This window comes from Achromobacter sp. AONIH1, assembly GCF_002902905.1.
GTDB lineage: Bacteria > Pseudomonadota > Gammaproteobacteria > Burkholderiales > Burkholderiaceae_B > Achromobacter.
In genome coordinates this window covers 173,015-284,025 of record NZ_CP026124.1, presented here as the reverse complement: position 1 = coordinate 284,025, position 111,011 = coordinate 173,015, and the positions used below count along the sequence as shown (strand labels likewise).

The 111,011-nt window shown below is 61.7% G+C and carries 109 protein-coding genes and 4 pseudogenes (2 of these 113 running past the window's edge); 28 read left to right on the top strand and 85 right to left on the bottom strand.

From position 1 onward, the window contains the following. From C2U31_RS30385 to C2U31_RS30380, 4 genes are all read right to left on the bottom strand, one after another. Positions 1-1,073, bottom strand: partial view of a replication endonuclease gene (locus C2U31_RS30385; RefSeq protein WP_158658279.1) — the 5' portion only. Its footprint begins 898 nt before the window's first position; the window shows 1,073 of its 1,971 coding nt (coding positions 1-1,073); it begins with the start codon at positions 1,071-1,073; its stop codon lies off the left edge, out of view. A 157-nt stretch (positions 1,074-1,230) separates the two neighbouring features. Continuing rightward, positions 1,231-2,607 (bottom strand): MobF family relaxase, encoded by a 1,377-nt coding sequence (gene mobF / locus C2U31_RS01260; protein ID WP_103276207.1) that lies wholly within the window; start codon positions 2,605-2,607, stop codon positions 1,231-1,233. After that, on the bottom strand, positions 2,604-4,631 hold the full coding sequence (locus C2U31_RS01255) for a type IV secretory system conjugative DNA transfer family protein (protein WP_158658278.1): 2,028 nt from the start codon (positions 4,629-4,631) through the stop codon (positions 2,604-2,606). The genes mobF and C2U31_RS01255 overlap by 4 nt, the downstream gene beginning before the upstream one ends. 137 nt (positions 4,632-4,768) lie before the next feature. Next, positions 4,769-5,008, bottom strand: coding sequence for a hypothetical protein (locus tag C2U31_RS30380; protein ID WP_133425090.1), 240 nt, complete (start codon positions 5,006-5,008; stop codon positions 4,769-4,771). 366 nt (positions 5,009-5,374) lie between these two features. Here C2U31_RS30380 and C2U31_RS30375 point away from each other — a divergent pair, with 366 nt between their 5' ends. Then, the gene (locus C2U31_RS30375; RefSeq protein WP_158658277.1) at positions 5,375-5,869 is read left to right on the top strand and encodes a hypothetical protein; all 495 of its coding nucleotides are present in this window, start codon (positions 5,375-5,377) and stop codon (positions 5,867-5,869) included. Positions 5,870-6,022: 153 nt separating this feature from the next. On the opposite strand, the gene C2U31_RS30370 is transcribed toward C2U31_RS30375, so the two are convergent. The 4 genes from C2U31_RS30370 to C2U31_RS30355 all read right to left on the bottom strand — a co-directional run bounded on the left by C2U31_RS30370 (position 6,023) and on the right by C2U31_RS30355 (position 7,706). Beyond that, positions 6,023-6,379, bottom strand: a complete 357-nt coding sequence (locus C2U31_RS30370; RefSeq protein WP_158658276.1) for a hypothetical protein — start codon at positions 6,377-6,379, stop codon at positions 6,023-6,025. A 406-nt stretch (positions 6,380-6,785) separates the two neighbouring features. Continuing rightward, the gene (locus tag C2U31_RS30365) at positions 6,786-7,091 is read right to left on the bottom strand and encodes a hypothetical protein (RefSeq protein WP_158658275.1); all 306 of its coding nucleotides are present in this window, start codon (positions 7,089-7,091) and stop codon (positions 6,786-6,788) included. Positions 7,092-7,101: 10 nt separating this feature from the next. Continuing rightward, positions 7,102-7,557, bottom strand: a complete 456-nt coding sequence (locus C2U31_RS30360; protein ID WP_158658274.1) for a hypothetical protein — start codon at positions 7,555-7,557, stop codon at positions 7,102-7,104. Further along, positions 7,536-7,706, bottom strand: coding sequence for a hypothetical protein (locus C2U31_RS30355; RefSeq protein WP_158658273.1), 171 nt, complete (start codon positions 7,704-7,706; stop codon positions 7,536-7,538). The genes C2U31_RS30360 and C2U31_RS30355 overlap by 22 nt, the downstream gene beginning before the upstream one ends. A 554-nt stretch (positions 7,707-8,260) precedes the next feature. On the opposite strand from C2U31_RS30355, the gene C2U31_RS30350 reads away from it, so the two are divergent. Both C2U31_RS30350 and C2U31_RS01250 read left to right on the top strand, forming a co-directional pair. Continuing rightward, positions 8,261-8,428 (top strand): hypothetical protein, encoded by a 168-nt coding sequence (locus tag C2U31_RS30350; protein WP_158658272.1) that lies wholly within the window; start codon positions 8,261-8,263, stop codon positions 8,426-8,428. 12 nt (positions 8,429-8,440) lie between these two features. Next, positions 8,441-10,981, top strand: coding sequence for a DotA/TraY family protein (locus C2U31_RS01250; RefSeq protein ID WP_103276205.1), 2,541 nt, complete (start codon positions 8,441-8,443; stop codon positions 10,979-10,981). Positions 10,982-11,028: 47 nt separating this feature from the next. Here C2U31_RS01250 and C2U31_RS30345 read toward each other — a convergent pair whose 3' ends face one another. Together C2U31_RS30345 and C2U31_RS30340 are read right to left on the bottom strand one after the other, a co-directional pair. Then, entirely contained in the window at positions 11,029-11,625 is a 597-nt protein-coding gene (locus C2U31_RS30345; RefSeq protein ID WP_133425085.1) for a hypothetical protein, read from the bottom strand. A 228-nt stretch (positions 11,626-11,853) separates the two neighbouring features. Beyond that, positions 11,854-13,287, bottom strand: a complete 1,434-nt coding sequence (locus tag C2U31_RS30340) for a hypothetical protein (RefSeq protein WP_158658271.1) — start codon at positions 13,285-13,287, stop codon at positions 11,854-11,856. A gap of 361 nt (positions 13,288-13,648) precedes the next feature. Here C2U31_RS30340 and C2U31_RS01240 point away from each other — a divergent pair, with 361 nt between their 5' ends. Beyond that, the gene (locus C2U31_RS01240; protein ID WP_004265627.1) at positions 13,649-15,505 is read left to right on the top strand and encodes an integrase arm-type DNA-binding domain-containing protein; all 1,857 of its coding nucleotides are present in this window, start codon (positions 13,649-13,651) and stop codon (positions 15,503-15,505) included. A 32-nt stretch (positions 15,506-15,537) separates the two neighbouring features. On the opposite strand, the gene C2U31_RS01235 is transcribed toward C2U31_RS01240, so the two are convergent. Then, on the bottom strand, positions 15,538-16,164 hold the full coding sequence (locus C2U31_RS01235; protein ID WP_003454711.1) for a LysR substrate-binding domain-containing protein: 627 nt from the start codon (positions 16,162-16,164) through the stop codon (positions 15,538-15,540). Positions 16,165-16,268: 104 nt separating this feature from the next. Here C2U31_RS01235 and C2U31_RS01230 point away from each other — a divergent pair, with 104 nt between their 5' ends. Next, positions 16,269-16,574, top strand: a complete 306-nt coding sequence (locus C2U31_RS01230) for a helix-turn-helix domain-containing protein (protein ID WP_003454714.1) — start codon at positions 16,269-16,271, stop codon at positions 16,572-16,574. Between the two features lie 26 nt (positions 16,575-16,600). Here the strand turns inward: C2U31_RS01230 and mobH are convergent, their stop codons facing one another. Then, the gene (gene mobH / locus C2U31_RS01225; RefSeq protein WP_016451652.1) at positions 16,601-18,448 is read right to left on the bottom strand and encodes a MobH family relaxase; all 1,848 of its coding nucleotides are present in this window, start codon (positions 18,446-18,448) and stop codon (positions 16,601-16,603) included. Between the two features lie 313 nt (positions 18,449-18,761). Between mobH and C2U31_RS01220 the strand changes: the two genes are divergently transcribed. The 3 genes from C2U31_RS01220 (at position 18,762) to C2U31_RS01210 (ending at position 20,001) form a co-directional block, all read left to right on the top strand. After that, positions 18,762-19,079 carry a type II toxin-antitoxin system PrlF family antitoxin gene (locus tag C2U31_RS01220; protein ID WP_003454724.1) on the top strand — a complete coding sequence of 106 codons (318 nt, stop codon included), beginning with the start codon at positions 18,762-18,764 and terminating at the stop codon, positions 19,077-19,079. Beyond that, positions 19,079-19,543 (top strand): type II toxin-antitoxin system YhaV family toxin, encoded by a 465-nt coding sequence (locus tag C2U31_RS01215; RefSeq protein WP_003454727.1) that lies wholly within the window; start codon positions 19,079-19,081, stop codon positions 19,541-19,543. The genes C2U31_RS01220 and C2U31_RS01215 overlap by 1 nt, the downstream gene beginning before the upstream one ends. An 86-nt stretch (positions 19,544-19,629) precedes the next feature. After that, positions 19,630-20,001, top strand: coding sequence for a DUF3742 family protein (locus tag C2U31_RS01210; protein ID WP_003454730.1), 372 nt, complete (start codon positions 19,630-19,632; stop codon positions 19,999-20,001). A gap of 5 nt (positions 20,002-20,006) precedes the next feature. On the opposite strand, the gene C2U31_RS01205 is transcribed toward C2U31_RS01210, so the two are convergent. The 23 genes and pseudogenes from C2U31_RS01205 to C2U31_RS01095 all read right to left on the bottom strand — a co-directional run bounded on the left by C2U31_RS01205 (position 20,007) and on the right by C2U31_RS01095 (position 39,990). Continuing rightward, the gene (locus C2U31_RS01205; protein ID WP_003454733.1) at positions 20,007-21,524 is read right to left on the bottom strand and encodes a conjugal transfer protein TraG N-terminal domain-containing protein; all 1,518 of its coding nucleotides are present in this window, start codon (positions 21,522-21,524) and stop codon (positions 20,007-20,009) included. A 15-nt stretch (positions 21,525-21,539) separates the two neighbouring features. After that, positions 21,540-21,893, bottom strand: a complete 354-nt coding sequence (locus tag C2U31_RS01200; protein WP_004265620.1) for a hypothetical protein — start codon at positions 21,891-21,893, stop codon at positions 21,540-21,542. Beyond that, positions 21,890-23,293 carry an integrating conjugative element protein gene (locus C2U31_RS01195; protein WP_003454739.1) on the bottom strand — a complete coding sequence of 468 codons (1,404 nt, stop codon included), beginning with the start codon at positions 23,291-23,293 and terminating at the stop codon, positions 21,890-21,892. Before C2U31_RS01195 ends, C2U31_RS01200 begins: the two co-directional genes overlap by 4 nt. Positions 23,294-23,302: 9 nt before the next feature. After that, entirely contained in the window at positions 23,303-24,253 is a 951-nt protein-coding gene (locus tag C2U31_RS01190; RefSeq protein WP_003454742.1) for a TIGR03756 family integrating conjugative element protein, read from the bottom strand. Beyond that, positions 24,250-24,696 (bottom strand): TIGR03757 family integrating conjugative element protein, encoded by a 447-nt coding sequence (locus C2U31_RS01185; protein WP_003454745.1) that lies wholly within the window; start codon positions 24,694-24,696, stop codon positions 24,250-24,252. The genes C2U31_RS01190 and C2U31_RS01185 overlap by 4 nt, the downstream gene beginning before the upstream one ends. Before the next feature lie 156 nt (positions 24,697-24,852). Continuing rightward, positions 24,853-25,347: a JAB domain-containing protein gene (locus C2U31_RS01180; RefSeq protein WP_004265610.1), complete on the bottom strand. Its 495-nt coding sequence runs from the start codon at positions 25,345-25,347 to the stop codon at positions 24,853-24,855. A gap of 193 nt (positions 25,348-25,540) precedes the next feature. Continuing rightward, positions 25,541-26,287: a thioredoxin domain-containing protein gene (locus C2U31_RS01175; RefSeq protein WP_003454752.1), complete on the bottom strand. Its 747-nt coding sequence runs from the start codon at positions 26,285-26,287 to the stop codon at positions 25,541-25,543. A 13-nt stretch (positions 26,288-26,300) separates the two neighbouring features. Then, a complete protein-coding gene (locus C2U31_RS01170) occupies positions 26,301-29,183 on the bottom strand; it encodes a conjugative transfer ATPase (RefSeq protein ID WP_016451650.1) in 2,883 nt (960 codons plus the stop codon). Then, a complete protein-coding gene (locus C2U31_RS01165) occupies positions 29,183-29,617 on the bottom strand; it encodes a TIGR03751 family conjugal transfer lipoprotein (RefSeq protein ID WP_004265606.1) in 435 nt (144 codons plus the stop codon). Before C2U31_RS01165 ends, C2U31_RS01170 begins: the two co-directional genes overlap by 1 nt. Then, complete coding sequence (locus tag C2U31_RS01160) at positions 29,598-31,067, bottom strand: TIGR03752 family integrating conjugative element protein (protein ID WP_016451649.1); 1,470 nt, start codon at positions 31,065-31,067, stop codon at positions 29,598-29,600. The genes C2U31_RS01165 and C2U31_RS01160 overlap by 20 nt, the downstream gene beginning before the upstream one ends. Then, a complete protein-coding gene (locus C2U31_RS01155) occupies positions 31,057-31,977 on the bottom strand; it encodes a TIGR03749 family integrating conjugative element protein (RefSeq protein ID WP_016451648.1) in 921 nt (306 codons plus the stop codon). Before C2U31_RS01155 ends, C2U31_RS01160 begins: the two co-directional genes overlap by 11 nt. Further along, positions 31,974-32,666: a PFL_4703 family integrating conjugative element protein gene (locus C2U31_RS01150; RefSeq protein ID WP_003454780.1), complete on the bottom strand. Its 693-nt coding sequence runs from the start codon at positions 32,664-32,666 to the stop codon at positions 31,974-31,976. Before C2U31_RS01150 ends, C2U31_RS01155 begins: the two co-directional genes overlap by 4 nt. Next, on the bottom strand, positions 32,663-33,091 hold the full coding sequence (locus C2U31_RS01145) for a TIGR03750 family conjugal transfer protein (RefSeq protein WP_003454784.1): 429 nt from the start codon (positions 33,089-33,091) through the stop codon (positions 32,663-32,665). Before C2U31_RS01145 ends, C2U31_RS01150 begins: the two co-directional genes overlap by 4 nt. Before the next feature lie 12 nt (positions 33,092-33,103). Then, positions 33,104-33,481, bottom strand: a complete 378-nt coding sequence (locus tag C2U31_RS01140) for a TIGR03745 family integrating conjugative element membrane protein (protein ID WP_003454787.1) — start codon at positions 33,479-33,481, stop codon at positions 33,104-33,106. Between the two features lie 21 nt (positions 33,482-33,502). Further along, positions 33,503-33,742, bottom strand: coding sequence for a TIGR03758 family integrating conjugative element protein (locus C2U31_RS01135; protein WP_003454790.1), 240 nt, complete (start codon positions 33,740-33,742; stop codon positions 33,503-33,505). After that, positions 33,739-34,146: an RAQPRD family integrative conjugative element protein gene (locus C2U31_RS01130; protein WP_004265602.1), complete on the bottom strand. Its 408-nt coding sequence runs from the start codon at positions 34,144-34,146 to the stop codon at positions 33,739-33,741. The genes C2U31_RS01135 and C2U31_RS01130 overlap by 4 nt, the downstream gene beginning before the upstream one ends. 205 nt (positions 34,147-34,351) lie before the next feature. Next, complete coding sequence (locus tag C2U31_RS01125) at positions 34,352-34,828, bottom strand: Mov34/MPN/PAD-1 family protein (protein ID WP_003454794.1); 477 nt, start codon at positions 34,826-34,828, stop codon at positions 34,352-34,354. Beyond that, positions 34,816-36,444 (bottom strand): ThiF family adenylyltransferase, encoded by a 1,629-nt coding sequence (locus C2U31_RS01120; RefSeq protein ID WP_003454796.1) that lies wholly within the window; start codon positions 36,442-36,444, stop codon positions 34,816-34,818. The genes C2U31_RS01125 and C2U31_RS01120 overlap by 13 nt, the downstream gene beginning before the upstream one ends. Next, positions 36,441-37,583: a cyclic GMP-AMP synthase DncV-like nucleotidyltransferase gene (locus C2U31_RS01115; RefSeq protein WP_003454798.1), complete on the bottom strand. Its 1,143-nt coding sequence runs from the start codon at positions 37,581-37,583 to the stop codon at positions 36,441-36,443. Before C2U31_RS01115 ends, C2U31_RS01120 begins: the two co-directional genes overlap by 4 nt. Beyond that, positions 37,577-38,077: pseudogene (locus tag C2U31_RS01110) on the bottom strand (patatin); the annotation flags it as partial. The pseudogene C2U31_RS01110 and the gene C2U31_RS01115, both read right to left, overlap by 7 nt. A 148-nt stretch (positions 38,078-38,225) precedes the next feature. After that, complete coding sequence (locus C2U31_RS01105) at positions 38,226-39,188, bottom strand: IS5 family transposase (protein WP_103276204.1); 963 nt, start codon at positions 39,186-39,188, stop codon at positions 38,226-38,228. A gap of 68 nt (positions 39,189-39,256) precedes the next feature. Next, a pseudogene (locus C2U31_RS01100) lies at positions 39,257-39,760 on the bottom strand (CBASS cGAMP-activated phospholipase); the annotation flags it as partial. A 5-nt stretch (positions 39,761-39,765) separates the two neighbouring features. Beyond that, positions 39,766-39,990 carry a DUF2188 domain-containing protein gene (locus tag C2U31_RS01095; protein WP_003454802.1) on the bottom strand — a complete coding sequence of 75 codons (225 nt, stop codon included), beginning with the start codon at positions 39,988-39,990 and terminating at the stop codon, positions 39,766-39,768. Positions 39,991-40,266: 276 nt separating this feature from the next. Here C2U31_RS01095 and C2U31_RS01090 point away from each other — a divergent pair, with 276 nt between their 5' ends. Next, complete coding sequence (locus tag C2U31_RS01090; protein WP_003454804.1) at positions 40,267-40,653, top strand: helix-turn-helix transcriptional regulator; 387 nt, start codon at positions 40,267-40,269, stop codon at positions 40,651-40,653. Between the two features lie 2 nt (positions 40,654-40,655). Next, positions 40,656-41,525 carry an ImmA/IrrE family metallo-endopeptidase gene (locus C2U31_RS01085; RefSeq protein WP_003454806.1) on the top strand — a complete coding sequence of 290 codons (870 nt, stop codon included), beginning with the start codon at positions 40,656-40,658 and terminating at the stop codon, positions 41,523-41,525. 135 nt (positions 41,526-41,660) lie between these two features. On the opposite strand, the gene C2U31_RS01080 is transcribed toward C2U31_RS01085, so the two are convergent. The 34 genes from C2U31_RS01080 to C2U31_RS00910 form a co-directional block, all read right to left on the bottom strand. Beyond that, positions 41,661-42,410, bottom strand: a complete 750-nt coding sequence (locus C2U31_RS01080) for a TIGR03747 family integrating conjugative element membrane protein (protein WP_004265580.1) — start codon at positions 42,408-42,410, stop codon at positions 41,661-41,663. Continuing rightward, positions 42,407-44,566 (bottom strand): type IV conjugative transfer system coupling protein TraD, encoded by a 2,160-nt coding sequence (gene traD, locus C2U31_RS01075; RefSeq protein ID WP_004265579.1) that lies wholly within the window; start codon positions 44,564-44,566, stop codon positions 42,407-42,409. Before traD ends, C2U31_RS01080 begins: the two co-directional genes overlap by 4 nt. 20 nt (positions 44,567-44,586) lie before the next feature. Beyond that, entirely contained in the window at positions 44,587-45,141 is a 555-nt protein-coding gene (locus tag C2U31_RS01070) for an integrating conjugative element protein (protein ID WP_004265578.1), read from the bottom strand. After that, complete coding sequence (locus C2U31_RS01065) at positions 45,138-45,722, bottom strand: transglycosylase SLT domain-containing protein (protein WP_016451647.1); 585 nt, start codon at positions 45,720-45,722, stop codon at positions 45,138-45,140. Before C2U31_RS01065 ends, C2U31_RS01070 begins: the two co-directional genes overlap by 4 nt. Then, complete coding sequence (locus tag C2U31_RS01060; protein ID WP_004265574.1) at positions 45,707-46,438, bottom strand: TIGR03759 family integrating conjugative element protein; 732 nt, start codon at positions 46,436-46,438, stop codon at positions 45,707-45,709. Before C2U31_RS01060 ends, C2U31_RS01065 begins: the two co-directional genes overlap by 16 nt. Before the next feature lie 9 nt (positions 46,439-46,447). Next, positions 46,448-47,092: a hypothetical protein gene (locus C2U31_RS01055; RefSeq protein ID WP_004265569.1), complete on the bottom strand. Its 645-nt coding sequence runs from the start codon at positions 47,090-47,092 to the stop codon at positions 46,448-46,450. After that, a complete protein-coding gene (locus C2U31_RS01050) occupies positions 47,089-47,700 on the bottom strand; it encodes a PilL N-terminal domain-containing protein (protein WP_016451646.1) in 612 nt (203 codons plus the stop codon). Before C2U31_RS01050 ends, C2U31_RS01055 begins: the two co-directional genes overlap by 4 nt. A 159-nt stretch (positions 47,701-47,859) precedes the next feature. Then, on the bottom strand, positions 47,860-50,142 hold the full coding sequence (locus C2U31_RS01045; RefSeq protein ID WP_016451645.1) for a helicase-related protein: 2,283 nt from the start codon (positions 50,140-50,142) through the stop codon (positions 47,860-47,862). 132 nt (positions 50,143-50,274) lie between these two features. Then, positions 50,275-51,390 (bottom strand): DUF6094 domain-containing protein, encoded by a 1,116-nt coding sequence (locus C2U31_RS01040; protein WP_004265560.1) that lies wholly within the window; start codon positions 51,388-51,390, stop codon positions 50,275-50,277. A gap of 67 nt (positions 51,391-51,457) precedes the next feature. Beyond that, on the bottom strand, positions 51,458-52,114 hold the full coding sequence (locus C2U31_RS01035; RefSeq protein WP_004265557.1) for a hypothetical protein: 657 nt from the start codon (positions 52,112-52,114) through the stop codon (positions 51,458-51,460). 500 nt (positions 52,115-52,614) lie between these two features. Next, positions 52,615-53,442, bottom strand: a complete 828-nt coding sequence (locus C2U31_RS01030; protein WP_004265548.1) for a DUF932 domain-containing protein — start codon at positions 53,440-53,442, stop codon at positions 52,615-52,617. Between the two features lie 137 nt (positions 53,443-53,579). Beyond that, positions 53,580-53,849: a hypothetical protein gene (locus C2U31_RS01025; protein ID WP_003454871.1), complete on the bottom strand. Its 270-nt coding sequence runs from the start codon at positions 53,847-53,849 to the stop codon at positions 53,580-53,582. A 7-nt stretch (positions 53,850-53,856) separates the two neighbouring features. Beyond that, entirely contained in the window at positions 53,857-54,249 is a 393-nt protein-coding gene (locus C2U31_RS01020) for a hypothetical protein (RefSeq protein ID WP_003454873.1), read from the bottom strand. A 101-nt stretch (positions 54,250-54,350) separates the two neighbouring features. Further along, positions 54,351-54,980 carry a DUF3275 family protein gene (locus C2U31_RS01015; protein ID WP_003454876.1) on the bottom strand — a complete coding sequence of 210 codons (630 nt, stop codon included), beginning with the start codon at positions 54,978-54,980 and terminating at the stop codon, positions 54,351-54,353. A gap of 120 nt (positions 54,981-55,100) precedes the next feature. After that, the gene (locus tag C2U31_RS01010; protein WP_003454879.1) at positions 55,101-55,664 is read right to left on the bottom strand and encodes an STY4534 family ICE replication protein; all 564 of its coding nucleotides are present in this window, start codon (positions 55,662-55,664) and stop codon (positions 55,101-55,103) included. A 298-nt stretch (positions 55,665-55,962) separates the two neighbouring features. Beyond that, positions 55,963-56,307, bottom strand: coding sequence for a hypothetical protein (locus C2U31_RS01005; RefSeq protein ID WP_003454883.1), 345 nt, complete (start codon positions 56,305-56,307; stop codon positions 55,963-55,965). A 143-nt stretch (positions 56,308-56,450) separates the two neighbouring features. Beyond that, complete coding sequence (locus tag C2U31_RS01000; protein ID WP_003454886.1) at positions 56,451-56,816, bottom strand: DUF3085 domain-containing protein; 366 nt, start codon at positions 56,814-56,816, stop codon at positions 56,451-56,453. Between the two features lie 75 nt (positions 56,817-56,891). Then, positions 56,892-57,689, bottom strand: coding sequence for a hypothetical protein (locus C2U31_RS00995; RefSeq protein WP_003454887.1), 798 nt, complete (start codon positions 57,687-57,689; stop codon positions 56,892-56,894). Between the two features lie 292 nt (positions 57,690-57,981). Beyond that, positions 57,982-58,698 carry a hypothetical protein gene (locus C2U31_RS00990; protein WP_016451644.1) on the bottom strand — a complete coding sequence of 239 codons (717 nt, stop codon included), beginning with the start codon at positions 58,696-58,698 and terminating at the stop codon, positions 57,982-57,984. Between the two features lie 80 nt (positions 58,699-58,778). Then, a complete protein-coding gene (locus C2U31_RS00985; RefSeq protein ID WP_004265538.1) occupies positions 58,779-59,243 on the bottom strand; it encodes a hypothetical protein in 465 nt (154 codons plus the stop codon). A 103-nt stretch (positions 59,244-59,346) separates the two neighbouring features. Further along, complete coding sequence (locus C2U31_RS00980; protein WP_003454890.1) at positions 59,347-59,739, bottom strand: hypothetical protein; 393 nt, start codon at positions 59,737-59,739, stop codon at positions 59,347-59,349. A gap of 25 nt (positions 59,740-59,764) precedes the next feature. Then, the gene (locus tag C2U31_RS00975; RefSeq protein ID WP_003454891.1) at positions 59,765-60,016 is read right to left on the bottom strand and encodes a hypothetical protein; all 252 of its coding nucleotides are present in this window, start codon (positions 60,014-60,016) and stop codon (positions 59,765-59,767) included. Between the two features lie 805 nt (positions 60,017-60,821). Then, positions 60,822-62,837 carry a DNA topoisomerase III gene (locus C2U31_RS00965; protein WP_004265528.1) on the bottom strand — a complete coding sequence of 672 codons (2,016 nt, stop codon included), beginning with the start codon at positions 62,835-62,837 and terminating at the stop codon, positions 60,822-60,824. A 277-nt stretch (positions 62,838-63,114) separates the two neighbouring features. Next, positions 63,115-63,564, bottom strand: coding sequence for a single-stranded DNA-binding protein (locus C2U31_RS00960; protein WP_003454893.1), 450 nt, complete (start codon positions 63,562-63,564; stop codon positions 63,115-63,117). Further along, complete coding sequence (locus C2U31_RS00955) at positions 63,561-64,112, bottom strand: DUF3158 family protein (protein ID WP_004265525.1); 552 nt, start codon at positions 64,110-64,112, stop codon at positions 63,561-63,563. Before C2U31_RS00955 ends, C2U31_RS00960 begins: the two co-directional genes overlap by 4 nt. After that, positions 64,109-64,888, bottom strand: coding sequence for a PFL_4669 family integrating conjugative element protein (locus tag C2U31_RS00950; protein ID WP_004265522.1), 780 nt, complete (start codon positions 64,886-64,888; stop codon positions 64,109-64,111). Before C2U31_RS00950 ends, C2U31_RS00955 begins: the two co-directional genes overlap by 4 nt. 229 nt (positions 64,889-65,117) lie before the next feature. Then, on the bottom strand, positions 65,118-66,368 hold the full coding sequence (locus C2U31_RS00945) for an STY4528 family pathogenicity island replication protein (protein ID WP_020306388.1): 1,251 nt from the start codon (positions 66,366-66,368) through the stop codon (positions 65,118-65,120). 3 nt (positions 66,369-66,371) lie between these two features. Continuing rightward, a complete protein-coding gene (locus C2U31_RS00940; RefSeq protein WP_003454899.1) occupies positions 66,372-66,932 on the bottom strand; it encodes a DUF2857 domain-containing protein in 561 nt (186 codons plus the stop codon). A gap of 12 nt (positions 66,933-66,944) precedes the next feature. Next, positions 66,945-68,606 (bottom strand): ParB family protein, encoded by a 1,662-nt coding sequence (locus C2U31_RS00935; protein ID WP_037004480.1) that lies wholly within the window; start codon positions 68,604-68,606, stop codon positions 66,945-66,947. Beyond that, positions 68,599-68,856, bottom strand: coding sequence for a hypothetical protein (locus tag C2U31_RS00930; RefSeq protein ID WP_003454921.1), 258 nt, complete (start codon positions 68,854-68,856; stop codon positions 68,599-68,601). Before C2U31_RS00930 ends, C2U31_RS00935 begins: the two co-directional genes overlap by 8 nt. Further along, the gene (locus C2U31_RS00925) at positions 68,840-69,706 is read right to left on the bottom strand and encodes a ParA family protein (protein ID WP_004265510.1); all 867 of its coding nucleotides are present in this window, start codon (positions 69,704-69,706) and stop codon (positions 68,840-68,842) included. The genes C2U31_RS00930 and C2U31_RS00925 overlap by 17 nt, the downstream gene beginning before the upstream one ends. Positions 69,707-69,746: 40 nt before the next feature. Next, the gene (locus C2U31_RS00920) at positions 69,747-69,965 is read right to left on the bottom strand and encodes an AlpA family transcriptional regulator (RefSeq protein ID WP_003454927.1); all 219 of its coding nucleotides are present in this window, start codon (positions 69,963-69,965) and stop codon (positions 69,747-69,749) included. A 141-nt stretch (positions 69,966-70,106) separates the two neighbouring features. Further along, positions 70,107-70,865 (bottom strand): hypothetical protein, encoded by a 759-nt coding sequence (locus C2U31_RS00915; protein WP_003454930.1) that lies wholly within the window; start codon positions 70,863-70,865, stop codon positions 70,107-70,109. Between the two features lie 539 nt (positions 70,866-71,404). Further along, a complete protein-coding gene (locus C2U31_RS00910) occupies positions 71,405-72,313 on the bottom strand; it encodes a LysR family transcriptional regulator (protein WP_012761385.1) in 909 nt (302 codons plus the stop codon). Positions 72,314-72,452: 139 nt separating this feature from the next. Here C2U31_RS00910 and C2U31_RS00905 point away from each other — a divergent pair. Continuing rightward, positions 72,453-72,882: pseudogene (locus C2U31_RS00905) on the top strand (IS66 family transposase); the annotation flags it as partial. 37 nt (positions 72,883-72,919) lie between these two features. On the opposite strand, the gene C2U31_RS00900 reads toward C2U31_RS00905, so the two are convergent. Beyond that, positions 72,920-73,285, bottom strand: coding sequence for a transposase (locus C2U31_RS00900; RefSeq protein ID WP_133121818.1), 366 nt, complete (start codon positions 73,283-73,285; stop codon positions 72,920-72,922). Between the two features lie 295 nt (positions 73,286-73,580). Between C2U31_RS00900 and C2U31_RS00895 the strand changes: the two genes are divergently transcribed. From C2U31_RS00895 to C2U31_RS00820, 16 genes and pseudogenes are all read left to right on the top strand, one after another. After that, the gene (locus C2U31_RS00895) at positions 73,581-73,862 is read left to right on the top strand and encodes an AlpA family transcriptional regulator (RefSeq protein ID WP_003454941.1); all 282 of its coding nucleotides are present in this window, start codon (positions 73,581-73,583) and stop codon (positions 73,860-73,862) included. Between the two features lie 32 nt (positions 73,863-73,894). Then, positions 73,895-74,464, top strand: coding sequence for an Hsp20/alpha crystallin family protein (locus C2U31_RS00890; RefSeq protein ID WP_016451637.1), 570 nt, complete (start codon positions 73,895-73,897; stop codon positions 74,462-74,464). A gap of 93 nt (positions 74,465-74,557) precedes the next feature. Next, the gene (clpK, locus tag C2U31_RS00885; protein WP_103271203.1) at positions 74,558-77,407 is read left to right on the top strand and encodes a heat shock survival AAA family ATPase ClpK; all 2,850 of its coding nucleotides are present in this window, start codon (positions 74,558-74,560) and stop codon (positions 77,405-77,407) included. Positions 77,408-77,424: 17 nt separating this feature from the next. Then, complete coding sequence (gene cls / locus C2U31_RS00880; protein WP_103271202.1) at positions 77,425-78,855, top strand: cardiolipin synthase; 1,431 nt, start codon at positions 77,425-77,427, stop codon at positions 78,853-78,855. A gap of 27 nt (positions 78,856-78,882) precedes the next feature. Then, on the top strand, positions 78,883-80,712 hold the full coding sequence (ftsH, locus tag C2U31_RS00875; protein WP_103271201.1) for an ATP-dependent zinc metalloprotease FtsH: 1,830 nt from the start codon (positions 78,883-78,885) through the stop codon (positions 80,710-80,712). A 78-nt stretch (positions 80,713-80,790) separates the two neighbouring features. After that, positions 80,791-81,251: pseudogene (gene hsp20-GI / locus C2U31_RS00870) on the top strand (small heat shock protein sHSP20-GI). A gap of 22 nt (positions 81,252-81,273) precedes the next feature. After that, a complete protein-coding gene (yfdX1, locus tag C2U31_RS00865; RefSeq protein ID WP_103271199.1) occupies positions 81,274-82,188 on the top strand; it encodes a heat resistance protein YfdX1 in 915 nt (304 codons plus the stop codon). A 102-nt stretch (positions 82,189-82,290) separates the two neighbouring features. Beyond that, the gene (yfdX2, locus tag C2U31_RS00860) at positions 82,291-83,178 is read left to right on the top strand and encodes a heat resistance protein YfdX2 (RefSeq protein WP_103271198.1); all 888 of its coding nucleotides are present in this window, start codon (positions 82,291-82,293) and stop codon (positions 83,176-83,178) included. 89 nt (positions 83,179-83,267) lie between these two features. Beyond that, positions 83,268-83,879 (top strand): heat resistance membrane protein HdeD-GI, encoded by a 612-nt coding sequence (gene hdeD-GI / locus C2U31_RS00855; RefSeq protein ID WP_016451631.1) that lies wholly within the window; start codon positions 83,268-83,270, stop codon positions 83,877-83,879. Positions 83,880-83,958: 79 nt separating this feature from the next. After that, positions 83,959-85,104 carry a hypothetical protein gene (locus tag C2U31_RS00850; protein WP_016451630.1) on the top strand — a complete coding sequence of 382 codons (1,146 nt, stop codon included), beginning with the start codon at positions 83,959-83,961 and terminating at the stop codon, positions 85,102-85,104. Then, a complete protein-coding gene (gene trx-GI, locus C2U31_RS00845; protein ID WP_012761376.1) occupies positions 85,094-85,534 on the top strand; it encodes a heat resistance system thioredoxin Trx-GI in 441 nt (146 codons plus the stop codon). The genes C2U31_RS00850 and trx-GI overlap by 11 nt, the downstream gene beginning before the upstream one ends. A 3-nt stretch (positions 85,535-85,537) precedes the next feature. Beyond that, on the top strand, positions 85,538-87,253 hold the full coding sequence (gene kefB-GI / locus C2U31_RS00840; protein WP_023130202.1) for a heat resistance system K+/H+ antiporter KefB-GI: 1,716 nt from the start codon (positions 85,538-85,540) through the stop codon (positions 87,251-87,253). Continuing rightward, positions 87,250-87,747, top strand: a complete 498-nt coding sequence (psiE-GI, locus tag C2U31_RS00835) for a heat resistance protein PsiE-GI (RefSeq protein WP_103271197.1) — start codon at positions 87,250-87,252, stop codon at positions 87,745-87,747. Before kefB-GI ends, psiE-GI begins: the two co-directional genes overlap by 4 nt. Then, entirely contained in the window at positions 87,725-88,690 is a 966-nt protein-coding gene (locus tag C2U31_RS00830; protein WP_103271196.1) for a zinc metalloprotease HtpX, read from the top strand. Before psiE-GI ends, C2U31_RS00830 begins: the two co-directional genes overlap by 23 nt. Positions 88,691-88,714: 24 nt before the next feature. Next, the gene (locus C2U31_RS00825; protein ID WP_103271195.1) at positions 88,715-89,866 is read left to right on the top strand and encodes a S1C family serine protease; all 1,152 of its coding nucleotides are present in this window, start codon (positions 88,715-88,717) and stop codon (positions 89,864-89,866) included. A 232-nt stretch (positions 89,867-90,098) separates the two neighbouring features. Then, positions 90,099-91,007, top strand: a complete 909-nt coding sequence (locus tag C2U31_RS00820; RefSeq protein WP_003141085.1) for a LysR family transcriptional regulator — start codon at positions 90,099-90,101, stop codon at positions 91,005-91,007. Between the two features lie 603 nt (positions 91,008-91,610). Here the strand turns inward: C2U31_RS00820 and C2U31_RS00810 are convergent. The 7 genes from C2U31_RS00810 to C2U31_RS00775 all read right to left on the bottom strand — a co-directional run bounded on the left by C2U31_RS00810 (position 91,611) and on the right by C2U31_RS00775 (position 98,199). After that, complete coding sequence (locus C2U31_RS00810) at positions 91,611-92,882, bottom strand: type II toxin-antitoxin system HipA family toxin (protein WP_103271194.1); 1,272 nt, start codon at positions 92,880-92,882, stop codon at positions 91,611-91,613. Further along, a complete protein-coding gene (locus C2U31_RS00805; RefSeq protein WP_233772579.1) occupies positions 92,879-93,262 on the bottom strand; it encodes a helix-turn-helix domain-containing protein in 384 nt (127 codons plus the stop codon). The genes C2U31_RS00810 and C2U31_RS00805 overlap by 4 nt, the downstream gene beginning before the upstream one ends. 477 nt (positions 93,263-93,739) lie before the next feature. Beyond that, on the bottom strand, positions 93,740-94,042 hold the full coding sequence (locus tag C2U31_RS00800; protein ID WP_158658270.1) for a hypothetical protein: 303 nt from the start codon (positions 94,040-94,042) through the stop codon (positions 93,740-93,742). A gap of 43 nt (positions 94,043-94,085) precedes the next feature. Beyond that, positions 94,086-95,297: an HAF repeat-containing protein gene (locus C2U31_RS00795; RefSeq protein WP_103271191.1), complete on the bottom strand. Its 1,212-nt coding sequence runs from the start codon at positions 95,295-95,297 to the stop codon at positions 94,086-94,088. A 766-nt stretch (positions 95,298-96,063) separates the two neighbouring features. Next, complete coding sequence (locus C2U31_RS00785; protein ID WP_103271189.1) at positions 96,064-96,300, bottom strand: hypothetical protein; 237 nt, start codon at positions 96,298-96,300, stop codon at positions 96,064-96,066. 152 nt (positions 96,301-96,452) lie between these two features. Then, positions 96,453-96,851 (bottom strand): DUF4440 domain-containing protein, encoded by a 399-nt coding sequence (locus tag C2U31_RS00780; RefSeq protein WP_233772577.1) that lies wholly within the window; start codon positions 96,849-96,851, stop codon positions 96,453-96,455. After that, complete coding sequence (locus C2U31_RS00775; RefSeq protein WP_103271187.1) at positions 96,832-98,199, bottom strand: MFS transporter; 1,368 nt, start codon at positions 98,197-98,199, stop codon at positions 96,832-96,834. The genes C2U31_RS00780 and C2U31_RS00775 overlap by 20 nt, the downstream gene beginning before the upstream one ends. A 90-nt stretch (positions 98,200-98,289) precedes the next feature. On the opposite strand from C2U31_RS00775, the gene C2U31_RS00770 reads away from it, so the two are divergent. Further along, positions 98,290-99,195 carry a LysR family transcriptional regulator gene (locus C2U31_RS00770; protein ID WP_199770931.1) on the top strand — a complete coding sequence of 302 codons (906 nt, stop codon included), beginning with the start codon at positions 98,290-98,292 and terminating at the stop codon, positions 99,193-99,195. Positions 99,196-99,242: 47 nt separating this feature from the next. Here C2U31_RS00770 and C2U31_RS00765 read toward each other — a convergent pair whose 3' ends face one another. The 8 genes from C2U31_RS00765 to C2U31_RS00730 all read right to left on the bottom strand — a co-directional run. Beyond that, the gene (locus C2U31_RS00765; protein ID WP_233772786.1) at positions 99,243-100,406 is read right to left on the bottom strand and encodes a polysaccharide lyase family 1 protein; all 1,164 of its coding nucleotides are present in this window, start codon (positions 100,404-100,406) and stop codon (positions 99,243-99,245) included. Positions 100,407-100,524: 118 nt separating this feature from the next. Further along, a complete protein-coding gene (locus C2U31_RS00760) occupies positions 100,525-102,441 on the bottom strand; it encodes a tetratricopeptide repeat protein (RefSeq protein WP_103271185.1) in 1,917 nt (638 codons plus the stop codon). Next, positions 102,434-103,543, bottom strand: coding sequence for a sugar ABC transporter (locus tag C2U31_RS00755; protein ID WP_103271184.1), 1,110 nt, complete (start codon positions 103,541-103,543; stop codon positions 102,434-102,436). The genes C2U31_RS00760 and C2U31_RS00755 overlap by 8 nt, the downstream gene beginning before the upstream one ends. Before the next feature lie 43 nt (positions 103,544-103,586). Next, positions 103,587-104,303 (bottom strand): ATPase, encoded by a 717-nt coding sequence (locus C2U31_RS00750; protein WP_103271183.1) that lies wholly within the window; start codon positions 104,301-104,303, stop codon positions 103,587-103,589. 9 nt (positions 104,304-104,312) lie between these two features. Further along, a complete protein-coding gene (locus C2U31_RS00745) occupies positions 104,313-105,653 on the bottom strand; it encodes an ABC transporter permease (RefSeq protein ID WP_103271182.1) in 1,341 nt (446 codons plus the stop codon). A gap of 7 nt (positions 105,654-105,660) precedes the next feature. After that, positions 105,661-106,812, bottom strand: a complete 1,152-nt coding sequence (locus C2U31_RS00740; protein WP_103271181.1) for a polysaccharide biosynthesis/export family protein — start codon at positions 106,810-106,812, stop codon at positions 105,661-105,663. Positions 106,813-106,859: 47 nt separating this feature from the next. Further along, on the bottom strand, positions 106,860-108,920 hold the full coding sequence (locus tag C2U31_RS00735; protein WP_103271180.1) for a glycosyltransferase: 2,061 nt from the start codon (positions 108,918-108,920) through the stop codon (positions 106,860-106,862). Next, positions 108,917-111,011 carry the 3' portion of a hypothetical protein gene (locus C2U31_RS00730; protein WP_103271179.1) on the bottom strand. Its footprint extends 386 nt past the window's final position, so 2,095 of the gene's 2,481 nt are visible here — the last part of the coding sequence; its start codon lies beyond the right edge, outside the window; its stop codon occupies positions 108,917-108,919. The genes C2U31_RS00735 and C2U31_RS00730 overlap by 4 nt, the downstream gene beginning before the upstream one ends.

Below are 111,011 nucleotides of genomic sequence, written 5' to 3'. Positions count from 1 at the left end.
ACTAATTTACCTGTTGATGCTGTATAGATAGAAGACACTCTATTGACGATTTCTATTACATCGTCCATATCTTCAGGATTAATGTAAAGTAAAGAGTGGAGATGTAATGTTGAATCGACATGTGCCTCTACTGTTTGAAGTCCAAAAATGGGCTTAAGATAAATTTCTTCTTCGCCTCTTTTTTTAGTTTTCTTAACTTTAATCTTTCCCTCATGATTAAAGACAAAATTAGCTTTAGATAAGTGTGCTCTTATTAATCTCCAAAAGTGGTGCAGTTGAGCATGTGCCTCCAAAGGCATGACACCATTAAAGCTATTTTGTCCAATGGAGGGGGCTGGGTGCATGTGTGGTGGTAATGTTAGTGTGACCATCACAAATGTCATACCCTTGTCTTGAGCAAGTTGACCCAAGCATTTACTTATACGAGTAATCTGCATTACTTTTTGTCGTTGTTTATTCTCTACTGATGGAATCTTTTTAATAGCTCCCACACTATTAATAAGTCTATTTGAATTGACAAATCTTTCTTGTTTCTTGATTTCTTCGATATACAAATTTAATAAAGAAGAGTCAATGTAATGAGATACACCTTTTCCAATTAAGCCTAGCAATTGTGAGGCATATAAAAGCGCCTCTTTTTTTCTTTTGTTAAATAATCTCTTGATTGATCTATTTTGCTCTTCAGTCATTTGACCATCAGCTAACTTTTTTAGTTCTACTGTAAAACACTCAAAGAAAAGTTTTCTTGACTTAATGTATTTAATTAAGTCGCCACCATAGCATTTTTTCTTTACCAATGTTTTGATATTATGTTTGTGAACATCTGGAACTAAAGAGAAAAATCTAGCCTTTAATTCTAATTCTTCTTTAGTGTAAATAGTTTTAGATTTTTCTTTTTGTTCTTGTGATTTTACAAAACCCTCAAATTTCTGTAAGTTTACTGATAATTGATATGCTTTGTCTTCTTGCTCACCAATCTCATCAAATATCTTATAATCTTCATCATCAAAAATAATTTTAGATAAGTTATTGACTTTTAAAGATAAATGGCTTATATTGTTACTGTAGTTCATAGCTTTTGGCCTTTATATAGGAATTTCGTAGTTCATAAAAATTGGTCCTTAAGTTTTTTAGTTAGGTTGTTCATTTAAGACCGTTTATATTATTTTCTTCTCAAACTTTAATATAATGGAAATTGTTAAAAAGTAAAGCCCCGAAAGGGGCTTTATTTTATCTATCATAATCATTTTGTCTTGATTCTTCTATTAATGCTTGTGAAAGTTGAGTATTTATCTCACTTTCAGCTTTGGCAAAATCACTCATGGCTTTAGAAAGCTCGGCTGTTTCTAATCCTTGTTTAGTAGATTGTTTAGCTAGTATTTGAGCTATTCTATTCGCATAACTTGATCTAATCTCATTAAGGCTAGCTTGCAATTTATCACTTTGTTTTAATGTTGTGGATTTTTCTGTTCCTCCTTTAATTGGTTTTAGGTTTCCTCCATTTATTGATTTGTCCATATTTTTAGAGTGCTTGTTATTTGTATTTAGATAATGCTCTTTACCTAATTTTCCTAATTTTAGCTCAGCATGAAACTCTGTTAATTTTTCCGTGTAAGTTTTAGTGCTGTATTTTGATTCAGCTAATGCTTTCGTTTTTAATAATTTCTTTGAAATCACGGCTTTGTCAGTGAAAACCTCATTAAATGCTTTATCTTGATTAGATTGTTTTCCTTTTATTGATCCTATCTTATCTGCTGTAAAACCGAGTGAATCCATTCTTTTGTGCCACTCGGGGCGAAGTTGTCCTAAGTCGTTGTATTCTTTTTTATTTCGTGTATTAAGGCTAGCTCTAGATTTGGTGGCATAACTTGCATCTTCTCCAACCTTTTCAATAATTTTCTTTCTTCTTGTAGAAAACTCTTCAGTAACTTCTTTGCTAACACCTTTAATAGTAAAAGAGTCACGGTTTCCAGGTTCAATAACATATCCCTCTTTCTGTAATTCTTTAGCTAATCTATGTTGATAAATTTGATCAAAATAATTAAGAGTTTCATGGTTCTTTTCATACTTGGCATCTAATAGAGTATGTGAGTGATATTTACCATCTTTTCCAACAACTCTAGAAAAAACTACAATATGCTCATGTAGTTGACAATCATGTGTTAATACTCCATTTTTTTCTACACCCCTTGATGTAAAGTGTGTGAAATGGGCCATGCTAACGGCTTTAGCTAACTCATAACGGGTATTACCTTTTTCCGTTTTACGATAATAAGTATTTTCTTCAATAGCTTTAATTAAATCTTGAACTGCTAATTTATGCATTTTCAAGAACTTTTCTCTATCGGTATCATTTGCTCTTTCCATAAGGACTGTAAAGTCCTTGGGTGGTGCAGGGTCAATTTCTACACCATAGAAACCCTCTTTTTTCCCGTATCCCATGAATCTTTCAAAGGTTGTTCTATCGACTTCTTTACCTGATAATTTTTGCCAAGAACAAAGTTTTCCTGCAAAGTATCCTTCTTGGTTATCTCCCTCGGTGTAATACTCATGTTTAGTGTGGGATATTAAATAATCAGGATTGTTAATTTTAGATATTGCAATCATAAGTCTATTTCCTTATCTAGTTTTTTTATTTTGATTTTCTTCTTTTCTGTTTTTTCAATAGAAGTAGACTCTTTAGAATCTTCAACTACTTGTAGTTGATTATTATTCATAGTATGAGATTCAAAAGACTCTACTAAATCAGCTACTGTTACCACGGCTGATAGTGGTTCTCCCCCTATCGCATGAGCTAGACCATGTATAGAGGCTGACTCCATCGGATCTGCCTCCACGGTATCCAACTGCTCACTCTCTATAGGTATTACCTCTATCTGGTGCTCTACCTGGTGGTCATGGGTAATAGCCTTTTCCTCTATGGTGTCCTCGTCATTAGTGCCTGTGCTTTTAGACTTGTTTGCACTGGTGGACACTCTCGTTCCTACCTTTACTCGCTCAGGAAATACAACAGGGGGGAGTGTGACTAAAGCTACTCTAGGGTTATTCGTTATCTTAATTAAGACTTTAACTCCTAAAAATTTACCTTGTTTATTTCTTACTACCCCTAATTCATTTTGTAGATCATTGGAATTAATTACATTTTCCGATTTATCAGTAACTTTAGTAGATAGTGATTTACCTTGTGCAGTGTAATTCGAGCTAATACTAGTTTCTCTAATATCTCTTTTTCCAAGTTCTTTTTCTATATTAGTTAAATCATCGGTTGCCATTCTGCACCATATTTTATTTTGAAATGCTCCTATAAAAGAATCACCGTCCATATTAAAAGAGCTTTTTATCTGTGAAGTTCTTTGTAAAGCTAATATGGTTCTAATTCCTTTGCCTCTACCAACATCAGGTAATTTTAAGAACTCTTTTAAATTAATAGATGACAACTGTGGAAACTCATCAAGCATAAAATACAATTTCCAATCGACTTGATATGATTCCTCAATAACTTCACTTACTATAAGATTAATAAATGCAGATATATAGCAATCTGCTACATCACTAAACTGATTTGAATTAGTTAAAATAATTACTGGTCTATCCTTTTTTGGTGCTGTATTAACCCATCTTCTAATATCTAATGTTTGTCGTCCTTTCCAAAAGTTCGATAACACTTCAAATTTACGAATTACTTCAATACAACTAGCTAAAACACAAAGCGATGTTTTTGGGTTCTGTGGATCTATATATATAGTTGCACTAGTATTCCATTTTTGTAAGAACTGCTTTATTAGTGTTAATTGTTCCTGATTCTTTTCTAACTCATCTTTGACTTGATCGGGATCGTTAAGATTAATATCTGTATCTACTGGATTAACATTAAAGCTATTCCATGTCTTTACGACACCTCCAATATCTCCATATTTCCCACTAATTTTATTAGTTTTAATTTCACAACGGGTAAAAGCTTCTAATACTGAACTAGCCCCTTTATCAAAGAAATCTGCCTTACCATTTGTCGGTTTATTAAATGAATCAACAAAAGTTCTAATTGATGCATTTTCTTTTTCTTCATCGTCATTAACAACTAAACCAAAAAAATCTATCGCATAACCTCTTCTCTTGTTCCATGGTTCTATTAAGTAAAAAGAACAATACTTGCTCAACATCTTTATTTCATCGCCTTTGATACTGTGAAGTATCATCTTGTGACCATTATCTATTGACTCTTTTATGAGTCTATTCATGACAATAGATTTACCTGATCCTGCCTCACCACGGATTACGGTAGATAATTCTAGAAATGTAGGAGGAAAATAAACTGTCTTTTTTAATTTAAAAAACGGTGTTCTGTTGTAGTCAATTTCACCCTCTCTAATCAAAGCTATGTCTTTCTCAAAGTTCCCTACATGAAAATCTCTTCTTAAATTATTAATAACTTCGCTTGAATCATCTACAAAGTTACCTTTAAGATGTACAACTCGATTCATGGGTTTAGTCGTTGCTTGTGTTATTAAATATGCCAATAAAAGTGATGGAGTAAAGGTAAAGAACAATTTTCCATATAAGATAGAAACCTGTATTTTTGTATAGTCAAGTTTTCCAGTTAGAAAAGATACTATTGAGTAGTCGCCTTTCATGATAAAACTAGATATTAAAAACGATATGAAAGCAAAGGAAAATAAGAAATAGCCGAAGATGTGGTTTAAGTATCTTCGGTATTCTCCAGGCGATAACATATCATCCTGCCTTGGACTAGATATGTATCGTATTTTTCTCATTCTGTTATCTCGCTATTAGAAAGTATTTTTACTACCTTGTCGGTGTCTTCTTTGATACTAGATAGTGTATTAGCAATTTCCTTAAGCTTTGTATCTTCCTTATCTTGTTTAAAATATTCTTCTAATATTAAGTTGACTGCCTCGTTGACACTTTTGATTTTCTTCTTTTGCATATAGTCTTCAATAAATGTCATGGTAACGAATGGGTAATATGCAGTGTGTTTTATTGTTCTCATGGTTTCTCCTTTAAAAAAACAATTATCCAATATTAGTTATAAGGTAAAAAACTAAAAAAGCAAGTTTTCAGCCTTACTTTTTAATGCTAGTTGTTTTGGAGCAAGTCAATACTTGCTTTGTGAGAGGTAAAACCTCGCCAAAGCTGTAAAACAAGCTTTGTTTAAAAGGGGGAGAAAAGCCCAAATTCCCTAGCTATCGAAGATACTAGGAGCATCGCAATACAGCGTAATTGCACTATGTGTAAGAAAAGTGGGAAACACTTTTCGTAATGGGCTTGCCGGTTTTAATGTTAAATAAATGCCATCTTGATATTTTTTAATTATCGTTTAAGATGTTAGTTATCTACCAATTAAGGAGAAAATAAAATGGAAGAGAATATATACAAAGAATTAGTTGAGTTAGTGGAAACAAATAAGATCGTAGAATTACCAGGATTTCAAGTTTTTAAATATGTTAAACAAATACTAGCCCTTAGATCACTTGGTGTTAAACACAAAGTGATCGCTCCATGGGTAAACAAAAGGTTAAAAGAAGATGGTGTAAACAAGGAATTAAACAATAAGACTTTAGGTAATCTTATAAGTATTTGGAAAAAGAGGGGAGCAATACCTAAGGAAGATAATCAATTTCCGGGTTTAAATGAGGAAATCGAATTGATTAAATCCAAGATGAATGAAAATGCTATTGAAGAAGTTAAACCTAAATATAATATGTTAATGTTATTAAAGACATTAGAAAAAGATCTAGATAAGACTTTAAACGATACTGATAAAGCTATCGTTATTCAATACAATAAAGAGTATCCATTAAAGGACCTATCTTTAGCTGTTCATGAGTGTAAAGAGTTAATCGGGAAATGATGTTTATTGTTATGACTTTGCTATGTAGTTGCTTGTATATTGAACGAGATACAAACAATATCTATTTGAAGACTCTATGTATGTCGATTTATATGTTTGCGAGTTCATACTATTTGATCCATTAAAAAAGCCCTCGTTTTGAGGGCTTTTTTATTAGGATAATGATGTTCTAAATTTATCTTTTGTGGGAAATAATTTTGTTGCACTTTCATCGACATAAGTTTCTATTCCTGTCCTAATGCCATTGTCGTAAAGAAGATTTAATAACTTAAATTTGACACTTGATAGCAATTTTAATTCATCTGCCGTTTGCTTGTGATTTTTATAATCAAAACCTTTTGCTCTTTTAATCCAAACATTTAGGAAATACTCGTTATTGTTAACTGTGAAATAACTATCATATTTCTCATCTACGATTACTTTTAATCTGTCTTCGTTTGATTTGGTTGTATAGATATAACAATCAATATTTGAATCTTTAAGTTGTTGCTCTAATTCTTCTAGTTTCATATTTTCTCCTTATAGTTGTTATGAAATCTGTGTTACCTAAATGACATGAATAGCATGCCAAACATAAAAGTAAATCCGATAAGTAAGAGGCATCTTATGACTAATGAACTCTCTTGTATGTATTGCTCAAAAAATTTACATGCTTCTTTATATTCATCTTGAGCTTTTCGTAGCTCTATTAGTTTTTCTATTTTGCTTTTGCTCACTTTAGCTCCTTATTAAGTATAGTAATAACATGAATACGGAAATTGTCAATACAAAAATAAAGACTGCTTGAGATACCATTTTAAATGTCTTCCACTTATCAGTTTTATGTTTTACAAGAGGCTCTTTAAAAGTATCATAAATAGGTAGATTGTTTTCTAATCTAGAGAAATACCTTTTAGCCTCTTCTTTAGAATTAAAATCAGACATTTTGATGAATGAATTTTTTTTCATTTCTTAATTCCTTAAATAATAGTTCAACTGAGTTTTTTTCGAAATTTTCTTCAGGGTAAAAAAAGTTCATATATCCAAAAAATTTATTAATTACATGTTCGGCATCTGTCCCATGATATTGCTGTACTTCTTTTTTTTCTTTATCTACTAGCTCTACTATAGATAACTTGTTATTTACATAAAATACTTGGTCTTTATTAATAAAAGAAAAAGTATCTTTGTGTGATATTAAATAGTTGTGCATTGCTTTTTTGGTTAAAAATCTTATTTTCATGATTGCTCCTTTAGTGTTTAAAGATGGATTTAAGATACTGCTTAAAACTACATAATTCTCTTGTTTTGATTTGATATGCTCTCAAACCGTAAGTTAGAGCCAACAAAATAAAAACTGTTCCGTTTACTACTAATGCTATCGCCATAAACAAATGTTGGTTAAGCATTAAGATAAAGCTGTAAACTAATAGTGCTAGTGATATTAGTGAAAAGCTCCATTTCGCTTTATTGAAGAAGCTTAGATTGCTTGATAGTGTTTCTTCACTAATACTGTATTTACATACTGCTTCATTAAATGTTTGCTTTTCTTTTGTCTTTCTAGAAAAATCAAACATACTTTTGATTAAATTGGTATTGCTCTGTTTTGCTATAAATTTTGCATATCGAAGTGGATTAACTTCATTTAATACTGCTTTAGATGATCTAACTACTATTGACTTAACCTTTATTTCTTTTTCTTTTTCCATAATGTTTCCTCTAATTTTTCTAGCTTGAATATTGAGTGTATTAAATTAAAGTAAGAAGATTGTGAGATTCCCAATTTCTTACATACTTCGTCTATTTCAGCTTTTTGTGTTGTAGATAAAAGAACTTCTATTCTTTCTGTTTTTTTCATTTGTTGTTTCTCCTGAGTTGCAAATTAAATAAGTTAAATAATTGGTAAATCTGGAAAAGTTAGAGATAAACCAAAAAGTCCAGATTGTAGCTAGTAAAATAAGTAAGATTGTCATTTGTTTTCCTTGTTGTTCATAATTTAATTATCTAAAATATCCGTAGTTTGTCAATACAAATACGGGATAATAAGATAAACGGTTGACATAGTAACTTAAAGGACTCGTTTATTAAGTTAAGCGAAAAAATGACCCTCTAGAACGGCTTGTAAGCCCCTAAAAATCATGGGGTGGTGTGTTGGTGTCAATTCCTCCTGAAATCGCCCATAGGGGCTATAGATCAGTCTAGGGTAGGGTAGGGCTCAATTCCTGGTTATTCATACAGTTAAAAGTCATCTTCTGTTTAACTGAAGTCCGTAGGACAACCCCGTAGGGGCTACCTTTCGAAGAACAAAAAAGGGGCATTAGCCCCTTTTCCTTTGTCTTGATTAATTCCAGTGTTTGTATTGACTTAAATTATTCTTACTCTATATTAATTAGATAACACAAAGGAGTAATGATGAAGAAAAAACAAGACAAGTTATTATCTATAAGATTAGATGAAGAAACTAAAGACAGTTTCAAAGAAACATCAGGAAAATTAAGTTTGTCCATGAGTGAATACATAAAAGTTATTCACTTTATAGCAAAAGCAAATCTAGAAAAGCTAAATACAAAACAAAAATAAATAGGGGAAGATATGAGCAAAATTAGAATAATAATAATGAGTATGCTCTTATTCGCTTTTGGAACTTCTTACGGTGCAGATTTATTTACACCACTTCCAGGCGATAAAAGTATGGACATGCTTAAGTCCATATTTGGAGGGGTAGGGGTTTTTGGTGCTGGTGGTGATCCACTTCTAGCATTTATAGAAGTGATAAACCTTTCAGTTATCGCGGTTTCAGGTTTAATTGTTGGTTACTTTATTCTTTCACTTATCTATAATTCAGCACATGATGGGCAAGTTTTAGGTAAGAAGCATGGTAACTGGACAGTAATAAGAATGGCTTCAATGGCTGGAATTATGTTGCCAGTAGTTAAAGGCTATACGATTTTGCAGGTATTAGTGGCATGGATAACTGTTCAAGGAATAGGAATTGCAGATTCTGCCGTAGTCAATTTCACAAAAAATAGTAATTTTCAACAGACAATATCTGCCTCTATTGTAAAACCGGAGGCAAAACAACTAGGAGCTAAACTTTTCTTATCTAGTGTTTGTATGGCTGTGCTAGATAAGTATGTAAAATTAGAAGAAAATAATATTATCTTTCCTGATTCACAAATAGGAATGACAAAAGAGTCTATATCAGGCGGCAATAGATATTTATTTGGAAATAAAAAAGATAATAACGGTATCACTCCTGAGGCATGTGGTTTTTTAAAGGTAATGGATTATAAAGCTCCAAAAGATTTCAGCGAAGTATTAATAGGTAAAGATGCATTTGCTCAATTAAAAGCCATTCAAGATAAACATAATAGTTTATCTGCTAGCATGATTAGTAAAATGGATGGATTGGCTAGTCAACTAGTTAACGGTGGTTCAATAGATGTATCTTCCATTGAAAAGATTATTTTTGAATATGAAAGTGGTATTAAAGATACTGCTTTAGAAGTAGTATCAAAAATGGATCAGTATAAAACAATACAGGAAAACATTAATAAAGATGGCTGGATCATGTTGGGTTTTTATGATACTAAAATAAATAGCATGTCCAACATGGTTAATCAGTCTGTTAGTGCCTTACCTTATGCAAGTGGTCCTATAAACTTTCCTACAAAAGTATTGAAAACGGAATACTCGGTAGCATTAAGCACAGCTATTAAATTATTGGAGAAATCCGATTTTGGAGTGGTAAGTTATGGGTTAATTGCAGAGGCTGATGGTGGTGGTAGTTTTCTAGATAAAATAAAGCAATGGATAAATAACGGTCTAGATCCAACTGAACTAATTACAAAGATGTTTACTACATCTACTTATGCCGTTAATAGTAATCAAAATCCTATGATGACATTAAATAGTTGGGGTGGATTTTTGTTAGCTCTAGCTGGTACTGGTCTAGCTGGAATGATTACTTTGCTTGTAACTATTGGGAATGCCCCTGGTATTGGTAGTGCTATATCCTTCTTTCTTAATGCTACTGTTCCAATACTCTCTATGTTAGGTGGAGTATTAAAATTTGTATTTCCTCTAATCCCAATACTTATATGGGTGGGCTGTATTGTAGGTTTCATATTAATGGTTATAGAGGCAATTATTGCATGCGGGTTCTGGGGGATAATGATACTTAATCCTGACGGGCATGATGTAGCAGGATTAGGAGGAAACGGATTTAGATTAATGATTGCTCTACTATTTAAACCCGTATTATTAGTAGCTGGATTTGTTACTTCTATCGTAATTATGAATACTTTAGGAGTATGGTTAAGTGGTATGTTTGGCTACATATTCGCAATGACACAATCCGATTCAGGTTTTCTTACTTGGTTAGTTGGAATTATTTTTAGTCCAATCATGTACGGATTAATAATGTATTTCTTTGTTAAGAAAACCTATTCAATAATCCATGTTCTACCCGATGAGATTCTTAAGTGGATCGGTGGTGGCTCTACTGGTTTCGGTGGGCATGCAACTAGCATGGGTGGCGGGGAAATGATGGCTGTAGGGGCTGTTATAGGCTCTACAGTTAAGGGGATAGGTGGTATAGGTGGCTCATACTTGAAAGGAAATCAGCCTAAACCATTACTTCCTAATGGTGGTGGTGGTGGTAGATCATTTAATGATCGTGATGAATCTTCTAATAGTGGTTCTAATAGTAATGAAGATTCAAGTAGTCCTAGTTCCACTTCTTCAAGCTCTAATGATTCAGTTGAATCTAATAGTGCTGGTGGGGAAACTGGTTCATATTCAGCATTAATGAATAAAGCTACACCTAAATCTAAAGGTAGCTCTAAAAGAGAGGGTAAAGTAGTAGATTTTGGTCATGCTCCATACAAAAATAATCCCGACAATGCACCTAGTTACTTCGTAAAAGTAAGCTCCAATGGTAAAACATCTACAGCTTGGGGAGTTGATTTAGAAAGAGGTATTAGCGAAAATGGTATAAAAGTTGGTGATGAAATTTCAATTGAAAAAGTAAGAAAAGAAAATGGTAGATTAATTAAAGATGAAAATGGTAATGAAATTACTCATAAAAATATCTTTGATGTTAAGCCAATTGATAAAGATAAAAGTGATTGACGAAAAAAAACCCCGAGAAATCGGGGTTTATTTTTTAGTAATTTAGATTACTTTTGTTCGCTATCTTTCTTGTGTTTCGCCTGTGCTTGCTTGATGAGATCATCACGATCCCAATCAAACCTTTTCGCTACAGAGGTAGCATTCGGGTAAACAGTAGTGCCTTTATACTTACCGACTTCAACAACATGACTCTTCAAGAGCCATGCAAGATCATTGGCATTAGCAAGAAAACCTTTAATGCCGTGTTTCACAACTTCGGCTTTAAGTTCCTTTGTCAGTCGACCCGAGTTCATAACATGGTGGTCGGTATCTTTACCGTTATTGCCCTTGATCTTATAAGTGGCGATTTGGACGGCAGGGGTAGTATCAGCATAGAGCTTTTTCACGGCATCTTTAACTTCATCTTCCGTGTAACCCGTAGCATTAATGATTTCAGCCAGAGGGTAAGCTTTGCCATTGAGGAAAGCAAGGTTCTTTTCACGATCTCGAAGTGCAACACCGTCATGCACCTTTTTCTTGATGTTGTAAAGTTCCTCTTCTTCTGCCTTTGTAGTTTCGAACTCTGCAGACTTTTGCTGAAGTTCTTTCAGCTTGGCATAGTCTTGATCCGACAGAATTTCTTGAGCATCGTGAATGAAAGCCATTTGTATTCCTAAGATGGTTGGTCTATGAGTTCAACCATTGAATAACTTGGTTGATGTAGTAATTATACAGGAATACAGGTAAGCAACAATAAAATTATTTCTATCAAATCATGCAGTATCTATAGGTATAACGCATTACTTAATAAATATAACGATAGAGAAATGCTTTATGAAAAAAAGAGCCTCACCTAATGGTAAAGCTCATGGTTTCCACTGCTAAACCGGATTTTAGTTTAATGCTTTTACTTCTTCGTAGTTTAAGAGCGATTCAGTAGCTTTCTTTAAAATTGATGGAGGATATAACTGTTCATAATGCTCTAACATTGTGTCAGTTTTCTGCTTATCATCATCGTCATCATCATGACCGATCATATCCTTAGTTATTTCTTTAATATTGGGAACTTCAGCCCCTTTTGCTTTAATCCTATTGATTACAGTATGTCTAAAATAATAAAGTGTCTTAACTTCAATATTAAGTGTCTTTCTTAATATCTCGCTAAAATCCTCACTTATCAATTTAGAAATATTTTTACCTTTTGCTTTTGGAATATCAAATATATTTCTACCTTTTCGTGTTTCTAGGTATTCCAAAAATCCATGTTTAATAACTAAAGGGTGCAAATATATTAATCGTTTGCTTTGTGGAGTTTTTAGTGTTTGCTCTCGCTGAGGATTTTCAACAATCCTAATCGTATAATAATCATCTACTTTATTAATGTCATCATGCCAAAGTTGACAAATTTCGCTAGGTCTAGCTCCACTAGTTAGCATGATTAAACATACATAAAATAACGATGTTTTATCTTTAATTTTTTGACAAGAGAATATTTTATTTAGTTCTTCTATAGTAAATGGAATTCTCTTGGTTTTTTCTACATTAAATTTATGACCTGTAAACGGGTTTGGTTCTTTTGTTGCACCTATTCTCAATAGATGGTTATAAAAAGAACCTTGAGTATAGAATAAATTCTTAATGGTTTTGTCCGATTTGCCATCAGCTTTTAGAAAATTAATATAGCTCCATACTAATTCCCTTGTAACACCATGTGGAGTATCTACCCCTTGTGTTTGACAATATTCTATAAGTTGAGTGTTAACACGACGATATTTGTCATGTGTTTGTTGATTTTTAACACTTACAGTTTTAAGATATTCTTCTAGGTATTCTATTAACTTTTTTGTATTTTTAGGTGGTTTCGTCGCTAAAGTAGCATTAAGCATTTCAAAAAGATTTGCTCTATCCGATTCTTGCCATTCCTTTGATTTTCTTTCATCTTCTTCTTTTTTTATTTTGGCTTGAGCCTCAAGCTTTTCTAGTTCTTGTTTATGCTTAAAAGCTAAATGCTTTTGTCGCATTTCTTCATATTCCATGTAAAGACGATGATCAGCCTCATCTTTAACATTTATTGATTTTATGTTATTGTTGTCATCGTATTGAACTTCAAATTTTTTATTCATTTGAAAAATACTTGCCAAGATTTGAATTGAAAGCATTTTAGCAATTTTCAAGTCTTTAGTTTTAAGACTTATTCGTTTAGCTTTCTGCTTTCCATTAATCATAGCTACTTGACGGAAGTAGTAGTAGCCTCGTCGTTGCTCTAGGTATTGTGCCATTGTGACCCCTAACTGTAGGTGGTAAATGACACCCTGCAGTGACACCATGCCCAATACCTCACATTGAAAAATATGAGGAAAATCAAGCACTTAGATTTTTTGAGTAGTCCAATGGTAGAACGGCGGCTTCCCAAGCCTCAAGCGTGGGTTCGATTCCCTTCACCCGCTCCACTGCATCGTTCCAGGGAATTCTGAGGAAGTCCAAGAGGCATCGTAAGTCGTTGATTCTGGTTGAGTTTTCGACACCTCGATGTTCCAGTGGGCTCCACGGAAATCCACCTGAAGCCACGACGTTTATGTCCATTTTTGTGTCCATTTTTGCGGGCACGACGGCTTCCGGATTGTTGCTAGGGCGCTGAGGTCGATGGGTTAAGCATCTGGTTCCTGACTCATGTTCAGGAGCTAGAGCATGGCACTCTCAGACTTGGTGGTCCGCCAAGCCAAAGCCACCGGCAAGGCCTACACACTTCCAGACATCGATGGTCTCTCCCTGGCCGTGACGGCCACGGGCAGCAAGAGCTGGCACTTCCGTTACTACTGGATGAAGGAGCCCAAGCGCATGTCGCTGGGCACCTATCCCGAGGTGTCCCTTCGTGAGGCACGCGCCCTGCGTGACGAGGCGCGCGCCTTGGTGGCCAAGGACATCAACCCGCGCCTTCACCGCAAGCAAAAGCGCGCCGCGGTCAAACTCGCCGGTGAAAACACCTTCGAGGCGATCTACAAGAAGTGGCTTGCCCACCGCGAACGCGGCCTCAAGAAGGGCCGGCAGACCACCCTCTCGATCCTCCCTCGCGTCTTCGCCAAGGATGTGCTGCCCTTGCTGGGCAAGCGCTCGATCTACGACATCAAACGCCCTGACCTGCTGGAAGTGATCGCCAGGATCGAGCGGCGCAAGGCGCTCTCCGTCGCCGAGAAAGTCAGGACGTGGTTCAACCAGATGTTCCGCTACGCGCTGGTGGTCGTGCCGGGCCTGGAGCAGAACCCGGCTTCCGACCTCGACGTGGTGGCGCTGCCGCTGCCCCCGGTGAACCACAACCCGTTCCTGCGCATGGCCGAGTTGCCGAAGCTGTTGCAGCGCCTGCGCAAGTATCGTGGCCGGCTGCAGACCCAGCTCGGTCTGCGGCTGCTGCTATTCACCGGCGTGCGCACGGGCGAGCTGCGCCTGGCGACGCCGGATCAGTTCGACCTCGATCGGGGCCTCTGGATCATCCCGCCCGAGGTCGTGAAGCAGCTCCAGGTGGACATGCGCAGGAAGCGCCAGTTGCCCAAGGACATTCCACCCTACATCGTGCCGCTGTCGGTGCAGGCCATCGAGATCGTCCGGCACCTGCTCGAACAGCTCAAACCGGCCCAGCACTATCTGTTCCGCCACGACAGCGAGTTGAAGAAGCGCATGAGCGAGAACACGCTCAACGGCGCGCTCAAGCGCATGGGCTATCGCGACCTGCTGACCGGGCACGGCATCCGGGGCACGATGTCCACCGCGCTCAACGAGATCGGCTACCCGAAGGTGTGGGTGGACGCGCAACTCTCGCACGTCGATCCCAACAAGGTCAGTGCCACCTACAACCACGCCGAGTACGTCGAGCAGCGGCGGCGGATGATGCAGGATTGGGCCGACCGGCTCGATCTCTTCGAGCAGAACATGGTCGAGGCAGCGAGCATGCCGCTCACCATTCATTTGGAGGGCGTGCCCGTCCTCTCGGATGAGGAAGCCGCGAGTGCGCCACCCAAACCAGCGGCCGCGTCGGCGCCGCTCCTGATCGTGACCAGGCCGGGAGACGCGATGCCACTGGTGTCAGCCGAGACGCATCGGCTGCCCGCAGTGCCGTTGCCGCGTTCCGTCATGGAGGAACCGCTGTCCGACATACAGCGCCAGCGGATGGAACTGGTCGATGTCTTCGAGGCACCACACAACCTGCCAGTCGCCGAGTACGCGAAGATGGCGGGCAAGTCCCGCCGGTGGATCAGCTACGAGATCAAGGCCGGCAACCTGCTGGCGCTGAACCTGGGCAACCGTGGTCAGCGCGTGCCGGATTGGCATCTCGATCCGGTCAAGCACGCGCTGATCCAGGCGGTCCTCAAGCTGACCAGGGGCGCCGACCCTTGGCAGATCTACAACGCGCTCCTGCAGCCGCGCGCGAAGCTGCGCGGCGGCTCGGCTCTGGAAAGCGTCAGTGCCACAAATCTCGACAAGATCATCATGGCGGTGAGCACGACGGTGAAGGAAAGCGAGTGGTCCCCGCAGCAGGTGGCGTTTGCGTAGCGCGCCAGCGCCCAGCAGTGCGCGCCCCTGTCTCAGGACACGGAGCGCGCGCGGCGGGCGAATCTTTCCTGGGGCTCGGTCAAGGACGAGGACGGGCGAAGCAGGTAGGCCATCACGATGATGGGTGCGCCAGCCAATGGCCGCGCGGCGATGCCGCGACGCAGGTAGCAGGTCAGTCTCGCGGCGGGTGCGACGGCAATGCCGTAGCCCGCGGAGACGAGCGTCATCGCCATGTCGAAGGTGCTGACGGTCTGCTCATGGCCCTGCGGTGCATCCTCGACCAGGCCATGCGCCACCGCGCGCCACGGCTCGTCGGCCGTTGACTGCGCGCAGATCAACGGCTGCTTGAGCAGCTCTTGGCGAGGCACTTCACGGTAGGACAGCAGGTGCGAGCGCTTGGCGACGGCGACTGCCAGCGTGTCATGCCACAACGGCTCGCACACCCAGCCTGGCCACTCCCAGGCGGCTGTGGACAGGGCCAAGTCAAAGTTATCGTGCGGCAGTTCCTGCGCCTGCGCTGTGGAACTGCATCCGATCAAGGCGGTGGCGGTCTCTGGCTCTTCGGCGCGCTGCAACGCCAGCAAGTCGGCAAGCGGTGAAGGCACCCACTCGCCGAGCACAGCCACCCGGATTTCAGTGGAGGCATCGCTCGATTTCACGTCCAGTTCCTCCAGGCAGTGAACTCGCGGCGACCGATGAAGTCGCTTCTATTGAGTTAAGTTTAACGTGGTTTATATCGTGTCAATCCTCGACGCTTTTGGCAATGCAAAAGCGTTCGATTCAAAGAGGCCGGCCCACCGGGACAACAACCTACGAAGCGGAACCAGCCATCGCGTTTGGGGCCTCCGTGCGCGAAGAAAGAACCAGTCAAGGCATCGCCCAGGAAACGCTGGCTCATCTGTCAGGAATCGAGCGTTCGCACATGGGAAAGATCGAGCGTGGCGAGCATGTCCCCACGCTCCCCCTCATTCTCAAAATCGCCCGTGCGCTGAAATGCAGTTCTGCCCACTTGATGGCGCTGACTGAAGCCAAGCTGGCAGAGACGGCTCCGCCTAAATCAGCGGACTGAAGCCGGCCCGCGCCGTGGCTCCTTGTCTACCCCTGTTCGTTGTCGTTCTTATTACCGGCGGCTGAATTTTCGCGCTTTACGGCCTCGGTGAGGAGGCGCAGGTATGGATTGTCCGGAGGCATTTCCTGGAACAGCGCTTCGGGAGCGCTCAGCAGGTAGCCGTGCAGTCGCCTGGATTTGCGCGGCCCCGTGACTTCGCAGGTCCAGATATTCAGCCCGCTGGCTTGCTTGCGGTGCAGGCCTAGCTTCTCGAAACGCTTCTGCACCCACTGCCATCCCTCCAGGTTCTCCGGTTTCGCCAGTGCGGCGATTTGCAGATGTTCCTGCGCATAGCGCTGGAAGACGCCGGGGCTCACCAGGTAGGCCGTTCCGGCGACGCTGTGCACCAAGGCTTTGGCGTCGTTGATGATGAGCTTGTGCGTCTGGATGCCCTGACGCAGCCAGGCCATGAAATGCTCGCCGGATGGCTCCGGCCGATCCTGAAATGGCGCGAGGCTTATCTGCGGCAGCACCGTAGGCGCCGGTGGCGAGGCAGGCTCGGGTTCGCTCGGGGCCTCCGGCGCTACGGGTGGGGCCGTGTCACTCAGCAGATCGAGCAGCGCAGCCACGCCGTTGTCGCTGGGCATAGGGACGGTCGGCGCGATGCTTGGTGGCGCCGTATCGGCGCTTTCCAAGCCTGGCGCTTCGGATGCCGGTGCCTGCGGTGTCGGCGCCCCTTGTTCCTCGTCGGCCTGCACGCGACCCGCGAACGGCGCCGGCCGGTCGGCCGCATCCCAGACCATGGCCGGAGACAGTTTCAGGAAGGTGAAGCTGTGCGACCAGCCGGCATCGCTGGTGACGGTGGCCTTCCAGATCGCCTTGCCGTCCGGTGTGGCCAAGGCGATGCCGTGATCCTGCAGCACGTTGAACACCGCCGTGTTGCTGGCCGGGATGCCGTCGATGCCCTGCGACAGCAGATGCGCGCGCAGCTTGTCCGAGACGGTCTTGCTCACCAGCCAGAGCGCGTCCTGGGTCAGCCAGCCATCCGAGGCCTGGGGCTGGTTCAGCTTGAATTCTTCCTTCAGGAGGTAGCGCAGGCCATCGAGCAGCTTGCGCTGCAGTGCGTGCCGGGGCGCTGCCAGGGCCTTGCTCGGATCGCCGCCGAGTTCCTGGGCGACGGATGCCTGGTCCGCCTGCACGACCAGTTCGCCGAGCATGCCGGCGTGCTCGTACTGGCCGGCCAGGACGTACAGCAGCGCGGCCCACAGGTCGGGGTAGTCGGCGAGCCAGTCGAAGATGCCCGGATCGAGCAGCCGGGCGTAGAGCAGCCCGGTGGCGGCGCTGTGCAGCCGGTATTCGCGCTCCCTGCGGTAGCGGAAGCGGTACGGCCGCCGCAGCGGGCCGTGCCAGGGATGCCAGACCGTGCCGTCCGCGTACTCGACGTGCAGGTCGACCGCGATCTTGCCGATGTCGTGCAGCAGCGCAGCATAGGCGGTGCCTGCGGTCCAGGCCTCGGCCTGGGCGGCTTGCGCCTCCGGCGTGGCGCCGGCGGGCAGCAGATGCGACTGCCGCAGCTTGAGCGCGTAGGCGACGATCTCCAGGCCGTGGTCCAGCATGCCGCCCGGATAGGCGTGGTGATGGGCCTCCGACGCGGGGAATTGCTGGACCAGCTCGGCGTAGCGTTCCAGCGGGGCGAGGTACAGCGTGGCGAACTGCCGGCGCGACAGCGAGGTGCGCTGCCAGATGTGTTCCAGCAGCTTCTGCCGGCGCGGCGTCGCCAGCAGCGATGCGGCCGGCTCCGGCCGCATCAGCCCTTTGCCGGGCTCGGCGGGAGGTTTGGGCGGTGGCGCACTGGCGGCAGGTGGCACCCGTTTGCGTTGGAACAGCGAGAGCATGGCGAACCCCAGACGGCGGGCCGGTCGGGAGAGCCTTTTGGCCTTTTCGGGTAGGGCCTTTCCCCTTGGCCCCATTCCCTTGCCCCTTCCCCAGCCCTTTGGCCTTTACGGAAACCTTTGGATATAGGGCAACGACGCCTGCCGAACCACAACCAATGCGGGTTTGGCCCAAGTCGGATTGATGCGGGAAGGCTGGCTGTGCCGCCCCTACGATGGAGCCGTTTCATCGACCGGACGGAGCACCATGCACACCCAGATTGACAAGGTAAGGAAATTTCCTTACCATCCAGGCATTGCCATCAGGAGTGCCGCCATGCCCGAAATCCACGAAGTCGCGACGCTGACCTCCAAGGGTCAGATCACGCTGCCCAAGTCCATCCGGCAAGCGCTGGGCGTGGACACCGGCGGCAAGGTGGCGTTCGACCTGCGCGGCGGCGAAGTCGTCGTGACCCGCGCCGACGCCGACCATGAAGACCCGGCCATCGGCGCCTTCCTGGGGCTGCTGGAAGCGGACATCCGGGCCGGGCGGCACGTCCAGTCCCTGCCGGACGATCTGGCGCGGGCCATGCTGGCCAACGCGCACCACGCGGTGAACCTCGATGAAGACATCGAAGGCGAAGTGGCGCTCTGATGCAGCGGCACGGTTGGACGCTCCTGTTCCACGAGGGCGTGATCGAGCAGTTGCGCAAGCTGCACGCGGCCGCGGAACGGGCCGAACAGAACGACCCGCAGGGGTTCGAGAGCAACGCCAACGTCAAGCTGTTCCGGGCGTTGAGCCAGTTGATCATGGATGTCGTGCCGAGCGATCCTGCGCGCGACGAATTCCGCCAGGGCAACACCTTGGGGCCGGCCTACCGGCACTGGCGGCGCGCAAAGATCGGGAGGCGGTTCCGGCTGTTCTTCCGCTTCGACTCCAAGGCCAAGGCGATCGTGTTCGCCTGGGTCAACGACGAGCAGACCTTGCGGTCGTCGGGCAGCAAGTCCGACCCCTATGCGGTGTTCGAGAAGATGTTGGGACGCGGCAACCCGCCGGACGATTGGGCGGCGCTGGTGGCCGCAAGCCAGGCCGACTGGCGCGCAGCAGACAAGGACTAGACCGCGGTTGAAGAACAGCACAGGTTTCAATCGCGACACGGACAGGGATCACAGCCACACGACAGGATGAACATGAGGTAGCCACCATGAAGACCGCCGCACAGACCACCTTCGCAGAACGCCTCGGCCGGACACTGGGCCGGGCGTGGAGAGGCTGCGCGCGTCTGGATCGGCGGGCGCAGGGCTGGCTGCTCGCGCAGGGATGGGCGCCTGGCATTGCCAAGGCCGCGCTGCTGGCCGTCAAGCTCGCTGCGATCGGTGTCCTGCTCTACACCGCGTTCTGGCTGGCACTGCTGCTTGCGTTCGCGCTGGTCGGCGCCTGGGTAGTCCGCAACGACGATGGGAGCTACGACGAGGAACACAAGCCGGAATGGCGATACGGCCCTGCCGGGTACGGCCTCTACACCCATGACGATTACCGGATCGACCCCCACGATCCAGAAGACGAGCAAGCCTAGAGGCGTTACTTCGCTGCTTTCATAGCGACACCCGCACCCCTGCCGCCAGCAGCTTGGGCATCCCTGGTTCCTGCCGCCAGCCCTTGAATTGCCGTTCCCGCGCGCACGCCTACCCAGCCCAGCGCAGCCACCCAGAAGGTAGGCAGCACGATGAACATCGTCGCCATGACGAAGTTCAGCAGCATGTCGCCGAAGGCGTTGTTCAGGCCGATCAGCGGATCGAAGTTGCTGTGCGGCCGGTTCGCGCCGAACCCCCAGCCGTAGAGCGCGTCGAGGATCGTGCTGTCCAGCCAGCGCGCGAGCTGGAACCAGAAGTCCACGAAGAACAGCGCGAACTGCACGCAGCTCACCGCGACCAGCGCCTTCAGCTCGTAGGTGCCGAAGACCAGCACCAGCGGGATGCAGATCACCAGCGCCATCTTGAGCAGCGACAGCACCATCGGCAGCGCCTGGCGTACCACGTCCATCGCCGGAAAGAAGCCCAGCGAGCCCATGGTCAGCCCCAGGTCGCCGGCGCCGCGCGTCACGACGTTGGGCAGCGTCTTCTCGATCTGGCCGCCGTAGTCGGTGTAGACCGAGCCCTGGTTCATCTTCTGCTGCCGCGGCGAGACCACGGCGCGGATCACCGAGTCGTTCACCTCGCTCTGCGACAGGAAGCCCGCCCAGCGGCCGATGCGCGTCAGCAGGTCGGGATCGACCTGGGCCAGCAGGCGCGCGCGCAGGCCGCTGCCGCCGTCCGACCACCACTGCCGGCACGTGGGGTAGCCCCCGCCGCTATCCACCTGGGCCAGCCCCGCATCGCGCGTCGCGTCGTAGGGCCAGGCCGTGCGTGGCGTGTTCGAGTGGTAGGTGTCGTAGAAGCCCGCGTTGTTCAGGAAGTAGCTCGAACCGATCCAGGTCACGTCATTCATCTGCTCGTCGGAGAGCGTGGGCCGAGACATGAACAGCTTGGCGCGCGAGGGGCCGTAGCAGTCATGCACGAAGTCGCCGACCTCCTGGGCCAGCACCGGGTCATCGATGCGCGTGGCATCCACGTCCATGCGCATCTGACGCAGATCCGTTCCGCAGGGGATGGCCGCCACCGCGCCGCCCGTCACCGCCTTCGAGATGGCGTGCATGAAGAACCACCACACCGGCACCAGCGCGCTCTGGTTGTTGAGCGTGGTGTAGGCGTTCGACCAGCCCGTGTCGGTGGGCTGCGGGACGCTGACCTGGCATTGCGCGGAGCGCGTCGTGTCGAACTTGATGGTGCTGAGGTCGACCGGAATGAAGGGGATGCCGGCGAACAGGATGACGACGATCGCCACCCACACGCGGTTCTCGATGCGCATCGATGACAGCACCCCCTTGTTGCCCTCGTCCGCACCCTCGGCCCGCGCGCGCAGCCATTCCTGCACCACCATGACCACGAAGGGCAGCGCGAATACGCCGCTGGCCACGAGGATGTTCCAGATGCCGTTGCTGACGATCCACCCGACCAGGGTCAGGTAATACTCCAGGTAGTCCGTTGTGTTGAGCGTCATGGCGTTCTCCAGGGCTCAGCCATTGCGCAGTAGCTGGCTGCCTTCGAGCAGCACGAGGGTGGCGACGGCCGCGATCTCGGCGCGCAGCAGGCGCTGATGGGTCTCGGCCAATGGCTCGCGTTCGCGCAGGCGCCGACGCATCCACCACCAGCCGTAGGCCGTCGCCGCGTAGAGCAGCAGCCGCCAGACGAGGAAGTGGCCCGAGTGCTCGCGCAGCCACTGCTCCCAGCCGTCGATGCTGCCGACGATGTGGAGGCCGACGACGTTCACGCCGACCGCGATGCCCGCCACCAGCAGCACCCACAGCAGCACGATGCCAACGCGGCGGCCGAGCAGCCGTGCCGGCCGCAGCCAGGCCCGGCTGGTCATGGCCCGCTCCGCGGCTTCTGCACTTCCTTGAGCCGGTCGCGCGTCGTGTCGCCCTCGAAGATGCCGCGCGAGCCCGCGGCGCGGGTGCCGTGGCGCTGCACGATCGCCATCGCCGAATTGCCGGCCAGCGTGCGCCGCAGCTCCAGCTCGGTCTTGAGGTTGTTGATCTCCTGCTCCAGCGCGTTGTTCTCCTGATCGACCGCCTTCACGGCCAGCTCGTTGGCGGCGACGTTCGGCTCCTTCTTGCCGGTCAGCAGCGTGCGCTGCAACAGCAGGGCCTTCTCCAGCACGCTCGACAGCGCGGCTTCGGACGCCAGGCGCTTGCCGAGCAGGTCTTGATCGGGCTCGTCGCGCAGCGCCTCGATCACGCCGCGCGTGATCGGCAGCGAGTTGCTGCCGGCGGCTTCGAGGTTTGCCACCGTCATCGGCGTCGAGCCCGTCACGAGGCCCTGCAGTGCCTGCAGCTTGGTCTCGTACTCTTCCTGGATCACCGGCGTCAGGCCGACGCCAGGCGTGGTCTGCGTCTTGGTGCAGGTCTCGCAGGTGCGTTGCTCGCGCTCGCCGAGCACGCGGGTTGCGAAGTCCGCTGCGGCCTGCGGCGAGGACCAAGTTTGGCAGGTCAGCCGGTTGCCGCAGGACGCGCGCGGGATGGATGAGGTGTCGCTGACGCCGCGGCTGTTGAGCAGGTTGTAGCCGGCACGGGTCACGTCGCCGACCACCTTGATGGAACCCTGGCCCGAGCCGCCCGCGTTGCCGCCGCCCACCCAGGGCACGCCGTTGTTGCCCTTGTTCGATTCGGCCTGCTCGACGGCGGACACCGCATCGGTGCTGCTCACCGCATCGCGCAGCGCGAAACCTTCGGCGAGCTGATCCCACCCGGCCTGGCCGCCGGCCATGTCCGCCATCCGGTTGGCCATCGCCTTGCACGTCAACTTGCTGCGGTCGAAATCGAGCCGAGCCTGCAGCACGCCGTTGGTCAGCAGGTTGTAGAGGCCCGGATCGGCGCGCTGGATGATCAGGGCCGGCAGCGACGCCACGGCGCTGGTGGCGCTCTGGATCACCGAGGACATGATCTGCTGAAAGCCATTGGTGAGGCCGTTCAACTGGTTCTGCAGCGTCGTCGTGATGCTCATGTTTCCGCAGATCAGGTTGCTGTTCCAGCCGATGCCCACGCCGATGCTCTGCATGTTCCCGGCGCCGCCCATGGACACGGCCCGGCCGCCGCCGATGCTGTAGAGCACGTCGTCGCCGATGACGCTGCCGCTCACGCCGACGCCGGTGGGGCTGATGCGGGTCTGCGCCCACGCGACGCCGGCTGCGGCCGTGACGGCGCAGGCGAGCGCGATGCTGAGCGCGTAGGGCCTGGCGCGCTGTGCGAAACGGGAGAGAGACGCTTTCATCGGAATACCTCAGAGGAAATCGACGCTGCCGAGGAAGACCTGCCCGCGGCGCTGGCAGCAGGCATAGGGCCGCCACAGCGCCCAGGCGTAGTCGCCTTGCTGGGCCTGCACGCGCGTGTTGGAGTGGGGGAACACGGCGCAGGAGTTGGAGAGGGTCGGCGTCAGCTCCTGCCACTTGCCGGTGGAGGCATCGCTCTCCACCAGGGCGCCGGCCGGCCAATAGCCGTCGCTCGAACTCGCGAGCAGCGGCTGGTAGACGTGCGGCTGCATGCGCCGCGTGACGACATCGCCCGCGCGCTGCGCGACGACGGCGCCGCTCTTGTAGTCGTCGGTCTGATGCAGGAAGCCGCCGCGCGGATAGACGTTGCCCCACAGGTTGAGCGTCGTGCGGCCGCCGATCTCGCGCATGCCGGGGATCACCGCCTCGGGGTACACCATCTCCGGGACGTTGTAGCGCCAGGCCAGCGTGTCGAGGGTGCTCAGCAGGTACGGCATGAAGGCCGTGCCTGCGCCCTGGCAGGCGTAGCCGGACGCGCTGGCGAACTGGCTGAACACCGAACCGCCGGGATGCCCGATCACGTCGGCGTTCTTGAACTTCGCCAGGTTGTTCTCGTTGTCGTGGTTCGTCGTCCCGTCGCCGCCGGCCTGCGCCGTGGGATTGGGCATGCTCATGGCGCGCACCTCGATCCACGGGTTCTCGCCGGTGTTGCTGTAGCTCGACACCACCGCGTCGGGAATGTAGTGGCGCACCTTCACCGAGGTGCGCACCGTGCAGCCCGTCCAGGTGCAGAACAGCCAGTAGCAGATGCCGACGACGCGATATTCCAGGCAGTCGGGCGACAGGGCCGAGGACACGATGGTAGCCGTGTTCAGCGCGAAGCTCGAAGCGGCGCCGCCGAGCAGCACCGAAGCGATGGCAAGGCGGGCCCGGCGCGACGACGCCGACAGCAGGCGGTTCATGGCTGTGCCCTCCGATGTGATTCGATGCGTGCCACGGCGCGCGCGACATCGGGCTCGCCGTAGACCACGTAGCGGCGATCGACCACCACGGCAGGCACCTTGGCCAGCCCCAAGCCCCAGGCATCGGCGACGCCCTGGTAGGCGCTGCCGATGCGGCGCTGTAGTGCCTGGCTGCCATCGCGCAGGCGTTGCTGCACGAGCGCGGCCGCGCGGCCCGGATCGGCAGGCAGGCCCGCGGCCAGTTCGGCCTCGATGCGCTCGGGCAGATCCAGCTCGATCACGCGCGCGCCGGATGCGGACTGCACGGGATGGCGGCTGTCGGTCACGACCAGCACGTCGGCTGCGGATGCGTCCTGGCCGAGCAGGCACAGCAGCAGCCCTCCCGCGCAGGCGATGCGCGTACACCGCAGCCGCGGGATGGGTTTCAAGAAGGGAGCCGTCATGGCGGGCGTCCTGGGAATGAGAGCAAGGCTCTAGTCGAACGCCGAAGGCAGTCCAACCGCGACAAGGAATGCGCACCGCGCGCGCTCCGCTTTGGGCAGACAGGCGAAAGAAAAGCGGCAGCCGAGGCTCCCGCGGGGACCAGGCGGTCAGCGGCGCTACAGCAGGCCGGATTCGGCGAAGGAGTACGGCGTGCCCTTGCCGACGATGAAGTAATCCACCACCCGGACATCGACTATCGCCAGGGCGGCTTTGAGCCGGTCGGTCAGCGCCTGATCGGCGGCCGAAGGCACGGTCATGCCAGATGGATGCTGGTGGGCCAGGATGACCGCCGAGGCGTTGAGGGCCAGGGCGCGCTGCACCAGCACCCGCGGGTACACCGAGGTTTGATCGACCGTGCCCTTGAACATCGGCTCGTAGGCGAGGACTTGGTGCTGAGAGTTGAGGAACACGACGGCGAAGACCTCGTTGGGCTCCGCGACCAGCTTCAGATGCAGGTAGTCGCGCACGGCGGCGGGACTGTTCAGCATCGGGCCGGCCTTGAAGATGCGTTGTTCCAGCAAGGCGATGGCCTGGCGGATGATCCAGTCTTCGTGCTGGGCGGCGATCAGGCTGAGCGACTCGGGACGCGAGTCGGCGACGACATAGGACATGGCGAACCTCCACGGGATGAAGTCGGAGGACGCCTGTCCCGGGAGGGACAAACCCTCCGGGGACGATGAAGAACAAGCGGCAGAAGAGCGGGCATCCGCCACCGCATGCACAGTGGCTGTTCGCGTCCAGGGATGCGCAGCGAACGGGGTCGATCAGCACGGCCAAGCCGCGTCGTAGCCTTGAAGATCGTGGCTACCTGGGCATGTCTCCGAGAGACTCGGCAGGCATTTCCTTCGATGCGGGCTCGGCCGCTGCACTGGCCGCCAGCAGGTCGATCGCGGACAGCAAGGCATCTCCTTCGACCGGGCCGTGCAGCAGCAGCGTCTTGCCGGACTGGCGATCCTGCAGGCGCAGCGTGGGCGTGACCTTGATGCCCTCCTGCGCCGCGCTCGCCGACTGTGCGCGGATCAGCGCATCGGGGCGGTCGCTGTCGAGGCACTGCTGCGCGGCCGGCGTGAGGTCGGGATAGCGCAGGCCCTCGGGCAGGCCCTGACCGTCGCCGCGGGTGTGCGTGTAGACCCACTCGGCGGCCTGCCAGAACGCGGCCTGGCCGCCGGCCTCGCCGACGCACTCCACCAGGCGCGCACCGGCAGACGCGGCCGGCTCGTGCAACGGCAACGGCAGGTGATGCCATTGCCAGCTCACGTCCGGGTGCGCGTCGATCCAGCGCTTGAGCACTGCGAAGTAGGCGCGGCAGAACGGGCATTCGAGGTCGGCGTACTCGACCACCGTGAAGCGCGCATCGGCGCGGCCATAGCGCCAGGGCGGGCCGGCTGGTGCCGTTGCCGGCGCAGGCGTTGCTTCTGCCGAAGGAAAATCGGGTTCGGCGGGCGGCGACTGCGGCCGCAGGCCGAGCCATGCGGCCGTTGTCAGGGCCGCGGCCATCAGCAGCGCGACGACAAGGACGGTGCGGGACGGCGCGAAGCGAGGGATGCGCATCGTGGACTCCCCGTCACGCCAGCGCATCGAGCACCAGCGGCTCGATGCTGCGGGCGCGGTCGATCTTCTCGGCGATCTTGAAAGCGGCGTCCAGTTCGCCGATGCCGTACTGCTGCATCAACTGGAAACGCTCGGCCTTCTCTTCCGGCTCGGTCTGAGCCAGCGCCAGGTACAGGCTGGGCGGCACCGCGCGGAATAGCACTTCCATGCTCTTGGAAAGGATCACGCCCTCGCTGAACTTGCCGGCCTCCTTGCGGGCCGACAGCATCAGCGCCTTCTGCGCCGCGTTCAGCTCGCGAAAGCGCGCGATCTTCTCCACCTCGTCGGGCGGCATCGAGAGGCAGATCCACCACTCGATCATGTTGAGCATGGGCTCGGCGGCCTTGGGCAGGTCGTCGATGTTCTGCGTCGCCAGCCAGTACCAGGCGCCGAGCTTGCGCCACATCTTCGTGATCTTGACGACGTAGGGCGCAAGCAGCGGGTTCTTGGTGATGATGTGCCCCTCGTCCGTCACGTTGATGATCGGCCGGCCGAGGAACTGGTCGCGCTCGGCGATGTTGTTGACCGTGTTGATAAGGCTGATGTAGGCGATGGAAAGCTGCGCGTTGTAGCCCTCGCGTGCGAAGGTCGCCAGATCGACGATGGTGATGTCGGCCTCGGGCCAGGGCGTGCCGGGCCGGTCGAACATCTCGCCGTCCACGCCCTGGCAGAACATATCCATCGCGTCGGCCATTTCCAGCAGCCGCGCGCGCCGCACCTCGGGTAGTGCCGTATCGCGGCCGCGCTCGCGCAGCGCATCGCGCACGTCGCGCGTCAGGACGGTGCGCTGGTTGGCCACGCAACGCTGGGCCGCATCGAGGATGCACTGGCGGATCAGGCTGCGGTCGGCGCGCGTCATGCGCGCCTCTTCCTTGTCCTCGCCGCCGGTGATCATCAGCCGCGCGGTGATTTCCAGTTCCCCCAGCACGTCACGCTGCTCGTCGGCATCCGCTGCCTGTGCCGCTTCGTCGCGGTCCTCGTCCAGGGCGTCGGCATCCAGCGTCTGCACCTGGCTGGGCGTTTCCACCAGCCGGTGGGCGTCGGCGAACGGCGCGAGGCTCACCCCGGCACCGGGGGCCAGCTTAACGCGATGCACCTTCATGCCTAGCCGCGCCGCGAAGTCGCCGAACAGGCCGAAGCTGTTGCCCGCCTCGACGATGAACAGCCGCGGCCGGTAGATCGCCGTCACCTGGTTCAGGATGTTGTTGAGCGTGGCGCTTTTGCCCGAGCCGGTGGGACCGAACAGGAACAGGTGAGCGTTCATCTGCCGGTCGAGCCGGTTCAGCGGGTCGAAGGTGATCGGCCCGCCGCCGCGGTTGAAGAACGTGATGCCCGGATTGCCGGTGCCCTGGCTGCGGCCCCACACCGGCGCGAGGTTCGCCGCGTGCTGCGCGAACATCAGTTGCGTGTACCACTGGCGCTTGTCGGTGGCCGGATCGAACACGCACGGGAGCCAGCGCAGGTAGCTGTTGAGCGGCGCCACCTCGTCTTCCTCGCGCACCGGCTGCAGGCCGGCGTTGAGCATGACGTTGACCAGTTGCAGGCCGCGGGCGTCGAGCTGCGCGAGGTCGCGTCCGCGCAGATAGAAGGCAAGCGCACCGCGGTAGAGCTTGTGCGCGCTGCCGATCAGCCCGCGCGCTTCCTGCACGTCGCGGCGCGTCTGCTCCGAAGCCAGCGTCTCGCCGACCGACTTCTTGCTCAGGTGGTTCAGGTGCCCTTCGAGCACGTCCTGCGGCGTCGCGACGACGGTCAGGCACATCACCGTGTCCTCGGGCATCTGGTCGAACAGCGCGTTGACGGCATCGCCGCCCTTGCGCGTTTCGCCGGTGACGTGGCCGGTCGCAGGCGGCATGCGCAACCGGTCCATCACGATGATCCGGTGCGGCATGCCGTCGAGCAGCCACGTGCCGTTCGCCACGTCCGAGCGCGGCTGGCCGAAGAACAGGCGCTGCGCGAAGTCTCCGCTAGCCAGCTCGATCTCGCCGTCTTCGACTGCCTCGGGGTAGCGCGTGAGCGCATAGAAGCGCTCGCGGTCGTCGGCGCTGGGGCCGAGCAGCGTCGGGTGCGGGTTGAACCAGCGCAGCAGCCAGTCGTGGATGTCGGCCGCCTCCATGCGGCGGGATTTCACGCCCGCGTTGGCGAGGCCGCCCACGAGCCGGTCGCAGATCGTCGTCAACGCCTGCTCGGGGGACTGGCCGCGCCGCGATGCGGTCGTAGCGTTCGCGCGCCGGTAGACCACCATTCGCACGCGCCGGACCTGGCCGCGCCACGGCAGCCGCGTCACCGTGGTGTCCTCGAACAGCCCGCCGGGCTTGGCAATGGCGCGCAGGTGGTGCCCAAAGAAACGCAGGTAGAAGTCCGTGAAGGCGCTGCCCTGGGCGCGCGGCCGCACATAGTCGGCCAGCCCGCGCAGGTAGGTGTCCCAGGTCGATTCGTCCTGGGCGTAGAGCTGCACGACCCACGGGTTCTCGTCGAGTTCGTCGAACGAGTCCTGCAGCGCGTTCTCCAGTGCATCGCGTGCCTGCCACAGCCAGGCCATCTCACGGCCTTCGGTGCCGACCGGGGCCAGTTCGAAGAAGCCCGCAACCGACTGGCCGTCTTCCAGCAACATGCTCTTGGAGCCGGGCAGGTACTCCATCCACGGCAACAGGTCGGCGAAGGACGGTGCCACGCCGTAGAGCGCCTGCAGGTCCGCTTCGGTGGTCGGCGGGCGCGGCTGGCTGCCCATCGCGCTGCCGGGCTCGGGAATGCCGTGCGCGGCCAGCGTCGAGACATGCTGCGACCAGGCGTCATCGGCATCCAGGTCGGGGCCGGCGGGCGTGACGGCCTTGCGTGCCCAGGGCAACGACCAAGCCATCAGTAGTCCTCCAGGCGCTCGCCAGGCATCGCGTACTGCACGCGCTGGTAGAGCGGGAACACGGTGGTGTAGCCGGGCACGGGCACCGGGTCGGTGCCGGCCAGGTGCGGGAACACGTACATCACTAGGTCCGGGTTCGGCAGGCGTCGGAACTGGCGGTAAATCTCGTTGGCCGCGGTGCGCGTGTAGGCGGCAGCGGCGGCGGGCACCGCCTGCACGTCGGCCTCGGTCAGCGGCCGGCGCAAGTCCTGGCGTGCATCGAGCAGTTGCCGCGCTGCCTGCCCACCACCGGCGCTGCCGCCCGTCTCCTGATTCCACACGTCGAGCATGGTGTGATCGCCGTGCGGCAGCAACTTGTCCTTGCTGGTGGCGCAGCCGCCCAGCACCAGGACCGCGCACAGGATCGCGGCCGATTCAATCCAAATCCGACGCATGCTTGCCTCCGATGCGTTGATTGACCCGGCGCCCCTTGGCGTCGTAGTCGATGTTGAGCGGCTGCTCCAGATGCACCGCGACCTTGGCGCCGGGCCGCACGTAGACGGCGGCGAAGGCTTGGCCGTAAAGCTTGTTGACCCAATCGGCCATGTCGCGGACGCCCCCGGCCAGGATGCGGCCCATCGCCTCGTTGCCGCTGATGCCTACCGTGCCAAGCGAGCCGTTGCTGTTAGCGACCACGGCCACGCTGCCGTTGTCCGACTTGATCAGTGAAGCGGCGCCGGCGCCGGCCGCGGTGATGAGGGCTTGCGAACCCAGGTACTGCTGCGCGTTGCTGCGCCGTTCGCCGCTGACGCAGGGGATGCCGTAGGGATCGCTGATCCAGCCCAGGCCGCCTTGCGTCGTGCTGTTTGCACCATTGCCCTGGCCGCCGCCGCTCTGGTTGCGGTTGCCGTCCTCCGGCATCGTGCGCACCGTGCCGTCGTTGAAGACGAACGTCACCGAGCGAATCTGGCCGCGCACGCAGGAAAGCGTCCAGTCGCCCGAGGCCGTGCCGCTGACCACCGCGCCCGCCACGTCGGGAATGTCGATGCCGTTGGCGGTGAGGTTGTCCGGGCCGATCAGCACCTTGAAGGGGTACGGGTCGTTGACCGTGCCGTCGATCGGCACGCGGCCGATCAGCGCGGTCATCGCGATGGAGCCCATCAGCGTCGAGTTCGACGGCACCGTGTAGACCGGCTTGGACGACGTGCCCACGGCGCGGCTGCCTGCATCCGCGACGGTGCTGGCCACGTTGTCGGCCGTGTCGGAAAGCGTCTTCTGCGCCGGCCCGAAGCTGGTCGGAAAGTTCAGGCCGCCGCTGCTGCCGTTCTTCGCCGAAGGCTTCGCATCGTCCGGTTCCACCCAGCGCGTGCCGCTGGTGCTGCGCGCGGCGCCGCCCTGGCTGCCGCTGAAGCCCTTGCCGTCGCCGTCCTCCAGGCCGAGCCCGACCGGCAGATCGGCCTGGCCGCCCTTGCCGGAAAGCCCATCCAGGCGCCGCTGCAGGTCTTGCAGCAGGCCCTGGGTCTGCTGGCGGTCGCCGGCCAACTGCTCGCGGTACTGCTGCAGGCGGCCGCGTTCACCATCCAGCGCGGACTGGATGCGCTGGTCGATCGCGCTTTCCCGCGCGCGCATACGCTCGTTCTCGCTCTTCTGGTTCTTGTTGTCGTTGAGCGCCGTCTGCAGCTCGTTGCGCAACTGCTTGACCTGGGCCACCAGTGTGGCAACGGTATCGCGCGGCGTGTCGCCCTCGATGCCCAGCGCCTTCATCTCTTCGGGCGTGAGCGAGTTGGCGCTGCCGGCCGGAACGGGCTTGGCGCCGCGATCCCCGGAGAACATCTTGATGCCGACGAACAGCAGCACCAGCGCCATCGGGATCAGCAGCCACTTCAGGAGGGGGTTACTTTTCATGGCGGGCACCTCCTTCGGCCTGGCCGGCCGCCGCGGCCGGCGGCAGGTTCACCGTCGCGTCGATCGGTGAGAGCTTGGGCAGCAGCGACTCGGCCAGGCCGTGGCCACGGGTCACGAGGTAGACCACCGTGGTGTCGGCGGCGCGGCCGGCCGGCGCCAGATTCGGGTGCTGGAAGGTCGCGGCGAGAAAGTCGCCCTGCAGCGCGCGGGGATCGAGGTCGAGCCAGCGCCCGGAGGCGTTGGTGAGCTTCACCGCCGTCACCCACTGGTCTTCGAGCCGCCAAGCGGCCAGCGCCTGCGCACGCACCGGCAGTGTGGGCAGCAAGGTGGAAAGCTCCAGCCCACGGCGCAGATTGACGCGGCCGAGGCCGGGAACGGGCTCCACGGTGCGCAGCGGCGCGTAGAGGTTCTGCGCCGCATAGCGCGTGAGCACAACCGCCACCGGCGTGGCGCGCTTCGCTGCGGGTACGGTGCGCTCCGCATCGTCGTCCGCCGGCTTGGCCGGCTCGCCGTAGCGCGTCGCCGGCACGTCGCCTTCGACGATGCGCACGGGTTCGAGTGCAGGCTGGCCCGCCTTCGCCGGCTCGGCCGCGATGTCCAGCAGGATCAGCGCGCCCGACTCCACGTCCTGCAGTTGCAGCCGTGTGGGCGGGATCGGCGCGCTCGCGCGCAGGTAGATCGCGCCACCAGCGCTCTGCACGCGCAACTGCTCGCCAACCGTGGGCGGCACACCGATGCGCACGTTGCGCTCGATGAACACCACGCGCTCCTGGCCGACCACCAGCGGCACCGCCAGCGGCAGGCGCTCCCAGCGCAGGATTTCGACGGCATGGGCCGCAGGCACGAAGGCCAGGCACAGCAGCAGGCCAGCCAGGGCCGCCGCAGATGAACGCTTCCCGAGGGACTTCATGGGGTGTCTCCCTGCAAGTTGGAGCCGGCGCTTGCGGCCCGGCCGGGCGGCGCCGCAGGCGGCGGGGTCTCGATGCGCTCCGGCGCGCGTGCATGGCAGTCCAGCGCCAGGCCGAAGGGGTTGCGCTCGGGGTCCACGTCCATGCGCACAACCTTGAGTGCATAGCGCACGAGCGCGCGCTTGACCTGCTCGGCGCCCAGGTACTCGTCGGCGCTCACGTCCAGCGTGACGATCCAGTTGTTGGCCGACACGGTGCGCACGCGCATGGCCGGCTCGTCGCCGTAGCCGCGGCCGGGAATCTCGTAGATGCCGCGCACGCGCTGGCGTAGCTCGCCGTTGCTGCGCCGGAATTCGTAGTCCTGCTGCAGGAAGGCACGGCAGCTCGGCGTGAAGTACGCAGACAGTGCATGCAGGTTGCGCGGGTAGTCCTGCTCGCCATTGGTCGGCCAGCGCTGGGCCTGCTGCCAAATGTAGAAGGTGAAGGCGTAGACGCTCTCCGGCGGCACGTCCCACCACTTGCGCGTGCTGCCCGAGCGCAGGTCGGGTGGCACGTGGATGGTCAGGCTCTTGGGTGCGCTCCACCAGCCGAAGCCGAGCAGCAGCGCCACGACGAACAGTGCGGCGCCAGCCAGGCGCAAGGTCTTCACATGCGCCTGCAGGTGCGCGACCTCGTTCTTGAATCGGCTCATGGTCTACCTCGACGCAGGGACGGATCGGGCCGCAGGCGCCGCGTGGACCACCAGCCCGACCGGGTGATGAGCTGGCCCCCGCCCGCATGCGCAGCCAGCGCGGGGTAGCGCAGCGCGAGGCGCCACTGGAGCTGGCGGTACAGCCAGGTGTCGGGCCGGCCGCGCTTCCACCGCCGCAGCAGGCCGCCGCCCACGAAGACACCGACACCGATGCCGGCGACGATCAGCGTGGGCACCATCGCGATGCTGTGCGTCAGCCAGGCCAGCGGTACGCCGGCCACGAGACCGGCCGCGCCGGACAGCCCGGCGCAGACCCACAGCTCGTCGGCCGTGAGCCCGCGCACGACCACCGGGTGGCGGTTGAGGCGGTGCGGCAGGAAGGTCACGAGCCCGTCGCGCGACGGACTCTCCAGGGCGCCGGCCATCGTTGCCGGGCCTTACAGGACGCCGGTAGCCTTGGTCAGCAGCCAGATGCCGACGACCAGCAGGATCGCGCCCACCGCGACGGTCAACCCGAACTGCCCCCACGTTGCGCGGCCGGTGTGGATCTCGGCGTAGCGCGTGTAGGCGTGGTAGCAGACGCCGACGAACATCGAGGCGACGACGAGCAGCGCGATCAGCAGCACGATGTCGTAGCCGTAGTTTTGCAGCGTCTGCATGATGCCGCTGCCGGTGCCGCGCGACGGGTCTTCCAGCGTGGGAAGGTCGGCGAACGACGGCAGCGGCGTGGCGGCGATGCCCAGCGGGATCAGCAGCGCGGCGATGCGCGCGGCGGGCCGCGACGTGGGACGGCGAGAAGTAGCGGGAGCGTTCATGGCGAAGTACCTTTCATGGGGTCAGGACAGGAGGAAAAAGCCCAGCACCAGGTACATCGCGACGAAGCGCACGATGACGCCGAGGAACTGGCGTTGGGTCAGGTGGTGCTCGGCCCAGCCGACATAGGCAGTGCGCATCGCCCACACGCCCCACAGCAGCAAGATGGCGAAGACGAAGCCGAGCACGACGGTGGAGACGGCCCCGGGCGCGAAGCCGCCGTTGGCCGTGAAGGCGGCGACCTGATCGGCGGAAGGCGTCATGACGACGGCGCCTCCTTGGGCGACGTCGCAGGCGCCGCGTTACTGCGCGTGTAGTCACCGGCCAGCGGCACGGGATCACGCGGCTGGGCGCGTTGCGGAACGAGGTAGTCGCGCACGCCGGTGCGCACGCGCTCCAGGTCGGCGCGCAGCCGCGCGTAGTCGAAGTGGTAGCGGGCGCGCTCCTGCGGCGCGGTGGTGGCGGCGTGCTCGGCGAGGCGGTCCAGCAGTTCGAGCTGGCGCGTTACCGCGGCGAGCATCTCGCGCTCCGCAGCGTTGTCGGAGGCGTCAGCGGCGATGGCGGGCTGCAATCCGGCAGCGGCAAGCAGCAGCGCGGCAACACGCACGGCCCAGGGTGCCTCGACGGCGAAGCGCCGAACCTGCGCGGGATTGCGAGTGGTTTCCATCGAGCCGTTCTCCGAGGGATGCGGATGGCTCGATGCTCAAACGGCCGGTCTTCCGGCGCCGCAATCAATCGGAACCGGCCAGCCACCGCTTTCCGCGGCAAACTCCGCTGCAGAGGAAGGAATTTCCCCGATGACGTCGTCTTTAATGCACTACCGTCTGAGTGGAGGTGCAAGTCAAGACGATGATGGTTGTTGCGCTAGTGCTCTACTCCACGGGGAAGAATATCGACCCTTCGCCTGATCTCGGCACCAACTCTGCATACAGAGATCTACGCCCGATGATGACAGCGAGCACTGGCCGCTTGTCCCGACGCTGCGCTGCCAACAAAGTCCATTCAGATCTGTCAAGGCTAGAAGGCTGGGGATGGTCTTCCGGGTGGGTATGCCATTCGCCTAAATAGCGGACAGTTCCCTGACTCGCCGTCCATCGCGACAACGCAATAGCCTCATGACCAAACGGCATCCGCTCGAACAGATAGCGAAACCGCTTGTCCCACGCGGTAGGAACCGTCGCCTGCTCAATGAGCAAATGGGCTCCATGTACAGAACCAAGCAAGAGTCCGCCCGCTTCGCAGTCGGCATCACTAGCCTGGATATGCTGACTGAATGTCTCCAGCGTCTGGGTCGAAAAATGCAGCAACCTGCTCTTGTCGCCAGTTGCCCAGGACCCTAGGAATTGCATAGAGGGCAATCATGATCTCGCAGAGGATCGCAGTCAGGCGTGGCCAGATGATGGGTCTGGTCGATCAGCCGGGTCCGCAATGCAGGAGAGTGGACGCCCTTGACCCAATCAAGGGCCATCTCAGCACCCAAGCTGGCTGCCTGCACCGACACCGAAGCCGGAAATGGCACATACAAGCCCTCGCACCCGTGGCCTGCCAAGATGTTAGGCAGAGCATCAATGGTCGAGCGAAGTTCGCCTCTTCTGTGGCTCTGCCATAGGCATCGGTAGCACGCACCCGATGCGTTCGTTCTCAGGAGCGCACGCACAGCCGTTCCCGGCCCTTCGATCCAAACAGAAAGCATGGGCGTGGGAGCCCTGTAGCGGCCGCACAGCCAATGCCCGAGGGATTCTTCGCCGGTGGCATCGATGAGTAGGTCCAGCTTTCCCAGTTGGGCCTGTCTCACGTCCACGGGGAGCGCATGAACCTCGACGCCTGGCGACAAGCGCTTGAGTTCCTTCGCCATCGCCTCAGCCTTGTTCGACAACAGGTCCGGGAAGCCGAGCCGATGCCGTCCGATGTTCTGTGGAAGGAGGCCATCAAAATCCACCAGCGTGAGTTTCCCTCCGCATGATCCTGCCCCGGCCTTGACCAGCATGTCCGAGAGGTATCCGCCGATCGTGCCGCAACCCACAAGTGCGATTCGTTTCCCCGCCAACGTTTTCGACTTGGGGATGTTGCGCTGGGCCAGATACCGGTCATCGATCCTGATCACTGAGACGGGCATTACCTTCAGCCCAAAACTCGAATCCCTGCGATCAGCAAGCTTGGTCTTTTGACTCACTTGGTGGTCAAAGAGCACGGCAAAGCCGTAGGTCATCAGTGGCGATTCGATGATGATCAGGACGCCATTTGCTTTTTTGCTTTGCCCTTCCTTGATTCGTTCGTGAATCTTGCGCCGACACCGTGGGTCCAGGGTGCTTTGCCAAGCCAAGACGTCCCCCACCGTTTCGGGGGGCCAGTGGCTGGTTAGTGGGCGGGGTTGCGCGGTGGTCTTGACCCGGTATGTCAGCACCGTTTTATCAGTGACCTGGTAGCCGAGTGAATGCAACTTTCTTGTTGTTCGATCTTCGTTGTCGGTGATGAACCAGAGTGGATTCCCATTGGCTTGCGCAACGATACAGTTTTGTCGCCCCAGATCTTCGCCTTGCATGTCCACAAAACAAAGCCAGCCGTTCCAGTAGGCAAAGAACTCTTCGGCGAGATCTTCGATCATCTCGCCCTTCAAGATCTGCCCGAGCACCGCTGCCGCCCGTTGCAGGCACGCCAAGGACTGCCCTACAGGATCGTAGATGTCCAGCACGACAGTTCCCTTGGCCAGATAGCAAAGGCCGCCCTCCGCGCCAAGATGAGGAACTGCATTGGGCAGTTCAGGCGGAATTTCGAGCAGCCGAATGCGAGGCAGGTCGAAGAAGGTAGGGTCGAGCTGAACCTCACATGGAATGCCATCGTCCGCGCCGCACGGGATCAACGGCCCCCTCAGCTTGAACCAGCCGTCGTCCGTCTTGCCGACAAACTCGAAGCCTTGCAGCCTGAAGGCTTCGACCACATCGGAGACCACGGCGACGCTGCTCATCCGGCCTTCGTGCGCCCGACCAATTCGCTCGGACCAGCCGTAGCCGGCGCTGCGGCAATGGTGGCGACAACGGATACCACCTTGACCCGGTCCGGCTCGTTCGGAAAACGCGGACCGAATTCGCCTTGCATCCAGACGCAGGCCTGTGAAGGGCTGCCGGCGTTGGTGGCTCCGCGCAGCACTTTTTCGAATGCTTCGAACGCTTTCGCAGCCTCTTCGACGCCCTCTTTACCAAGGCGTGCAGTAAGCGACTCCGACTCATCAACGGGGTTGTTCACCCCCGCGCGCAGCCGGGCCGGCAATGCCGCGACGACATCCAGCAACGCCAGGTCGTCGCGCCGATCCCGCTTCTCGAATAGCGGAGCCGCAGCGGCCATCAACAGAATCGAAGCCGGTCCACCGCTCGACCACCGCCAATCGCGAAACGCCTTCAAGTAGCGAATCACGCGGCGGAACTGTTCGCCCTTGGCCTCCACCTCGCCCAAAAACCATTCCTTCACAGGCCTGGGGTCGGAGGGCATCCAGTTGCACTCGCGGTGAGCCAGGAGCACTTTATCAGCGGGCAATGCCGTCCAGGCATCCCGCTCTGCCATGTTCACCGCCTCCGTCAGCGAGTCATAGCCGTATCGCTCCATCGAGGCTTTCGCGAGCGTGACGAATTCTTCGTCGGGGATGGCGTACAACGGAATGTCGATGTGGGCATAGGCCGCAATGACAATCCGGATGCATGTCGGCTTGTCGGTGACAAGCTTCCAGTGCTTCTCCTCGACCAACAGCCTCAAGGCTTCTTCAGCAGCTGCAAAGAACACCGTTGTGGCCCTGCTGGGACGCTTCGTCTGCGAGACAAAACTCAACGGCAGATAGCAACCATCATCGACATCCGCCTGCTGGGGCCGTTGTGCCGGGCCGTTCAAGGTCTTGTACGCCCACGATCCTTGCGTGAAGAAGCGTGGCTGCGGCACGTCGTCCGTGTACCCGCGTTCGCGCAGCACGCGCGGAATTCCGGTGCGAAGGCAGTTCCTGACATCATTTCGGGCGCTGGCGATCCAGGCTCGTTGCTCGGGCGACAGATCCAGCTCGTCATGCATGCAGGATTCGTCATCGACGGTGGTAAAGAAAAGCGGGCTCAGGTTCAGCATTCGGCCTCCGGCACATTCTTGTTGGGGCCGTGATAGAAGGTGGGTGCGCCGGCCTGGTGCGCTCGAAACGGTTGGAAAAGAGGGTCGCCAAGCGCGCGCTGCGCTGCATGATTGCCGCGGTCCTTCAGCGTATTCGTGGCGCCGATGGAAACCCGGTCCAGCGCCTTTACGTCCTTGCTTTGATCGGGCGTGGCCTTGTCGTCGATCTGGAAGTAGTTGCTACCCAACGACTGGCGCAGCATGTAGTCCACCGACGACTCCTGGGCAGAGATCACCAGATCGAACAGCCCTCCGCGCCACTTGCCGAATCCGCGGTCGAGGCTGGCGCCGCCACGGACGGTTGCACCGATCGTCATCGTGCCGATGGACAGCACCCGGACCAGTGCATTCTGTTTCGGCGCGAGGAACGTATTGACTTCGTGCAGCCCGAACAGTCCTGGCGCATTGCCGACCAGTCCTCCATCCGCAAAGACGCCACGATCGTTGCGCGCTAGGGAAGGTCTGCACAAAGCGCCAGAGTCCGTGCGCCGCTTGAATTGAAAGGACGCCGCCGTCTCGCGGATGCGTTTGGCGGAGAGATTGGGGGCGATTCCAGTGCTCGCAGGCCGTTGCTGCGATGGTTTGCGCGCTTTGCAGGCGCACTCATGCCTGCAGCCCGCCCAATTTGCGGCGCGCCATCCACAGGTTGGACAACGCAAACAGCGTGTGCAGTTGGGCCGTGTTCTTCGCCAGCCCCCGGTAGCGCACCTTGACGTGGCCGAACTGCCGCTTGATCACCCGAAACGGATGCTCCACCTTGGCCCGGATGCTGGCCTTGAGCCGCTCCAGTTCATCGATCAAGCGATTCGACTCGCGCGTCTTGTCCAGCGCCCGGCGCTTGCCGGGGCGCATGGCGACACTCCAGCGCACATCGGGCTTGGCGTCAGGGCGTTTGTGAGCCCCCTGGTACCCCGCATCACCAAACGCCTCGCGCTCTTCACCGTGCAGCAGCGCGTTGGCCTCGGTCACGTCGCTGACGCTGCCGGCTGTGCCCCGCACCGTGTGCACCAGGCCGGACTCGGCGTCCACGCCGATGTGGGCCTTCATGCCGAAGAACCACTGCTGGCCCTTCTTGCTCTGCTTCATCTCGGGATCACGCTCGCCGCTGGCGTTCTTGGTCGAGCTGGGCGCGGCAATCAACGTGGCGTCCACCACCGTGCCGGCACGCAGCATCAGCCCCTTGCTGCGCAGCAAGTCGTTGATGGCCTGCAGGATCTTGGGCGCCAACTTGTGCTTCTCCAGCACGCGCCGAAAGCGCAGGATGGTGCTCTCGTCGGGCACCCGCTCGTCCCAACCGCCTAGGCCCGCGAAGTCGCGGAACAGCGCCATGTCGTGCAGTGCCTCTTCCATGGCGGGGTCGCTCAGGTTGAACCACTGCTGCATGAAGTGAACCCGCAGCATGACCTCGACAGCAAACGGCGGGCGGCCACGTCGGCCTTCGGGCATGAAGGGGCTGATCAGCTCGACCAGTTCCGACCACGGCACCACAGCGTCCATCTCTTCGAGGAACGCCCGCCTGCGCGTTCGCTTGTTCGACTGCCCCAGGCCCAGACTCGTCTGCTTCATGACCTGCATGCTCTCAGCTGTTCAGTTCATGCGGTAGCAGACTTGCCCGGGGTTATGCAGAGCGTCCCTAGCGGAAAGTAAACGGGCGCAGCGGCGGTCGCCAACGCCACATCCACGATCCTCATGCGGTGGTCCATCTCAAATGAGGGATGGTGAGGCGTTTTGAAGAACTGGCCGCGCCCCGTCGAGTAGTTGACGGCTGGCACGAGAACGCGGTGCTTCAAGTTGCCGATCGTGGCGTCTTGAAAGCGCTCGGTCAGCACGCCCCGCAACCCTGCGGAGTCGTGCTTGGCGGTCAACCAGAAGCCCAGAAGGCGCCGAGCGAGACTTCGGCAACCAAAGATGCGGGAGCCCTGTCGTTCGAACAAGGCTTTGAGTTCAATGGCGGGGATTTCCGCGGCCAGCCCCAAGGCCAGCATCCCGCCTGCAGAGGTGCCGCAGATCAGGTCGAAGTGAGAAGCGATGGGGCGGCCTAGCACGGCTTCAAGCTCGGCAAGAACCGTCGCTGTGTACAAGCCGCGATAGCCGCCCCCAGACAGGGCGAGCACATGGTAGGTGGGCACGCCCATCATGGCACTCAGCCCTTCGGCGGGAAGGAGTCGTTACCGTGGCTGTCCTTGTCACGGATGCGACCGTCCGGACGGTGGATGACCAGTTCGGACTGCTGGTTGCGTGCGATGTCCCGCGCCGCGTCAATGGCCTGCTGCTGCGTATCGTGCACGGAGGTTGCCCGTTGATTGCCGGCACCCTTGACGGCCCAACCGTCCTGGTGAGGAACTACATGCTGATTTTTGCCTGTCATGGCGAATTTCCTAAAGTTGAACCATCGAGACCCCGGCCAGCCGGCCGGGTTGCCAATGACCACCGGTTGAAGCAAAATTCGTTGCTCTTGCAGACAACGGGCGAGTCAAGCCAAATCAACTTGCTGCAGTCGTAGAACTCACTTCTGTTGTCTGGCTGGACAACAATGTATCAGACTTGGTGCCAAGCTGCAAATGGTGGGATTGGTGCCGCAGAACGCAACTGCTTCGGACCGGACACACACCGTTGTCCGCCGCAGCCACAAGGAACGGAACGGATGTCACAAACAGGCCTGGGCGTCGCCCTCAAGACGCTACGCGAGCGCAGAACCCTCTCATTGCGCGAAATCGGTCAACTGTCTTCGGTGGACCATGCCTATGTCCACCGGCTGGAGTCCGGCGAAAAGACAAATCCGTCAGTGGACTTAGTCGAGAAGCTGCTGAAGGTTCTCAAACCAGGTGAAAGAGATGCTGCGCTGGTGATGTGGCTTGTCGACCATGCGGAGGCCGATCCCCGCCTTGTTGAATTCGTGCTGAACGATCCTTCCATCAGCATCGACATCTTTTCGGCTGCAGCAGGCGTGAGGCATCGTGGAAATACAAGGCCCGATCCCGCGACACTGATCGCCCGGATACAGCGAGCATTCGAGGACGAGGATGACTGAATATGGATGAAGCGGATGTCACACAGAAAGCACGGGCCTTTGTTGCGAAGGTTGATGTGTCCGGCATCCGAGAAGACCTGACGCCCTATGTGGTCGCGGCCAACGCCAAAGTCAAGAAAGAGGAGCTTAGTGAGGGGGAGTCCGGCTACACGATCACCAAGCCGAATGGCAAGCACGTGATCACGGTGAATTCGCTGGAGACAGAAGAACGCCAACGCTTCACCATCTGCCACGAAATTGCGCATATCGTCCTTGCGCTGGAATCGAGCCACGAAGAGGTGCCGTCCTGGTCCTATGCGAAGCGGCATCCGAACGAAATCGCATGCGACACTTTCGCCGCCGAGTTGCTGATGCCGTATCAGCAATGGCTATCGCTTGTGCCCAAGGAAGAACCTTCGCTGGAGCTGATCCAGGGCATGGCGGCGCTTTTCAGCACATCATTTCCCGCCGCTGCGTCGCGGTTCGCCTCCCTCAGCGACATCCCTTGCGCCTTCGTCACCATGGAGCGCGGTGCAGTGCGCTACGCGGCACGCTCCACCAGTTTGCGACAGGCTGGGGCTTGGATATCTCCCAGGTCTGCCATTCCTGTCGGCTCTGTGGCTCACCGTCTCCGTTCTTCAGGCAGCAGTGCTGCCGACACAGATGAGGTTGCACAAGACATCTGGTTCGACAACTGGGAAAAGGGCCTCGATCTCTGGGAACTCTCCAGGCACTACGCACGTACTGACACCACGACCTCGCTGCTCTGGTTCGACAGCGACGATTTACCTGAGGTCGAAGTGAACCGCTTCGGTGTACGCGTCGAGGACGACGGTGGCTTGGCTGAACTCACTGGGCAGCTACCGTGGCCGGGACGCAGCAGGCGCCGCTGAGGCCATTTGCGTTCGTGTGTCTGAGTGGCCACATGGCCTCGAAGATGTAGGGTGGATGCAGTGTCAAAGGTCAAAAGATGTTTGGTGTCGATGAGTCGCCATGAAGAGTGAGACGGAGATTATCTTGAACCGCTTTCACAGATACTTCTTGAACGTCGCCGACGCGATGCACACCGCGACGCCGAGCAGCGCCGCGCTGGGCAGCAGGATCAGCAGCGGATGCACGCTGACCGGCAGCGCGAGGTAAGTGACCCAGGGCAGCACCGCCAGCGGCATCAGGCTGGCTCTCGCCCGGTGGTAGACGAAGCCCGATTCGCGGCCGGCGCCGAAGCCGCGCACGTCGCGGCGCACGAGCCCGTCCACCAGGCCGGTGAAGGCCGCCATCAGGAACAGCGGCAAGGTCAGGACCAGCACCAGCAGCCGCACGAGGAACACCAGCACTGTGTACGCCGAGGCGATCAGGTAGCTCTCGACATGCACGTAGAGCTGACCGATGTAGTAGCGGAAGTCCTGCGCCTGGCTGCGCGCGCCGGCACGCGATTGCGCCGCCGCGTCGCGTATCCAGTCCAGCAGGCCCGTTTTCACGAACAGTCCTTGGTAGGCCCACTCGACGAGCTGGAGGGCGCTGCGCCCCGGCTCCTGCACCAGCACGCTTTGCGTGAAATGCTCCGAGACCTGCGACAGCTCGTAGTTCAGCATGCCCTGCGCATGGCGCCAGCCCTGCTCGGGCCAGAAGAAGTGCATGCCGATGCACTCGATCGCGATGCACAGCACCAGCGAACCGGCCAACACCCCGAACAGCCGGAACGGCAGCGTGATGAGGCCTGCGATCAGGCCCTGCTGGCGAACCTGCTGGCGCTGGACGGCGACGGCGGGGTCGCTCATGCCGTGGCCCCTTCATCCGCGCTGGCCATCTGCTTGAAGTCGGCGAGCAAGTCGTCGGGCAGTGCTTGGTCCTGCAGTCCGGGAAGCCCATTGTTGTCCCACCAATCGCCGGCCTCGACGTAGTGCTGGCGCATGTAGCCGGCCAGCTCCTGCAAATCCTTGGGCATGGCCTCGTCGGGGTCGGGCGCCGGCAAGGGCATGCGCACCTTCCAGAGGTGCCCGCCCTCGATCAGTGCAAAGCACTGGCCCTTGGGCAGCCCGACCACGTGCGCCGGTTCAATCAGCGGCACGCTGTTGCTGCTGATGCGGTCCTGCGTGTTGGAGGTGAAGGCGGTGTTGCCGGTCGGGTCCGAGCTGTCGGTGGCGCCGCTCATCACCGTCGTCGTGTAGACCTCGACCTTGGGCAGTTGCCGCGTCAGCAGTTCGGCCGTGGCGGTCTCGCGCACGCGCAGCATGAACAGGTTGTTGAAGTTGCCCACCACCTGGCCCGCCTTCGCGCGGTTGCCGATGCGTGCCTCGATGTCCGAGAGGGTCTGCGTGTAGGCCGTGACCTGGACGCCCGCGCCGCCGCCCTTGTTGACCATGGGTATGAACTCGTCGCCCATGAGTTCGTTGAACTCGTCGGCATGGACGTTGATGGGCACCTTGATGCCCGTCGCGGCACCCGGCAGGCCGTCGTCGATGCCGAACTTGTAGATGTGACCCGCGACGGATACGAGGTCGGAGAACATCGAATTGCCGACCGCCGCCGCGACTTCCGCGTCCGACAGTGCATCGAGGCCGACATAGACCACGGCCCGCTTCCTGATGATCTGCATCCAGTCGAAGATCGGGCGTGGGTCGGCGAGGTCCGAATAGTTCGGCGCCAGCAACTGCGCGATCTTGCCGGTGGTCAGCTTCTCCAGCAGCGGTAGGAGCGATGCGACGATCTTGTCGAAGTACGTCCTGTCGTAGCGCACCGCGCTGCGCAGGCCGTCGAGCACAGGGTCGTAGATGCGCACCTGCGACAGGTACTGCTCCAGCGCGACGACGCGCTTCTCGCGGCCGATCATGTTGCGCGGGATGTTCTTGTCGTTCAGCTTGGCTTCGAGCTGGACGATGACCTCCCAGGCCTTGGGCTCGTTCCGGGCGAAGTAGTGCTGGGCGTACTCGATGAACAGCGCATCGATGTTGATGACATGGCGCTGGATCAGCAGGTAGTCGGGCCGCTGCCCCAGCTCGACCAACGCCCGCGCGATGATGTTGACGAAGCGCCAGGCGAACTCGCGGAACGCCGCGCTGTTGCCTTCACCGGAAAGCTGGCCGGCGATGCGCGTGGCAACTTCCGAGATGCGTCCGAAGCGGCCCACCGCGTTGTAGCGGGCGCTGATGTCCGGCCAGCCCAGGTGGAAAACGTAGAACTCGCCTTCGCGTCCGGCGCGCTTGGCCTCCACGTACATGCGCTTCAACAGATCCGCATCGCCCTTGGGATCGAAGACGATCACGACCTCGTGCTGTCCATTGACCTTGCGCCGGATGTCCTGCGTGATGAACAGCTCGGCCAGGCGGGTCTTGCCGACGCGCGTGGTGCCTAACACCAAGCTGTGGCCGACGCGCTCGGCCAACGGCAGGGTGACGTCGACCTCGTGCGGCTCGATGCCGTGCAGCCGCGGCAGGCCGCCCACCGGCGGCAGCGGCCGCGCCGGGTTCAGCGGGCTGTCCCAGGCCAGGGCCTTCGCCATCTTGGACAACGGGTACGGCGCGAACTCCAGGCGCTCTTCCATGCGCCGTGCCATCCGATAGATTGCCGTCGGCTCCACGTAGCGACGGAACTCCGACCGATACGTCTGCATCAGTCGGTGCGTGTGACGCTGGTCCCAGTGGAAGCCCCGGCCGACGAACAGCCGCTGCTGGCTGACCGGCACGTCGCGGCTGGTCATCACGTAGCGCGGCAGGCGCCGGATGTTGCGCCGGTAGCGCAGGATGGCCCAGGCGTCGCGAAAGCGCAGCGCGCCGAAGGTGAGGAAAGCGAGCGCGCTGCCCAGGCCCAGCAAGGGACTCAGCGCGAGCGACCACGGGGCCACCAGGCACAGAAACGCGGCGCCCGCACAGACCGCGACGGTGTATAGCTCCACCGCTGGCCGCAGCAAGACTTCGACGGCTTGGGACTGGGGCATGGCGGGTGCTTCACGTCACGTCAGGGCTCGATGCCGGTGGCGGTGATCAGCACCGGGTAGTGCTTGAGCCCCAAGCGCTGCGCCAGCTCGTCGCCCGAGGCCGGCGACAGCATCAAGCCCGGTGCGAGGCGACGCAACGCGGCCAGGGCTTCGGGCGTCGCCACGTTGACCACCAAGCCCACGGCGCGTAGCGCCTGCAAGTCCTTGCCCCGTCGTTGGAGCCAGGCTCGTGAGCGGTCGTCGTCGCCGATCAGGAACAGCGGCGTCAGGCCCGGCGCGCGGATCACGCGGCGCGGCTCGTCGCCGGGTGTCAGCCGCATCGAGCGCACCGGCAGCATGGCCGCCTCGGCTTCGGCCGGGCCGCCAATGCGCGGCTTGGTTTGCGGCGTGGCTGGCTGACCGGGCTGCGCATCCTGCGGATTCAAGGCCCGGTAGTACGGCAGCGCCGAGGTGCCGCCTTTGTCCTCGACCACGATCAGCGGCGGGGAACTGTTCTTGGTAACGGGGCCGCGGTCCTGCGCGTCTGCGGTGGTGGCCAGCAGCGCCGCAGTCGCGGCGACGAGGATGCGGTTCATGGCATGGGACTCCGGGCAGAGGGAAGTGAGGCTCCCGGCCCGAGCACGCGGGTCAGGTGCTGGTGGACGCTGCGGCGGTAACGGGCGGCGGGCGCCCCGCCCGCGGGGCGGTGGTAGCGGCCGATGGCGACCAGCCAGTCCTCGCCCGGCGTGTGCTGCTCCTGCAGGATTTCCGCGGCGATGGCGAGGTTGCGGTATGGGTCGAGCAGCTCGCAGGGATGCGCGTAGCGGTGCGCGTGGTAGCCGAGGTTGACCTGGCCGAGGCCGGCGTCGATGCGGTTGACCGGCGTGCGGGCGAGCGCCCGGCGGATGCCGGCGCAGGCCTCGGCCCGCGTGGCATAGCGTTCGGCGCGGCCGGCGACGTTGAGCGTCCACGGCCACGGGATCAGCCGGCCGCGCAGCCGGGCGCCGCTCTCCTGCAGCGCCACCGCATACAGCACCGGCGACGGCACGCCCGCCTGCTGGGCGGCGAGCTGGTAGGCGGGTGGTGGCACCTCCTGGCCGAAGACGATGGCGGCATGGGCGCTGAGGCCGAGGACCAAGGCCGCGCAGCCTGCACGGCGGGTTACTGCCGCTGCCATTGGCCGTTGACCTCGCGCACCACGGCGGGCAGATCGCCGGGCAGGCCGAGCGACAGCCAGCGCCCGGCGTCATGGTTGAGCGTGATGGTGCGGGAGCGCACGCGGCCGGCGTCGATGCCGGCCTGCGTCGCCCACTGGCGGATGCGGGCGTCCTCCTGGCGGCTGCCGACCATGTAGAGGTCGAAGGCGGTGCCGGCCACCTGCAGCTGGCGCACGCGCTGCTCGCACGACGGGCACTCGGCCTTCACGAAAACCGCCAGCCGGCCCGAGCCCCGGTTGCCGGCGCCCGGCGCCTTCGCACCCGGCATGTTCACGCGCTGCTGTCCCGGATAGAGCCGCTTCCACGCCGCGTCGTAGGCCCGCTGGTAGGCCAGCGTCTTGCCCACGCGCTTCGATTCCGCCTGCACCTGCAGCTCCGCATAGCGGTTGCGTTCCTCGTCGCTGCGCGCCTCGATGCCCAGCGCCGTGAGCGGATCGAGGTTCGGGGAATAGATGCCCAGCGGCCCCTGCATCAGTTGGCGGTAGCGCGCCCACTCATCGGAGCGCAGGCCCCAATCGCGCGCCAGCCGTTCGTCCAGCGCGGCGTCGCTGCTGTTCTGAATCTGGGCGGGCACCGTGCGCGAGGACGCGACCGGCGCCGACTGTGCCGAGGCCGTGCCTGCCGTTCCTGCGACAGCGGCGAGGATGGCGGCGAAGCAGATCGCGGCGTGCTTCATGGCCGGCTCCTACGGCAGCGCGAGGCGCTGGGTCTGTCCATCCACGCGGAACACGGCGGCGCGCGCCTCGATCGCCAGCAGATGCCACGCGCCCACGGCATCGCCTTCGCGCAGCAGCCACACGTCCAGCACCGACGACGCCTTGGGTGCCGCCACCGACAGGAAGCGCTCGCCGCCGCGCAGCTCCACGCCCACGACGTTGAACGGCGGTTCGGGCACCTTGGGCTTGGCCGGCTCGGCGGTGCGCCGGGGTGCCGCGGCAGGCGCGGCGGTTCGCTTCATGCGAGCTTCGAGGTCGCCCATGCGCGCCTGCAGCGCCTGCAAGTCGCCGGCATGGGCGTCTGCGCCCTGGGTGTGCTCCACCTGTGCCAGGCGTTCGTCCAGCAACTTGCGGGCGGCCTCGAAGTCGGGTTGGGTGACGGGCTTGGGCTGGTTCTTCGAGGCCGCCGCCTGCTGTTCGAGTTCGGCGACGCGCGTGTTGAGCGCCTGCACGTGGGCATCCTGGGCGCTGGCCTGGCTTTGCTCGCTCAGGCGCGACAGGCCCACGCTGTTGACCACGGCCAGGATGCTCACGAGCAGCAGCCATGCGGCCGCTGTGATCTTCAACCAGCGCGCGCGGCCGGCGTTCTCGTCGGGAAGCTGCGGGATGGTCATGGCTGGGCCTCCTGGGGCACGTGGGAATCGGCGGGTTCGGCGGCCGGCGCGCTCGGTGCCGGAGCCGCGGGAATCGGGCTTGCGCTCGGCGCACGCGCAGTCGTCACGCGCGTGAAGCACACCGCGCGCGAAGCGTCATCGACGGACAACTCCCAGGCCGGGCCGGCGAGTGCCAGCAAGGCATCGCGCAGCGGCAGCGGCCCGAGCCGCAGGTGCGCCGCCGGCAGCGGCAACGCGTACAGCGCGGTCGCCTCCGTCGCGTCGCAGAGCCGGTAGCCGGTGCGCAGCAGCACGTGCCGAAGGGCATCGCCGACGCTCGCGTCCAAGATCGGCGGAATCGAAATCTCGATCACCTGTCGCAGCAGGTCGCGCTGTGCCGGTTCCGGCACCATCTCGACCAGCGTGTAGCGCCCGTAGCGGGCCACCGGGATCAGGCCCGGCTCGGGCTCCGGGGCGATGGTTCTGACCAACACCGCAGGCTCGGGGAGCGAGTCATGGACAGTGGGAGGGCTCGTCGTGCCCGTGGCGGCGCAGCCGGTGATGAGCACGCAGCCGGCCAGCAAGGCAGGCACAGCCAAGCGGTGAGCGACGCAGGTGAGTGGTTGCATGGGGCAATTCCCTGGAACACGGAGCCCTCACCATCGCCGCCGCGAAGCGTTCGGGCAGCAAACAAAGGGAACTGGCAGGCGCCCGACTTCATCGCGCGCCATCGATGCACGGAAAAAAGAAGCCGGCGCCCCGAAGGGCAGCCGGCGTGGGTGGGTGGATCAGGCCGCGACGAGTTGCCGGGCCAGTGCCACCTCGACGGAATCACCGTCCTGGTTCAGCACGTCCAATCCCGACTCGGGCACGTCTCCCGACGTGCTCTGCGAGACCATGATCTTTCGCGCCATCAGCCCCAGGCAGGTCATCTGCGAGGAAGCCGCGTAGCCGAGGTAGATCACGCGAACCGGCAGCTTCTGGCCGATGCGCCATGAGCGCCGGGCCGCCTGCTGCAGGCTGTAGACGTTGTAGCCCGACTGCATGAACACGATCGTCGGAAACTCCAACAGGTCCAGGCCGGTTTTCACCAGCTCGGGGTTCGTGATCAGCACGTCGATGCCGCGGTCCAACTGCTCGGCGATCCAGTCCTCGCGGCGGGAGGCATCCACGCTTGCGCGCAGCACCGCCACCTTGAAGCCTTCCTGCTCCAGCAGCACCTTCAAGCGCGACGTGGTGTCGCGCGTGCCGGTGTAGACCGAATAGACCAGCGTCTTGCGACCCGCAGCCTTCTCCTGCTTGCAGATCTCGATCAGCTCGCGCTCCTTGGGCATCACCTCCAGCTCGTTGAACTGAGCCGGAACGAAGGCCAAGGTCTGGCGTGTGCGCGGGTGCACCACCGTCTCCGACCGGAAGCAGCAATCCGGCCAGGCCAGCAGCACGTTGAGGACCACACCGAGCAGCGTCGTGTCGCGCTTGGCCAGCGCCTGTTTCAGCGCCGAGGTCAGACGAAACGACAGATCGCGATAAGCCGCGGCTTGCGCCGTGTCCATCGCCACCTCGCGGAACTCCTCGTCGTAGGACGGCAGCACGTTGCCGCCGATGTCCTTCAACTTGAGGAATACCGTGAACGGCAGGACGCAACGCAGCACGCCCTTCGGGCCGAAGCCCGGCGCCTTGACCGTGCGCACCGAGACCTTGCTGCCCTTGGCCGTCTTGTGCGCCGTGCCCGTGCTCTCGGAATAGATGTCCTTGAGGATGCCGTGATCCCTCATGAACGCCATCGCGGCCGAGGTCATGCTGCCGCTCTTGGTCGGGCGGTAGCCGTCTTCGATCATTCGCCCAGGCAGGGCTCGGAACAGCAGGTGGAACAGGTCGTCGCCGTAGCCGCCCATCAGCGTGCCAGTGAGCAGCAAGGCCTTGCGCGCCTTCGCTGCGAGCACGCCCATGGCCTGGCCTTGGGCGCTACCGCCGTTCTTGTACTCATGCGCCTCGTCGGCGATGAGCAGGTCGAACGTGCCTTGCGGCAAGTACCTTTTGATGAATTCGCTGGGCTGATACCCGCCCTCGCCGAAGCCGAACTCCATGTTCGCCATCGCCCGCTCCATGCGGTGCGCCTGACGATCCGAGAACACCAGCTCACCGTTGGCATCCATGAGGTTGATGAACTCGTGGATGTTGTCGCCCAGCATTGAGGCCAGGAAGCCGTCGCCGAACTTCTTCATCAGCTTATGCGCCGTGACCTCTCCGATGGTCGGGATGCGCTGCAAGGCTTTGAAGACGGCCGTGGACTGGTCGCTGGCGGACAGGCTCCGCGGTCGCATCAGCGTCCACAGCGGTGCGGCGCAATGGCTGCACCGGCGGCGGTAGTCCTCGGCTTCGAGTTCGACCGGGTTGATCGGCTCGCCGTCGAGATTGGTGATGACCTGGCCGCAGTCCGGGCATGCGCCCACTTCGCCGTGCCGCGTGCGCCGCACGTTGAAGACGGGCTTCCAGTGGAAACCCATGCGCATCCGCACGCGACCGAGAACGTAGAACTCCTGGCCGCGTACCGGCACGCCCAATTGCTCGCGCAGTTTGATGAGCTTGACCAGCGTGTCCGGGCCATTGAGCACCCAGACCTTGGCGCCGGCCACCGTCTCCTGGATTTCCCGGCGCCATTTGTAGACCAGGTGAGGCGGCGAGAGGATCAGCGTGCGGCGATAGCCTTCGGCGTGCAGCACGGCCGCCGTGGCGATGCCGACCGTGGTCTTGCCGCAGCCCATCTCGCCATTGACGATCGCGGCGCGTTCGCCGCGGTCGGCCAGCAGCTCGGTAACGGCATGCACCACCTCGGCCTGCGCGCCGAACAGCTTGCGCTTGAGACTGGCCAGCACGAGCTGGCGATGCGGCCGGGCCTGGCCGGTGTAGACGGGAGGGTTGGCGCGGTTGAGCGAGTCCAGCAGCTCGTCGCCGAATTCGGCAACGAAATCCTGAAGGCTCATCGCCAGGGGAGAAGCAGTCGCTTCGAGCACGTCGCTCTGGACGGGCGTGCCATCAGCGGCGGGAACGACTTCGGTATCGAGGGACATGGTGATGCTCCAAAGAAGATGGGGCATGCACCTCCCCCTGCGGGGCGATGGCATGCCCCGGGGTGGGAAGAGAAGAACGGCGCGAAGCCGCAGTGGAAGAACAGATCGACGGCGACCGTCAGGGAACAGCGATCAGCGGATGGTCAACACCTCGCCGCAGGTCGGCGAGCCTGGTGTCATGTCCCAGGCACGGATGACCGGCACGAACTTGTCGGTCAGGATGCGCGTCTCGGCCACGGAACCGTCGTCGCGCTCGGTGTACTCCGTGTGCAAGGTCTTCTCCTTGTGGGTGTCGCCTTTGACGACGAGCACGCGGCCCGTCTTGGACTTCACCACTCCGGAGATCGCACCTGCGGCGAGTGCCAAGGCGAGATGCCAATGCGATAAACCTCGCGCCGGGGACCGCAGCGACTGCTGCGCGGCGCCCAGGTGCGTGTCGAGCGTCGGCCAGAGCCCTTGCAGTCGGCCGACTTCCTCGGCGAACTGCTCGGGCTCCATCGTCACGCGGTAGAAGTGCTCCGGCTCGGCCGTGGCAGGCACCGTGTAGGGCAGGAACGGCCATTCGACTGGCAGCTCTTCCGCTTCGGCGTCGCCAAGACCTATCTGCAGCAGCAGCGCGCGCGTGGCCTTGACAGACTCCGATGCCTGGTCGCGCTGGCGAACCTTGCGACCGAAGATCACGACCTGCTTGAACTGCGTGTCCACCGCGCGGTAGATGCGCAACTCGGCGAAGTGCCGGGTCAGCCATCCGACCAGCTCGGCGTCGAGCACGTAGTGCGGGACGATGTAGATCAGCACGCCGCCGTACTGCAACAGCGGCAGCGCCTTCTGATAGAACAGCTTTTCCAGCCGAGCGCGGCCCTGGCCCTGGTAGCCGACGTTGCCGTTGGTGTCCTTGGACAGGTCGCCATACGGCGGGTTGAGCCACAGCAGGCCGAAGCTCTGCCGGCTGATCAGTGTGTCCATCAGGTCGCCGTGGATGCAGCGATCGACCAGTTGCCGGGCATGGCGTGCGCGCTCGGCCTCGTACTCGACGGCGAAGGCCTGGACCTGCTCGCGCCCGAGGGCGTGCGCGGCTTCGGCGATCGCCACGCCTTCGCCGGCGCAGGGATCGAGGATGCACAGCGGCCCGGCCGAGGCCTCGGCGGGCGCCAGTGCGGTGAGTGCTCTTTCGAGCGTGGGTTCATCCGTGGGGAAGTACCCGTTCTTGACGAAGTTGCGGGCGAGCCGCGGGAACATGAGGGCCATGGGAATCTCCTGGCATTGAAGATGAAGGGATGCGGACATGCGCGCGTGCATGTCCGGTGAAGGAACCTCAAGCCACCGCTTCGAGCGGTTGCGCCGAGGGGGTGCGGCTGGCGGGTGCGCCGCCGACGAGCGCGCCGCTGCGGATCAGGCCGCCCAGCACCTCGGTCAGCGTCGGCACGTCGATGGCGAGCCGATGGCCTTCCAGAGGCCCGAGGGCGAACGGCAGGCGCGTCAGCATCGACTTCGCCTGCAGCAGTTCCAGTACGCTGTCGCGCCAGGGATCGAGAAGCGGCAGCGGGCACGTGTCCCGCACCAGCGTCCACAGCCGGTCGAGCCGGTGCGTGGAATCGCGAGGCAGGAGCGCCAGTGCGCTGGCGTTGGCCTTGTCGGGTTTGACGCAGCGCCGATCGAACAGCCAGATGTTGGTCAGCGAGCCGAACAGCGTGCGCCGGTAGGCGCGTGCGCTGCGTTTCTCCAGGTTCTCGACGTTGCCGACGAAGACCGGGATGCTGGCGCCCTGCTCGGTGATGACGTGGAACTGATCCAGTCCCTGTTCGTCCCGGCCCAGGGTGAGGCGGGCCAGGAATTCCTGGACGGCGGTGTCGCGCGCCCAGAGGGAGATGAAGACCAGGTTGCCGTTCTCGTCACCGACGACGCCATCGGCCATCAGGTCGGGGCATTCGTCGATGCGATAGAGCGTCTTGGGGGAAGAAGGTGCAGGCATGGTGATGTCCTCGAAGTGAGCGGAGACAGCACCAACCGCGAGGGCAGTCACTGCCCCAGGGGGATGGAAGAAGACGCGGTGAGCGTCGTGGTGAAGAATCAGACCGTGCGTCGCAACGCACCGTAGCCTTGAAGGTCTGGACTACCTGGGCATGTTGTCGGCAACGCCGACGGACATGGGACATAGCCTGCGCCAAGGTGCGCCTACAGCGGGAGCGGAAAACCGACCCAGCGTCCAACCCTGTTTGCGCTGGCGCATCGCCCGCGGCCTGGAAGGACGGCCATAAAAGAAAACCGCCCCGGGAACACCGAGGCGGCAAAGATGACTGCTTGGCTCAGGGAGGAAAAGCCAGGGAGGTATGCAGTCGAACCGCAATTTTCGCGGCGGCAGCGAATTGCCGCATTAGGGTTACACCGAACCAAACTGAACGTGGTGCGCTGGCAGCACAGCGCCGCCAAAGAAAAAGCGGACCATGCCGCGAGGCACGATCCGCTTGTGGGTCAGGCTTTGAGCTGACGCAGGCCATCCGCGAGCAGCCAAAGCGCCCGGTTGAGCCGGACGTTCTGGTCGATGCCCTGAACGGGTCGCGTGCGCTGCTGGCGCCCGTTGGCGGCACGGCCAGTCAGGCCGCCCTTGACCAGGTTCTCCTGAACCCGGTTGAAGACCGACCAAAGATCGGCACGGTTGTCGTCGAAACGACGAGGCCGCAGGATCTGCGTCTCCGTGATGGGCAAGGCCTTGCCCGACTCGTCGTACTTCAAGGTCAGCGCCGACCTGGCGAAGACTTCGGCCTCGCCGTCGTCGAGGGTGATGACGCGCATGGCGTCGCGCGAGTCCTGCACGCGCTCGAAGCCGTGCAGCACCTCGTAGGCGCCTTCGATCACGTGATCGGTGACGTTGCCCTTGTGGGGCACGCGCACGTCGGCGAAGGTGTCGCCGCACACCAGGCCGTTGTGGCAGACGAATCTGAACATGCCCGCGAGCATCTGGTAGCTGCTGGTGCCGTCGTGCGAGTTGAGCAGGATGATCTCGTTCGCCTCGGCGCCGTTGATCTGGCTGGCGTGGCGAAGGCGCAGCATGTGCTTGGTGTAGTCGCGGCGATCCTCGTGTCGCACGCGGGTCTGGCACACCATGAACGGCTGGAAACCTTCTCTGCGCAGTTCGGTCAGCACAGCCGCCGTGGGGATGTAACTGTACCGTTCGGAGCGGCTTTCGTGCGGGGTGTCCGCGAAGATGGATGGGGCCACGGTGCGAATCTGATCGTCCGACAACGGATGGTCGGCGCGCAGCACCGGGGAACGAGGGGCGAAGCGAGATGCGAGTTGCATGATGATCTCCTTGCGGAATGGAGCAATCGGCATCCAGCGGCCGAGGCCGGATGCGTGCGATTGCGTAGGACGAAGAAAAGCCCTGCTGAACAGGGCCTGATGAAAGGGATGAAGAAGTGCGCCGCGTGAAGGCCGGCCTATGGGTTCGGAACCGGCTCCCAGCCGCGGCTGTGCGGGTTGAAGCAAAGCGCTTCCTGGCCTTTGAGGATCGGCGTGAAGCCGTCGAGAAAGACGTGTCGCAGGTACAGCGCGCGGTAGGTCAGTGCCTGCCACGCCTGTTCTTCGCTCAGGCCGTTGGCGATGAAGTGCTCGCGCAGTTCGTCGTCGTCGGAAACCTCGTTGTTGGCCAACTGGTCTTCGACGAAGCGAAGCAGCTCGGGCGGCAAGGACGACATGAGGGTGTCCATGTTCGCCTCAGTCGGTGGCTGCATCGCCGGCCGCTTTGCGCGTCGGCTGCTGGTGGAAGGCATGCACCCTTGCGCGCCAGGTGGCGCAGCGCTGCGGCGCCATGTCGAGATAGCGCAGCGGGCACGAGTAGTAGTACGGGTGCTCGGCCTCGACCAGGAACTTGTAGCCCCATTCGCGGCCCTCGCTTTCCAGCAGATGGCAGCCGATCAAGGTGGCCGACTCGCCGGGTGCGAGACCCAGGACGCCGGCCTGCTTGGCGGTGACGCGCGCCACCGTCCACAGCACGTTGCCGACCAGCGTGTGGTCGATGACCTCACTGCGCGACCGCTCGGTTTCCTCGGTTGCGGTCAGCTCGCGGATCAACTGATCGCGCGTCAATCGAACGAATGTCCAGCCCATGGAATGACTCCTGTGAGAAAGGGCCGGAGTCCTCCCGCCGGGGAAGGAGCCCCGGCGGGTGGTGGAAAGCCGCAGGCATGCGGCGTGAAATGGCGATGGGATCAGACCCTGGTGAGGTGCCAGTCCTGGGACAGCGGAGCGAACTCGTAGCCCAGGTCGCCGAGGCGGTCGCGCTGCTGACGCAGCACGCGCCGATCCACGGTGGCATCGAGCTTGACGACATCGCCCAGCGGCCAGAGTGTGCCGAACAGCGCCGCGTCGCCGTCGTCGTCCGCATGGGCCGTAGCCTCGGCAGACGCAGCAGCCGGCTCGCTGCCGAACGGCGTGGTATCGACCAGCGGGTCGCGCGAGCTGCGCGCCTTCTTCCGGCCGGCCGCCTTGGGGGCGGTCGTCGGCGTCGGCGTGGCGGTCTGCGCTTCCTCGTCGATCGGATCGACTTCCTGCGGACTCAGCCGGCGGGCGTCGTCACGGCTCAGGGCGTCGATGTTGGACAAAGTCATCCCACCCAGGAGGGCGCGGATCTCAATGACCATGCGGCCGTTGGCGGTGTACGTGGACGGGCGAATCTCCGCGATGGCGAAATCGCCCTCGTACTTGCCTTCGGCGTACTGGTCGAGTTCGGCGTTCTTCACGACGAACTCGCCGATGGAGGTCGCAAGGCGCCCGACGTTGAAGTCGCCGTTACGGCCGTGGATGGTCTTGATGGCCAATTGGCCGGGAATGGTGATCATGAAGAACTCCTGCGGACGAAGCTGCGATCACGCACACGGCCGTCATGGCGACGGTCGCATGCGCACGCGAGTGGGAGAAGACAAAGCCCCGGACTCAATTCAGAGTCGGGGCCTTGCGGATCAGAACGACTCGGCAACTTCCAATGCAGGCGCATCGGCAGTGGCTTCGTCGGCAGCTTCGGCGGCGGGCCTGGCGGGCTCGAACGCAGCGGCTTGCGGCTCAGCGAACGTCGCGGGGACATCCGTGTTACGCACGTCGCGTTCGTCGCGCTGGTCGGCATCGGTCGGCTTGGGCTCGGCCTTGTAGACGAGCTTGCCGTCGACCTTGATCCAACTGACGAACAGCAGGCGGGCCTTGAAGCTCACCCCCTGCTCGCCGGCACGCTTGCCCTTGGAGTAGGTGAAGGTGTCGGCCCACAGGTCGCCCAGACGGAAGCCGATCATCACTTTCTTCTCGGCATCGACCGCTTGGATGCAGCGGCGCACGAGGTGCTGCGCTTCGGAGCCCGAGACGCGCGTGTCGAAACGCACGTAGGCCACGTCATCGCTGGGGCCGTTGAGCGCCGCGATGTCGCAGGCCAGGAACGCATCGCCTTTCTTGGGCTTCACTTCGCGGATGCGATTGAGATACCCGAGTCCGGTGATGTGCAGGTCGAAGTAGGACTTGTCGGTGGAAGTGGTCATGGTGAATCTCCTGAGAACAATGAGGCGGAGACACACCCGACCCAAGGCGGGGAAGGTGTGGAACCCCCGCGTGGGTTGAAGGAACAGCTTGGGTGGCATCACCATCGGGAGAACCGATGGCTGTTCGCGCTGGGATGCCGGAGCGAACTGGTTGATCAACGCGGTCGGAACCGCGTCGCAGTCTTGAAGATCGAGACTGCCTGGGCATGCTGCTGACGGGCGTCAGCGGAACATGGCGGCAGCGTGGCGCCAGGCGCGCGCCCGCGCGAGCGGCAATCGGCACCGGCGGCTGTCCGCATTAGTGGCACCCTCTCGCCACCGGGTTGGGCAGGTACTGCCGCTTGCGGACCAGCATCTCGAAGGGCTCGCCCGCGCGGCTGGCGGTATCGAAGTCCACCACCACGAAGCCCGGTTCGATGGGCCGGTACTCCAGCCAGTGGATCGGCACTTGCCAGTGCTCGGCGCAGTCGCGCACGAAGCGCAAGGTGGCTTCCACTTCTTTTCCGGTGTTGGCGAAGCAGACGACGGCATCTGCGGGCAGGCCGCCGTTGGCTTGCAGCACGCGCCAGAGCATGTACGCGCTGGTGCGGCCGCCGCTGAAGCTGATGCAGGTCGGTTGCTCGATCTTGAACGGGTCTCGCATGCAGGCGTCACCAGGCGGTGGCACCGGCAGATGCCGGCGTGAGCGGCCCGAGCCGGACTGGAGACGAGCGCGTGCGATGCGGCCATGGGCCGCGGCACGAGATAAAGAGAAGCCCCCGTGAAGGGGGCTGGGAAGCAGTACGGTCAGTGGCCGGCCGGTGCAGCGGATACCGCCTGCATCGACAGGTGCGTGACCGTGGCCGACACTTCGAGGTCGTCCTCGCTGTGCAGGATACGGGTGAGGACCCGTTCCTGCAGGGCGAAGAACTCGCCGAAGTCGTCGCCGCCGAATTCGGCGCGCGCCAGTTCCCACCAGTCGTCGAACGCATCGACATCGGGGTTGCAGCCCACGGCGTAGGCGATGGTCTTGCGCCGCCCATCGGGCCGGCTCTCGCCGTGCTCGGCCATGAAATACACGCCCTGGTCCTTGACCAGGATGACGCGGCACTGGTTGGCCGCCGCCTCGGCAAGCACGGGCCGAAGCTCGGTGCCTTTGAATCGAACAGTCATGGAAGTGGTCTCCAACGGTGAAGGAAGAAGGTTTCCCGCCGCGAGGACGGGAAGCCGCTTGGGGACGTGAGGGGATCAGTGCTGGACGGGCTTGCGACCGGACAGGCGCTGTACGCGGATGAGGCGCCAGCTCCCGTCGTCGATCAGCCGCTCCAGCACCTGGCCCAAGGTGTCGAAGAACACTTCATCGACCCGCTCGACCAGCTCGCCTTCGCGATGCAGCTCCACCGCGTAGGTGTCGAGGCCGCGTTCGTAGAGCACGGTGACGCGCCCCTGGAACTTCGCCGAAGCGACGGTGAAGCCGATGGCCGGCGGCGTGGCGATGATGTTGCTGGGGCTCGGATCGACCACCGTGAAGTCCCGCGCGCCGGCATCCACCAGCAGGTGCGTGATGCGGCGGAATCCATCGGGCGCGGGCAACTGCTCCAGTTGGTGGATCAGCTCCTGCAGCTCGGGGCACTGCGGCTCGGGGATCGGCAGCTTGGCCGGCGCGGAACCCAGGATGAGCCGCTTCACCGTGTACGGCTGGCCGTCGGCGGTGAACTCAGTGCTCTCCTCGGGCGTATCCGCGCGCAAGCCGTCGAAGCGGCGCCGCGCATACGGTTCGACCTGCACCTTGGCGCCTTCGTCGGGCACGTCGGTGACGAGGGCCTTGTCGAGCACCGCGAACTCGGCCCGCCCCGTCTTGACGACGATGGCCTCGTCGGTGGTGGCGATGACCTTGCCCTCGAAGGGCTTGGGATCAACGTGGAAGCCCAGCGTCGAAACCTTGGGCTGGCCGTCGAAGATGTTGAACTTGAAGCTGCGGACGTTGGAAGGCACGTGGCCGCGAACCAGCGTCGGCATCTGTGCGCGGATGGCTTGGGTATCCATGGAAGACTCCTTGTGGCAACCAAGGGACTTCCGCCCGCAAGGGAGGTGTGTCCCTTGGGGGTGAGGTGGATGGACGCGACATGCGCCCGGAGAAGGAATAGCAACCAGCACGGCGAACCGTGCCGCAGCCTCGAAGGTCTCGACTGCCTGGGCATGCTTGCCGGCAACGCCAGCGAACATGCGAGCAGCGTGCGTCAGGCGTGGGCCAGCGACGCGGGGGAATCGGCACTGCGCGTCCACCGGCTTCGTCCAGAAAGAATACGAGCCCCGCGTGGGGGCTCGAAAGGTGGTGTCAGTCGTCGTAGATCGGCAGGCCGTCCAGCACCTGCGCATCGGCATCGAAGACCAGCATGCGCACGTCGGCGAGCGCGGCCAGGTGCAGCACGTGCATGAGGGATTCCGGCATGCCCTTCTTGCGATGCTCCTGCATCAGCCGCTTGGCCGTGATGCCTTCGACCGCGCGCAGGTTCTCGTCGGTCCAGGGCGTGGCGATCAGCTTCAACCCGATGGCCGGGCCGTACGGGATGCGGAAGGCGACGAACAGGAACAGCGTCGGCGTGGCGATGTCCGCCAGTTCGGCGAGGAAGCGGTGTGCGTCGGCGTCGAGGTGCGCGCTGCTGATTTCCCAGCACCGGCTGTAGTAGCCGGTTTCATAGCGCAGGCGCCGCACGACTTCCCGCGCCGCTTCTTCGGAGTAAGTGTCGCCCACGTGCAGTGGCTTGCCGTCTTCCTCGGCCATCACGGCATAGACCACGTTGCGGGCGAGCCCGTGGCTGCGGCATTGCGCCTGCAACTCGTTGGGGACCACCTGGTCCTCGGTGATCAGCACGAAGTCGTCCGAGAAGATGCAGGCCCGCCGTTCGACCTGGCTGTCCGGCAGATTCGACTGCGAAGGATGCAGCGGCAGGTAGGTCAGCGGGCAGTCGTCGTCGTAGGAGATGGCGAGCAGCCGCTGGACGGACAGGCCGTCGTAGCCGCGGACAAAGGGATTGTTGTTCGAGTAGGACATGGGATTTCTCCAGCAGGGGATGGCCGAGGCAATCCCCTGCTGGGGATTGAACCCCAGCGGGTGGATGAAGTGGCAGCCGGTCAGCCGGCAGCGGTAGAGGACGGGTCGCCCAGCGCCTTCAACAGGTCGAGCAGGCCGCCATTCGCAAGCTGGTACAGGCGGTTGTAGTCGTCGCCGGTCGGCGCCTGCTCCAGGCGATCCAGCCGCGCATCCAGGTTGAGGATGCTCTGGTGCACGTTGCGGGCGATGCTCAGCGCGGAAGGTTTTCCGGCCGGCTTAGGTGCATCGAGCACCGAAAGGACTTCAGCGGGCGATGGGTAGCGGCAGTCGGGTCCGTACTCGACCGGGAACACCTCGCGCCCGGTCAATCCGGTATTCGGGGTTCCGCTGCTGACATGCAGCACATACTCGTCGGGCACATCATTGCCGGCGTAGTCGAACACCACGATGCGCGGCTTGCGCACGTCGGCCGGCCAGCCTTCAAGGATGACCGCATCGATGTCGTCGTCGGTCACGAGCAGACCGATGGAAAAGTCAGGGGACATGAATCACTCCTTTCAAGAAAAGGAGGGACATGGCCCCATGCAGGGACGCATGTCCCTCGTGGGGTGGGAAGAAAAGAAGAACGTCGGCAGGCCGCAGCGCGGCTCACCAGCCGTTGTAGTTCAGCGTCAGGTCGGCGACGACCTTGCGCCGTTCCAGGTCGAGGCCGCCCAGGTCGGACAGACCCTCGAAGCCGCAACGCTTGAGCATCGCACCGCCCTCGCGGGCGTTGTAGAAGCTCACCATCGCGGACAGGAACATCCGCTGGCCGCTGCTCAGGACGCCGAGGGCATCGTTGAGCATCAGCAGCTTCGGCCGCAGATCCCACTTGGTGGTGGCACGCTGCAGGCCTTCGCGGGTGCCGTCGCCGAACCATTCGGCTCCGGCGATGTCGACGCCGCGTTTCCACGCCTCGAAGAAGGCTTGGGGCGCGGCGGCGAAGTGCTGGTGTTCCAGCTCGATCTGATCAAGTACCTCTTGAGGCAGGGCACGGTTCATGACATGGGCTCCTGGTGGTTGGACATCACGGGTGGAGGCGCTGCTGCCAGCGGCCCGTTTGCAGGGCGTGCTCGGCGGCGTGGTGCGAGCGGAAGTAGCTGACCGACTCCCGCGAGACCGGGCCGTCCGCATCGGCGGTGCCGATGTAGTGGCCGGCTGCGCTGCACAGCACTTGCAGGGGCAGGCGCTTGCCGACGCAGGCCAGGGCCTGGTAGCCGATGGATTCGGCTCGGGCCTGTTCAGCACTCAAAGGTGCCGATGCGAGCGCAAGGGACATGGTTTTCTCCTGTTGGTTGAAGACCGGGAGCACCACGCCCTGACGGGAGCGGATACCTCCCGAAGGGTTGAACATGAAAAGCACCCGCGTCGTGGCGACGCGCGTCCGCGGTGGTCGGTGCGAAGCGGACTGGATCGGTCAACGCGGCGAACCGCGTTGCAGCCTTGAGGACCGGGGCTGCCAGGGCATGGTGCTGACGACCGTCAGCGACACATGCGGGAAGAATGAAAGCGCGGCGGCACTCCGTCGCTGATCAAACGGAACCGAACGCCGTCCAGTTTGGGCCGAGCGCTGGCAAGAGCAGCGATGCACGATTCCGTTCGCCCACGACAAAGGCGCCGAAGCCTCGCAAGGCTTCGGCTGGAGAGAAATCAATCCACCTGTGGGCTGCAAGCAGGCCAGGCCATCGTCAAAGCCATTCGCTGCGTCAGCAATCTCACCCGGCCCGTTTCGTGGCTGGGGGCCGGAATCCTCTGGCGTGCATCCACACACAAAGGGAGCCCGTTGTTCCGCCGGCGGGCACCGGCACCGAATACCGTCGACCGCAAGCGGTCTCCTGGCGCCTCGCAGTTTTGCACACCAAGGCGTCAGGAGACCGCTCGCGTATCGGCGGAAGCACCTCGATCAGGGGAACCGCGGCGAACGCGATCCGGGGAGAAATGACCTTCTCGCCCAGCAGGCCGTGATGGGCCTGCAGGACGCGCACACCGTTGCAGAAGGGAACGCGCGCTGGGGAGTCCCGCGGGGTGCGGGAGGTTTGCCCCGCCGTCGGCAGCAGCCGGCGTGGCAGAGGGAAACGTGGGCGTCAGCTCGCCTTCGGAGACCGACGCCGCGGGCTTGGCGCTGCGGGCTTGCCTGTCGCGGTTTCGACCGGCTCCGTGCCCTTGCAGTCCGGGTAGCGGCTGCACGACCAGAACGCGCCGTTCTTGCCAGTGCGCTGGCGCATCGGGGCGCCGCACTGCGGGCAGCTCGGCGCGGGCGGCAGCTTGAGGGGGAGCGTTGCGCCGCGGTACTGCTGCACGAGCTGGGCGACCCAGGCCGATTGCTTGGCGATGAAGGTGTCCAGCGTCATCTGGCCGGCCTCGATCATGTCCAGCGCCTGCTCCCACACCGCCGTCGTGCCCGGATCGGCGATGGCCGCCGGCACCGCGTCGATCAGCGTGAAAGCCGCATCCGATGCGCGGATGGCACGGCCCTTCTTCACAAGATAGCCGCGTGCCAGTAAGGCGCTGATGACGTTGGCGCGCGTGGCCTCGGTGCCGATGCCCGTGGTGTCCTTGAGCTTCTGCTTCAGGCGTGGGTCGGTCACGAGCTTGGCGACGCCCTTCATGGCTTTGACCAGCTCGCCCTGCGTGTAGGGCTTGGGCGGCAGCGTCTTCAACGCCTTCAGATCGACCTGGCCGACCTGGCAGGAAGCTCCAGCACGCAGCGCCGGCAGCACCTGGCCGCGCTGCGCTTCCTCGCCGTCCGCGTCGTCGGGCTCCGGCGCCGCCAGTACCTGGCGCCATCCGGCCACCGCGATCTGCTTACCGACCGCGACCAGCGACTGCCCGCCGCACGTAAGCTGCGCCACCGTCCGGTCGAATTCGTGGTGCGGCAGGAACTGCGCGAGGTAGTGGGCGCGGATCAGCCTGTAGACGGCCAGCTCCTTGTCGCTCATCGCCGAGAGGTTCGCCGGTTCCAGCGTGGGAATGATGCCGTGGTGCGCCGTGACCTTGCCGTCGTTCCAGGCCCGCGAACGCTGCTGGCGATCCAGGCGGTCGATCAGCGGGCGCAGGCCGGGGTCGGTCTTGAGCAGGCTGTCGAGTACGGTGGGCACCTCGGCCAACATGCTCTCGGGCAGGTAGCCTGAGTCCGAGCGCGGATAGGTGGTCGCCTTGTGCGTCTCGTACAGCGCCTGGGCAATGTCCAGCGTCTCCTGCACGTCCAGACCCAACTGCTTCGAGCACACCTCCTGCAGCGTGCCGAGGTCGAACGGCAGCGGCGGCCCTTCGCGCACGCGCTCTGTTTCCACCGACAGCACCTGGGCGGCACCGGCCGCGCGCAGGCGCTCGGCAGCCTGCTGCGCCACCGGCTGTTGCAGGCAGCGGCCGGCGTCGTCGGTGCTGCCCTGCGGCGGCGTCCAGCTTGCGACGAAGGACTGGCCCGCATGTGAGAGTGCAACCTCGATGGCCCAGAACGGCACCGAAACGAAACGCGCGATCTCGCGGTCACGGTCCACCACCAGCTTGAGCGTCGGTGTCTGCACGCGCCCGACCGACAGCACGCCGGTGTAGCCGGCCTGGCGCCCGAGCAACGTGAACAGGCGGCTCAGGTTCATCCCGATCAGCCAGTCGGCACGCGATCGGGCGAGCGCGGAGAAGTAAAGCGGCAGCGTCTCGGCGGACGGCTTGAGCGTGCCCAGGGCCTTGCGGATCGACGCATCGTTGAGCGCCGACAGCCACAGGCGCTGGATCGGGCCGCGGTAGCCGCACAGCTCGATGATCTCGCGGGCAATCATCTCGCCCTCGCGGTCGGCGTCGGTCGCGATCACCAGTTCGCCCGCCTTGGCGACGAGCTGCTGCACGACCTTGAACTGCGCCGCGGTCGCCGCCTTGGGCTCGACACGCCAACGCTCGGGAAGAATAGGCAGTTGCTCGATGCCCCAGCGCTTGTACTGCTCGCCGTAGCCTTCGGGCGGAACCGCTTCGACCAGATGACCGATGCACCAGGTCACGACGACACCCGCACCGCTGTAGCAGCCGTTGCCGCGTTGGCCGGCGCCCAGCACACGGGCGATGTCCTTGCCCTGGGACGGCTTCTCGCACAGGAACACGCGCATGAAGCCTCCTTGGAAGTGTGCGGTCATCGGATGGCCCCAGCTTGGCCGGGCCAGCGGATGACGGCAGCAAGGAAGCCGATTGGCGCAGACACCGCTTTGTGATCGGCAGGCGATGCGTTGCCGCAGCGGCATGCGCGAAGCCGCAACGGCTGGCGCAGCGGGAGCGTCGTTTCGGGAGGGCGGCTGGAACCCGGTGGAACACCCTGGAGCTATCCCCTGGGGATAGCTGGTGCATGGCGGGCGTCTGACGGTTGCTACAGCCGCCCCCTGCGGGGAATCAGCCCTTGGCCTTGGTTTCCTTCGACGCCTTCGTCCCCTTGGTCTCCTTCGGCGGCGGTACTGCGGCCTCGGGTTCCAGCGTCCTGGCGCTGAGGGTCACGGCCTGGATGCGGTACGGCAGAATGCCGATGCGGCGGGCCTCGATCTTGAAGGTCGTGCGCTCGTTGTCGTCGGCGTCCTCCCACTCGTCCTTCACCGTGCGGCCTTCTACCAGCACGCGCATGCCCTTCTGGTACAGGTCTTTCCAGTGGTCGGCGTCGCGGTGCCACAGCTCCACCGGCGCCCAGAAGCCGCCGCGGTCCTCGAATTCACCGTCCTTCTTTGGGATCGGGTTGTCGAAGTAGACGTTCAGGCGCAGCAGCCGGCGCGGCTCGTCGTTGCCGTTAGGGAATTCGCGATAGTCCGGCGCGGAACCGATGTTGCCCTCGCCGACGAAGTGCGTGCTCATGGAGACTCCTTGGGGGTGGTGGATGGAACCGACGCGGCATGCCCGTGGACACGTCGCAGGTAAGCCGCTTCGGCCTGCGCGGCCTTGCTGGCGCACTCCTGGGCCTGGCGGCCCAGCGTGTGAAGGAGGCTGATCTGCATGTTCAAAGCGATGCGCTGCAGCTCCATCGCGTACAGGTCGTCGATCAGCGAGGCCGGCGTCGCCGGGCGGTCGAGCAGCGATTCCCACAGCGCCACGCCCATGGAAGAACGGTCGTGGTTGCGCCAGCGCAGGAAGGTCGTGCCTGCGCCAGTGGTCTGCTGGGCCAGTTGCACGTCGAGCAGCGAGAAGGGGTAGGCCCGCGCCTGTTGCAGCACGCGCCGCTGCGCCAGCCCGATTAAGTCGTCGCGCAGCGCCGTGCACTGGTTGGCCCAGGCCTCCAGACTCCCCTTACCTTTAAAAGGCTGTAAAAGGCCTTTTAGGTAGGAGCCGTGTTCCAGGCGCTGGAAGTCCGCCTGTTCCAGCGGCAGGAAGCGCGCCGGTTGGCCGTTGGAAGACGATGCTGTCATGCCTTCGTGCCTTCGCCGTCATGGTCGTGGTCGTCGTCCGCCACGTCGGCTGCGCCAGCGCTGGGTGCGGCATCCGCGGCTTTACCAGGCTTGCCCGACCGCCGTGCGATCGGTGGCGCAAAGCGCGAGCGGCGCGTGCCTTCGAGCACGTCCTGCGGCAACTCGCCGAACTTCTCCAGCGCCGCCCGCGCCACCGCGTTCTTCGAGGCGAAGTCGTCGCGCGTCGCGCCGGAGTAGCGGTACTGCTGTGCCAGCGAGAACAGGCTGCGCAGCGCATGCGCGCCGTCGTTGAGCCAGCGTTCCAGCGTGCTGCGGTCGATCAGCGCGGTGTGGTGGGCGAGGATCAGCTTGCGGGCCAGGTCGTCGTAGTCGGCCAGCAGGTACACCGCTATGAAGCCGAGCTGCGCATTGACGAACAGCGGCAGCTTCACGGGCTGCACGTTCATGTTCTCGCCCAGCGACAGCGCGGGCGGCACGTCGGCCAGCGCCTGGTCCACCTGCTCACGCAGCGCCTGCAAGCTGTCCTTGGTCTGCGTCAGCTTGTCCTCGATGCGCAGCATCCAGAAATCCGAGTAGGGATCGTCCTGCTCGGCGCCGCGCTTCATCTTGTTCATCACGCTGATGTAGCCGTTCAGGCCGATGATCCCGGGCCGGCCCTCGGCAGGCGCTCGGCCATGCCAGATGCGTGAAGCGTGGTGGGTGTGCAGCGTCAGCGACATCGCGCTGCGCAGCGATCCGAGATTCAACTGCAGGGGCGGCTGGGATTCATTGGCCATGGTGACGACTCGCGGTACGGGAACGAGCCGCCAGCATCGGCATCGCCCGGAAGGGCGTCAGTCAACAAACCGCAGCGGGTGCGCTCCCGGTTGTCGCCCCGGAAGGTCGCGTGTTCCGTCTATCCCCAGGGGATAGGTCCGCGCCGGGCTGCGACCGTGCGACGCATGACAGAACCGAAGCCGATGCCTGGAAGGCTTCGTGTCCCAGCTATCCCCTGGGGATAGCTGCTCAGGAATCGCCCAGGGTTGAACGCAGTTTCGCCAGGTAGGCCCGCGCTGCCTCGCGGCCAGGGCCGTTCGGCGCGGGCGGTGGCGGTGCAGACGGTGCCGGTGCGGCTGGCCGTGGCGGCGGCGCAGGCGGCGTCGATGGCGAACCGCCTTCGCCGGCCCAGGCCTTGAACTCGCCGCGCATCGCCTTCTGGATGATGCCGAACAGATAGCCGGCCGGGTTGCGTACCGCGCTTTTGCGGCAGCGCGCATCCCATTCGTCCAACACCGCCTGCCGCAGCGACTCGTCCACCTGCTGCAAGGCCACCATCGCGCCGCTTTGCTGCTCGTCCTTCAAGCGCAGCAGGCGCTCGGGCAGGCGCAGGTGCTGCAACGACTTCGCGCGCGGTACTGTACGTACTTGATTTATACGATCCATACGTACAGTACGGTCCTCCTTCGGATTCCGAAGTGAGCCGTCTGGCGCGGATTTCAGCCCTGCTTCGGATTCCGAAGACGGGCCTTCGAGATTCCGAAGCAGGCCGTCCTGGCCTTCTTCGGATTCGTGATCCACAGGCGCTTGTGGATAACTCGCGTCCGCCCATTCGTTGCGCGCCATGCGCTGTGCCAGCACCTGCAGCCGCGTGGGCAGCGTGCGGCCGTTGAGCATCGGGTCTTCGGCGATCTCGCGCAGGGTGTTCATGCCGACGATCTGCACCGCCTTCGCCGCATGGGTCAGCGCCTGGCTGACCAGGCCGAGGTAGTCGGGGTCGAGCTGCATCGCCTCGAAGGGTGTCAGCGGTTCGTCGTGCAGCACGTAGAGGTTGCTCAGGATGCGCCCGGTCTTCGGGTCGCGGCGCCGTCGCACCAGGCTCAGCCAGCGCGTCAGCCGCAGCAGCGTCAAGGCGCGCGCCACGGTCTCGTGCGAGGCCTGCGCCGCGCAGGGCATCGAGGCGAGGTAGGGGCGAAGCTGGTCGTAGGTCGGGAACGCCGTCACGCCGTCGCTCTGGAGCTGCAGGCGGAGCACCTGCCAGGCGTTGCGCTCCAGCGGCGTCAGGCGCCGGTCGAGGAACAGCGCACGCGGCACGCTCTCGTGCCGGTTGCCGCTGTAGAGGAAGCCGTCGCTGACCGGCGCGGCCGGCAATGCAGCAGCAGCGCCGCGCGGGGCTGGCGGTGTCGGTGGTGCCCGTGGCACCAGTTCCCGCAGCGCGTCGTCGAACAGTGCCGACAGCGCCACGGGGCCATCGCGCCGGGGTGCGCCGCCGGTCGCCATGGCCTACACCAGCCCCTGGTCGATCCAGTTGCGTATCGCCGACCAGATCACCGACATCGGCAGGTTCAAGGTCTCGGCCAGGTCCATGGTCAGCGTCAGCATCGCCACCTCATCGTCCAGCGCGATGCCGCGCTCCATGACGCCGGCCTTCCACTGCTTCCACAGCGCCGTGTCCTGCGCCTCGTCCAGCACCGGATGCCGCCCCTTGCGCTTGGGCAGGCCGAGGATGTCGCGGCGCAGGGCCACCTCCTGGTGCGTAAGCCCGTAGAAGCGGCTGACCATCTCCGTGCTGGCGCCCAGGCGCAGCATGCGGTCGACCGTCGCGATCTCTCGCTCCACGTCGTGCACTTGGCTCAGCAGCCGCTTCAGCACATCGCGGTTCACCGACACCGAACACCACGACACCGTGGCGTTCACCAGCATGCTCACGAGTTCGGGGTGCTTGAGCGCGTCCAGCTCCTCCTCGCCGAAGCCCATCGCCTTGCAGCGCCGCAGTTGCCCATTGCGCAGGTCGTGCAGCGCCTGTGCGATGACGGCCTGGTTGAGCGGATGCGGTGCCGACATGATGGCCTCTGCTCAGGCGCCGTGGCCGGGGTTGCTGAAGGCCGCGCCGGTCTCCAGATCCAGCAGCCGGCGCGCCATGCGCAGCAGCCGGAACAGCTTTACCAGCCCGGCATCGCTCAGGCGCGGATATGCGCCGCCGCCATGCAGCAAGGCCGCAAGGTCGTCGGCCAGCCGGGCGCCATCGAAGCCGGGGGCGGGTCGGGGCGCGGCGCACAGCGCATGCAGCAAGGTCAGCACCGCACACGCGAACGGAGGCAATGCGCGCACCGCCGGGGGCGCCACGCAGACGAAGCCCATGCCGCCTTCGCTGGGTTCGACCTGCCCGGCCACGTCGGCTTCCTCGGCGATCTCGCGCGCGAACTGTGCGATGTGCACCCGCAGCCGATCCGGCACATCCAGGCCGGGCTCGATGTACCAGACATCCGAGATGGGGTAGAGCCCGCCCGCCTGCACAGGGATCGCGCGCAGCGCGTCGGCCTCGAAGTCGGGCAGCTTGTCGCCCATCTGATCGGCCACCATGCGCTGGATGGATTGCAGGCGTTCGGTGGTCGGGGCCGGGGACACGATGTGACCCTGCAGGCGTTCGTCATCCTGCTGCATGCCCTTGTCGCTGGCGGCCGGCGTGGAACCGGCCTGCGCAGCCTGGCCAGGGCCAGGCTCCGACGACTGCACCGAGGGGCCGGGCGGCAGCGAAGGCGGTGACGGTGGTCGCGGTGGCCCGGCCGGCACCGCAGGTCTTGCCGCCTGCAGCGGCGCAGGATCGCTGGTCAATGCGCGCTGCCGGCTCTCGCTGTCGTCGATTTCCAGGCTCAGCGTGTCGTAGTCCGCTTCCAGCAGCTCGGCCATCTGGCCGACCAGCTCGTCCTGCACACGCTGCGGTGAGAAGTTGTCGGGCTGCGTGTCGAACTGCGCCAGCAGGTCCTGGAACAGCGTAGCGAAGTCCATCGACAGGTTGCGCCTCAGGGCATGCCGCTCCCAGGTGCGTTCGCAGGCCTTGCGCAGCACCGCGAGCCGTTCCACCTGATGCCGGCCGAGCCCGCCGTACAGCAGCGTGGGGATCGCCGGGAGCAGGTAGTGCACGGCGTCCTGCATGCGGCTGATGTGCGACTGCGGCAGCGGGAAGCCATCGGCCGTAAGCCGCCGCGCCAGCTCGCTCTGCGACAGCGGCTGGCCGCTGTCCCGCCCCATTTCCTGCTCGTAGAACTCGCGCGCCTTCTCCACGCCCAAGGCCCGCTCGATGAAGCTGAGCCCGCCGCGCAACTCGTTCTCGGCCAGGTGCCCGGTCAGCATCACCACTTCGCCGCGCTGCGGCCACGGGCGGAACAGGCAGGGGATGCGGAAGAACCGTTCGTCTTTCGTCTCGCTCCACAGCTCGCGCAGGATCGCCAGGCGCGTGTTGCCGCCGTTGCGGATGATGTAGTGCGGTTCGCCGGGCCGGCGCGTGATCGCGGGCGGCGCATCGAGCCCGCGTTCGCGGATCGAGGCCTTGATGTCCTCGTAGGCCGGGTTGCGCGTCACGCGCGGGTCGTGGTCGTAGGGGCGCAACTGGTCCAGCGTCACCACCATCGGCGTGTCGGCGATGGGGTCGCTCAGGGCCGCGACCGAAGGGCCGTTGCGCTCGAAGCCCGAGGCCAGCAGATTGGCGGCCATGTCCTGCGGCGTCAGGTCAGCCACGGCCATTCTCCTGAGATGCTGCAACACCCTGGGCCGCCTGTCGGTCGGCGCGGCGAAGCTGCGCACGGGCGTTGCGCTCGGCGCGGTGGTCGCTCGCCGTCGAGCTGGTGTAGATCGGCGCGCAGCCTTGCTTCGTGAACAGCAGGTGCCCGCCGCGGGTGCGCACCACCTTCCAACCTTCTCCCAGGGCGAACTCGATCAGCCCTCGCAGCCGCTTGTGGCCGCGGGCCAGGTCATGTGCGCTGGCCATGGCCGGCCCCTCCCGCGTCGCCTCGGCCGGTGACGAGCGCAAAGCGCTCCTGCCACGCCGGGAACAGCTCGCCGGCCAGCGCGCGCATGGTCTCCAATGCGGCAGGTGCCGTGCGGCCCGCCGGCTGGCGGTATTCCACCCGATGCACCGGCAGTCCGCGCGTCGCGGCGCGCGGATAGGCTTCAATCGCCGGCACGTCGGTGTCCAGCACGCGCACGCCAGGCTGCTCCTGGAATACCTGACGCAGCGCCTGCTGGATCAGCCGCGCATTCGACGACACCGGATGCACGCGGTTGATGAGCAGGTGCAGCGGCGGCGGCTCGATGCCGAGGTGGCGGTACGGCGCGATGTCCTCGATGAGTTGCAGCGTGCCGCGCCGCAGCTCGCGCGCCGCGAGGATTTCCGGCGTCACCGGCGAAAGCGCCAAGTTCGAGGCCAGCACCGCCATCTCCAGCAGCACGCTGCGCGCGCCCTGGGTGTCGATCAGCAGCAGGTCGTAGTGCGGCGCCAGCGTGGGCAGCAGGTGGCGCAGCCGCAATCTGCCATCGGGCGCGTGCAGCAGCAGCGTGTTCAGCTCGCCGCGGTCGTCGTTCGAGAGCACCAGGTCAAGCCGCTCGATCGCGGTGCGCGACACCAGTTGCTCGGCGCGCTGCTCGTTGTAGGCCAGCATCTCGTAGATCCCGGCCGGCGCGCGCTCGGCCAGCGTGAAGTAGCTCGACAGCGTGGGCTGCACGTCCAGGTCCAGCAGCAGCACGCGCAGCCCGGTGTCGGCTGCGAAGCCGCCCAGGTTGGCCGCCGTCGTGGTCTTGCCGACGCCGCCCTTGGTCGAAATGATGGACACCACCTGCATGGGCCTCTCCCGGTTGAATGGCATGTACCGAGGAAAAGCGTCAGGCGCGCTCATCGAGGCGATCGGCGATCCATTGCTCGACCTCCGCCGAGTCCCAGCCCACGGCGCGCACGCCCAAGCGCAGCGCCTTGGGGAACTTGCCTTCTTTCATCAGGCTGTAGATATGCGCGCGCTTGAAGCCGGTTTTGGCCTCGACTTCGGCGCGACGCAGGATGCGGTGCTCGGCCGGCACTGCCGGCGCGGTGGTCTGCGAAGACATGAGAGACACTCCTTGACGCTCACTGGCGCTGTTCGGAAAGTGCCTCGTATTCAATACACCGCGGTCGCCGAAATCACTGCAATTGCAGAAGCAGCGACTGCAATTGCAGTGCGCCGCATCGGCATCATGCTGGCCGCGTCGTCAGCGCGACGCCTCCAGGTGGCGCCGCGCCTGCGCGAGCTTGCTCCACAGCGTCCGCTCGCTGAGACCCGGCCGCCCCTCATGGTGTGCGATCAGCGCGCTGACCACGGCATCCATGCTGCGGAACGACGAATAGGCCGCGCCTGACGGCGAATTGCCCAGCAGCAGCGTCAGCAGTCCGCCGATGATGTTGAGGTAAGTCGTCTCGCTGCGCAGGCCAGGCTCGCGCGCCTGTTCGTCGTTGGCCGCGCGCGTGGCATGTTCCTTCGCCAGTGCTTCGTGCGCGGTGCGCAGCGTTTCATGCACCAGGGCAAGTTCGGCAAGTTGCGACTTCGCTGCTTCGCGATCGGCCAGCAGAATGTTGAGCGTGTCCACGCTCACCGCCGGATGCACCGCGCGTTCGATGCCGTCAAACAAAAACCCCGGCCGATCGCCGGGGTAGAACTGCGACATCCACGCTTTCAAGTCCACGTGGCGCACGGTCAGCTCGGGGTCGTCGAGCGCCGGCCGCTGCGAGTCCAGCACGATGCCGGCCTTGCCACCGGGCAATTCGCCATGCGTCAGCGCGTCGAAGATGCGCTCGGCATACAGGCGCAGCAGCGGCCAGCGCGGGAATTCGCCGGGCTCCGGCATGGCACGCTGCTCCAGCGCTTCCAGAATACGCTGCTCGAAGCGCAGGAGACCGCACCAGCGGACGGCCGCCTCGATCGGTCGGTAGTACGTCTTTGCGCCAAAGGCGTGGCTGCTCGATTTCGGCATATCGCGCTCTTCCCATCGTCGGATCGACACATGGCAAGCGCGCGCGGCCCACATGGGCGCAGCGATTGCCCAAAGAACCCGATGAAGCGCGAGCCGGTCGGCATCGTGGTGGACGTTGGGTGCGGCGATGTCGCCGAGCGTTACGCAGGGGGCAAACCTTCTTGCGGTGCCCGCTACACCTCAACCATAATGCACCTGCGAAAAATCTTGTTACCGGCGCAACGGTCTGAAAAGCCGCGCATCCAAGTTCGATCAGGAAGGGATGCTGCGCTTTACCGGAAAACCAGGGCAAAGTTTTCGTAGGAATACGGGCGGGGTAAAGCGCCAATGCGACTTCCGGCTGAGCCGGTTTGCATCCAGCAAGGGCTCATGCGTTCTGCGTCACTGCTGTGACCTCGACAGCTTGAAGGTGCCTTGCTTGATGCCGGGTGGATAGGCCCGATTCGCCATCCATGCCCGTGACGCAAAAGGTCGGCCGCCGATGCAATGCGGGTCAAGGTCCAGACCGAAAGGGAATCGTACCGTCCAAAATCCCCGCGTCACATCGGGCGTTGATCGGTGCCTTGCGGGCGTCCGACACGCTCCACGCGGTCGATGAACTGCCGCAGCGGCTCCATGATTTCGCCTTCGGGTCGCAGTAGATAGGTCGTCAGCGAAGCGGTCTCGTCGGCCAGCGGCCGCACGACGACATCGGCCTGATGGCAACCCGCCAGATGCGCCGCGCTCGAAAAGCCCACGCCGTAGCCGGCGGCCACGAGGGCCAGCATCAGGGAATGGGTCTTGACGTACTCGGCTACCGTCGGCTGCGCATCCACCGTGCGGAGCAGCCGTTCGCGCTGCCGGCTGCAACCTTCGCAGACCTGGGGATCGCACAGCACCAGCGGATAGCTCGCCACTTCCTCCAGCGGCACTTCCTTGAAAGCCAGCAGCGGATGCCTGGCGGGCAAAGCCACCACCAGCGGGTCTCGCCACACCGGCATGGCGACGATGCCGGCGTCCATTTCACCAGCCAATGCAAAACCTGCGTCATACAAGTCGTTGCGCAGTCCAGTCACCAACTGCGCCAGTGGCGTTTCAAATATCCGAATGCCGACCTGTGGTGCCTCCTCGCGGCAAAGCGCAAGCAACGCCGACAAGCGGGCCTGCCCCATGTCACCAGATAGTGCGATGCGCAGCGTGTTCCGCTGGTTCGCTGCGGCGCGTGCCTTGGTCTGCGCTTGCTCGAAGGCCAGCAGTACGCGCCGGGCTTCTTCGAGGAAGACCTGTCCCGCCGGTGTGAGACGAACACTGCGTGGCAAGCGGTTGAGCAGCGGCACCCCTAAATCCGCCTCCATCTGGCGGATCGTGCGCGACAGTGGAGACTGTTCGATGTGCAGCCGTCGAGCAGCCCGGCCGAAGTGCAGTTCCTCGGCTACGGCGATGAAGCAGCGAAGATGGCGTAAGTTCATGCTTTCTCCCTACCGATGTGATCAGTCCATATCATCGTAGGGAGCCGAATAGTGCGGAGGATTCACCTCTGTATCGAGATGAGAGCCATCCTGGGGGGTGATGCTCGGATGCTTTTCGCCCATGTCAGCGCCTACGGCGAAGCTCTCGTTCGAGATCGCCCAGCTGCGACGCCTGAAGTTCGGCAAGAAGAGCGAGCAGCTCGATGCCGAACAACGCGCGCTGTTCGACGAGGCTCTGGACGCCGACCTTGCCGCGGCTGAGGCGCAGCTCCAGGAACTGCTGGGCAAGAAGAAGCCGCCGGCTACGCCTGGCGCGATGCCTAAGCGCACCGCCTTGCCGGCGGACCTGCCGCGCGTGGACTGCCACCACGAGCCCGAGAACACTCGCTGCGCGTGCGGCTGTGCGCTCAAGCGCATCAGCGAGAAGCTGGACAACACACCGGGCGTATTCACGGTAGAGTGCCACATCCGCGGCAAGTGGACCTGCGCACAGGTGCCGAACGCTGACCCAGGCGCCAGTCCCGGCGGAGATCATCGCCAAGGGCATCCCCACCTCCGGGCTGCTCACGTAGGTGCTGGTCGCAAAGGACTCCGACCATCTGCCGCTTACACGGTCGTCCCTAGGCAAGCAGGAATCAGCTGCGTGAGTGAATCGGGAGGTTTGCGCAGCTGATGGGTGGTCAGCAGCGTCTGCGCCGGCGGCTTCACCGGCACGAAGCGCATGTGCGGGCGGGTTGCCGCCTCGCAGATCGCTGCGGCATCGGCCGCACCGTTCTTGCGTCCCTTGCCGGCCATGCGGTAGCGCGTGACGAAGTGGCCTGCAATCAGCCGCGCATCCAGCCCATAGCCGCGCAGCTTGCGTGCCCAGTGATGCGCACCGCCGCAGGCCTCCAGGGCCACCAGGCAGCCGGGAGGCAGCTCCACGCACCAGGCCGCAAACTTGTCAGCGGCCAGCGCCTTGGCAACCACCACGCGCGCATCCACCGCATGCACCTAGATAACCCGCTTGGCCAGATCCACCCCGACTCGGGCAATCTCGTTCATGGACTTCCCCTTCACATGGCTACAGATTGACGACTTGGGGAGCACCATCGCGGCGGCAGCCAACATTTGTTTCCTCGCTGCTTACGATTGATTCACATCGATCGGCCAGCAGATCGCTGGATGTTGACTCTTGACTTTCGGCATTTTAGGCGCACTATCTTGCAAAGTCTTGCAAGAACTTCCTCGAGCGAGGCCGCGTGACGACGGAACATGTGGGGGTGGTATGACAGCGCGCCAGCAGGCGATCTTCACACTCGACGAGTTGGCTACCTACTTAAAGGTCGGCAAGCGGACGCTTTACCGGCTCGCCGCGCACGGGGAAATTCCGGCCTTCAAGGTCGGCGGGACGTGGCGGTTTCGTCAAAGTGAAATCGATCAATGGATCAATGATCAGATCCAAGCAGGCAGAAAGAAGGAGGTGATACGCACAGATGAGCAGCCGAAGTCAGCGAAACATCCCGTGTTGCCTGGGCGCGCTATCCATAGCCGCAGGCAAGCGGATTGAGTGAGTCTTCAATTGATTTCTGGAGGTATGACATGGACATTGATTTCAAGAAATTGGCTCCCTGGAACTGGTTCAAAAAGGAGCAGGAAGAACAACAGAGCACTGCCTCGCTGCCGGTGCAGCGCAATGACCTGCCGGTGGCGGGTGGGCCCGTCAGTCCCATCCTGCAATTGCATCGCGAGATCGACCGCCTGTTCGACGACGCGTTTCGAGGCTTCGGTTTCCCGACGCTGGCCATGCCACGCTGGCCGTCGGACTGGCCGGGCATGCTGAAGCCGGCGCTGGACATCCAGGAGACCGACAAGCAGTACAAGATCGCCCTGGAAGTACCCGGCATCGAGGAAAAAGACATCCAGATCACGCTCGACAACGACGTGCTGCTGGTGCGCGGTGAAAAGCGTCAGGAGCAGGAAAGCAAAGACGGTGGTTTCCACCGGGTGGAGCGCTCCTACGGCAGCTTTCAGCGCGCTCTGAATCTGCCGGCCGATGCCAACCAGGACACGATCAAGGCCGCTTTCAAGAACGGCGTGCTCACGATCACGATGGAAAAGCGCGAGGCCAGTACGCCCAAGCAGGGGCGCTCGATCCCGATCAACGGCTGACGCGGGGCAGCGCGTTTTTCTCAAAAACCACAAAGAGATGAGGCACCGTGATCGGCGGTGCCTCGTCAGATCAATCTTTACAGGAGCATCAGCATGGCCAGAAAACAATGCCAAGTCTGCGGCCAGCCCGCCACGGTGCGGGTGGAAGCCAATCTCAATGGTCGCCACAGCACCATGCTGTTGTGTGACGATCACTATCGCCAACTGGTGCGCCAGCAAAAGCGCACCGTCTCACCGCTGGAAGCCTTGTTCGGCTCGCGCAGCGGGCTGTTCGAAGACTTCCTTGGCAGCGACTTCTTCCGCATCGGTGACGACGCACCGTCCATGGCGGCCGATACCGACGAGGTCGTCGATGCCTCGTTCGGCGAACCCGCCCCGGCCGGTACGGGCACCGCGCGCCGTCGCGGCAGTGGGCTCGCCAGCCGTATCAGCGAACAGTCCGAGGCCCTATTGCAGGAGGCCGCCCGACACGCTGCAGAGTTCGGGCGCGCCGAAGTCGATACCGAACACCTGCTGCTGGCGCTATCCGACAGCGACGTGGTCAAGACCATCCTGGGGCAGTTCAAGATCAAGGTCGATGACCTCAAGCGCCAGATCGAATCCGAAGCCAAGCGCGGCGATAAGCCGTTCGAGGGCGAGATCGGCGTGTCGCCCCGGGTCAAGGACGCGCTCAGCCGTGCTTTCGTGGCCTCCAACGAACTCGGCCACTCTTATGTCGGGCCGGAGCATTTCCTGATCGGGCTCGCCGAGGAAGGCGAAGGTTTGGCGGCCAACCTGCTGCGCCGTTACGGCCTCACGCCGCAAGCGCTGCGCCAGCAGGTCAGCAAGGTGGTCGGCAAAGGGGCCGAGGATGGCCGCGCCGAGACGCCGACCAACACGCCGGAACTCGAAAAGTATTCGCGCGACCTCACCAAGATGGCGCGCGAGGGCAAGCTCGATCCGGTCATCGGCCGCGCGCAGGAGATCGAGACGACCATCGAAGTGCTGGCCCGGCGCAAGAAGAACAACCCGGTGCTGATCGGCGAGCCCGGCGTCGGCAAGACCGCCATCGTCGAAGGGCTGGCGCAGCGGATGGTCGCTGGCGAAGTGCCCGAGACGCTGCGCGACAAGCGCCTGGTGGAACTCAACATCAATGCCATGGTGGCCGGCGCCAAGTACCGCGGCGAGTTCGAGGAGCGCGTGCAGAAGGTGCTCAAGGAAGTGACCGAGCACCAGGGTGAGCTGATTCTCTTCATCGACGAGGTGCACACCATCGTCGGTGCCGGCCAGGGTGGCGGCGAAGGCGGGCTGGACGTGGCCAACGTGTTCAAGCCGATGATGGCGCGCGGCGAACTGAACCTGATCGGCGCCACCACGCTCAACGAGTATCAGAAGTACATCGAAAAGGATGCCGCACTGGAGCGTCGCTTCCAGCCGGTGATGGTGCCCGAGCCGACCGTGGCGCAGACCATGATGATCCTGCGCGGCCTGCGCGACACCTTCGAGGCGCACCACAAGGTCAGCATCAGCGAGGATGCGATCATCGCCGCCGCCGAGTTGTCCGACCGCTACATCACCGCGCGCTTTTTGCCCGACAAGGCCATCGACCTGCTCGACCAGGCGGCCGCACGCGTGAAGCTGTCGGCCACGGCCCGCCCGGTGGCGGTGCAAGAGCTGGAGTCCGAACTGCACCAGCTGCGGCGTGAGCAGGACTATGTGGCCTCGCGCAAGCAGTACGACAAGGCCGCCGAGCTGGGCAAGCGCATCGAGGCCAAGGAGGCTGAACTCAAGAAGCTCGTCGAGGAATGGGAACGCGAGCGCGCCTCGGGCAGCGCCGAAGTCAAGGCCGAGCATGTCGCGCAGATCGTCTCGCGCCTGACCGGCATTCCGGTCAACGAGCTGACAGTGGAAGAACGCGAGAAGCTGCTGCATCTGGAGCAGCGGCTGCACGAGCGCCTCGTGGGCCAGGACGAAGCGGTGCGCGCCGTGGCCGACGCCGTGCGGTTGTCGCGCGCGGGCCTGCGCGAAGGCAGCAAGCCAGTGGCGACTTTTCTGTTCCTCGGGCCGACCGGCGTGGGCAAGACCGAGCTCGCCAAGGCGCTGGCCGAGTCCATCTATGGCGATGAGGGCGCACTGCTGCGCATCGACATGTCCGAGTACGGGGAACGCCACACCGTGGCACGCCTGGTGGGCGCGCCTCCGGGTTATGTGGGCTACGACGAGGGCGGCCAGCTCACCGAGAAGGTGCGCCGCAAGCCCTACAGCGTGTTGCTGCTGGACGAGATCGAGAAGGCTCACCCCGACGTCTACAACATCCTGCTGCAGGTGTTCGACGACGGGCGGCTCACCGACGGCAAGGGCCGGGTGGTGGATTTCACCAATACCATCATCATCGCCACCTCGAACTTGGGCTCGGACATCATCCAGCGTCGGCTGAAGGCCCGTGGCGCCGCCGGCGAGGAATACGAGAAGACCAAGTCCGAGGTGATGGACGTGCTGCGCGGACACTTCCGCCCCGAGTTCCTCAACCGCATCGACGAGATCATCGTCTTCCATGCGCTGGGCAAGGAGGAGATCCGCCATATCGTCGGCCTGCAGCTCGATCGTGTGGCCCGCAACGCCGCCAGCCAGGGCGTGACGCTGACCTTCGATCAGACCTTGATCGATCACTTCGCGGAGGAAGGCTACAAGCCCGAGTTCGGCGCGCGTGAGCTCAAGCGGCTGATCCGCAGCGAGCTGGAAACTGCTCTGGCGCGCGAGATGCTGGGTGGCGGTATCGGCAAGGCCGATCACGCCAGCGCCCGCTGGGACGACAAGGCCGAACGGGTGGTCTTCGAGCGCCAGGAGCCACCCGCGAAGCCGGTCGAGCCTGAGAAGCCCGATGCCGCGAACGTGGCCGAGACGCCGCCGAGCGACGCGAGCAAGCCTGCGCGCAAGAAGAAGTCAGCGGGCGGCGAATCTTGAGTCATGGGGAGGCTGTCGTGTCCGACCCCAACGGGCTGACATGGGCAGCCACCCTCGTGTCGCTGGCGGTCGCTATCCCCACAGCGGGGCACGCGGTCATCTACAAGCGTGACCCTCGATCGGCCACGCTGTGGGTGCTGCTGATCGCGCTGTTGCCGCTGGGCGGTTCGCTGCTGTATGGGCTGTTCGGCATCAACCGTTACCAGCGGCGGGCGCGGCGGCTGCTTCCGGGGGCAGATCCTGCTGTTCGGCAGGACCTCTCGCCCACGATGCCCGAGGCTGTATCGCCGCCGCTTGCCGGTCTGGCCCACCTGGTGGGACGCGCCACCGGCCAGTCGCTGACCAGCGGCAACCGCATCGAGCCGCTCGGCGATGGCGAGCAGGCCTACCCGGCCATGCTCGCTGCCATCGAGTCGGCGCGGCACAGCGTCGCGCTGGCTTCGTACATCTTCGACAGCCAAGGCATCGGGGCGCAGTTCGTCGATGCGCTGCGCCGGGCTCATGAGCGCGGCGTGCAAGTGCGGGTGCTGATCGACGACGTGTATGCCCGCTGGACGCCCCGCAGCGCCTACCGCGCCTTGCAGCGCGCCGGCGTTCCGGCGGCGACGTTCAACCCGACGTTGATTCCCGCGCGCCTGCATGCCGCGCATCTGCGCAATCACCGCAAGCTGCTGGTGATCGATGGCGAGACGGGTTTCACCGGCGGCATGAACATCTTCAGCCCGTATTGGCGGCCCGATGCGCCGGGGCAGGCCTGTCACGATTTGCACTTTCGTCTGCGCGGGCCGGTGGTTGCGCATCTGATGCGGTGCTTCACTGACGATTGGTGCGATACCACGGGCGAGCGGCTCAACGAGGGTTTCTGGGGCGAACCGCCCGCAACGGCTGATGAGCAAGGAACCTCTTGGGCGCGCGGCATCGAAGCTGGTCCCGATGAGGCCCTGGACCGGCTGCGCTGGACCTTCATGGGCGCTTTGAGCGCGGCGAAGCATTCGGTGCGCATCTGGACACCTTACTTCGTGCCCGATCAGCCGATGATCGCGGCGCTGAGCACGGCCGCGTTGCGCGGCGTGCGCGTCGAGGTGCTGACGCCCGCAAACGGCGACCATCCCACGGTGCAATGGGCCGCGCGCGCCCACTACTGGCAGGTGCTGGAGCACGGTGTGCGCATCTTCGAACGGCCTGGCCCGTTCGACCACAGCAAGCTGATGCTGGTAGACGGAGCGTGGTGCTGCCTGGGTTCGGCCAATTGGGATGCGCGCAGTTTGCGCCTCAACTTCGAGTTCAATGTGGAGGTGTACGACACCGCGTTGTCTACGCGGCTGTCATCCCTTTTTGATGCCGCCCGTGATGCATCGAACGAGATATCGGCCATGGCGTTGCGCGCCCGCCCGCTGGCCATCCGCTTGCGCGACGGGGTGGCCCGTCTGTTCACCCCCATTCTCTAGCGGCACGACTTGCGAGGAACATTGCCCATGGAAAAGAAAGATCAATGGAACATTGGCTACTGGATCGTCGCCGGCCTGTTGCTGCTGACGCTGCAGAACTACTGGCAGGCGGCCAAGACCGTCGAGCCCGTGCCCTACAGCGAATTCGAGAAGGCGCTGGCCGAGGGGCGCGTCGCCGAAGTGCTGGTGTCGGACCGCACGGTCACCGGGCGCCTGAAATCACCGGACAGTCGTGGCAAGACCACCCTCGTGGCCACCCGCGTCGAACCCGATCTGGCCGAGCGGCTGTCGAAATACGACGTGCCCTACGCGCGAGTGGTGGAAAACACCTGGCTGCGTGATGTGCTCTCCTGGATTCTGCCGGCCGTGGCTTTCTTCGGCGTCTGGTTCTTCCTGTTCCGCCGCTTCGCCGAGAAGCAGGGCATGGGCGGCTTCCTGAGCATCGGCAAGAGCCGCGCCAAGGTGTTCATGGAGAAGAACACCGGCGTCACCTTTGCCGATGTCGCGGGTGTCGATGAGGCCAAGGCCGAGCTGGTCGAAATCGTCGACTTCCTGAAGAACCCGCAGGATTACGGCCGCCTCGGCGCGCGCATCCCGAAAGGTGTGTTGCTGGTTGGCCCGCCCGGCACGGGCAAGACCCTGCTGGCCAAGGCCGTGGCGGGCGAGGCCGGGGTACCGTTCTTTTCCATCTCAGGCTCGGAGTTCGTCGAGATGTTCGTCGGCGTGGGTGCAGCGCGCGTGCGCGACCTGTTCGAGCAGGCCCGCGGGCAGGCGCCGGCCATCATCTTCATCGACGAGCTCGATGCGCTGGGCCGCGCGCGCGGCGTCGGCGGCCCCATCGGCGGCCACGACGAGCGCGAGCAGACCCTCAACCAGCTGCTCACGGAGATGGACGGCTTCGACAGCTCGGTCGGGCTGATCATCCTCGCCGCCACCAACCGCCCCGAAATCCTCGACCAGGCGCTGCTGCGCGCCGGTCGCTTCGACCGTCAGGTGCTGGTGGACCGGCCCGACAAGAAGGGACGGCTGGACATCCTGAAAGTCCACGTCAAGAAGGTGACGCTGGCTCAGGATATCGATCTCGAACAGGTGGCTGCGCTGACCACGGGCTTTTCGGGTGCAGACCTCGCGAACCTGGTCAACGAGGCCGCGCTGGCCGCGACCCGGCGCAAAGCGTCCGCCGTGGAGTTGCAGGATTTCACCGCCGCCATCGAGCGCATCGTGGCGGGCCTGGAGAAGAAGAACCGCGTGCTCAATCCCAAGGAGCGGGAAACCGTGGCCTATCACGAGATGGGCCATGCGCTGGTGGCGCTGGCGCTGCCCGGCACCGATCCGGTACACAAGATTTCAATCGTTCCGCGTGGCATCGGTGCACTCGGCTACACCCTGCAGCGGCCCACCGAAGACCGCTTCCTGATGACGCGCGCCGATCTGGAACACAAGATCGCCGTGCTGCTGGGCGGTCGTGCGGCCGAGAAGCTCGTGTTCGGCGAGCTGTCCACCGGGGCTGCCGATGACCTCGCACGGGCCACCGACATTGCCCGCGACATGATCACCCGCTTTGGCATGGACGAAGGACTGGGCTACATCGCCTTCGAGGCGCAGCGGCCACGCTTTCTCGATACACCGGAACTGGCCCACGGCGGCTGCCGGGTGGCCGAATCGACCCAGGCGCGCATCGATCAGGCCATCCGCGACATCGTGATGGGCGTGTTCGAGCGCGCCTACCGGATCCTCGACACCAACCGCGCGGTGCTGGAGCGTTGTGCGCGCGAACTGCTGGCGCGGGAAACGCTCGACGAGAACGACATCCTTCAATTGACCCAAGGACTTGTTCTTGATAGGAACGAAAAGTAGTAGGCGCTATTCAGAGTGAACCGGCGGCTCTGTTCGGTGCGTCATCCAATTCGCCGGCATTGTTCAAGGAGAACCGATATGACTGCATTGACTCCGTGGGACCCCTTCCGGGAACTGGATGAATTGCAAAACCGCCTGGCGACGATGTTGGGACGGCCCCCCCCCAGCGACAGGGCGCCCGTACTGGCAACGAAGCCATGACCACGGCGGACTGGGAACCAATGGTGGACATCAGCGAGGATGAGAACGCATTCCTCCTCAAGCTGGATCTGCCGGAGGTCCCCAAGGATGCCGTGCGCGTCAGCGCGGAAAACGGCGTGCTCACCATCAGCGGCGAGCGCAAACTGGAAAAAGAGGAGCAGGGCAAGAAGTTCCACCGCATCGAACGTGCGTATGGCCGCTTTGTGCGCAGCTTTGTCTTGCCTGACAACATTGATCCGACCAAGGTGACGGCTTCGATGAAAGACGGCGCACTGGAAGTGCGGCTTGTCAAGGCCGAGCAAGCCAAACCGAAACAGATTGAAATCTCAGTCAACTAACTTTACTTAGGAGCCCAATATCATGAATATCAAACAGCCCCAATCAACCTTCTCCGCACTTGCCCTGGCGGTCGTCGTCGGACTGAGCGGACCGGCTCAGGCCCAATCGGCGGCAGGTTCTAGCCCAGGTGCTGCAGCACCCTCTGCCGCTTCCAAGGCGGCGCAGCCACAGGTAGATGACAAGGCCGCCCGGGAAGCCGAAAAAAAGCGTGCTGAGCTCACTCAGGACGCCATCACGGCGCTCACCAAGACCCAGGAGGCTTTGACACTTCTTGATGCAAAGAAGACCAAGGAGGCGCTCGCTGCGCTGGAACTGGCCAGCGGAAAGCTGGAACTGGTATTGGCACGCGACGCCAAACTTGCTTTGGCGCCGGTCCATGTACGCGTCATCACCCGCGATATCCACGCCAACGTGGAAACGGTGAAGAAAGCGGTCAAGTTGTCTCGGGAGTTGTTGGGTGATGGCGAGGTTCAAAAGGCCCGGCCCATCGTCGCCAATCTGGCCAGCGAAATCGTGATCGAAACCGACAACCTGCCGATGGCAACGTACCCGGCAGCGATCAAGTCGGCCGCACGGCTCATCGACAGCGGCAAGATCGACGACGCCAAGGCGGAACTCGCCCGAGCACTGAACACGCTGGTGGTGACCTCGGTCGCCTTTCCTCTGCCCGTGCTACGGGCTGAAGCCGCGATGGCAAAAGCTGAAAAGCTGGCCGAGACCGACAAGCGCGATGCCAAGCAGAACGAGGAGCTCAGCACCTTGCTGTCGTCCGTGCGCACGGAGATCGAGATGGCGCAGATCCTGGGTTATGGCAAGAAGGCGGATTTCAAACCCATCTTCGATCATGTGAAGTCCATTGAGCAAAAGTCGGCTGGTGGCAAAAGCGGCAAGGGATGGTTCGACGAGTTGAAGACGCGCCTCCAAAAGCTGTTTTGAGGTGATGAAGGGGCCGACTGTTCGGTCGGTCAGTCTCGCGATGTTCGCAGTCAGCCCCAATAGATTCGCCTATTTTCACTAACTCACACGAGGCATATCACCATGAATGAGCAAACATCGAATCCCAATGCGACGAACAAAGAAATAAACGAACAGGCCGCGGTAAGCAGCCTTCCTGTCAGTCCACAGGCCAAGCCTGAAGTCGTCACGGAGGTACAGCCTGAGGTTCAGAAGGAAACGGACTCGCAGGCGGCAGACAAACGTAAACAAGTCCTCGATGAGGCAGTCTCGGCCTTGTCGCTGACCAAATCAGCGCTGGCCGCACTTGACGGCAAGGACGCTGCACGCGCATTGGCAACGCTGGCCGAAGTGACGGGAAAGCTGGAGCTGATCGTTGCGCGCGAACCCACGCTCGCCCTGGCCCCCGTTGATGTGCGCACCATCGTGCACGACTTGTTCGCCAACACGCAAACCATTGAGGCGATGACCGACGAGGCGCTGGATGCCCTCAAACATGGCGAGGTGCAACAGGCACGTCACGTGCTGGCTTTGCTGGCCAGTGAAATCGTGATCGCGGTCACCAACATCCCTCTGGCGTCCTATCCCGCAGCCGTGAAGGCAGTCGTGCCGCTGATCGATCAGGGCAAGATCGAAGAAGCCAAAGCCGCGCTGCAGTCAGCGCTCAGCACGCTGGTCGAGGAGCGCAGCGTGCTTCCGCTGCCCGTCCTGCGTGCGAAGCTGCTCCTGAAGCGCGCCGAGACCTTGGTAGAAGATGGTCAGCGGAGCGAAGCGTCCAATGAGCGCCTGGAGACATTATTGAACGAAGCGCGGCAGCAGTTGGAAATGGCAGAACTGCTGGGCTATGGAAAGAAGAAGGACTTTGAGCCCCTGTATGCTGAACTCAAGAAAGTCAAGCAAAAGACGGCTGGGGGAGGCGGCGGAAAAGGCTGGCTCGATGAAATCAAGGCAAAACTGTCCAAGTTGTTCTGAAACCCCTGGAGAGGGGGCGCATAGCGCCCCCTCTCTTGTCCCATGAGTGTTTGATTTTTTATTTTGTATAGATCTTTAGGAGATATTGCATGAACACAGACACCATCGCTAATTCCAATGCGGATGACCCCACCAAAGCACTGTGTTCGCTGAGCCAAAATTGGTGGCTTTTTGTGCTGCGCGGTGTCTTGGCATTGATTTTTGCAGCCCTTGCGTTCTGGATGCCACAATCGGCTCTGTTGGCCATGACCATCATGTTCGGCGCATTTTCCTTGGTCAATGGCGCTTTCAACTTGGTTGCAGCGGTGCGCCATATCCAGAAAAAAGAGCGCTGGGGCTGGCTGCTGTTCAGCGGCATTGTCGGCATACTTACCGGCGTCGTCGTCCTGGTTGCTCCTTGGGTCGCCACGATAGTCTTGGCTTCTTTTTTATGGGCTAGCGTGGGCTTCTGGGCGATTTTCACCGGTGTGCTGGAGATATCCGCCGCCGTTCGGCTGCGTCAAGAAATCAAGGGTGAAATTTGGCTTGCCTTCAGTGGACTGCTCTCGATTGTCCTTGGCGCTATCGTCTTGTGGATATTTTTTTCCCGTCCGGTCGAGTCATTCCTGGCCGCAGGCTGGCTGTTGGGCTTCTATGCGGCAGTCTATGGTGTCACGCTTTTGTTCTTGAGTTGGCGTCTTCGCAAAACGCGCCAGGGATAAGAGCGGGTCAAACTAAATTCTATGGATATGAGCATCCTCGATTCATACCTCCATAGAAATGACATCGAAGGAGTCATACATGCAGATGCAATATAGCTATCGAGCTATCGACAAAGAGTTTCATGAACCTTGGCAGAGAGCTTTGGGAAATGTGATCGAGCACGCCCTCAAGCCATTGCTCGACAAACACACTAAAGATTCAGTGCGACTTCAAATCGTCCTTGATCGCGACAAGATCAAGCGGCAATTTCTGGCCAGTGGCTATATGCACCTGCCCGGCAAAAAGACTGTCAGCGTTACTGCATCACATGACGAGCTGACGCCCCTCGCGCAGATGCTCGCACAGTCGTTGTTCCGTCAGGCCAAGAAGCATTTTGACCGACTGCATGCTCAGGATCAAATCAAGCGCAAAGCACGACGCGAGCGCTTGCGCGAGCTCAAGGTGCGGATTGCCGCAAAACCCGCATCAGCCGCCCATGAGGCCGAGGTGACCCGAATGCCTCTACTGTCGAAACTTGAGGCTGTCGCAAGGCGTGAGCTGGCTTATCTGCGGGCCGTCGGCGATTTACCGCGCGATTATCCGACGCTGCGCGACGTGGTGGATGAAGCGATTGTCCGAGCTGAGGTGGAATGGCAATCCGTGGCGGGGGGAAAAGAGGCTTACACCGGTCTTTTGAAGCATCTGTTCGCCGTCCTGGATAACGAAGTGGCAAACAGCCGGCAATTTGGCGAATTCGTTTCTCTGGACGCGCCGGTCGAAGCGGATGCCCAGGACGTCGCCGAGGCCATGGTGGAAGAGGAAGTCTTCGAATTTTATCAGCCCGATGACACACTCAGGCTGGCCGATATCATCGCTGACAGTCAGCATCCCGATGCCGCAACGATCGCGGAACAGGAGGAGCTAGTTGATCGGTCGAGCGAGTTCGCTTTTGCATTCGACCTGCTGAAGGACATGCCGCGTTTGTGGCGGCGCATTTTTCTGCTTATCCGTGTGGACGGGCTGGATGCCAGCAGCGTCTCTGAAATCCTGCTGATTCCTAGTAAGGAAGATACTGTCCAAAGGTGGCTCATGCAGGCCGAAGCGTTCATCGCTGCTCATTTGGAAGAGGCCGGAGTAAGCAAAAACGGGAACGATTGGCTCCAAGGCGTTGATTGGTCGGCATTGTCTGTGACCCGAAGCGCGGCAGCCTCACTGTGGTCCAAGGAGGCGAACCATGAAGAATGATCTTCACCTCGTCTGTCCGCATTGCCAGTCCATCAACCGCGTACCGACTGCGAAGCTATCGGAACATCCCAACTGCGGCCGCTGCCAGCAGCCCTTGTTCACGGGCGAACCCATCGAGTTGACCACGGCGACGTTCTCGCGCCACGTGGAGCGCAGCGATTTGCCGCTGTTGGTCGATTTCTGGGCACCTTGGTGCGGGCCGTGCAAGATGATGGCCCCGCAGTTCCAGCAAGCGGCGCGCCAGCTCGAACCCAGGGTCAGGCTGGCCAAGGTCAATACCGAGGCAGAACCCCACCTGGCCGCGCAGTTCGGCATCCGCAGCATTCCGACGCTCGCCCTGTTCCAGGGTGGGCGGGAGATCGGGCGTCAGGCCGGCGCCTTGGGCGCGCAGGACATCGTGCGCTGGGCATCTGCACAGGTGGGGCGCTGACCGATGCAGGACTTGCTCGGCGCCACCCTGATCCTGCTGGCGGCATGCAGCCTCGCGGCGGTGGCGACGGCGGCGTTCAGAGTACCCGCCTTGCTGGGTTACCTCGCCGTCGGCGCCTTGCTGGGCCCGTCGGTCAGCGGTGTAGTCGCGCCGGGAGAAGCGCTTGATTTTCTGTCCGAGCTGGGCGTGGCCCTGCTGCTGTTCATGGTTGGGCTGGAGTTCTCCCTCGGGCACTTCTGGCTTTCCCGTAAAACCGTATTGGCGGCCGGCAGCTTGCAGATGATCGCTGTCGCCACGCCACTGACCTTGATGTTGATGTGGCTGGGACAGCCAGTTCAGAGCGCTGCGTTGCTCAGCACTGCGGCGGCCATGTCTTCCACGGCGCTGGTCAGCCGGCAGTTGGCCGACCAGGGTGAACTCACCACACGCCATGGCCGCAGCGCCATCGCCGTGCTGGTCTTTCAGGATCTGGCCAGCGTGCCCCTGTTGGCCTTGCTGGCGATCTGGGCGCGCGGCGAGTCGCCGAAGGTCGAGAGCATGCTGCTCGAAGTGTTGGGCGTGCTGGTGTTGTTCGCAGCAGCGGCGGTTGCTTCGCGCCGTCTGTTGCATGGCCTGCTGGGCTGGGTGGCGCGGCGGGGCCACGAGGAATCGTTCGTGCTCGTCTCCTTGTGCGTGGTGGTGGCTGCCGCCGCCGCTGCGCACGCGGTCGGCGTATCCGCCGCCCTAGGGGCCTTCCTCGCCGGGATGGTGCTGGGCGAGAGCGACTTCCGGCACCACATGGAAAGCCACCTCAGGCCGTTTCGCGATGTGTTGTCGGGCGTGTTCTTCGTGACCATCGGCCTGCAACTGGACGGAGCACAGATTCTTTCGGCACCGCTGACGGTGTTGGCGTGGCTGGCAGTGCTGGTACCGGTCAAGATCGGGCTCAACACCCTGGCCTTGCGGGCGACGCGCCTGTCCGCCCTCGATGCCTGGCGCACGGGCATAGCGTTGGGGCATGGCGGCGAGTTCGCCCTGCTGTTGTTGGGCATGGTCTTGCAGCAGCATCTGATCCCCGCGACCGTCGTACAACCCATGCTGGTCGCGCTGGTGCTCAGCATGGCCTTGGCACCGCTGCTGATCCGCCATCACGATGTACTTGCCCGGTTCTTGAGCCGCACCGGCGGCGTCATTCAGCCACCCCAGGCTGAAGAAGTTGAGATCGCCGCGCAGACGGCGCGATATCGAGACCATGTCATCGTGTGCGGCGCGGGCGAGCTTGGCCTGACAGTCAGCGAGATTCTTCGCCACGCCGGCGTGGCGCATCTGTTGCTGGAGGCGGACGCGCAGAAGGTCGAGGCCGCGCGTGCCGCCGGCGCGCCGGTGTTCCATGGCGATGCCAGTCGGCCCGATACCTTGCTGGCTGCCGGCTTGACGCATGCGCACATGGTGGTGCTGACGTTCGCCCATGCCCAGCAAGCGTTGCGCATCGCCCAGGCGATTGCCGAGCGCCGTCCGGCGCTGACCTTGTGGGTGTCATGCAGAAGTACGACCGCGGCCGATGCATTTCGCGCCATGCCCAACGTGCGCGTGTACCAGCAATCCTTTGCCGCAGCTATTGGGCTGGCGGAACAGGTGATGTCGACGCTTGGCATGTCGACCGAGCTGATTGAAGGACACATCAGCGCAATGCGCCGCCGTCTCGACAGCAGCCGTTTTCCAGGGAGTTCATCGTCATGAAATCAACACGCCTTAACCCACTTCAGGTCTTGCGCGACCAATTGGCCATCATGAGTTTTTACGAGCGCTTCGAGCAGGTCGTCGCGCTCGTGCTGTCGGCGGTGATTGCCGTCATCATCGTGGTGTCGCTGTTCCAGCTCATCTCCATCGTCTTCACGCTGCTGGTTCTCGATCCCTTCAATCCCCTGGATCACAAGGTATTCCAGAGTGTGTTCGGCATGATCATGACGCTCTTGATCGCGATGGAGTTCAAGCATTCCATCGTGCGCGTGGCGCTGCGTCGGGACAGCATCATCCAGGTCAAGACCGTGATACTCATCGGCCTGATCGCGCTGGCGCGCAAGTTCGTGATCCTTGACCCCGAGGCGAGCCCCGCAAAGATAGCCGCGCTGGCAGGCGCCACGCTGGCTCTGGGTGCGACCTACTGGCTGCTGCGCGAGCGCGGCGACCGCGCCGCCGCGACCTCTGAGCATGACCCGTCATCATCCCAGTGATCCGCGCACGGCGCTGTTGCAACACCGCTGGCTCAACCGCCTGCAGACCGGGCTGTTGGTCCTGACCCTGGTCGGGATCGCAGCCGCCGCAGGAAGCCTGCTGTTCGGGGAAAGCGGCCTGTGGCTCGCGCTGTTTGCCGTTGCAGGCACGCTGCTGCTGGAGCCGGCAGCCGCGTCGGCGCTGACCCTGCGCCTGTATCGCGCGCGGGCACTGCACCCGCACGAAGCCCCCGAGATTTGGGCCATGTTGCGCGAACTGTCCGTCCGTGCCGGTTTGCCCGCAACGCCGGTGCCGCACTACGTGCCCAGTGCCGTCGTCAACGCCTTCGCCACCGGATCGAAGCAGGAGGCATCGATCGCCCTCACCGATGGCCTGCTGCGCCGCCTGAGCCCACGCGAGCTGGCGGGTGTGCTCGCGCACGAGATCGCGCACATCGCCAATGAGGATCTGCGCGTCATGGGGCTGGCGGATTCCGTCAGTCGCCTCACGAGCCTACTGGCCCTTATGGGACAGATCGCGATCCTGCTGAGCCTGCCTGCGCTGCTGGTTGGCGCGGCGGAGGTCTATTGGCCTGGTCTATTGTTATTGGCCGCATCGCCCCAGCTGGCCCTGCTCGCACAGCTCGGCTTGTCTCGCGTGCGTGAGTTCGACGCTGACCGCCTCGCGGCGGAACTGACGGGCGACCCGAAGGGGCTTGCGTCTGCGCTGGCGATAATCGAGCGGGTCAGCCGCTCCTGGCGTGCCTGGCTGTGGCCGGGATGGGGCAATCCCAAGCCCTCCTGGTTGCGCACGCATCCGGCAACGCAAGAGCGCATCTCACGCCTGCTGACGTTGGCGCCCAGGCCAGCATCAGCGTTGCCGTTTCACGAGATCCATTTCTTGCCGGAATCCGCTGTGACGCCGCGCCCGCCGCGCTGGCGCCCGAGCGGGCTATGGCGCTGATTGCCTATCAACAGGAGACTTCTCATGGCCTACCCTGACCCGTATCCACGCCCCGCACCGGATCCCTTCATCCGGCGCTGGCTCTTCATCACCGCCTGCATTGCTGCGCTCATGCTGCTGTGGCAGTTCCTGCCCGCCATCGAGGCATGGTTCAGTCCGCGCGAGGCGGCAGAGCGCACCGTGACGGCGCGCGGCGACTTGGCGGCGGACGAAAAGGCCACCATCGAACTGTTCGAAAAATCACGCGCCTCGGTGGTCTACATCACCACCGCGCAGCTGGTGCGCGACGTCTGGACTCGCAATGTCTTTTCCATGCCGCGCGGCACCGGTTCGGGCTTTATCTGGGACGATGCCGGCCACGTCGTCACCAACTTCCACGTCATCCAGGGTGCTTCTGAAGCCACGGTCAAACTCGCCGATGGCCGCGACTACCAGGCCGCGCTGGTGGGGACGAGCCCAGCGCACGACATCGCCGTGCTCAAGATTGGCGTCGGTTTCAAGCGCCCGCCGGCCGTGCCGGTCGGCACCAGTGCCGACCTCAAGGTGGGTCAGAAGGTGTTCGCTATCGGCAACCCCTTCGGCCTGGACTGGACGCTCACCACCGGCATCGTCTCCGCGCTCGACCGCTCGTTACCCGGAGAAGCGGGCGGCCCGGCCATCGATCACCTGATCCAGACCGACGCCGCCATCAACCCTGGCAACTCCGGTGGGCCGCTGCTCGATTCGGCAGGAAGGCTCATCGGCATCAACACGGCGATCTATAGCCCCTCCGGCGCCTCGGCCGGGATTGGTTTCGCCGTGCCGGTGGACACCGTCATGCGCGTAGTCCCGCAACTCATCAAGACCGGTAAGTACATCCGTCCGGCGCTGGGCATTGAGGTGGACGAACAGCTCAATCAGCGTCTGCTTGCACTGACCGGAAGCAAGGGCGTGTTCGTGTTGCGTGTTACCCCTGGTTCGGCAGCGCACAAGGCCGGCCTCGCGGGTGTCGAAGTCACGCCGCAAGGCATCGTGCCGGGCGACCGCATCATCGATGTTGATGGCAAGGCGACGGACGATGTGGCCAAGCTGCTCGCGCGGCTAGACGACAGGAAGGTCGGCGATGTGGTGGTCTTGTCAGTGGAACGGGCCGGCAAATCGCGCGAGGTGCGTGTGGAGCTGCAACCCGGGAATTGATTGAACTGAACCTGTGGATCAGGCGGTAGTGCAGCGTCGCGGTGATTGAGGTTCTCAGGTCTTCGGCCAGGTAGCGTTCCGCCTCAACCTCCGTAATTTTCGGATGCGATCTGCCTATCCGAATAGGCAAGCATGCAACGCCGGAACCTCTTGCCAATCATCGAAGGAGAAAGCGAGGCGCAATCCGCATGAGGTGGACGCAGGCCAGGAACGAGGCAAACAGGAGGCCGCATTGGAACTCAGACTACTGCGCTATTTCGTTGCGGTCGCGGAAGAACTGCATTTCGCGCGAGCGGCCGAGCGCCTTGGCGTAGAACAATCGCCTGTGTCGCGCGCAATGCGCAATCTCGAAGCCACGCTCGGCGTGCAGTTGTTCGACCGCAGCGCGCACCAGACGCGACTGACCTGGGCCGGTCAAGTGTTCCTCGGTGAGTGCCGGCGTGTGCTGGCCACCGTGGAGCAGGCGGTGAGTGCCGCAAAGGCGGCGGCGCAGGGCTATCAGGGTTATCTGCGCATCGCCATCTGCGACAGCTTGGCGCAGCCCCACATTGCCACCTTGCTGGCGCGCAGCCGCGAGGAAGAGCCCGAACTGGAGATTCGCGTCTTCGAGCTGCCTTTCGCGCAGCAGCTCAAGGGCCTGCACAACGATCTGCTGGACATCGGCTTTGCGCTGTCGGACGCGGTGAGCGAAGGCCTTGTCGCCGAGCCCGTGTGGACCGATCCTCTGTCGGTGATCGTGCCCGTGCGCCACCCCTTGTTGGCGCACGCGGAAGTGCCATTGGATGAAGCCTTGAAGTTTCCGTTGGTACTGTGCCATCCGGACGCGGGATCGGGCTGCCACCACCAGATCCAGGCGGTGCTTCAAGGTGCGTCCAAGCCGCTCAAGCTGGTAGATCAGGTGACGAGCCTAGGCGTGATGCTGACTCTGGTCGGTGCCGGTTATGGCCTAGGTTTCGCCATTGCCTCGCAGGTGCAGACCCTGAACCGCCCCGACATAACCGTTCGCCCCTTGGCCGGCACGCCGCCCATGCTGTCTACCTACCTGCTGCGCCGCAGCGCCGAACCCTCTGAGCCCATGAAGCGGTTTCTGCAGCGCGCCCGCGAGGAGTTCCTGCCAAAGGGAGATGAACCGGCCTCGTGACGTTGAGCGCTCGGGTACATTGGCTACTGCTGGCTGTCCATGGCTCGCACTGGACTTGCTCGGAGCGCGCGTTGACCAAGCGTGGTTTTCAGTCCATAATTATGTCCATCTCGGTTCGCCGAGTGCGGAAAACTCGTTATCAATCAACGAGTTGGGAACACGATGATGTTCCCATCACCCGCTCCAGCATCATCATCCAAGGAACTCCAGGCTCGTCCAACGAGCGTTGTAAGTGGTTGATTTTGGGAAGGTATTCCAAAATCTAGCGTCCACTGGCATCCATGGAAATCCACCGCAAGCGCCGTCGAATGTGTAGATTCATGTGTAGATCGGAATACGGTTGCGGCGGATCCGGATTGTTGATGGGATAGCGCAAGCGAGGACGCCAAGCTCGCACCAACTCACTGGAGTTGGAACCATGGCACTTTCCGAATTTGCATGCCGCAAGGCACTGCCCACCGCCAAGAAGCGCACGCTGGCCGATGACCTCGGTCTCTCCTTGCTGATCCCCGTACACGGCCGCAAGGCTTGGCATTTTCGCTTTCGTTGGGGCGGGGGCGCCCAGATGATGACGGCGATGTTGAACGCTGACGTGGAAAAGTTTCAGTCGCGACGTGCGACTGCACGAAACTCTGCATGGGCCACGAAAGCTCCCGCCGTCAGAGCAATATCGGCCCCTGCAATACCAGCCCTGCGCGCTGCTTCCTGCCACACATCGACCGCTGCCGCCACTTCCTCCACCACCTGCCGGGCAGGGCCGTCGCCAAGTCCGTAGAACGCCGCCGTGCCGAGAACCATCTGCAGATTCGGCCGATTGTCGACGTCGTCGATGTTCAGGACATGCTCCGCTTTGTCGATGTTCGGGTTGACGTCAAACGCTGGCGCGAGGCGCCACCCTGTCTTGCCAAGCACGAAGCCGTGGTTGCGCAGGTGATCGTCTCGGTTGCCGATCGCGACGTTGAATGCCACGCGACGGAAAAGTTGTGCCAGGTCTGCGTCTGCATGTTCCGCATCGCCCTGGGCCCGGATGAACTGCGCCAGTTCCAGGTAGCTCGTGCCCTCGCTCTGCGTCTTGCGCAGCAGCGTCATCGCCGAGGCGTAGAAGCGCCGGGCGCCATGTGTGCGATCGAACCTTTGCACGCAGAAGGTGTGGAAGTCGTTGCCCAGCCTGATCAGTCTTGCGGGGGGCACATCCACGCCAGCCTTCCGGGCCAGTTGATGAGCAACGTACTCCCAGGCTCCAACGTCCCGGTCGTCATCACGGGCGGGGAACTTGGCGATCCAGAGCGAGCTGTCGGCTTCGGTGAAGTTGGCCTTTGGCCTGGCCCCGCCCAACGAGGCACCCGGCGCGACAAGTACCGCCAGCCACCTGCGCAGGGCATCGAGGTCGTCGATGCGCCGGTTGCTGAGCTGATAGGCCACCGCTTCCAGTTCGCGCAAGGTCGTCACTGGCGGAGCCGCCATCTTCTCGTCACCAAGGAAGGTTTCCGTGCCCGGCCGACGAAAGCGCAATGCGCCCTGGCGGGTCTGGTCCTGCACACCAACCAGGAAGTCCCAGGCGTAGAGCGTGCGGGGCGGCCGCTTCTCGTCCTTGGCCAGCAATGCCTCACGGCGCTTCATTAGCGTTTGGCCCCAGCGGTCAGGCGATGAGTCCAGGAAGATCCCGAAGTTGCCCAGTTCCGGCTTCGGAAAGAAGGGGTGCTCGTCCAGGGAGAGGCCGGGGTCCAGCGCAAAGGCGCGAGGGTCTTTGAGCCAGTCCCGTTCGTAGTGAAAGCGGATCTGGCCACGGTCATGAGCCAGCGTGCCGACCAGACATGGAGGGCCGAGGTCATCGTCCAGCCAGACTTCCAGGGCGCTGTCCTGCTGCTTGCTCATTCAGACCCCTCGCGGTTCCGGGCCGACGAAGGGCTAGCGACCTTTCGGCGCCTGGCATCGGGTGATGGCTCCAACGCCAGATCCTGCAATTTGCGCCCGATCCGGTCGTCGGCAGCCAGCAGATTGAGATCGCCTTCAAGGCCCAGTACAGCCAGTACCCTGACATAGGTGCCCAGGGTCGCGCCCGGGGCGCCTGCCTCGACCTTGTACACGGTGGTCCTGGAAATCCCCGCACGTTGTGCCACTACCGCGCTGCTCAGCTTGCGCCTCTTGCGCGCAAGACGCAGCCGTTCACCCAGCTCGGAGAGCAGGCGCTGCTCTTGGGGAAAGACAACAGGTGGTTTGCGAGGCATGTTTTCTATTATGGACAAAAAAATCAAATTTTGTCCATAATAGGGAAATTAATAGCCTGTAGCAAGAACTCACCACCAGATGTCAAATGGTACGGAATCGAGTCCATCGCTGCTCTGTGGGCAGGGATAAGCAAGTATGAATCAATAGGCTATGTGCAGGATTCGATTCCCGTCGCCCGCTTATTTTGAACATCACATCTAACTTGTGATTCTGAGAGGTTTCCCAAGTTTTTGACGTTATGGGAAATTTCTCGTGTGGGCTTCGCTGGCAATCAGTGATATCTGCCCACAGCCTCCCCATAATTAGGCACGCCTTTTGGCCTCTAAATGCGGTCTTCGGCGTATCACATGGATTGTTGTCATCGCAGTCTCGCTTTGGCTCGATATGACCTCCGTCCCGTAAACACCACCCCAGTCAATGGGCGAGCGAGGACGGCGACAGGGATGAGTGATGGCGTCACCCCCGTTTTTTGGGAGAACGCCAGTGGGAGCCGTTTGGATATCCTATTCCTCTGACATGATCCGGCGGAATTCCTCGGCAGTTATCGGAGGACTTCCGTCGGAGTCAACGTCGGTGATCATCTCGTCAATGTCCTCTTCAGACAGGTCATCACCGTTTGCCCGCTCCAACCACGCACCACTATTGCGAGCCACGTCCTTGCCAAGTTGCAGATATTTTCCAACCAAATCGTCCTTCGAGCCCTGTGCATGACTTTGAACGTAAGTGCTCATCGACAAGAGAAACAAGAAGAAGCAACAGACGGACTTGTGAATTGAGCGGCGACCAGGGAAACCTGATGGGTTCATAAGATGCTCCATTTGCGGTTGGAACAAAAGGTGGTTCATGCAATTACGGTGTGCAGAGGTTCTGCACGATTGCGTGTAAATCCTGCCCTGAGCCCGTTTCGCTGCCGCCTGCCAGATAGCATCCGTCCTGGCTGAGTGCGATGGCTCCGCTGTTCTTGCCCCCTGGCAGCGTGCCCAAGTCCACCGAACCGCCACCAAGGGTCCATTTGAAGGCATGGCGGGTACCATCGTTCATTTCGCTGGAACCGATGACGTTGCCATTGTTGCCGATATCCGTCACCGAGGGATGCAGGCCGCCGATCGGCGCGGGAATATCCGTGCGGATATTTGTCGTGCTATCCCAATAAAAAGGAATTGAATCCCCATTGGTGTTGGCGTACTTGCCTATGACCTGACCATGGGAGTTCAACTTCATGGCAACGCTGCGCTGGGCGCCGGTGGTCAGCACCATGGGCGCAGAGGTCGGATTGTTCCACAGCACTGCGTGGCCGCCTTGTGCGCCAAAATCGCACTGGCCCAGGATGCGCGCGTTTACTAACTGGCCGGCACGGCAATACAGCGCATCGGCGGGCAAGGGCAGCGCAGCGGACGCATAGGCGCCCAACAACCCCGGTGACCAGAGCACAGGCTGGGGTCGGCCATTGCTGCCTGGGCAGTTGCCGACGATGCTGGGCATCGTGGAATTTTCGGAATAATCATCAATGTCGGCCGGCATGCAGTTCGTGGCAACCAGCCCCAACAACCCTGCAGGCAACGAACGGGCGGTCGTCTCGTTATTGCGCCACATCACGGGCAGCGCGGTGTTGTCTGCGCTGACACTGACCCCCGCAATGGCGCCGCTCTGGCTCAAGGCGGTGACTTTGGTGCGAACACCGCCAACCAACGCCTGCAAAGCCTGTACAGACGTGGGGGCCGTGGCATTCCAGACGACACCCGTGTACAGCGAATTGCTGTTAAAGCAACGGCCGAGGATGCGGCCCACATTGGTGATGGCGCCTGCCGCGCAATTGCGACCTGCGACCAGATGCGCCAGATCCACGGCATTGCCAGCCGCCTGCGCGACAAAGCCCGATGCCGACCCGTTCGATTCGGAGCAGATGCCCACTACATATCCGGAATCGTTGACATTCAGGCCTACGCACTGCGGGCCCGAGGACGCGCCTATATCCTGCATGGGCCCCGCCTGAGCCACGGGAATGGTAAGAAGCAGGCTGCCGGAGATAATCAAAGAAAAACAAGAAACCGAAGCAGTCATGCGTATTCTCCAAGAGGAAACGAACGAGCTGACGATAAAAGACGATTTTCTTGCGGGCAGTGAATAATCTTGTGAAATATAGAGACCGCATTCAAGCACGAGATAACATTCGTGCGCCAATGTGTGATTGGTATTGAAAACACCAGCCCAATAGCTCAGGGCTTCTTTGGTGGCCCGGAAGCGCGATTGGAGGCTGAGAGATAGTGGCGGAATTGGCCGGCGGCGATCTGGAATCGGCCTCGGCTCGCGAGGCCTATCCACGCCATCAGGGCATCGAGCGTCTTGCGCAGCGAATAATCGATGGTTTCCCTGGCGAACACTCAGCCTTGCATCCCATCCACATAGTGCCCATGCTCCAGCGACGCGCAGCTGAACCGCTGTATGAACCTCGGCGTCTTCTGTTCGTCCCACCTGGGCACGAAGTGTCCGGCGCCCGTTGCCCAGTCATAGGCGCTCAGGTTAAGCGGCATTCTCGTCAGCACGCCCGACACGGACTGGCTTCTGATCCATTCCTCGGCGAGCGCCTTATCGTCAAAGACCGCGGAGCAGAATTGGGCTGATTCGCCGGTGAAAACCCAGATCCATTTCTGTTGGTGATGTTCGTTGATTGGTTGATCTGTTTGCGCTGCCCAGGATGCCTGCGCAGCAGGCGCGGCCCGATTCCCCTATCCGCGCGTCCCGTTCAGTCGCGGCACGCGACATGAAATGACTTCTGCCTGCCAGGGCGGTCCCAGTATCGCTGGTACATGTCAAAGCGATCCATGGCCTACTTCAGGCCATGATTCGGACCGTCGTTGGGTTTCTTTTTCGCCTTGTTCAGATTGACCAGCGTGATGTTGATGCGCCGCTCCGCAATCCAGCCCAGGTCCTGCATGCCGCTGTCGACGACGCTGACGGCGTTCCAGAAGTCTCCCGGGAATTGGAATATCTCGTTCATGTGCAGGACAAAGCCGTGCTGCGTCAGGCATTTGGCCAGGTCGATTTCCACGTTCAGTTCGCTCATTTTTCAGATGCCTGAATCAGCTTGCATCGCTTGAATACCCGGACGAATTCAAGCCTGGGCGGCATGCCGGGCGGACGGCTGCATCCGCGCCGGGTAGGGCCGCCGCGCCGATCCCGATGACGCGGTGGACAAGGCTGGCCGTGAAGGCGCGATCAAGGCAAGGCCGTTTCCTGCAGATAGTGCCACAGCAAGCCCTGGCTCGCCCGCTGCATGATCACGACGGAGCGGCGCGAGGTTTCCACCCCATTCAGCCGATGGGTTTCCCGGTAGCGCATCGCGATGCCGGTTTCATCCTGCCAGACCGGCTGCACCTCGGCCACGGCGATCTCCAGTCCCGGACGCTTGCCGGCAGAGAGCCTGAACATCTGCGTCACCTGGCCCAGCGCGACGACATCGCCCGCCGTGGTGACCATGCTGAACCCGGGCGTGAACATGGGCAGCAGCGCGTCCAGCGCGGCCTGCGAGTCCGTCGGGTGGGTGAAGATGGCATGGATCAGGTCGTGGACCCGGTGGATGTTGCGCGTGGCCAGTTCAATGGCTGTGTCCTGCACGATGGCGTTTTCCTGTATTGAAGAATCCCAGTTGCAGCGCGGGCAACAGTCCCATCAACGACGCGATCACGAACGTCAGGTGACAGGCCCGGCTGGCATCCAGGTGGGTGGCTAGGGAATTGAAGATCATCAGGAAGAACGCCGCGCCGACGCTGAACGCCATTTGCCGGTTGATGTTCCAGATGACGCTGGCCTGATGCGTCTGCCGGCCGTCGAAGTCCAGCAGCGCAGTGGTCTGCGCGGTGTTTGCGCCCATGCCGCCGCCCAGTCCCATCAGGCCGTAGGCGGCGACCAGCAGCCAGGTGTCGGTCGCGGCCGTCACGCCGGCCAGCGCGGCCACGCCCAGGCTGTGCAGCGCCATGCTGGCCAGGAACAACGGCCGCATGCCGGCCCGGTTGTACAACCGGCCGCCGGCCATCATGGCCACGAAGGCGCCGCAGGCGTAGACGATCATGAGCGTGCCGGTGGCCCGCGCGCTCATGCCCAGCACGTCCTGCAGATAGAAAATGTTGAGCAGGTTCACGCCGGTGAAGACGCCGGGAATGGCATGATAGATAGCGACCGACAGGCGCAGGCGCGGACTGCCGAGCAGCTTCAGTTCCACGATGGCATGGGTCGATCCGCGATAGTGGACGACATACGCCAAGGCGGATGCCGCGCCCGTCGCCAGGCACATCCAGGCCGGCGTCATGTCCTGGCCGGCGCCATAGAGCGACATGCCGGTCAGCAGGCTGGCCAGCGCGATGCTGATCAGCGCCAGCCCCTTGAGGTCCGGACGCGGCGGACGCTCGGACGGGGTGTCGCGCACCCAGCCCCAGGCCAGCGCCGCGGCGGCCAGCGCCAGCGGAATGTTCGAATGGAAGATCCAGCGCCAGGACCCATGATCCACGATCAGCCCGCCCAGCCACGGCGAGAGCGCGGGCGCGATCAGCGCCACCGCCATGACCAGCGTGGAGATCCGGGCGCGCTCAGGTCCCTGGAACAGATTGAAGGCGGCGGCTTGTCCCACCGGAATCATCAGGCCGCCGGCCATGCCCTGGACGAAGCGCCAGCCGATCAGCTGGCCGAACGTGCCGGCCAGGCCGCAGGCCCAGACCGCCAGCGCGAACGCCAGCATGGATCCGGCCATGAGCCTGCGCGCGCCCCAGCGGCCGGCCAGCCAGGTGCTGACCGGAATGGCCAGCGTCAAGCCCAGCATGTAGGCATTGGCGACCCAGGCGCCGGCCGACACGCCGACGTGGAACTCGGCCGCGATCGTGGGCAGGGCGATCGCGGGCATGAATATATTGATGCAGTCGACAAAGAACCCCATCAGGAACACGGCGGCCAGTCGGTATCGGTACGTCATCTTGCTCACTCCAGGGCCGCAAGCGTAGCGAGCGTGGACGGGCGCCGTCGATATGGATATGCTTGATTCTTTGTTTGATGGGATTGAACAATGACCCGGCCAGCCATGCATACGCTGCTCAATCAGGCGCAGACTTTCCTCGCCGTGGTCGACTTCGGTTCCTATACCAAGGCGGCGGATTTCCTGGGGATCAGCAAGGCCATGGCCAGCCTGCACGTCAAGGCGCTGGAAGAGGCGCTGGCGGTGACACTGCTGGTCCGCAGCACGCGCGCGCTCTCGCTGACCGAGGCGGGCAAGGCGTTCCATGACGAGTTCAAGGACGTCGTGCGCGACATGGAAGGCGCATTTGAAAACATCATGCATCAGGGCCGGCGGATTTCCGGCAAGCTGCGCATCAGCACCACCAGCGAGTATGGCGAACGGTTCGTCCTGCCGCTGATCCCGGACTTCGTGGCGCAGCATCCGGGCATCTCGGTCTGCTACGACGTCAACGCTTCCCTGAGCGACCTGCTGGCGGAAAAGCTGGATCTGGTGGTGCGCCTGGGCAATCTGGCGGACTCCAGCTTCAGGAGCCGCAAGCTGGCGCAGTACGACATCGTGCTGGTGGCGTCCCAGGCCTTCCTGCGCCAGCATCCCGTCCGGCGGCCGGCGGATCTGGCCGCCGCGCCCTGGATCGCCAACAGCAATCTGTCCCATCCCACGGCCTGGACGCTGCGCAGCGCCAACGGACAGCGCGTGGACATCGCCGGACGGGCTGCCCACCAGTCCAACTCATCGACCGCCATCCGGGCCATGGCGCGGTCCGGGCTGGGCGTGGCGCTGCTACCCGCCTGGTTCGTCGAGGACGACCTGGCGAGCGGCGCGCTGCGGCGGATCCTGCCCGGCCATGCCTTGCCGCAACAACCGATCAACGTGGTCTTTCCGAACAGCGGTCATCTGCCGCGCAAGACGCGGGCGTTCATCGATTTTCTGTGCGAGCGCCTGGGTGAGGCTTGAGTGCGCGGAGCGCGCGGCGCCGGCCATGGCCGCGCGGTCAAGGCCCCTTACGGCGCGCAGCCCGTCCCGGCCCGCGCCGCCGGCAGCGGCGTATCCCCCGACGTATTCCCCGCGTACTTGCGGATCCTGTCCGCCAGTTCCGCCGTGGGCCGTTCATAGCCATAGCAATATGGCGGCGTGGGCGCGGCTTCCGGTCGATAGTCCTGCAATACCGGCTTGGCGTCGCCCAGGTACAGATTGTCCTTCAGCCGCAGGAAGGCCTTGTAGTCGCGCGTGTAGCCATTCTGGGCTTTCAGGTTCTGATAGGCGCCCTCGTCCGACGCGCCGTTGTCCAGCGCGCTGCGCCTGGCGGCCTCGGGGATGTAGCGGCAGTAGTTCACCTTGACGCCTTCCACCGTTGGGAAGAACTCCGGCTCCACGCATTGGCGCTTGGCGTCGTTGTTGAAGATGTTGCCCTCGACCAAGGCCTTGGCTTCCAGGCTGAAGCTCATGCCGTAGAAGTCCCAGTTCTCCAGCAGGTTGTTGAATAGATGAAAGGTGCCGAACTGCCCCCGGGGATTGCGCTGCACCGTGTTGAAGAAGTAGTTGTGGTGCAGCGTCACGCGCGCGATCGCGTCGCGGTCGTAGTTCTCGAACAGGTTCTTGGACGTGATGTTGTTGAGCAGCATGACCTTGTTCGAGTTGTGGAACTTGGTCCACGATATCGTCACGTCCGTCGAACCGTTCTTCACGTTGAGCAGCCGGTCCGACATGCGCGACAGGTCCAGGTGATCGACCCAGACGTCGCGGCTGCCGTTGGCCACGTTCACGGCCTGCGTGAGCCGGTTCAGGCGGCCGTCGATGGTCAGATGGGTCAGGATGACGTTCTGGCTGCCATACACGCCCAGGCCGTCGTCGATCAACGCCACGCGCCGGCCGCGTCCGTCGATGGTGGTGTTGGACGGCACGCGCAGCTGCTTGTCCAGCACGATCGTCATGTCGGACGCGAAGCGGATCCAGGTCGGACCTTTCTTGGCCTGCGCCAGCGTGGCGCGCAGCGTTCCCGGGCCTGAATCCTGGTCGGAGGTGACTTCGATGAAGCGTCCGCCCAGCCCGCCCGTGGCCTTGGCGCCGTAGCCTTCGCGCTGTTGCAGCAGCGCGGAGACAAAGGCACAGCGCTCATCGGGGCTGGCGCAGGACTCGCTCGCCAGCGCCGCGCCGCCATGCAGCAGGGCCAGGGCGGGCAGCCAGCGCAGCGCGCGGGCCAGCCCGCCATTGCGCAACCCGCGCGGTTGCCGGGGCGTCGCCGCCGCGGTGGAATGCATGCGTGATTTCATGGTGACTCACTCCTTAACGCGGCGCGGATCGATCCGCGGCCTGCACATGACGCCAGATGCCGCCGCTCAGGCGCAGGTTCTCCGGCGGACCGGCCACATGCGTGCGCAGATGTTCGAAATAGGCCTGCCGCCAGCGCAGGGCATAGGCGTCGGCGTCCTCGCCGGGCGTCGCGGCGGGCAGCAGCGCCAGCGTGTAGGCCACCCTGCAGTTCTCCCAGCGAGGCGCATAGAACACTGACGGCACGCCCTGGCGATGCGCCAGATGGGCCGCGAAACCGGAATACGTCACTTCCTGTCCCGCGAAGGACGCGCGCGGCGCGGCGGGATTGGCCGCGCCGTCCACGGCCAGGCACAGCACATGGCCCGATGCCAGCGCGCGCATGCAGGCCTTGGCGACCTGCGCCTCGGTCTGGTCGGCGGTGGAGATCAGGGCGGCGGCGTAGCTGCTCCGGGCGATGCGAGGCGCCGTCGCCAGCCAGCGCGACGGAATGCCCAGCAATTCCAGCGCCATCAGGCCGGCGTACATGGGACCGACGTGGGCGGTGGCGACCACCACGCCCCGGCCCGCCGCCAGCAGCGGCGCGAAGAACCGTTCGCCGGTGTCCAGTTCGCCCAGCAGCTGCATGGCCTCTTCGACGCTGTCCTCGCGGCATTCGAGCCAGTCGAACAGTAGATGATCCACCAGATGGCCCCAGCGCGCGCGGCGTTCCCAGTGCTTGCGGTCGGCCTGTGCGTCGCCGCGCAGCGACCAGGCCCAGTCCAGGCGCGCCTGTGGAATCGGCGCGCTATCGAGCCGCTCGTCCAATTGGTCCAGGGCTTCCCGGAAGGTCGGCGGCAGGCGCAGGCCGCGTTGCGCGACATACCGCTCGAACAGCGCCTCGGCCTCGCGCGGGCGGCCCGCCTGCGATAGCGCGCCGATGGCCGAGCGCTGCCATAGCGGCTTGTCCGGAGACTTCATGACCAGATGCAGGAGCTGATCGGCGGCCTCGTCGTATCGTTGCGTGTAGCGCAGCGCGCGCGCATACAGGGCGCGGGTCTGTTCCAGTTCCGGCGCCAGGGCGATGGCCTGTTCCAGCGGCGGCACGGCGTCCTTGTAGCGTCCGGCGCGCAGCAGCGTTTCGCCATGCAGCGTCAACAGCCGCACGTCCGACGGAGCGGCCGCAAGCCCCGCCTGGAAATGCGCCAGCGCATGGATCTTGCGGTCGTCTTCGGTGGCGCGGCGCAGGTGCGCCAGGCCCAGCGAGGCGCGCAGGGGCGGGCTGTCGTGGCCCGCTTCCAGCGCGGCGTCGCCCAATCGGATGGCCGCCGCTATCCTGTCGTCGTCGAGCAGGGCGCGCACGGCCACCGTGGCCACGCGCGCGTTCGGCAGGTTCGTCGCGTCCAATGCCGCCGCGATGCCGGCCGCCTCGGCCGCGTCGCCGTGGCGCGCGTAGGCCAGCATCCACCAGTGCGCGTCGGCGGGCGCGGCCAGCGCCAGGGAGTGCGTCTGGCGCGCGACCCCGGCGGCGTCCTCGATCCGACCGGCCTGAACGCGCAGCTGTATGCGCGCGGCGTGCAGGCTGGCGTCTTCGGGCGCGATGCCGGCGGCGGCGTCGGCCTGGGCGATGGCGCGGTCCCATTGCTCGGTGCGGCCCAGCAGGCTGGCGAGCAGGCGGCGCTCGTCCACGCGCGCGGGGTAGGCGGCGACCATTGTCTCCAGCGCGGCGATCGCCGGCGCGTAGCGGGCCTGGCGCACCCAGGGCGACACCAGCAGGCGGCGCGCGTCGCGCCAGCCGTCCGCCGCCTGCGCAAGCGCCGGCCCCAGTGCCGCCATGGCCTGCGCGGGATCGGTCGCCTCCAGGATGCGCTGGATCACATCACGCAGCCGCGTGGCGGCGTCCGGTTCCGTGGCGTCGCGCGCGCCGCGCCGTTCGATCGTCGCGTCAACCATGGCGCAATCCCCTCAGCAAGGCCATCGCCGCGCGCAGCACGAACATCAGCACGAAGCCCAGCGCCAGCGCCTGCAGCAGCAGGATGGCGGTGCGCGGACTGCTGGGCCGGTCGGTGGACACCGGCTGCGCGATGATGGACAGGTAGCGTTGCAGACGCAGGGCATCGGTCACGGCCTGCTGGTACGACTGCTGCGCCAGGGTCAGGTTCGAGTCCGCGAAAGCCTGGGTATTGCGCAGCGCCTCATAGGATTTCAGTTGCCTGGCCTCGGTGTTGCCGTCGCCGCTCAGGCGCTGGCGCACGGTCGCCAGCCGCTTTTTCAGCGCCGCGACCTGCGTTTCGGCGGGCTTGAGCATGAAGTGGTCCTTGTTGCCCAGCGCGCGGATCTTGTCCAGGTTGACCTGCGCGCCGCTCAGTTCCGTTTCCAGCTGACTGGACAGGTTCAGCAGCATGGCCACCGTGGCCGTGGGATCGATATTGCCGTGGGTGGTGCGCCAGGCCGTCAGCGCCTCGCGGGCCGCCAGCGCCTTCTGTTCGGCCAGCCTGACCGATTCCTCGCTCACCTTCAGCTTGTCGGCCACGCCCTTTTCGTTCATGGAGCTGACGAATTCCTCCGCCAGACCGATCAGGGCGCGCGACAGGGTTTCGGCGTCCTGCGGCGAGTAGGCGCGCACGCGCAGCACGTCGATCTGCTCCAGCGCATTGAAGGAAACCTGGACCGAGGCGCGGTAGGCGCGGTAGAGGTCGTCTTCGCTCGAATCCTCGGACAGGTGGTTGACCGGGTCCATGCCGGCGTTGAGCAGGATCTGGCGCAGGCCGATCTTCCTGTCGAGCTGCCGCATGCAGTCGCGCGACTTGAGGAAGTCGCTGACCGCCCAGCCGTCGACGAAGCCGCCCAGCATGCCGCCCGAGTTGCCCGTGGTGAGCAGGCTGGCCGCCATGGCCCCGCCGCCCTGCTGGCCGGAACCCGATTGCACGAAGAAGCGCGATTCCGCTTCATAGCGCGGCGTCGCGATGCTGAGCGCGTAGATCAGCGCGCAGGCTACCGGCGCCACCACGATGAGGGCGTTGAGCCAGCGGCGTCGGCGGCGCTCGCCCACCATGGCCTGTCGCTCGCGGCGGCGGCGTTCGATCTCGGAGCCGCCGTCAGAGGCCGAGCTGGCCCTCGTCGAATCCGCCGAGAACGTCGTCGCCTGCGCTGCCGGATTCGCTTCTTGAGCGTCGCGGGGGGAATTTGCGGATGCACTGGTCGAGGTCGTCTTCGATGCGGAGTGCGCTTCGTTCATAAATCAGGCCCTTGAGGCAATAGTCCGCCAACTGGTTCTGGCGATAACTGGAAAGAATGAGCGTCCTGCCGATCAGCCGTTGCTCGAACAGCGCCAGCCAGAGACGGGTGAAACGGCAGGGTTCGAAGGGAATGGCGCCTTCGATCACGTAGACGTCGAACGCCGGCGCCAGCGCCAGCGCGAACGAAAACTCCTGCCGCGCATGCAGCGGCCAATGTTCCATGGGCCGCGCCAGGGTCGTGGGATCGCTGACCAGATCCGCCACCAGTTCGCGGGTGGCGTCGGCGTCGATCTCGTACATCTGGCAGGTCAGCTCGATCATGTTCAGGCCGGTCGCCTTGCCGCGAATGAAACCCTGCCGGCCGATGGCCCAGGACACGCTGCCTTCATGCTTGACGAAGCCCTGGCGCGGCGGACGCAGACCGCAGAGCACGTCCACGATCTGACGGTGCAGCTCGGGCGCGGGCGAGAGCAGGGCGTAGCGCCCGACCGGAATGTCGAGATCGGCCCCGGCGAGCAGCGGCTGCCGGCTGCCGAAGGCATAGGGTTCGTCCGTCACGCCATTGAGATGGATCATCCTGCCTCCTCACATCGGCTGGACATTGGGGCGGGCCAGGCGTTCGGCCGCCAGGGCGAGCACCATCAGGAACACCAGCGAGGTCAGGAAATAGCCCAGGCTCGCGTCCTGCGAGGCGTACGCGTCGAAGTAGGCGGATCGCAATAGCTGCATGCCATGCGCGAAGGGCAGCCACAGCATCCAGGGCCGCAGGTGCTCGGGCAGCTGCTCCGAGACGAAGAACACGCCCGAGAAGATCTGCAGGAAGCGTTCGATCACCGGCGCCAGCCGCAGGAAGAAGTGCCAGAAGGTCGCGATCGCGCCGAACAGCAGGCCCATGGCGGCGGCGCAGCAGGCCATCAGCACGACGTACAGCATGAATCCCGGCCAGCTCCGGGGCAGCGTGATGAGTTCCAGCGCATGGCCGGCGCCGATCAGGACCACGAACACCACCAGGTACACCGACACGTACAGCAGCGCCTGCACCAGCGCGCACATCAGGGGCGTCACGCCCTGGAAATTCAGCAGGCCGCGCGCGGACACATACGCCGTGCTGCTGCGGAACACGATCTGCCGGAACATGATCCAGGTCGTCGCACCCAGCAGCGAGAAGGTCTGCACGTCCATCCCCAGGATGTAGTGCGTGCCCATCAGGATGTACAGCGACGAGATCAGCGTCAGCAGCACCACCGGGCCGACCAGCGCCCACAGCAGGGCGATGCGGCTTTCGCCATGCATCACGTGCAGCTGATAGACGAACAGCGCCAGCAGCGTGCGGCCGCTGGGCCAGCCCTCGCCGGCCGCGCGCGGCTGATGCCGCGCATGCAGGCCGTTCAACCGGTCCCGCAGGATCGCCAGGTCGCCGGCCTCGCCCGGGGGCAGCTCCATTTCCAGCGCGATGTCGTGGCGCGAGGCGTGGCGTCGCGCGTCGCGCGCCGCGTCTTGCCTGCGCCGTTCCTCGCGCCGCGCGTGCGCCTGCGCCAGGCGCTGGTCCTCGGCTTCCAGCCGGGCCGGCATGTAGCCCGGGACGAATACCGCGACGCCCGCGCGGATGTCCTGTTCGAGCAGCCGCACGATGAGGCGCAGCCGCCGCCGGGAAAAGTCGGCCAGCGTCTCGTCGACGCCGGCGCGCGTGATCTCGGCGTCCAGCTCAGCCTGCACCGCCTCGTACACTGTCCGTCGCGCCGCCACCGAGTCATGCGGCTCGCCCTGCAGGCGCGCGAGCAGCGGCTTGAGCAGCACGGCCGGCTTGGCCTGGGCCTCGAACAGCGCGGCCGGGTCCAGCCGCCAGGCCGAGACGCCGGCTCCCACCGCGTAGCTGCTGTCCTTTCTGCGCGCGCGCCATCCCTTGATCCGATCCTCGTTGCTCATCGGAACGCTATGGGTTGACGCCGGAGGCGCCGGACTTGTCGGCGTCGATCTGCCGGGTGGCGCTGAAGCCCGCGCTCATGGTCACGCGGAAGGCCGACAGCACCTTCTGCACCTGGGTGAAGGGCGCGTCGGAGATGTAGATGGCCTGGCCTTCGCGCACGCTGAAGTCGCGCGCCAGCGCCACCTGCTCCGGGCGGGTGAGGTCGAACTGGTACACCACCGGCAGCAGGTCCGGCTTGCCCTCGACGCCGGCCTGGGCCGGCGTGAACAGGAAGACGGAGCGCGGGTCGGCGGTCTGGTCGTCCAGGCCCTTGGCATCGGCCAGCGCGTCCAGCACGCTGTAGTTGCGCTTGCTGATGGCCACGCGCCCCTGGTTGCCGGCCGCGCCCAGCACGGTCAGGAACTCGCGCGATTCATAGGCGGTGATGACGTCGCCGGAGCGCAGCAGGATGTCGTTGTTCTGGTTGCGGTAAATGTCCGACAGCCGCACCGAGGCCACCTGGTTGTCGCGGCGCAGGCTGATGACGAGCTGTTCGGGGTTGGTCTGCACCGGTGCCGCCTGCGCCAACGCGCTGCTCAGGCGTTGGGCGGTCTGCGTGATCGGATACATGCCGGGCTTGGTCAGGTTGCCCTGCACCGTCACCATCTGGCCGCGCGCGTCGGCGGCGCGGGTCACGCTGACGTCGGCGCCCGCGACCAGCCGGCTCAGCCGCGCCACGATGGCGTCATGCAGCTGCGCCAGCGTCATGCCGCCGGCCTGGAATTTTCCCAGGATGGGGAAGGAGACATTGCCGTTGCGATCCAGCTCCTGGACGCCCAGGTCGCTGACGCCGGAGGGATCGGCGGCGAACACGCCCAGCCCGCCGCGCTCCCATACCTTCACGTTGATGCCGTCTCCGGGAACCAGGCGGTCGAAGCCGGCCTGCGTGAGGTCGCGGTAGCGCACCGGGAAATCGGCGACGTCGGCCACCCGGCTGGCGCGCGCCAGTTCGCGCGAGACAGGCATCACGATCACATCTTTCTCGTGGGCGCCCGTCATTTCGCTCAGCATCGGGCCGGAGCGCGGCAGCTGGCAGCCGCTGAGCGTCAGCACGGTGATCAGCAGCAGGGCCGGCGCCGCGATGCGGCGCGGGCCCGCGGCCGGGACTGTCATTTGCATAGATTCCTTTCGTGTTCCAGGATGTGGGGAGGATGGCCCGCGGCCGCTCAGGCCTGCATCAGGCGCATCGGCGCCATGTCCATGCATTCATCGTTCTCCGATTCGGGCATGACGGGCACGCACAGGCTCAGGAACTTGGCCAGCATCGCGTCCAGCGAGAACAGGTGCTGCGCCCGCGTGCGGCTCTGCGCCTTCAGGGCCGGGTCGTCGCGCACGCGGTCCACGATCGAGGCCACCTTGTCGCAGGCCTCGTGCAGGTCCGGATGCTCGACATCGCCCAGCAGGTGGCCGGTCTGGTCCTCGACGAAGCACTCGCCCGCGCCGCCGGCGGGCGTGGAGACCACCGGCACACCCAGCAACTGGGCCTCGATCAGCACATTGGGCAGGCCTTCGTAGCGCGACAGCAGCACCTTGGCGTCCATCTGTGAATACCAGTAGCCCACATGGTTGGACAGGCCGACGAGCAGCAATCGCTCCGTCACCTGCAGCTCTTCCGCCAGCGCCACGATGTTCTCGTGCAGCCGGCCGTCGCCGACGATGACGAAGCGCGCCCGCGGGCGCTGCTTCAGGTAGAGCGCCGCGAGCTTGATCCACAGCTGCGGCCGTTTGTCCGGTTCCAGGCGGAACACGCCGCCGATGGTTTCCGTGGCATCGGCCGTGTTTTCCTGGAACGCCCGCCATTTGTCCTGGTCCGTGGCGGCGGCGTCGGTGGCAAGATCCGGCACGCCGTTGTACAGCACATGGAAGCGCACGATGGGAATGCCGAGCCATTCCGAATAGGCCTCGGCCGCCTTGCGGCTGTTGCTGACGAAGTGCACGCCGGGCACCTGGGCCAGGGCCTGGTACAGCTCGGGATACTCTTCGCGGAAGCGGTCCTTGCGGATGTTCGGCGGCAGCCCTCGGAACACCAGGTGGATGGTGGGCGCGCCCGCCAGCAGCGCCGCCAGCGCGCCGAACAGGCAGGTGCCGTCCTGCCACAGGCTGACCACGTCGAACGGGTTCGTCCGCAGCACCGGCGCCAGCCGCGTCACGCCGTAGTGCACCGGCGGCGGCAGCTGTTCCAGCAGCCGGCCCAGGCGGCCCTCCGGCACGGATTGATGGGACACCGAGACCGGCGGCAGCTTGTTGATCTCCGTGACCGGGATCTGCGCCTTGACCAGCACGGGCAGGAAGAAGTCCAGGCCTTGCTTCTTGGCCGAGCCCGACGGCTCGGTGTGCTGCTTGACCAGCACTTCGACTTTTTCCGGCTTCGGCAGCAGGTCCAGGGGCACCTGCCCCGGCTGTTCCGCCAGGCGGGTCAGTTCGCCTGCCAGTCGCGTCAGCTGGCGCTCGGCGCCGCCGGGGCCAAGGCTGCCGGTCACCAGCGCGACCGAGACCGGTTTTTCCGGCCCCTGTTCGGGCAGGTGCCGGTCGCGGAAGTGCAGGATCGCGTGCTTCATCGACACGATCCGGATGTCCTTGCCGACCAGCGCCGATTCGGGCTCCAGGCGCTGATAGAAGGCGTAGTCGCTTGCCAGCGCGTCGGCCAGCTCGGCAGCCTTGCTGCCGGGCGCCAGGTGCCGCGCGACGGGCGCGATGACGTCGAACGCATCCGCCAGCAGCCCCCGCTTGCGCAGGCGCTTGGCGAATTCCACGCGCATGTTGCGGTCGGTGTGCTGCGAGATCAGCCGGCGGAACAGCGCGTCGGATTGCTCATGCGCGCGAATGTCGCTCAGCAGTTTGGCGCGGGCGAACAGCCGGGCGGGATTGTCGCTGGACTCGGGCAGATGGCGCTCGACCAGGGCCAGCGCGTCCTCGACATGCCGTTCCTTGACCAGGCGCGTCGCGCAGTAGCGCACGATCTCCAGGTCATCGGGGCATTCCCGCAACAGCGTGGTCCACTGTTCGGACAGGCCTTCGTTCAGGCCCGCGGCTTCCTGCAGCCGCAGCAGCAGGAAGCGGACCTTGGAATCGGCCATGTGATCACGCGCCAGCGCCTGCGCGCGCGCCAGGTTGTCCTGCGCGACCTGGACCCTGCCCGATGCCGCGACGATTTCCTCCAGCCGCGCCTGGACCTCGGGAAGGTCGGACTCGGCGTGCTTGCGATCGGTGGTCAGGGGCGGATTCATGCTGCCTTCCTTCGATTGGCCTTTTCGATCCACACCTGGCAGCGCTGGATGTAGTGGTCGTACTGGGCCGGATTGTCGGAACGTTCCTGGAGCGCGCGCCAGTAGGGCAGCGCTTGTTCGAAGCGGTGCAGGCGCATGGCGCCGACAGCGGCCAGGCGCAGGCCGATGGGATCATCAGGCACCAGTTGCAGAATGCGTTCGCCCAGCGCCAGGCGTTCGGTGGTGCTGGACGATTCCAGACCACGCGCCTCGGCGTACAGCACGGCCAGGATGCGCCGCTTTTCGTGATCGACTTCCGTCATCTGCGGCCAGGATTGCGCAACGCGATCCAGCAGCTTCCAGGCGGCCTTGGGATCGCCCGCCGACAGGATTTCCCGGGCGCCGCGGATCGCGCGCGGTCCCAGCCGGCCGAGCTGGCGCTCGGCCTCGTCGCGGGCGCTCTGGTCGGCGCTGGCATGGGCCAGCACCATCTGGTAGGCGTCGATGGCCTCGCCGAACCAGCCGCCGTTGAACGCCACCCGCGCGAAATGCAGCTGCGTGCTGAACGGCGCGGACTCGTTGGCGGCCGCCTGTTCCAGATGACGCATGGCGGTCTGCTTGTCGCCCAGCGCGTCGGCCGCGCGGCCGCGCATGGCGTGCAGCTCGGGGAATTCGACCTCGGTGTCGAGCGCGATGTCGGTCAGGTCGATCACCTCCTTGTGGTTGCCCGCCACCAGCGCGGCCCGCGCGCCCAGGCGCATCGCGCGCTCGAAGGCGCGTTGCGCGCGCACGCTGGACAATGCGTCCGGATTGAGCAGGCGGTGCGCGCAGATGCGCTCGGCGGCGTCGCGCAGGCGGCCTTCATCCAGGGCCCGCGCGCCTTCCTCGGCCCAGGTCGAAGACTGCGCCCGCAGCCAGGCTGGGATGTCCTCCTGCGCGCTCTCGGCCAGTTTGCAGGACACGGCCAGGGCGGCCCCGGCCATGATGCAGCCGCGCCAGGACGCTTCCTTGACCAGCTCCAGCGCCTCGGCATCCGTCAGCGCGGGCGACTCGGACGCCAGGGCGCGCAGCCCCGCGCGGTCGCCGGCGATCAGGCGGTCGCGCCACAGCATCGCGAAGCCGCGCGCATGGCGGGGGATGGCCGCGCGCACTTCATGGACCCATCGGATCGCCGCGTCCATGTCGCCGCTGGCCTGCAGCAGCGAGAGCACCGTGTCGGCGGCGACCGTGGCCACCGGATCGTCGGGCGATGCGATGCGGAACAGCTGCTTCCAGTTGCCCAGCGCCTCGTCGGCGTGGCCCAGATGGCTGGCGCAGATCGCGGCGATGCGCAGGATTTCCGGGGTTTCGATCTCGTCGCCCAACAGGCCGGCCGCCAGCGAGTAGGCCACGTCATGGCGGCCCAGCTTGAAATGGTTGCGCATCAGGATCTGCTCGGCCTTGCTGCCGGCCGCCAGCGCGCCGTCGGCGCCGTCCAGCAGCGCCAGCGAGCCTTCGTAGTCGCCCAGCTCTTCCTGGATGCGCGCGAACAGCAGCGTATGGTCGGGCAGGCCGGGATGGCGGCGCAGTACGTCGCGCAGGCGGCGCGAGGCCTCGCGCAGCTCGCCGGCGTCCCAGAGCTTCTCGATGCGCTCGGCGCTGTCGTCGGCGCCCAGCTTGGACGCGGCGGGCTGCGGCGCGGATGCGCTCATGCGCGGACGCATGAAGGTCTTGTACCAATCGGTATACAGCCGCTCGGCGAACAGCGGAGTGTAGTGCGTCAGGTCCAGGCCGCCGTCTTCCATCGCCTCGGCCTGGCCGAGCTTGTTCATCAGCGGCGTCGGGTCGTAGCAGGGCACGCCGATGCGCTGGCTGCTCGCGACCACCGCGGCGATCAGCTGTTCGCGTTGTTCGATCGGCACATTGTCGGGCGTCATGGCGTTGACGTGCGTGACGAACACCACCTTGTCGCGGCCCAGCAGCTCGACCAGCTGGCGCATTTCCTGTTCGATCTCGTCGTCCGTCAGGTCGCGCTTGACGATGCGGGCCAGCAGTTCGCGGTTTTCCGGCGTCAGGCTCTTGTAGACCGCATCCTGTTCCAGCGCCGCGCGCCGCTCGGCCAGGCGGTCCGCA

What these genes read in the sequence shown, in the direction of transcription:
- C2U31_RS30360 (WP_158658274.1), bottom strand. Translation starts at nt 7,557, where the DNA reads ATGGAAAAAGAAAAAGAAATAAAGGTTAAGTCAATAGTAGTTAGATCA.
- C2U31_RS01190 (WP_003454742.1), bottom strand. Translation starts at nt 24,253, where the DNA reads ATGAACCGCCTGCTGTCGGCGTCGTCGCGCCGGGCCCGCCTTGCCATC.
- C2U31_RS01085 (WP_003454806.1), top strand. Translation starts at nt 40,656, where the DNA reads ATGGATGAAGCGGATGTCACACAGAAAGCACGGGCCTTTGTTGCGAAG.
- C2U31_RS00830 (WP_103271196.1), top strand. Translation starts at nt 87,725, where the DNA reads ATGACCCGTCATCATCCCAGTGATCCGCGCACGGCGCTGTTGCAACAC.
- C2U31_RS01015 (WP_003454876.1), bottom strand. Translation starts at nt 54,980, where the DNA reads ATGATCACCATTCCCGGCCAATTGGCCATCAAGACCATCCACGGCCGT.
- C2U31_RS01170 (WP_016451650.1), bottom strand. Translation starts at nt 29,183, where the DNA reads ATGGCTTGGTCGTTGCCCTGGGCACGCAAGGCCGTCACGCCCGCCGGC.
- C2U31_RS00995 (WP_003454887.1), bottom strand. Translation starts at nt 57,689, where the DNA reads ATGGATACCCAAGCCATCCGCGCACAGATGCCGACGCTGGTTCGCGGC.
- C2U31_RS01070 (WP_004265578.1), bottom strand. Translation starts at nt 45,141, where the DNA reads ATGAACCGCATCCTCGTCGCCGCGACTGCGGCGCTGCTGGCCACCACC.
- trx-GI (WP_012761376.1), top strand. Translation starts at nt 85,094, where the DNA reads ATGAAGAATGATCTTCACCTCGTCTGTCCGCATTGCCAGTCCATCAAC.
- C2U31_RS01115 (WP_003454798.1), bottom strand. Translation starts at nt 37,583, where the DNA reads ATGCTGAACCTGAGCCCGCTTTTCTTTACCACCGTCGATGACGAATCC.
- C2U31_RS01200 (WP_004265620.1), bottom strand. Translation starts at nt 21,893, where the DNA reads ATGACCAGCCGGGCCTGGCTGCGGCCGGCACGGCTGCTCGGCCGCCGC.
- C2U31_RS30340 (WP_158658271.1), bottom strand. Translation starts at nt 13,287, where the DNA reads ATGGTGTCACTGCAGGGTGTCATTTACCACCTACAGTTAGGGGTCACA.
- C2U31_RS00825 (WP_103271195.1), top strand. Translation starts at nt 88,715, where the DNA reads ATGGCCTACCCTGACCCGTATCCACGCCCCGCACCGGATCCCTTCATC.
- psiE-GI (WP_103271197.1), top strand. Translation starts at nt 87,250, where the DNA reads ATGAAATCAACACGCCTTAACCCACTTCAGGTCTTGCGCGACCAATTG.
- C2U31_RS01020 (WP_003454873.1), bottom strand. Translation starts at nt 54,249, where the DNA reads ATGGGCTGGACATTCGTTCGATTGACGCGCGATCAGTTGATCCGCGAG.
- C2U31_RS01165 (WP_004265606.1), bottom strand. Translation starts at nt 29,617, where the DNA reads ATGCGTCGGATTTGGATTGAATCGGCCGCGATCCTGTGCGCGGTCCTG.
- C2U31_RS01105 (WP_103276204.1), bottom strand. Translation starts at nt 39,188, where the DNA reads ATGAAGCAGACGAGTCTGGGCCTGGGGCAGTCGAACAAGCGAACGCGC.
- C2U31_RS01060 (WP_004265574.1), bottom strand. Translation starts at nt 46,438, where the DNA reads ATGAAGCACGCCGCGATCTGCTTCGCCGCCATCCTCGCCGCTGTCGCA.
- kefB-GI (WP_023130202.1), top strand. Translation starts at nt 85,538, where the DNA reads ATGCAGGACTTGCTCGGCGCCACCCTGATCCTGCTGGCGGCATGCAGC.
- C2U31_RS01040 (WP_004265560.1), bottom strand. Translation starts at nt 51,390, where the DNA reads ATGGCCCTCATGTTCCCGCGGCTCGCCCGCAACTTCGTCAAGAACGGG.
- C2U31_RS00945 (WP_020306388.1), bottom strand. Translation starts at nt 66,368, where the DNA reads ATGGCGACCGGCGGCGCACCCCGGCGCGATGGCCCCGTGGCGCTGTCG.
- C2U31_RS30345 (WP_133425085.1), bottom strand. Translation starts at nt 11,625, where the DNA reads ATGGCTTTCATTCACGATGCTCAAGAAATTCTGTCGGATCAAGACTAT.
- C2U31_RS00930 (WP_003454921.1), bottom strand. Translation starts at nt 68,856, where the DNA reads ATGGCCAGCGCACATGACCTGGCCCGCGGCCACAAGCGGCTGCGAGGG.
- C2U31_RS30365 (WP_158658275.1), bottom strand. Translation starts at nt 7,091, where the DNA reads ATGAAAATAAGATTTTTAACCAAAAAAGCAATGCACAACTATTTAATA.
- C2U31_RS00800 (WP_158658270.1), bottom strand. Translation starts at nt 94,042, where the DNA reads ATGAACCCATCAGGTTTCCCTGGTCGCCGCTCAATTCACAAGTCCGTC.
- C2U31_RS01180 (WP_004265610.1), bottom strand. Translation starts at nt 25,347, where the DNA reads ATGTCCTATGTCGTCGCCGACTCGCGTCCCGAGTCGCTCAGCCTGATC.
- C2U31_RS01215 (WP_003454727.1), top strand. Translation starts at nt 19,079, where the DNA reads ATGCAGCGGCACGGTTGGACGCTCCTGTTCCACGAGGGCGTGATCGAG.
- C2U31_RS00785 (WP_103271189.1), bottom strand. Translation starts at nt 96,300, where the DNA reads ATGAGCGAACTGAACGTGGAAATCGACCTGGCCAAATGCCTGACGCAG.
- C2U31_RS00750 (WP_103271183.1), bottom strand. Translation starts at nt 104,303, where the DNA reads ATGATCCATCTCAATGGCGTGACGGACGAACCCTATGCCTTCGGCAGC.
- C2U31_RS00745 (WP_103271182.1), bottom strand. Translation starts at nt 105,653, where the DNA reads ATGAGCAACGAGGATCGGATCAAGGGATGGCGCGCGCGCAGAAAGGAC.
- C2U31_RS01065 (WP_016451647.1), bottom strand. Translation starts at nt 45,722, where the DNA reads ATGGCAGCGGCAGTAACCCGCCGTGCAGGCTGCGCGGCCTTGGTCCTC.
- C2U31_RS00950 (WP_004265522.1), bottom strand. Translation starts at nt 64,888, where the DNA reads ATGGCCAATGAATCCCAGCCGCCCCTGCAGTTGAATCTCGGATCGCTG.
- C2U31_RS00755 (WP_103271184.1), bottom strand. Translation starts at nt 103,543, where the DNA reads ATGGTGGGCGAGCGCCGCCGACGCCGCTGGCTCAACGCCCTCATCGTG.
- C2U31_RS00925 (WP_004265510.1), bottom strand. Translation starts at nt 69,706, where the DNA reads ATGCAGGTGGTGTCCATCATTTCGACCAAGGGCGGCGTCGGCAAGACC.
- C2U31_RS01250 (WP_103276205.1), top strand. Translation starts at nt 8,441, where the DNA reads ATGAGCAAAATTAGAATAATAATAATGAGTATGCTCTTATTCGCTTTT.
- C2U31_RS00985 (WP_004265538.1), bottom strand. Translation starts at nt 59,243, where the DNA reads ATGTCCCCTGACTTTTCCATCGGTCTGCTCGTGACCGACGACGACATC.
- C2U31_RS01045 (WP_016451645.1), bottom strand. Translation starts at nt 50,142, where the DNA reads ATGTCCCTCGATACCGAAGTCGTTCCCGCCGCTGATGGCACGCCCGTC.
- C2U31_RS01120 (WP_003454796.1), bottom strand. Translation starts at nt 36,444, where the DNA reads ATGAGCAGCGTCGCCGTGGTCTCCGATGTGGTCGAAGCCTTCAGGCTG.
- C2U31_RS01175 (WP_003454752.1), bottom strand. Translation starts at nt 26,287, where the DNA reads ATGCGCATCCCTCGCTTCGCGCCGTCCCGCACCGTCCTTGTCGTCGCG.
- C2U31_RS30375 (WP_158658277.1), top strand. Translation starts at nt 5,375, where the DNA reads ATGGAAGAGAATATATACAAAGAATTAGTTGAGTTAGTGGAAACAAAT.
- C2U31_RS01230 (WP_003454714.1), top strand. Translation starts at nt 16,269, where the DNA reads ATGCAAAAGCGTTCGATTCAAAGAGGCCGGCCCACCGGGACAACAACC.
- C2U31_RS00915 (WP_003454930.1), bottom strand. Translation starts at nt 70,865, where the DNA reads ATGCCGAAATCGAGCAGCCACGCCTTTGGCGCAAAGACGTACTACCGA.
- C2U31_RS00850 (WP_016451630.1), top strand. Translation starts at nt 83,959, where the DNA reads ATGCAGATGCAATATAGCTATCGAGCTATCGACAAAGAGTTTCATGAA.
- C2U31_RS01090 (WP_003454804.1), top strand. Translation starts at nt 40,267, where the DNA reads ATGTCACAAACAGGCCTGGGCGTCGCCCTCAAGACGCTACGCGAGCGC.
- C2U31_RS00990 (WP_016451644.1), bottom strand. Translation starts at nt 58,698, where the DNA reads ATGTCCTACTCGAACAACAATCCCTTTGTCCGCGGCTACGACGGCCTG.
- C2U31_RS00795 (WP_103271191.1), bottom strand. Translation starts at nt 95,297, where the DNA reads ATGACTGCTTCGGTTTCTTGTTTTTCTTTGATTATCTCCGGCAGCCTG.
- C2U31_RS00740 (WP_103271181.1), bottom strand. Translation starts at nt 106,812, where the DNA reads ATGCAAATGACAGTCCCGGCCGCGGGCCCGCGCCGCATCGCGGCGCCG.
- C2U31_RS00955 (WP_004265525.1), bottom strand. Translation starts at nt 64,112, where the DNA reads ATGACAGCATCGTCTTCCAACGGCCAACCGGCGCGCTTCCTGCCGCTG.
- C2U31_RS01255 (WP_158658278.1), bottom strand. Translation starts at nt 4,631, where the DNA reads ATGAAAGGCGACTACTCAATAGTATCTTTTCTAACTGGAAAACTTGAC.
- yfdX1 (WP_103271199.1), top strand. Translation starts at nt 81,274, where the DNA reads ATGAATATCAAACAGCCCCAATCAACCTTCTCCGCACTTGCCCTGGCG.
- C2U31_RS00735 (WP_103271180.1), bottom strand. Translation starts at nt 108,920, where the DNA reads ATGAATCCGCCCCTGACCACCGATCGCAAGCACGCCGAGTCCGACCTT.
- C2U31_RS30380 (WP_133425090.1), bottom strand. Translation starts at nt 5,008, where the DNA reads ATGAGAACAATAAAACACACTGCATATTACCCATTCGTTACCATGACA.
- C2U31_RS01010 (WP_003454879.1), bottom strand. Translation starts at nt 55,664, where the DNA reads ATGACCACTTCCACCGACAAGTCCTACTTCGACCTGCACATCACCGGA.
- C2U31_RS00775 (WP_103271187.1), bottom strand. Translation starts at nt 98,199, where the DNA reads ATGACGTACCGATACCGACTGGCCGCCGTGTTCCTGATGGGGTTCTTT.
- C2U31_RS01050 (WP_016451646.1), bottom strand. Translation starts at nt 47,700, where the DNA reads ATGCAACCACTCACCTGCGTCGCTCACCGCTTGGCTGTGCCTGCCTTG.
- C2U31_RS01035 (WP_004265557.1), bottom strand. Translation starts at nt 52,114, where the DNA reads ATGCCTGCACCTTCTTCCCCCAAGACGCTCTATCGCATCGACGAATGC.
- C2U31_RS01025 (WP_003454871.1), bottom strand. Translation starts at nt 53,849, where the DNA reads ATGGACACCCTCATGTCGTCCTTGCCGCCCGAGCTGCTTCGCTTCGTC.
- clpK (WP_103271203.1), top strand. Translation starts at nt 74,558, where the DNA reads ATGGCCAGAAAACAATGCCAAGTCTGCGGCCAGCCCGCCACGGTGCGG.
- C2U31_RS01130 (WP_004265602.1), bottom strand. Translation starts at nt 34,146, where the DNA reads ATGGAAACCACTCGCAATCCCGCGCAGGTTCGGCGCTTCGCCGTCGAG.
- C2U31_RS30355 (WP_158658273.1), bottom strand. Translation starts at nt 7,706, where the DNA reads ATGAAAAAAACAGAAAGAATAGAAGTTCTTTTATCTACAACACAAAAA.
- C2U31_RS00965 (WP_004265528.1), bottom strand. Translation starts at nt 62,837, where the DNA reads ATGCGCGTGTTCCTGTGCGAGAAGCCGTCCCAGGGCAAGGACATCGCC.
- C2U31_RS01145 (WP_003454784.1), bottom strand. Translation starts at nt 33,091, where the DNA reads ATGGCCGGCGCCCTGGAGAGTCCGTCGCGCGACGGGCTCGTGACCTTC.
- C2U31_RS01005 (WP_003454883.1), bottom strand. Translation starts at nt 56,307, where the DNA reads ATGCGAGACCCGTTCAAGATCGAGCAACCGACCTGCATCAGCTTCAGC.
- C2U31_RS01055 (WP_004265569.1), bottom strand. Translation starts at nt 47,092, where the DNA reads ATGACCATCCCGCAGCTTCCCGACGAGAACGCCGGCCGCGCGCGCTGG.
- C2U31_RS01240 (WP_004265627.1), top strand. Translation starts at nt 13,649, where the DNA reads ATGGCACTCTCAGACTTGGTGGTCCGCCAAGCCAAAGCCACCGGCAAG.
- C2U31_RS00980 (WP_003454890.1), bottom strand. Translation starts at nt 59,739, where the DNA reads ATGAACCGTGCCCTGCCTCAAGAGGTACTTGATCAGATCGAGCTGGAA.
- C2U31_RS00960 (WP_003454893.1), bottom strand. Translation starts at nt 63,564, where the DNA reads ATGAGCACGCACTTCGTCGGCGAGGGCAACATCGGTTCCGCGCCGGAC.
- mobH (WP_016451652.1), bottom strand. Translation starts at nt 18,448, where the DNA reads ATGCTCTCGCTGTTCCAACGCAAACGGGTGCCACCTGCCGCCAGTGCG.
- C2U31_RS01135 (WP_003454790.1), bottom strand. Translation starts at nt 33,742, where the DNA reads ATGACGCCTTCCGCCGATCAGGTCGCCGCCTTCACGGCCAACGGCGGC.
- C2U31_RS01210 (WP_003454730.1), top strand. Translation starts at nt 19,630, where the DNA reads ATGAAGACCGCCGCACAGACCACCTTCGCAGAACGCCTCGGCCGGACA.
- C2U31_RS30370 (WP_158658276.1), bottom strand. Translation starts at nt 6,379, where the DNA reads ATGAAACTAGAAGAATTAGAGCAACAACTTAAAGATTCAAATATTGAT.
- C2U31_RS00975 (WP_003454891.1), bottom strand. Translation starts at nt 60,016, where the DNA reads ATGTCCCTTGCGCTCGCATCGGCACCTTTGAGTGCTGAACAGGCCCGA.
- C2U31_RS01095 (WP_003454802.1), bottom strand. Translation starts at nt 39,990, where the DNA reads ATGACAGGCAAAAATCAGCATGTAGTTCCTCACCAGGACGGTTGGGCC.
- C2U31_RS01155 (WP_016451648.1), bottom strand. Translation starts at nt 31,977, where the DNA reads ATGAAGTCCCTCGGGAAGCGTTCATCTGCGGCGGCCCTGGCTGGCCTG.
- ftsH (WP_103271201.1), top strand. Translation starts at nt 78,883, where the DNA reads ATGGAAAAGAAAGATCAATGGAACATTGGCTACTGGATCGTCGCCGGC.
- C2U31_RS01080 (WP_004265580.1), bottom strand. Translation starts at nt 42,410, where the DNA reads ATGAGCGACCCCGCCGTCGCCGTCCAGCGCCAGCAGGTTCGCCAGCAG.
- C2U31_RS01000 (WP_003454886.1), bottom strand. Translation starts at nt 56,816, where the DNA reads ATGACTGTTCGATTCAAAGGCACCGAGCTTCGGCCCGTGCTTGCCGAG.
- C2U31_RS00895 (WP_003454941.1), top strand. Translation starts at nt 73,581, where the DNA reads ATGACAGCGCGCCAGCAGGCGATCTTCACACTCGACGAGTTGGCTACC.
- C2U31_RS00810 (WP_103271194.1), bottom strand. Translation starts at nt 92,882, where the DNA reads ATGAGCAAGCAGCAGGACAGCGCCCTGGAAGTCTGGCTGGACGATGAC.
- C2U31_RS01220 (WP_003454724.1), top strand. Translation starts at nt 18,762, where the DNA reads ATGCCCGAAATCCACGAAGTCGCGACGCTGACCTCCAAGGGTCAGATC.
- C2U31_RS00940 (WP_003454899.1), bottom strand. Translation starts at nt 66,932, where the DNA reads ATGTCGGCACCGCATCCGCTCAACCAGGCCGTCATCGCACAGGCGCTG.
- C2U31_RS00910 (WP_012761385.1), bottom strand. Translation starts at nt 72,313, where the DNA reads ATGAACTTACGCCATCTTCGCTGCTTCATCGCCGTAGCCGAGGAACTG.
- C2U31_RS01185 (WP_003454745.1), bottom strand. Translation starts at nt 24,696, where the DNA reads ATGACGGCTCCCTTCTTGAAACCCATCCCGCGGCTGCGGTGTACGCGC.
- C2U31_RS01150 (WP_003454780.1), bottom strand. Translation starts at nt 32,666, where the DNA reads ATGAGCCGATTCAAGAACGAGGTCGCGCACCTGCAGGCGCATGTGAAG.
- C2U31_RS01195 (WP_003454739.1), bottom strand. Translation starts at nt 23,293, where the DNA reads ATGAAAGCGTCTCTCTCCCGTTTCGCACAGCGCGCCAGGCCCTACGCG.
- C2U31_RS01030 (WP_004265548.1), bottom strand. Translation starts at nt 53,442, where the DNA reads ATGCAACTCGCATCTCGCTTCGCCCCTCGTTCCCCGGTGCTGCGCGCC.
- C2U31_RS00890 (WP_016451637.1), top strand. Translation starts at nt 73,895, where the DNA reads ATGGACATTGATTTCAAGAAATTGGCTCCCTGGAACTGGTTCAAAAAG.
- hdeD-GI (WP_016451631.1), top strand. Translation starts at nt 83,268, where the DNA reads ATGAACACAGACACCATCGCTAATTCCAATGCGGATGACCCCACCAAA.
- C2U31_RS00920 (WP_003454927.1), bottom strand. Translation starts at nt 69,965, where the DNA reads ATGTCTTCGCAGACCACCGCGCCGGCAGTGCCGGCCGAGCACCGCATC.
- traD (WP_004265579.1), bottom strand. Translation starts at nt 44,566, where the DNA reads ATGCCCCAGTCCCAAGCCGTCGAAGTCTTGCTGCGGCCAGCGGTGGAG.
- C2U31_RS01125 (WP_003454794.1), bottom strand. Translation starts at nt 34,828, where the DNA reads ATGCAATTCCTAGGGTCCTGGGCAACTGGCGACAAGAGCAGGTTGCTG.
- yfdX2 (WP_103271198.1), top strand. Translation starts at nt 82,291, where the DNA reads ATGAATGAGCAAACATCGAATCCCAATGCGACGAACAAAGAAATAAAC.
- C2U31_RS30350 (WP_158658272.1), top strand. Translation starts at nt 8,261, where the DNA reads ATGAAGAAAAAACAAGACAAGTTATTATCTATAAGATTAGATGAAGAA.
- mobF (WP_103276207.1), bottom strand. Translation starts at nt 2,607, where the DNA reads ATGATTGCAATATCTAAAATTAACAATCCTGATTATTTAATATCCCAC.
- C2U31_RS00760 (WP_103271185.1), bottom strand. Translation starts at nt 102,441, where the DNA reads ATGGTTGACGCGACGATCGAACGGCGCGGCGCGCGCGACGCCACGGAA.
- C2U31_RS01160 (WP_016451649.1), bottom strand. Translation starts at nt 31,067, where the DNA reads ATGAAAAGTAACCCCCTCCTGAAGTGGCTGCTGATCCCGATGGCGCTG.
- C2U31_RS01140 (WP_003454787.1), bottom strand. Translation starts at nt 33,481, where the DNA reads ATGAACGCTCCCGCTACTTCTCGCCGTCCCACGTCGCGGCCCGCCGCG.
- C2U31_RS01205 (WP_003454733.1), bottom strand. Translation starts at nt 21,524, where the DNA reads ATGACGCTCAACACAACGGACTACCTGGAGTATTACCTGACCCTGGTC.
- C2U31_RS00770 (WP_199770931.1), top strand. Translation starts at nt 98,290, where the DNA reads ATGACCCGGCCAGCCATGCATACGCTGCTCAATCAGGCGCAGACTTTC.